Annotated in this window: 76 protein-coding genes; 39 read left to right on the top strand and 37 right to left on the bottom strand. The window is 61.1% G+C overall.

Annotation, left to right across the window (positions count from 1 at the left end; translation table 11 throughout):
• Nucleotides 1-323, bottom strand: a 323-nt coding sequence (locus tag BV034_RS33410) for a nucleoside triphosphate pyrophosphohydrolase family protein (protein WP_265593767.1), incomplete at its 3' end; no start/stop codon positions are given.
• 304 nt (nt 324-627) lie between these two features.
• Between BV034_RS33410 and BV034_RS33405 the strand changes: the two genes are divergently transcribed.
• Nucleotides 628-1,161: a DUF4262 domain-containing protein gene (locus BV034_RS33405; RefSeq protein WP_050031271.1), complete on the top strand. Its 534-nt coding sequence runs from the start codon at nt 628-630 to the stop codon at nt 1,159-1,161.
• A 543-nt stretch (nt 1,162-1,704) separates the two neighbouring features.
• On the opposite strand, the gene BV034_RS33400 is transcribed toward BV034_RS33405, so the two are convergent.
• The 3 genes from BV034_RS33400 to BV034_RS33390 all read right to left on the bottom strand — a co-directional run bounded on the left by BV034_RS33400 (nt 1,705) and on the right by BV034_RS33390 (nt 7,031).
• Nucleotides 1,705-2,997: a hypothetical protein gene (locus BV034_RS33400; RefSeq protein WP_050031270.1), complete on the bottom strand. Its 1,293-nt coding sequence runs from the start codon at nt 2,995-2,997 to the stop codon at nt 1,705-1,707.
• 163 nt (nt 2,998-3,160) lie between these two features.
• The gene (locus BV034_RS33395; RefSeq protein WP_050031269.1) at nt 3,161-4,522 is read right to left on the bottom strand and encodes a DUF1552 domain-containing protein; all 1,362 of its coding nucleotides are present in this window, start codon (nt 4,520-4,522) and stop codon (nt 3,161-3,163) included.
• A 34-nt stretch (nt 4,523-4,556) separates the two neighbouring features.
• Complete coding sequence (locus tag BV034_RS33390) at nt 4,557-7,031, bottom strand: DUF1592 domain-containing protein (RefSeq protein ID WP_081888327.1); 2,475 nt, start codon at nt 7,029-7,031, stop codon at nt 4,557-4,559.
• 281 nt (nt 7,032-7,312) lie between these two features.
• Between BV034_RS33390 and BV034_RS33385 the strand changes: the two genes are divergently transcribed.
• Nucleotides 7,313-9,964, top strand: a complete 2,652-nt coding sequence (locus BV034_RS33385) for an adenylate/guanylate cyclase domain-containing protein (RefSeq protein WP_050031268.1) — start codon at nt 7,313-7,315, stop codon at nt 9,962-9,964.
• A gap of 125 nt (nt 9,965-10,089) precedes the next feature.
• Here the strand turns inward: BV034_RS33385 and BV034_RS33380 are convergent, their stop codons facing one another.
• Nucleotides 10,090-10,614, bottom strand: a complete 525-nt coding sequence (locus BV034_RS33380; protein ID WP_265593766.1) for a hypothetical protein — start codon at nt 10,612-10,614, stop codon at nt 10,090-10,092.
• Between the two features lie 434 nt (nt 10,615-11,048).
• On the opposite strand from BV034_RS33380, the gene BV034_RS33370 reads away from it, so the two are divergent.
• Entirely contained in the window at nt 11,049-11,363 is a 315-nt protein-coding gene (locus BV034_RS33370) for a hypothetical protein (protein WP_265593765.1), read from the top strand.
• A 226-nt stretch (nt 11,364-11,589) separates the two neighbouring features.
• Here BV034_RS33370 and BV034_RS33365 read toward each other — a convergent pair whose 3' ends face one another.
• Nucleotides 11,590-12,711 (bottom strand): hypothetical protein, encoded by a 1,122-nt coding sequence (locus BV034_RS33365; protein ID WP_265593764.1) that lies wholly within the window; start codon nt 12,709-12,711, stop codon nt 11,590-11,592.
• 336 nt (nt 12,712-13,047) lie between these two features.
• Here BV034_RS33365 and BV034_RS33360 point away from each other — a divergent pair, with 336 nt between their 5' ends.
• The 13 genes from BV034_RS33360 (at nt 13,048) to BV034_RS33300 (ending at nt 29,648) form a co-directional block, all read left to right on the top strand.
• A complete protein-coding gene (locus BV034_RS33360) occupies nt 13,048-14,388 on the top strand; it encodes a phenylacetate--CoA ligase family protein (protein WP_050031263.1) in 1,341 nt (446 codons plus the stop codon).
• 499 nt (nt 14,389-14,887) lie between these two features.
• Nucleotides 14,888-16,504, top strand: a complete 1,617-nt coding sequence (locus tag BV034_RS33355; RefSeq protein ID WP_050031262.1) for a hypothetical protein — start codon at nt 14,888-14,890, stop codon at nt 16,502-16,504.
• 23 nt (nt 16,505-16,527) lie between these two features.
• Entirely contained in the window at nt 16,528-17,322 is a 795-nt protein-coding gene (locus tag BV034_RS33350; RefSeq protein ID WP_050031261.1) for an aldo/keto reductase, read from the top strand.
• 47 nt (nt 17,323-17,369) lie between these two features.
• Complete coding sequence (locus BV034_RS33345) at nt 17,370-18,044, top strand: DUF4893 domain-containing protein (protein WP_265593763.1); 675 nt, start codon at nt 17,370-17,372, stop codon at nt 18,042-18,044.
• A 714-nt stretch (nt 18,045-18,758) separates the two neighbouring features.
• Nucleotides 18,759-20,546 (top strand): hypothetical protein, encoded by a 1,788-nt coding sequence (locus tag BV034_RS33340; protein ID WP_050031259.1) that lies wholly within the window; start codon nt 18,759-18,761, stop codon nt 20,544-20,546.
• A 72-nt stretch (nt 20,547-20,618) separates the two neighbouring features.
• Nucleotides 20,619-21,239 (top strand): hypothetical protein, encoded by a 621-nt coding sequence (locus BV034_RS33335; protein ID WP_050031272.1) that lies wholly within the window; start codon nt 20,619-20,621, stop codon nt 21,237-21,239.
• Nucleotides 21,240-21,287: 48 nt separating this feature from the next.
• On the top strand, nt 21,288-22,067 hold the full coding sequence (locus BV034_RS33330) for a D-alanyl-D-alanine carboxypeptidase family protein (protein WP_050031258.1): 780 nt from the start codon (nt 21,288-21,290) through the stop codon (nt 22,065-22,067).
• 106 nt (nt 22,068-22,173) lie between these two features.
• A complete protein-coding gene (locus tag BV034_RS33325) occupies nt 22,174-23,289 on the top strand; it encodes a hypothetical protein (RefSeq protein WP_050031257.1) in 1,116 nt (371 codons plus the stop codon).
• A 59-nt stretch (nt 23,290-23,348) separates the two neighbouring features.
• The gene (locus BV034_RS33320; protein WP_081888326.1) at nt 23,349-24,644 is read left to right on the top strand and encodes a glycosyltransferase; all 1,296 of its coding nucleotides are present in this window, start codon (nt 23,349-23,351) and stop codon (nt 24,642-24,644) included.
• Nucleotides 24,644-25,672, top strand: a complete 1,029-nt coding sequence (locus BV034_RS33315) for an FAD-dependent oxidoreductase (protein WP_050031255.1) — start codon at nt 24,644-24,646, stop codon at nt 25,670-25,672. The genes BV034_RS33320 and BV034_RS33315 overlap by 1 nt, the downstream gene beginning before the upstream one ends.
• 156 nt (nt 25,673-25,828) lie before the next feature.
• Complete coding sequence (locus BV034_RS33310) at nt 25,829-26,326, top strand: type III secretion system chaperone (protein ID WP_050031254.1); 498 nt, start codon at nt 25,829-25,831, stop codon at nt 26,324-26,326.
• A gap of 44 nt (nt 26,327-26,370) precedes the next feature.
• Nucleotides 26,371-29,247 carry a hypothetical protein gene (locus BV034_RS33305; RefSeq protein ID WP_050031253.1) on the top strand — a complete coding sequence of 959 codons (2,877 nt, stop codon included), beginning with the start codon at nt 26,371-26,373 and terminating at the stop codon, nt 29,245-29,247.
• Complete coding sequence (locus tag BV034_RS33300; RefSeq protein ID WP_050031252.1) at nt 29,247-29,648, top strand: DUF3592 domain-containing protein; 402 nt, start codon at nt 29,247-29,249, stop codon at nt 29,646-29,648. The genes BV034_RS33305 and BV034_RS33300 overlap by 1 nt, the downstream gene beginning before the upstream one ends.
• 94 nt (nt 29,649-29,742) lie before the next feature.
• Here the strand turns inward: BV034_RS33300 and lpdA are convergent, their stop codons facing one another.
• Genes lpdA through BV034_RS33285 form a run of 3 tightly spaced genes read right to left on the bottom strand, consistent with a single transcriptional unit; the run spans nt 29,743 to nt 32,720 of the window.
• Nucleotides 29,743-31,128: a dihydrolipoyl dehydrogenase gene (lpdA, locus tag BV034_RS33295; protein ID WP_050031251.1), complete on the bottom strand. Its 1,386-nt coding sequence runs from the start codon at nt 31,126-31,128 to the stop codon at nt 29,743-29,745.
• A gap of 46 nt (nt 31,129-31,174) precedes the next feature.
• Nucleotides 31,175-32,161 carry a hypothetical protein gene (locus BV034_RS33290; RefSeq protein ID WP_265593762.1) on the bottom strand — a complete coding sequence of 329 codons (987 nt, stop codon included), beginning with the start codon at nt 32,159-32,161 and terminating at the stop codon, nt 31,175-31,177.
• A gap of 16 nt (nt 32,162-32,177) precedes the next feature.
• Nucleotides 32,178-32,720: a hypothetical protein gene (locus tag BV034_RS33285; RefSeq protein WP_050031249.1), complete on the bottom strand. Its 543-nt coding sequence runs from the start codon at nt 32,718-32,720 to the stop codon at nt 32,178-32,180.
• A 185-nt stretch (nt 32,721-32,905) separates the two neighbouring features.
• On the opposite strand from BV034_RS33285, the gene BV034_RS33280 reads away from it, so the two are divergent.
• The 4 genes from BV034_RS33280 (at nt 32,906) to BV034_RS33265 (ending at nt 35,240) form a co-directional block, all read left to right on the top strand.
• On the top strand, nt 32,906-33,430 hold the full coding sequence (locus BV034_RS33280) for a phospholipase D-like domain-containing protein (RefSeq protein WP_009965944.1): 525 nt from the start codon (nt 32,906-32,908) through the stop codon (nt 33,428-33,430).
• Nucleotides 33,431-33,470: 40 nt separating this feature from the next.
• Nucleotides 33,471-33,659: an addiction module protein gene (locus tag BV034_RS35460; RefSeq protein ID WP_265593761.1), complete on the top strand. Its 189-nt coding sequence runs from the start codon at nt 33,471-33,473 to the stop codon at nt 33,657-33,659.
• Between the two features lie 492 nt (nt 33,660-34,151).
• Nucleotides 34,152-34,613: an MOSC domain-containing protein gene (locus BV034_RS33270; protein ID WP_050031247.1), complete on the top strand. Its 462-nt coding sequence runs from the start codon at nt 34,152-34,154 to the stop codon at nt 34,611-34,613.
• Nucleotides 34,614-34,631: 18 nt separating this feature from the next.
• The gene (locus BV034_RS33265; RefSeq protein WP_265593760.1) at nt 34,632-35,240 is read left to right on the top strand and encodes a molybdenum cofactor guanylyltransferase; all 609 of its coding nucleotides are present in this window, start codon (nt 34,632-34,634) and stop codon (nt 35,238-35,240) included.
• A gap of 123 nt (nt 35,241-35,363) precedes the next feature.
• Here BV034_RS33265 and BV034_RS35455 read toward each other — a convergent pair whose 3' ends face one another.
• The 12 genes from BV034_RS35455 to BV034_RS33205 form a co-directional block, all read right to left on the bottom strand.
• Nucleotides 35,364-38,912 (bottom strand): DUF1553 domain-containing protein, encoded by a 3,549-nt coding sequence (locus BV034_RS35455; RefSeq protein WP_050031245.1) that lies wholly within the window; start codon nt 38,910-38,912, stop codon nt 35,364-35,366.
• 137 nt (nt 38,913-39,049) lie between these two features.
• Nucleotides 39,050-40,141: an MBL fold metallo-hydrolase gene (locus BV034_RS33255; RefSeq protein WP_050031244.1), complete on the bottom strand. Its 1,092-nt coding sequence runs from the start codon at nt 40,139-40,141 to the stop codon at nt 39,050-39,052.
• Nucleotides 40,142-40,392: 251 nt separating this feature from the next.
• Nucleotides 40,393-41,055 (bottom strand): c-type cytochrome, encoded by a 663-nt coding sequence (locus BV034_RS33250; protein ID WP_265593759.1) that lies wholly within the window; start codon nt 41,053-41,055, stop codon nt 40,393-40,395.
• 200 nt (nt 41,056-41,255) lie between these two features.
• Nucleotides 41,256-42,962 (bottom strand): sialate O-acetylesterase, encoded by a 1,707-nt coding sequence (locus BV034_RS33245; RefSeq protein ID WP_050031242.1) that lies wholly within the window; start codon nt 42,960-42,962, stop codon nt 41,256-41,258.
• A gap of 92 nt (nt 42,963-43,054) precedes the next feature.
• Nucleotides 43,055-43,948 (bottom strand): alpha/beta hydrolase, encoded by an 894-nt coding sequence (locus tag BV034_RS33240; RefSeq protein WP_050031241.1) that lies wholly within the window; start codon nt 43,946-43,948, stop codon nt 43,055-43,057.
• Between the two features lie 63 nt (nt 43,949-44,011).
• Complete coding sequence (locus BV034_RS33235) at nt 44,012-44,629, bottom strand: acyloxyacyl hydrolase (protein ID WP_050031240.1); 618 nt, start codon at nt 44,627-44,629, stop codon at nt 44,012-44,014.
• Nucleotides 44,630-44,707: 78 nt separating this feature from the next.
• On the bottom strand, nt 44,708-45,625 hold the full coding sequence (locus BV034_RS33230; protein ID WP_265593758.1) for a hypothetical protein: 918 nt from the start codon (nt 45,623-45,625) through the stop codon (nt 44,708-44,710).
• Between the two features lie 94 nt (nt 45,626-45,719).
• Complete coding sequence (locus BV034_RS33225; RefSeq protein ID WP_050031238.1) at nt 45,720-46,310, bottom strand: DUF6036 family nucleotidyltransferase; 591 nt, start codon at nt 46,308-46,310, stop codon at nt 45,720-45,722.
• Nucleotides 46,311-46,439: 129 nt separating this feature from the next.
• On the bottom strand, nt 46,440-46,910 hold the full coding sequence (locus BV034_RS33220; protein ID WP_050031237.1) for a tRNA (cytidine(34)-2'-O)-methyltransferase: 471 nt from the start codon (nt 46,908-46,910) through the stop codon (nt 46,440-46,442).
• A gap of 330 nt (nt 46,911-47,240) precedes the next feature.
• On the bottom strand, nt 47,241-48,728 hold the full coding sequence (locus BV034_RS33215; RefSeq protein WP_050031236.1) for an SGNH/GDSL hydrolase family protein: 1,488 nt from the start codon (nt 48,726-48,728) through the stop codon (nt 47,241-47,243).
• Nucleotides 48,729-48,778: 50 nt separating this feature from the next.
• Nucleotides 48,779-49,444: a DUF1080 domain-containing protein gene (locus BV034_RS33210; RefSeq protein ID WP_050031235.1), complete on the bottom strand. Its 666-nt coding sequence runs from the start codon at nt 49,442-49,444 to the stop codon at nt 48,779-48,781.
• Between the two features lie 125 nt (nt 49,445-49,569).
• Entirely contained in the window at nt 49,570-50,505 is a 936-nt protein-coding gene (locus tag BV034_RS33205) for an AEC family transporter (protein ID WP_050031234.1), read from the bottom strand.
• 166 nt (nt 50,506-50,671) lie between these two features.
• On the opposite strand from BV034_RS33205, the gene mtnA reads away from it, so the two are divergent.
• The 3 genes from mtnA to BV034_RS33190 all read left to right on the top strand — a co-directional run bounded on the left by mtnA (nt 50,672) and on the right by BV034_RS33190 (nt 54,556).
• Nucleotides 50,672-51,790, top strand: coding sequence for an S-methyl-5-thioribose-1-phosphate isomerase (gene mtnA, locus BV034_RS33200; RefSeq protein WP_050031233.1), 1,119 nt, complete (start codon nt 50,672-50,674; stop codon nt 51,788-51,790).
• 109 nt (nt 51,791-51,899) lie between these two features.
• Nucleotides 51,900-54,089, top strand: coding sequence for an AMP-binding protein (locus BV034_RS33195; RefSeq protein WP_050031232.1), 2,190 nt, complete (start codon nt 51,900-51,902; stop codon nt 54,087-54,089).
• A gap of 113 nt (nt 54,090-54,202) precedes the next feature.
• Nucleotides 54,203-54,556, top strand: a complete 354-nt coding sequence (locus BV034_RS33190) for a glutaredoxin (protein WP_050031231.1) — start codon at nt 54,203-54,205, stop codon at nt 54,554-54,556.
• Nucleotides 54,557-54,626: 70 nt separating this feature from the next.
• Here the strand turns inward: BV034_RS33190 and BV034_RS33185 are convergent, their stop codons facing one another.
• From BV034_RS33185 to BV034_RS33145, 8 genes are all read right to left on the bottom strand, one after another.
• Nucleotides 54,627-56,174: an alpha/beta hydrolase gene (locus tag BV034_RS33185; RefSeq protein WP_265593757.1), complete on the bottom strand. Its 1,548-nt coding sequence runs from the start codon at nt 56,172-56,174 to the stop codon at nt 54,627-54,629.
• A 529-nt stretch (nt 56,175-56,703) separates the two neighbouring features.
• Nucleotides 56,704-57,600: a hypothetical protein gene (locus BV034_RS33180; protein WP_050031229.1), complete on the bottom strand. Its 897-nt coding sequence runs from the start codon at nt 57,598-57,600 to the stop codon at nt 56,704-56,706.
• An 86-nt stretch (nt 57,601-57,686) separates the two neighbouring features.
• A complete protein-coding gene (locus BV034_RS33175; RefSeq protein ID WP_050031228.1) occupies nt 57,687-59,966 on the bottom strand; it encodes an SUMF1/EgtB/PvdO family nonheme iron enzyme in 2,280 nt (759 codons plus the stop codon).
• Between the two features lie 17 nt (nt 59,967-59,983).
• The gene (locus BV034_RS33170; protein ID WP_050031227.1) at nt 59,984-61,042 is read right to left on the bottom strand and encodes a hypothetical protein; all 1,059 of its coding nucleotides are present in this window, start codon (nt 61,040-61,042) and stop codon (nt 59,984-59,986) included.
• 123 nt (nt 61,043-61,165) lie between these two features.
• Nucleotides 61,166-63,817 (bottom strand): protein kinase, encoded by a 2,652-nt coding sequence (locus tag BV034_RS33165; protein ID WP_050031226.1) that lies wholly within the window; start codon nt 63,815-63,817, stop codon nt 61,166-61,168.
• Between the two features lie 208 nt (nt 63,818-64,025).
• Nucleotides 64,026-64,247 (bottom strand): hypothetical protein, encoded by a 222-nt coding sequence (locus BV034_RS33155; protein ID WP_050031224.1) that lies wholly within the window; start codon nt 64,245-64,247, stop codon nt 64,026-64,028.
• Between the two features lie 60 nt (nt 64,248-64,307).
• Nucleotides 64,308-64,796, bottom strand: a complete 489-nt coding sequence (locus tag BV034_RS33150) for a hypothetical protein (RefSeq protein ID WP_265593756.1) — start codon at nt 64,794-64,796, stop codon at nt 64,308-64,310.
• A gap of 79 nt (nt 64,797-64,875) precedes the next feature.
• Nucleotides 64,876-65,697 (bottom strand): hypothetical protein, encoded by an 822-nt coding sequence (locus BV034_RS33145; RefSeq protein ID WP_050031222.1) that lies wholly within the window; start codon nt 65,695-65,697, stop codon nt 64,876-64,878.
• 117 nt (nt 65,698-65,814) lie between these two features.
• Here BV034_RS33145 and BV034_RS33140 point away from each other — a divergent pair, with 117 nt between their 5' ends.
• A complete protein-coding gene (locus BV034_RS33140; RefSeq protein WP_265593755.1) occupies nt 65,815-66,903 on the top strand; it encodes a hypothetical protein in 1,089 nt (362 codons plus the stop codon).
• 794 nt (nt 66,904-67,697) lie between these two features.
• Here BV034_RS33140 and BV034_RS33135 read toward each other — a convergent pair.
• The 4 genes from BV034_RS33135 to BV034_RS33120 all read right to left on the bottom strand — a co-directional run bounded on the left by BV034_RS33135 (nt 67,698) and on the right by BV034_RS33120 (nt 72,309).
• Nucleotides 67,698-69,104, bottom strand: a complete 1,407-nt coding sequence (locus tag BV034_RS33135; protein WP_050031220.1) for a DUF1501 domain-containing protein — start codon at nt 69,102-69,104, stop codon at nt 67,698-67,700.
• 152 nt (nt 69,105-69,256) lie between these two features.
• Complete coding sequence (locus tag BV034_RS33130; protein ID WP_050031219.1) at nt 69,257-71,497, bottom strand: DUF1549 and DUF1553 domain-containing protein; 2,241 nt, start codon at nt 71,495-71,497, stop codon at nt 69,257-69,259.
• A gap of 137 nt (nt 71,498-71,634) precedes the next feature.
• Complete coding sequence (locus tag BV034_RS36950; protein WP_050031218.1) at nt 71,635-72,057, bottom strand: TA system VapC family ribonuclease toxin; 423 nt, start codon at nt 72,055-72,057, stop codon at nt 71,635-71,637.
• 3 nt (nt 72,058-72,060) lie between these two features.
• The gene (locus tag BV034_RS33120; RefSeq protein ID WP_050031217.1) at nt 72,061-72,309 is read right to left on the bottom strand and encodes a hypothetical protein; all 249 of its coding nucleotides are present in this window, start codon (nt 72,307-72,309) and stop codon (nt 72,061-72,063) included.
• A 132-nt stretch (nt 72,310-72,441) separates the two neighbouring features.
• On the opposite strand from BV034_RS33120, the gene BV034_RS33115 reads away from it, so the two are divergent.
• The 12 genes from BV034_RS33115 to BV034_RS33060 all read left to right on the top strand — a co-directional run bounded on the left by BV034_RS33115 (nt 72,442) and on the right by BV034_RS33060 (nt 82,435).
• A complete protein-coding gene (locus tag BV034_RS33115; protein WP_050031216.1) occupies nt 72,442-73,242 on the top strand; it encodes a DNA-formamidopyrimidine glycosylase family protein in 801 nt (266 codons plus the stop codon).
• Between the two features lie 52 nt (nt 73,243-73,294).
• Complete coding sequence (locus BV034_RS33110; RefSeq protein ID WP_050031215.1) at nt 73,295-74,176, top strand: hypothetical protein; 882 nt, start codon at nt 73,295-73,297, stop codon at nt 74,174-74,176.
• A 105-nt stretch (nt 74,177-74,281) separates the two neighbouring features.
• Nucleotides 74,282-74,845, top strand: a complete 564-nt coding sequence (locus BV034_RS33105) for a hypothetical protein (RefSeq protein WP_265593754.1) — start codon at nt 74,282-74,284, stop codon at nt 74,843-74,845.
• Nucleotides 74,846-74,893: 48 nt separating this feature from the next.
• The gene (locus BV034_RS33100) at nt 74,894-76,426 is read left to right on the top strand and encodes a DUF1800 domain-containing protein (protein ID WP_081888323.1); all 1,533 of its coding nucleotides are present in this window, start codon (nt 74,894-74,896) and stop codon (nt 76,424-76,426) included.
• Nucleotides 76,427-76,544: 118 nt separating this feature from the next.
• Nucleotides 76,545-77,732 (top strand): DUF1501 domain-containing protein, encoded by a 1,188-nt coding sequence (locus tag BV034_RS33095; RefSeq protein ID WP_050031212.1) that lies wholly within the window; start codon nt 76,545-76,547, stop codon nt 77,730-77,732.
• Nucleotides 77,729-78,208, top strand: a complete 480-nt coding sequence (locus BV034_RS33090) for a hypothetical protein (protein WP_265593753.1) — start codon at nt 77,729-77,731, stop codon at nt 78,206-78,208. The genes BV034_RS33095 and BV034_RS33090 overlap by 4 nt, the downstream gene beginning before the upstream one ends.
• A gap of 19 nt (nt 78,209-78,227) precedes the next feature.
• Nucleotides 78,228-79,559: a GDSL-type esterase/lipase family protein gene (locus BV034_RS33085; RefSeq protein WP_050031210.1), complete on the top strand. Its 1,332-nt coding sequence runs from the start codon at nt 78,228-78,230 to the stop codon at nt 79,557-79,559.
• Between the two features lie 149 nt (nt 79,560-79,708).
• The gene (locus BV034_RS33080) at nt 79,709-80,101 is read left to right on the top strand and encodes a hypothetical protein (RefSeq protein ID WP_265593752.1); all 393 of its coding nucleotides are present in this window, start codon (nt 79,709-79,711) and stop codon (nt 80,099-80,101) included.
• A 153-nt stretch (nt 80,102-80,254) separates the two neighbouring features.
• Nucleotides 80,255-80,527: a hypothetical protein gene (locus tag BV034_RS33075; protein ID WP_050031208.1), complete on the top strand. Its 273-nt coding sequence runs from the start codon at nt 80,255-80,257 to the stop codon at nt 80,525-80,527.
• A gap of 152 nt (nt 80,528-80,679) precedes the next feature.
• Complete coding sequence (locus tag BV034_RS33070; RefSeq protein ID WP_265593751.1) at nt 80,680-81,480, top strand: hypothetical protein; 801 nt, start codon at nt 80,680-80,682, stop codon at nt 81,478-81,480.
• Between the two features lie 68 nt (nt 81,481-81,548).
• The gene (locus BV034_RS33065; RefSeq protein ID WP_050031206.1) at nt 81,549-81,977 is read left to right on the top strand and encodes a hypothetical protein; all 429 of its coding nucleotides are present in this window, start codon (nt 81,549-81,551) and stop codon (nt 81,975-81,977) included.
• Nucleotides 81,935-82,435 (top strand): hypothetical protein, encoded by a 501-nt coding sequence (locus BV034_RS33060; RefSeq protein ID WP_265593750.1) that lies wholly within the window; start codon nt 81,935-81,937, stop codon nt 82,433-82,435. Before BV034_RS33065 ends, BV034_RS33060 begins: the two co-directional genes overlap by 43 nt.
• A 104-nt stretch (nt 82,436-82,539) precedes the next feature.
• Here BV034_RS33060 and BV034_RS33055 read toward each other — a convergent pair whose 3' ends face one another.
• Nucleotides 82,540-84,351, bottom strand: a complete 1,812-nt coding sequence (locus BV034_RS33055) for a hypothetical protein (protein WP_050031204.1) — start codon at nt 84,349-84,351, stop codon at nt 82,540-82,542.
• Nucleotides 84,352-84,489: 138 nt separating this feature from the next.
• Here BV034_RS33055 and BV034_RS33050 point away from each other — a divergent pair, with 138 nt between their 5' ends.
• Nucleotides 84,490-86,004 (top strand): tannase/feruloyl esterase family alpha/beta hydrolase, encoded by a 1,515-nt coding sequence (locus tag BV034_RS33050; RefSeq protein WP_265593749.1) that lies wholly within the window; start codon nt 84,490-84,492, stop codon nt 86,002-86,004.
• Nucleotides 86,005-86,013: 9 nt separating this feature from the next.
• Here the strand turns inward: BV034_RS33050 and BV034_RS33045 are convergent, their stop codons facing one another.
• From BV034_RS33045 to grpE, 3 genes are all read right to left on the bottom strand, one after another.
• Nucleotides 86,014-86,757, bottom strand: coding sequence for a lipid-A-disaccharide synthase N-terminal domain-containing protein (locus BV034_RS33045; RefSeq protein WP_050031202.1), 744 nt, complete (start codon nt 86,755-86,757; stop codon nt 86,014-86,016).
• A 190-nt stretch (nt 86,758-86,947) separates the two neighbouring features.
• Nucleotides 86,948-88,099, bottom strand: a complete 1,152-nt coding sequence (gene dnaJ, locus BV034_RS33040; protein WP_050031201.1) for a molecular chaperone DnaJ — start codon at nt 88,097-88,099, stop codon at nt 86,948-86,950.
• A gap of 52 nt (nt 88,100-88,151) precedes the next feature.
• A complete protein-coding gene (gene grpE / locus BV034_RS33035) occupies nt 88,152-88,724 on the bottom strand; it encodes a nucleotide exchange factor GrpE (RefSeq protein ID WP_050031200.1) in 573 nt (190 codons plus the stop codon).
• A 1,022-nt stretch (nt 88,725-89,746) separates the two neighbouring features.
• Here grpE and BV034_RS33030 point away from each other — a divergent pair.
• Both BV034_RS33030 and BV034_RS33025 read left to right on the top strand, forming a co-directional pair.
• Complete coding sequence (locus tag BV034_RS33030) at nt 89,747-90,133, top strand: BlaI/MecI/CopY family transcriptional regulator (RefSeq protein WP_050031199.1); 387 nt, start codon at nt 89,747-89,749, stop codon at nt 90,131-90,133.
• Nucleotides 90,130-92,013 carry a M56 family metallopeptidase gene (locus tag BV034_RS33025; RefSeq protein WP_050031198.1) on the top strand — a complete coding sequence of 628 codons (1,884 nt, stop codon included), beginning with the start codon at nt 90,130-90,132 and terminating at the stop codon, nt 92,011-92,013. The genes BV034_RS33030 and BV034_RS33025 overlap by 4 nt, the downstream gene beginning before the upstream one ends.
• The last annotated feature ends 348 nt before the right edge of the window (nt 92,014-92,361 follow it).

Below are 92,361 nucleotides of genomic sequence, written 5' to 3'. Positions count from 1 at the left end.
CTGCCTTCGTCGACCGACCTAGGCGAAATCTCCGACAGAACAATGTCGTGGTGTGCCGCTATGTTTGCAAGGTACCACATGGAGTCTCCAAATTCTTCCTCCACGGTGCGTTGATAACCCACGTAAGCTGGGCCATCTCTGAGTTTCTTCTTCAGCGCGCTAAGCAGGGAACCCACTTCACCGAACAAGCCCAGGGAGAGAAAATTTAACTTGGCATCTGCTTCAAGTTGAGGAGAAAAAGTGGCAATCGCCCATTTTTGATAGTCATCAAGATCCAACGGGCGCTTCAAAACTTTCAAAAAGGCTGGCAATTGTTTGTTCATATCGGCGAAACTTTCGCACAATTTGGTGGTGGAATGCAATAAATTGTGGGCGATCACTACAGATCGACTCCCAATAGCGCCGAAGTAGGCCGGTTCTCCACCAGGTCGGCCACGATGACAGGCAGTAACATGCACAAGAGGCCACACTCAAGAGGCGATCATGATCGCCGCGAGAGTGCCCGTTCCGTAGATGAGGATGGCTTTTTGGTAGAGTCGCATGATATTCGTGTTTCTGCCCAGCGGTTCTGCGGAAGTCTGCAAGAGGACACCCTCGCCCACAACCTGCCCTTAAGTTACTTTGCTTATGCCTGACTTTCCCGCCTTGCTGCCTGAATTCCGTTTTCGCCTGCCGGATGATGCTGGCGATGAGAAGTTGCTGGGGGATGTGCAGGAGTACGGCTGGCATGTGGTGGCCATTCCGGATGATGCAGAAGGGCCGGGATTCGCCTTCACGGTGGGCCTCTATTTGCGAACGCTTCAACCTGAGATCCTCATCATGGGGATTCCAATGGAACCTGCCCACCGCATCTTGAACGCGGTGGGGAGGCGCCTAGTGACCGGGGGCACGCTCGTGCCTGATGAGCGATACCATGGCCTTGTCGATGGACGGGACGTTTGCTTCAGACCGATCCACAAAAGCTGGTTTCACGAATACCTGGGATACGCCAACTGGTTTTATCGACCATCGGAGGTGAAGTTCCCCGCGTTCCAGTGTTTCTGGCCCGACTCGGAGGGGCGGTTCCCGTGGGAATCGGGTTTTGATGCTCGATTTGCAGATCGGCAGATCGATCTGTCATTGCCTGACCCTGACCCGCTTCGCGGGAGACAGAAGACTTGAAGACAAAAGACGCCAGACATGAGCGAACGTAGTAGGCCGGCTGCGATACGTCTCTGCCACCCCTTCAGGGTGGAATTCTCTATTCTGCCAACCGGGGGTGTCGCTCGCTGCGCTCCCTCAACCACCCGGCTAATGGCTTGGATGCCTCCGGCATCGGTGGGGGCTGGCGGATGTTGGGATCAGAAGGTGGAGACCTAAAGTGCAGGTGAGGTCGGAAGCCTAGGGAGAGTCGGAGCATGGAGAAACGGTCAACACCTGTTCTCGCTTGCGAGGCTGTGGAGTGCTGGCGTGAAGCGCCACTTTTGCGGATCGATGTAAATTCCTTGAACCAGATCAGGGGAGCAGGGGGGCTGGTGAAAGCCGTGGGGTGGGAGGACGTGGTGCAGGCAGGCGAAAGCGGCGCTTTACGCGCGCACTCCACAGTCCCGCATGCGGGACCAGACGTTGGCAGTCTTCAGTGATCCAGATCACCCGGCATGCTGGCGAGACGAAGAAGCCCAATCCAAAATCACAAATCCAAACTCCAAAATCTTCCTCTTCCCCTCACTCTCTCCCCTCATACTTCTCCTCGCGCGGCAGTTCCATCACCTTCCACGCCAGGGGATAGAACCGCACGATCCGCTTGGGCCGGTAGCCTTCGAGCATCATGTCCATCTTCACGGTGATCTGCACACCGCTGTTGCCGCGGCCGATGGTTTGCGGGTGTTGGTTTTCTTTGATCTCAACGATCGGGCCGCTCTTGCGGTCGTTCACGGGATCGTAAGTCATGAGGGAGGGCAGGGCCACGGCGACGCCGCCGCGGGGCTCGTAGGGGGCCTTGGGATCATAGGTGGCAGCGGCGGCGGTGCCAGGAGCAGGCGGTGGCGGGGCCTTGCGCAGTTCCGCGAAGAGGGCGGGGTCCACATTGTCGAAAAACGTGATGGTGACGGTCTGGGGCTCATCGTCCACGGCATCGATCCAGCCGGGGAGACCACGCTCGCGCACGAGATTGCGATGACGCTCCAACTGCTGGGCGGCGGCGAGCTGGCGGGCGGTGTCATCCAGATACACCTCCGTGATGCGACCGGGTCCATACAATGTGACCCAGGTGAGATTGAACAACACGGACTGACCGGGCTGCAGAGCCTGGAGGTCGGCAAAGCCCTTGCCCTGAAACACGCGGGTGCTGGTGAGGAGGTCGAAGATGCGCTCCATCGTGGCTGGGCCGGGAACGGGCTTGCCCTCAGCATCATGCAGGGTCGCCACCAGCTTCATGTCCGCGAGGTTCACGGAGTCAATCTTCCACTGTTGCTTCTGGCGCTGACGGAAGGTGAAGTCGTCCTCCAGCCGGAAGCAGCGGCGGAAATCGATCTCGGGTGTCTTGCGGCGGAAGTAGCGGTTCGGTGGTGGAGCGGTGTCATCCACGGCACGAATGTAGAACTGCCCGTGCAGATGCGTGCCCAAGGGGATGTCCCGCAGATCCGCGAGAGCCCCCTGGTACCAGACGGAACCATAAGGCAGCATGACCGACTCCAGCGGCAGATCCCAGACCGCACGGTCCTGGCTGTCATTGCGGTCCACCCGCAGGTGGAACTTCCGCTCCAGATGATCCACCATGATGAGCTCGCCGGAGACCGCATGGGCCGAGCCCTCGGGCGGGAACACGCCTTCCTCGATCTGGTACCATGGCGGCAACCCGGGCTTGGCATCCTTCTTGTTGCCGCCTCCACCGCTGCCCGGGTTCACCGGGCCATCGGCGTCGATTCTGAAGGGGGGGCGTGCTGATTCCTGGGAGTGAAGGAGAAACGGAAACGCAGCGAGGAAACCTAGAGCGAGAGCGACGGTGCGGGAAGGCATGGGCGAACGGAAGGGGTAAGGGAAGAGGGGCAAGGGATAAGCCATGAATGCAGGATCAGGGGACAAGGCACTAGATATGGCAGGGATACGGGAAAGAACACCCGCGGCGGAGCCGCCGCACTTCACCCTTGGCCCTTATCCCTCTTCCCTTGACCCTCTTGCATCAGGAAACCAACTCCCCCAACGGCCTCACACTGTCCTGGAACGTCTCCGCCTTCACATCCACGCGTTGCAGCATGGTGAGCAGCAGATTGCTCAGGCGGGCGTCGCTGTCCACGGGGCGGGAGCAGATCTTGTAGTGGCCGATGGCGTCGGACACGTTGTACTGGCCGATCTTGGGCAGATTGAAGTCCACATGCTGGCCGTGCTTGTAGCCCAGGCCGCGACCGCCGGCGAGGATGGTGGGCAGGTTGGCGTTCCCGTGGCTGTGACCGTAGGCCATGCCGCTGCCCCAGAGCACCTGGGTGGAGTCCAGCAGATTGCGCTCATCCTCCTGGTGGGCCTTGAGTTGATCGAGGAAATAAGCGAGCTGCTCGATGAGGAAGGTGTCCGTCTGGGTGAGGCGGCGGAGCTGTTCAGGGTCGCCGTTGTGGTGGGAGAGGCCGTGACGCGTCTGGGAGATGCCGATGTCTGGGATGGCGCCACCGTTGGACTCGCTGCAGATCATGCAGGTGAGCACGCGGGTGGAATCCGTGCGCAGGGCCATGACCAAGAGGTCGTAGAAGAGGCGGTGGTACTCCGTGACCACGCTCATATCCAGCTTCCGGCTCAGGCGGGCGGCATCCGTTTGGGAAAGGGCGGGCTTGGGCACATTGAGCCACTCGTCCGCACGCTTCGTGCGCTCCTCCACCTGGCGCACGGCGGTGAGGTACTCGTCCAGCTTGTTGCGATCCTCCGTACCGAGCTTCTTGTTCACGCGCTTCGCGTCATCGGCCACGAGATCGAGGATGCTGCCACGCCGGGTGAGGCGGCGGCGGATGGTCTCCTTGCTGTCCTTCTCCACGCCAAAGAGCAGGTTGAAGATCGCCTGCGAGTTGCGCTCGGCCGGGAGCTGGATGCCATCGCGAGACCAGGCGAGGGAGTGGCCCTCGATGGCCATTTCCAGCGAGCTGAAGCGGGTGGAAGCCCCCTGCACCTCCGCCATGAGCTGGTCGGCCGAGACGGAATTGCGGAACGCCCCGCCATCCCCCGGCACATCGGCACCGGTGAGCCAGACCTTGTCGCAGTTGTGATGCTTCCCTAGAACCATGGGGTGGTGCAGGCCGCTGATGGGCGTGACGTCTGCCCGGTGCCGCTCGAGGGCCGCCATGGTCTCGTTGAACTTGAAGTCGGTGCCCGCCTTGTCCAACTGCCAGGTGAGGGTGTTCACCCCGTTGGGGATGTAGAGGAACACACTGCGCTTCGGCCGGGAGGGCGCGGGCAGGGAGGCCATGCAATCCAGCAGGGGCAGGGAGATGCACGCCCCGAGGCCGCGCAGCATCTGGCGGCGGCTGATCTGCCATTTGTTCAAGTTGAGGTTGGGCATGGCGGGTGAAAGTTAAGAGTGAAAAGGGCTGGCTTCAGCGGTGGACGAAGAGGTCCGAGGTGACGAGGGCGGTGATGAGGTCCTGAAGGTGGTAGTCCCTGGACTTGGAAACGGCGGCGATGGCGTGGAGTCGGGCTCGGTCGTCAAAGGAGAGGCTGCGGCGCAGGGCATAGGTGGCGAGCTTCTCGATGAAGGTTTCATTGAACCCGTCCAGGCTCGACATGAGGAGCGCCTTGAACTCCTCCGGCGTCTGATACGTGCGGCCGTCGGGAAGCTTCCCGCTGGCATTGATGGCGGGGTTCTGGCCCTGGCCTTCCGCGACGATCTCCTCCGTGCGCCAGCGGCCGATCGCGTCGTAGTTTTCAAAGGCGAGGCCCAAGGGATCAATGTTGGCGTGGCAGGAGGCGCAGTTGGGATCATGGATGTGGGCCTCCAGCTTCATGCGCAGGGTGGCCTTGGGGGCATCCACCGGATTGGGCGCGATGGGGTCCACATTGGCCGGCGGCGGTGGCGGGGTCTTGCCGAAGATGGCCTCAGAGAGCCATACGCCGCGATGCACCGGACGATGGCGGGTGCCATCAGACGTGAGGGAGAGCACGGAGGCCTGGGTGAGCAGGCCGCCGCGACGGCTCTCGCCAGTGAGGGCCACGCGCTGGAACTCATCCCGCGGCAGGCCGGCATTGGGCACGCCGTAGAACTCTGCCAGCCGTGCGTTGAGCATCGTCCAGTCCGAGTTCAAGAACTCACGCAGGGTCAGGTTCTGCTGCAGCACCTGGCGGAAGAAGGCCTTGGTCTCGCCCACCATGCTCTTTTCGAGATTCAGATCATAATCGGGATAGAGTTTTTTATCGGGCGGGAATCGGCCCACCTTGCGCAGGTGCAGCCACTGCGCGGCGAAGGAGTCCGTGAATCGCTTCGAGCGCGGATCCGCCAGCAGGCGGGCGGTTTGGCGGGCGAGTTCCGCCTTGTCCTGCAGCCTGCCTTTCTCCGCCAGATCCAGCAGTTCATCATCCGGCATGGTGCTCCAGAAGAGGTAGGAGAGACGGGAGGCGATCTCCCAGTCGTTCAACGTGTGGCGCTGGGTGTCCTCGTCGCCCTCCGCGATGAAGAGGAAGCTCTTGGAGCAGAGGATGGAGAGCATGCCCGCCTTCACGGCATCGTGGAACTTTTCTCCGGCGGCGAGCTCCGCCTTCACGATGCTCACATAGCCGTCCAGTTCCTCGGCGGTGACGGGGCGGCGGAAGGCGCGGCGGGCCAGTTTGCCCAGACCCTCGCGCACCTGGTCCAGGTTGCCCTCCTGGGCGGGCACGTATTCATCGCGACGGCGCTGCTGCTCCTCCGTGATGATGGGCCCCTTCCACGAGACACTGTCCATGATGAGGAAGGAATAGCGCGGGCGCCCCTGCTCATCGGTCAACTTCATCTGCCAGGGGATGCGGCCGTCCTTGAGGCTGATGAAGGGGCGGTTCCCGTGGCGGCCGGATCGCGGGTTGTTGGAGGGGCCGGGCACGTCATTGAGGACATTGATGCTCGGGCGGCCCTTGGGCAGATGGGCACGGAAGGTGACGGTGACCGGCTGGTCCTCCGGGGCGATGATGTCCTGCTCATGCAGCACGCGGTCCAGCTTCGACTCATAGACAAAGAGCCGCGGGGCCCGGCCTTTTTCCGGCTTCAGGCCGCTGAGGGTGTAGGTAATTTCATAGATGCCCGCCTCCGGCAGGGGATCCGCCGGGGCGGAGTAGCGGAAGATGTCGCCCGGCCACATCTCAAAGCGCACCTTGTCCAGCAGGCCCAGCTCGCGCAGGCGTTCGCGGTGGTTCTCGTCCACCTGCTTCTCCTCGATGGCGCGTTTCGACACCTGGATGGGCACGGGTTTCTTCAGCGGGTAGGCCTCGGCCAGGACGGTTTCGGCAGCGGCCATGTACTTCTCTACGGTGGAAGGGGAGAGCGTCATGACGGAGCCGATGCGCTCGAAGCCGTGCCACTCGGCATCCTCCAGGAAGCCGCCGGGGTCCGTGGCATCGAAGTGCACGCCCAGCAGATCCTCCACCGTGTTCACATACTCGTCACGGCTCAGGCGGTTATAGGAAACCTTGCCCCGCGCCGCCATGCGGGCGGACTCGCCCTCCTTCATGCGGGCGGCCACCTGGGCCACAAACTTCCCGCTCTCCTCGGCGGTCGGTTTCACCTTCTCCTTCTTGGGCGGCATCTCGCCGGAGTTGATGCGCTCCATGATCTCCAGCCACTGCGGGCTGTCCTCGAAGCCAATCTTGGCGGAGAGGTTGTCGATGCGGAAGTCGCCCTTGTCCGTGTCCGCGTCGTGGCATTTGATGCAGTGCGTCTCGAGATAAGTGCGCAGCTCCGGCTGGAGCCCGGCCAGGGGTGCGGTGGTGGGGGCGGCGTTCGAAGCCGGAGAGGGTGCCGGTGCCGCCGAAACCCAGCAGGGGGCCGCCGCCAGCGTCAACAGGCCGGCACGGAAGGGGGAAAGAAGACGGAAACGGGAAGTCATGCGCGAGGGCGGTTCCCAAAATACCTGGGAACGGCCATCTTTTTTGCAGAGATCACCCTGGGAGCACCCCCGAGTATTCGGGGGACCACTGCGTGGGAGACACCAGACTGCCAGACGTCAGACTCCAGACTGAGATCACATTCGTGAAGTGGCGGCCAGCTTTGATAGTCCCCTGAAGGTGCCTGGAGCCGGCACTTTTCACTTCTTACTCTCAACTTTTCACAGAATTTTTCACCGCCCCGCCATTGAGAAGCGCGGGGCCTGTCCCACATTGCGCGGTCATGACCGTAGCGCCTACCGGCACCATCACCTTCTTGTTCAGCGACATTGAGGGCAGCACGAAGAAGTGGGATCAGCACCCTGACGCGATGCAGGCGGCGCTGGGCAAGCACGACCGCATGCTGCGAGAGATCTTTGCCGCGTGCTCCGGCTATGTTTTCAAGACCATCGGCGATGCCTTTTGCGTGGCGTTCGACACGGCGCAATGGGCCCTGGCGGCAGCGCTGGAATGCCAGCGTGCCCTGCGGGATGCCGACTGGCGGGAGGTGGGGGGACTGCGCGTGCGCATGGCCCTGCACACCGGGGCTGCCGAGCACCGGGATGGGGACTACTTTGGCCAGGCTCTGAACCGTACGGCCCGCATTCTCTCTGCCGCCCACGGCGGGCAGGTGCTGGTGTCCCTGCCGACGGAGGAGCTGCTGCGAGATCACATTCCGCAGGGCGTGAGCCTGCGCCATCTGGGCGAGCACCGGCTGCGGGATCTGGCCCGGCCGGAGCAGTTGTACCAGCTCGTCGCCGCCGACCTGCCTTCGGAGTTCGGCGGGCTGCGATCACTGGAGAGCGTCGCCAACAATTTGCCCATTCAGCTCAGCACCTTCATCGGGCGCGAGCGTGAGATGGCGGAGGTGAAGCGCGTGCTGGGCACCACCCGGCTGCTTACGCTCACCGGGATGGGGGGCACGGGGAAGACGCGCCTTTCCCTCCAGGTCGCAGCGGACGTGCTGGACCACTACCCAGATGGCGTCTGGCTCGTGGAATTCGCCACCATCGATGATGACAGCCTCGTGCTGGAGACGGTCGCGGCGGCGCTCAATCTGCGCCAGGAGGCGGAGCGTCCCCTCACGAGCACGCTCACCCAGTTTCTGCGGGACCGGCACCTGCTGTTGATCCTCGACAACTGCGAGCACGTAGTCGCCGCCTGTGCCCGTCTGGCAGAGGTGCTGCTGCGGGCGTGTCCCCGCCTCAGCATCCTCGCCAGCAGCCGGGAGGCCATGAGCATTGCGGGGGAAACGGCCTGGCCTGTGCCGCCAATGTCTCTTCCCGATGACTGGCGGGAGATCAGCACCGCACCGGGGGCTCTGGAGCGCCTGGGCGGCTATGAGGCCGTGCGCCTCTTTGCCGAGCGGGCCCGCATGGTGCGGCCGGCCTTCCAGCTTAATTCCGAGACCGCACCGCTCGTGGCGCAGATCTGCTGGCGGCTGGATGGCATCCCGCTCGCCATTGAGCTGGCCGCCTCCCGCATCCGCGTGCTCACCCTGCAGCAGATCGTGGACCGGCTGGACGACCGCTTTCACCTGCTCACGACCGGGAGCCGCAATGCCGTGCCCCGCCAGCAGACGCTGCGACTGCTCATCGACTGGAGCCACGATCTCCTCAGCGATCCGGAGCGCCGGCTTTTCCGCCGCCTGTCCGTCTTTGCACGCGGCCGTACGTTGGAGGCGATCGAGTCCATCTGCTCGGGAGAGGGGGTGGAGGAGTTCGAGGTCATCGACCTGCTGACCCAGCTCGTGGACAAGTCGCTGGTCTATGTGGAGAAGCATCCCCGTCACGGGGCGCGTTATTTCATCCTGGAGTCCATCTGGGACTATGCGAATGAGAAGCTGGCTGACGCCGGCGAGGCAGAGACCTTTCGCATCCGCCACCTGGATTATTTCCTGAACTTCGCAACCAATGCCGCCCAAAAAATCCGGGGCCATGGTCAGCGGGAATGGCTGGAGACCGTGGGGCAGGAGGAGTTCAACATCCGGTTTGCCCTGGAGGCGGCGCTGGAGCTGCCCGGACAGGTGTCGAAAGGGTTGAGGCTGCTCACCGCGACCCAGCGGTATGTGGAGGTTCGAGGTCTGTTCAAGGAGACAGGGGAGGCCTTCCTGCGCCTCCTTTCCCATGCCGACGCCGCCACGCGGGATGAAGTGCGGGCTGAGGCCCTGGCGGCGGCCGGACGTCTGGCCTGGGTGGCGGATGATCTCCCTGCCTGTGCCCGCTATCAGGAGGAGGCTCTCTCCATTTATCGGGAGCTTGACCAACCCGCCGGGATCGCCCGGGCGCTGGCGGATCTGGGTTTCCTTGCGTTTGATCGCGGTGAGGCAACCCGTGCCCGCGTGCTCGTGGGGGAGGCCGCGCCACTGGCCGTATCGCTCGGGGACCGGCGGCTCACGGGACATGTGAAGCATGTTCAGGCCGTCTTCGCCGCCGCAGAGGGCGACTTCCGCCGCGCTTACGAGCTGGATGCCCAGAACCTCGCGATGTATCGGGAGGAGGGCGACACCTGGCAGGCCATCATCATGGCCTGGGCTGTAGGAGCGAATGCTGCGGCGTTGGGGCAGTTCAAGGTTGCTCATGAGCACCTCCGGGAATGCCTGCAGGTGGGCATCGAGCTGGGCAACCGCTGGGGTGCCTCGTATCCGCTGGACGCCTTTGCCGTGCTGGCCGTGGCAGAGAGGAAGTACGCCCGCGCCGCCCGTCTCATGGGGGCGGCAGAGGCCCAGCGTCTGCGCAGCGGTCTGGTGCCCCAGGCGGCAGATCACCCCGCCCTGAGGGCCATCTTGTCGGCTGCTCCGGACTTCCCTGGGACCGCCCTTGATGCCCCCCGGCGGGAAGGCAGTTCATTCAGTCTCGAGGCTGCCATCGCGTATGCCGTGAGTGACGAGGAATAGGCCGCTGCGCGGAGACTCCAGACGGCCAAACGCCAGACATGACCTGAGCTCGCATGAAAGTGTGCGCACAGCGGGTTTGTGCGGCGGCACTTTTCGCTTTTTACTCTCAACTAGTCACTGCGCTATTAAGGGCGGGTCTGCGGTGCCTTTGTTCGCTGGAGATCGCGGGTGGCGTCAGATTTTTGAGATCCCCTGCTGGCACGGTAACTGGCAACACGCTTGGCCACGACAGTTTCCTCTGGAGCGTCCGAGAGCATCGCGTGCAGACGGATCAGCCATTCCGCAAACTCGGCATCTTGTTCCATTCTGCGAGCGAAGAAAGCCAGGGCAGCCTCGCCTGGAGCGCTGTCTGATGAGACTTCGTTTAGTTCCGTAGAAACCTGGGGCGCAATCTGGACCCTGCCGGTCATGGTCTCCGGCACCTCGTCGTGGAGGTAGGCCACCAGTAGCCGGACCGTCGGCTCTGAACCGTAGTGCTCTTCGATGGCTGGTAGCAGTTTTGAGAGCGCCTCAAACGTGATGGGCTTCTGCCCAGAGCGGATGTAGGAAAGGTCGGTCGGGCTGATGCCGGAGAATTTGGCGAGCTGCCGGATGCTGAGATCCGGCTGCTCCATTTCCAACCAGATTCTGAGAGCTGTCGGGAATCGCATGTAAGCGTTATACGTACATGTAAATAAAGATCAAATACTTCTTGCACACGTGTATTTTATTGTCATACATGTCTGTAATATGAAGACGCCGGAGGTTGTATTCCTGGAGCACATGCTGGGCGCCGCCCGGATATTGCGCGGAAGCAAGGTGCCTGAAGTGGTCAGGCTTGCTGCGGTCGAACAACAATCCCTTCTACTTCGTTTGAAGGAGGCCATGAGAAAGGGGGCAGGAGATCCCGCTCAAGGGCCCACAGCCGTGCGGGAGGGATACTCGTGACCAGGGCAGGTATCGCAACCCTGGACGCTGGGTGAGGGGCGCAGATGCGGCATCTCAGTGACGGCAGCCAGGGGCTCAGAAACGCCAACTGGTGATTGACCGCGATATCCGCAGGCCGGGCCGGTCTTTCTTCAATACTTTTTACAAGTTGTTTCCTGTGTTCTCTTTTCGTCGAATCTCAAACATGGCCTTCACGGTGCCGCAAGGGGGCGAATGCCATCCCGGCACCAGGTTGCATGAAGCGCAATGCCTGCTGCACAACCATGCCTCGCTCCTGCCCGCTGGCGGGTTGTCCCAAGATGACTTCGTCGTAGTGTCCGGAGGCAATCTGATGGCGCACGGCAGACGCGGCGTGGTGAGACAGGTCTCCACGCAGGCGCTGATGGTTGAACTGGACAGCGGGAAAGTGCGTATTTTCCTCCCTCAGGAGCTAACGAAGCTAACGAATGATGATGATGAGGCGGCGGCATGATGCCGAGGTGTGAATGCATGCCTATCCTTCTGATTCGTGAAACATGGTCCCATCCGGCAATCGAAACCCGGCCGGAGGGACATATTTGTCCTGGTCCCTGCCAAGCGTTCCATGGGGGGGACTTGCGGGCACTCCAGTTTTCCGCGGACGACATGGGTGGCCCGACTGACGATCCCGTGTGTGGGATCTACACTACTTTTTCTGATTGCGCACTAAGCGCCAAGCACTAAGAACCCGCTCCCCCGACTTTCCCCTCCTTCTGAAACGTCTGCCAGTCTTTGGCGAACGCTTCATTCACCAACCACGAAGCCGTTGCCTTGTCGCCGGAGTAGGCCTGAAACGGTGCGACTGTGAGGGTCTGATACCCACCCACAGCCGCATCCCAGTTTTTCCCCAGACTGCCGGATTCCACGGCGGGCACGGTCAGCTTGACCGGTCCTTTTCCCGGATCGCTGTCTGCGGGCACGCGGGCGGCGAAGGTGTGGCGGAGGAAGGAGAAGACGAGGGGCCACGTCTTCTCGCCTGGGCCGTGGCCGGTCTTGGGCTCCACGGTGGATGTCCAGAGGGCGGCGTGTTTCTTTCGCATCACTTCCACCACGGTGAGGTTTTCCTCCTTGGAAGGGCGAGCGAGGAAGGGATCGTCTTCGCCGAAGATCACGAGGCCTGGCACCTGAGCCGCCCCGGGCTGGTACACCTGGAAGGTCGTGCCGGGCCGCATGGACACCCAGGCCCAGACGCGGCTGCCCTCGGTGGCGGTGAAAATCGCGGAGAAGCCGGTGCCGTTGGAATGGCCGTAGAGGAAGAGCGGCGCGTTCGCCAGTTCGGGATGTCCAGCCTTTTCGCCATACTGCTTTAGTCGGTCATAGAGCAGACTGCGGGGCCAGAAGCCGCGCTGCATGGGATTGCCCACGAACTTGAACACCGCCAGATTCAGCTCTGCGGCCATCTTGCGCAGTTCGGGATGTTTGAAGAGGTTTTCGCCGCTGCCATGACCGGACATGACCACGATGCCCTTCGCGGTCTTCACGCTTTCGGGGATCCACAGGTCAAACTTCACGTCCTCCTTCTTTCCCTCGCCCTTGGCCGCCACTGCCTGCCGCCATTCGTCATCGGTGAGCCGCCAGTCCCAGTTGCGCGAGACGGCCTGCTGCGGGGAAGGCGTGCCCCACTTGGCCTCATCCAGCACTCCGTCCCAGGTTTTTTGCTCCTTGGGCTGCGTGTTGGCCCGCACCCAGCCGAGGCTGTGACACTCGGGAAGCTGCACCGTATCAGTAAGCTCCACGTCCGCCGCGAGCAGCGGGGTGGCGAGGACAAGCAGGGGAAGAAAACGGGCCGGGAAACAGGACATGGCGAAGAACATGGCGTGAGCCCGAATAGTAATGGCCCAGGGTGCAGGTCTTATCATCCAGGTGGAAAATTTCCATGCGGGTAGGGGAGGCGGTCGTGATGCCTCGAACTAGAGGGGCAAGCAGTGAAGAGTTGAGAGTGGAAAGTCAAAAGTCAGCCGCAGCCGCCGTACCTGATGGGACGCTTGGATGGATCGTCGAGGGGTGTACTCTCGGCCGCGAGCTCAGGTCTTGCGCCTTGAGTCTTCTTGTCATGTGTCTTTGATGAAGCGGGCTTGATTTTTCCGAGCCCGCATCGAAAGGCGACTCGCGGCGAGCGAGAGTAAACTTCCATCTCCATGAGATTCCACCCCCCTAGAGAATCCTATCTGTGGCTGAAGGCCTTGTGGAATCACCGGCGGAATGGCCGCTTCACCCGCTCGCAGCTGGAAGTGGCGCAGCTTCGCAAGTTCCGCAAACTCGCGACCTGGTCGCAGGTACGATCCCCGTACTACCGTCGCCTTATGAAGGAGCGGCAGATCGACCCCGCCACCTGTGTGCCAACGGATTTCCCGTTGTTGACCAAGCAGGAGGTGAATGAGCATTTTGACGAAATTGTCACCGACCGTAACATCAGCCGTCAGCGCATTGCCGATTTCCTCGCCCATTCTGCGGAACCGGCGGAGTTGCTAGATGGCAAGTATCACGTGCTGCACACCTCAGGCACCTCTGGGACCATCGGCTATTTTGTCTACTCCAAGGCCGACTGGATTCGCGGAGCCAGTCAGGTGGCCAGGGCCTCGAAGCTGCGGTGGAAAAAGCGTGTGGCTTTTGTCGCCGCCACGCAGGGTCACTTTGCCGGGGTGAGCCTCATGCTCACGGGCAACCAGGGGTCCAACAGCTTCTTCCACGATGTGCGCACCTTCGATGTCGGCCAGCCGCTGGGCAAGATCGTGGAGGAGCTCAACCGCTTCCAGCCGGAGGTGTTGAGCGGCTATGCCGCCATCTTGAAGATGCTGGCCGAGGCCCAGGAGCGCGGCGAGCTGCGCATCCAGCCAACGGAACTGGGCAACGGCGGAGAACCGCTGCTGCCCGATGTGAAGGCGTATCTGGAGCGGGTCTTCGGCGTGCCGGTGCTGAACGGCTACGCCTCCAGCGAGCATCTCTACATGGCCATGTCCCTGCGTGGGGTCGAAGGCATGCATCTGCTGGAGGATGACCTCATCTTTGAGCTGGGCGACGACTACACCGCAGTGACGAATCTGTTTAACGAGACCATGCCCCTCATCCGTTACCGCATGGACGACGTGCTGGTACCAGACCGTGAGGCCGCCCCCAGCCCGTACCCCTATACCCGCGTGCGGGAGGTGGTGGGCCGGCAGGAGAACGCCCTCGTCTTTACGAACGTGCATGGGCAGGAGGACTTTATTCATCCCATCGTCGTGGCAGAACTGGTCGTGCCCGGCCTCAACGCCTGGCAGGTGGTGCTGGAGGACAAGACGTCGTTCCGCTTCCGCGCCCGCTTGGAAAACGGCCTGGGGAATGAGGAAAGAACTTCCACTCACGAAGCCGTGCACCGCACCCTGCGAGGATTGTTGGAGGGCAAGGAGATGTCCAACGTGAGATTCCAGGTCGAGGAGGTGGACGACCTGGCGGTTGATCCGCATTCCGGGAAGTTCCGGCTGGTGGTGAAGGGGTGATGGAATTAGGAATTAGGAATTAGGAATTAGGAATTAGGAATTAGGAATTAGGAATTAGGAATTAGGAATTAGGAATTAGGAATTAGGAATTAGGAATTAGGAATTAGGAATTAGGAATTAGGAATTAGGAATTAGGAATTAGGAATTATCTGGCGCGTTATCTCATGAACCCTCCGGGTTCGTAAGGGTTTGGAATATGTTATTGAATCGAACTGCCATGCTAAAACCCAAGACTTCCTCATGAAACTCCTATTCTCCCCATGGGGAATATTGGCGGGGTTCCTCAGTTTCTTTTTCTAAAAACTTCTTCAGGCAATGCAAAAAATCTTGCCAATTCCGGCAAAAGGTGTATAGATGAACACCCGTCTTCAAAAAAGAAGCACCCCCAAAAAGAAACAACAGACAAATACACCCCCCGCTTCTTTCAGGCGGCGCGGTCATGTGGCCCACACCAACAAGGTGCCTGCATGCCGCCGTGAAAACCACACCCCTAAGAACCATGCATACTCATGCCCTCATCCAAAACGAAACACTCTCCTTCGAGCTGCTGGCTGCCAAGCTGGCCGAAGATCAGGCGTGTCTCGCCGCAGGACGCAGGGTAGGGGATAGCGGCATGCTCGCGCCGCGTCTGGGCGGTGCGGAGGACAAGCGCACCGGTCTGGCCCATCAGCTGGCCCGGCACCTGTTCCCCTGTGAGGACAAGGACCGTACGCTGGCCTACATCCAGTATGGCCGTCTCCTGGCGAAGCTGCGGCAGGCCTGGCTGGAACAGCGTGAGATCGAGGAGCCAACGCACGTGGAGGACAACCCCTTCCGAATCGCCCGGCTGCCCGGGCAGCGTGCCCAGTTTGAGGCCCTGCTCCAGGTGCCGTTCTCGGACGGCATCCTGCACCCCACACCCATGCCGGTGGACGTCGCTCCCCTGGAAGATCTGAAGCCGGTGTTCCAGCACCTGGAGTCCGGCACAGGCGCTCCTGAATCCCTGCCCCGCATGGAGTTCACGCGTGGCGCCCTCGACTGCGAGGGCCGCATGGACATGTGCAAGCAGGTCGTGGCTGACCGTCACATCGGAGCCCTCGTGGATTCCGTGCAGCACAATGCGAACGTCCAGCACTTCCTCCTTGGCAATAACATCGTGGGGGATGCCGGGGCGGCTCACATCGCCCGGTTGGTGAGCAATCCCCAGACAGGCGAGTCCATCCAGACCCTTTATCTGGCCGGGAATTGCATCGGCACCAGCGGCTCGGCCTCGCTCGCGGACGCGTTGCGGGACAATCACACCGTGAAATCCCTGTGGCTGAAGCGCAATCCGCTTCATCTCGAGGGGGTGCAGCATCTTGCCTCCATGCTGGAGACCAATGCCTCGCTGGAGACTCTGGACCTGGCGAACACCGGGCTCTTCGACGAGGGCATCGCCGTGCTTTTTGCCAGCTTGCGGAAGAACTCCACCCTGCGCACGCTCTACGTGGATGCCAACGGCGTCACGCCTGCGGGTGCCCGGCACATCGCCGCCTACTTCGAGTTCTTGAAGTCGGAGGGGCGTGTGGGCCTCACCGGTCTGTTTGCCTCCATCAACCGTCTCGGTGACGAAGGGGCAAAGCTGATCGCAGAAGGGGTGAAAGGCTATGAACACCTGGTGCGGCTCGAGCTGTCATCGAACCGAATCCAGCAGCGTGGTCTTGAAGCCATTCTGGAGGTTGCCTCCGGCCTGCCCTCCCTCCGGTATCTGGGTGTCGGTTTCTACAAGTCCACCACGGACCTTGGAGAGCTGCCCAATTACTTCGATGGCAATGGCGCAGATCTCATCGCGGACTTCCTCCGCCACAATCAGGCCCTTCAGGTTCTGGACCTGCGGGACACCAACCTCCGCCCCGGCGGATTGGAGCTGATCGTGGAGGCCCTGGAGTTGAATCACTCCCTGCTGCATCTCTATGCGGACCAGTACGGTGCTTCGCTTGATCCCGCGTATCGTCAGCGGCTCGATGCCCTGCTGGCCTGCAACGTGGAGGCGACCCTGGGGCTTTCCCTACGGAAGTTCCGGAAGAATCCGCTGCGCTTCATCAAGCACACGGAGAACATCCGTCACATTGACAGTATCTACCGCAACCGCATGTAAGCCGCTGGCCTCTGCATGAAGTGATGGCTTTGAACACACTGCCGGCGGCGCACCGCATCGGGCTGGGCACCTATCAATTGGGCTCCCGGACCTATGAGGTGTGCCGTTCGGCATTGGACCTCGGCTACCGGCATCTCGATACCGCCACCCTCTATCGCAATGAGGAGGCGGTGTCGCGTGCCGTCGCGGACTGCGGCATTCCCAGGTGCGAGGTTTTTGTTGTTTCCAAGATCCTGTCGCGGGATGTGGCGGTGCCTGCGCGCGTGCTGTCTGCGGCTCGCGAAACCGTGGAGCGTCTCGGTCAGGTCGATCTACTTCTCCTCCATGCCCCGGCGGGAGAGTGGCTTCGTGCCTGGGAGTTGTTGCAAGAAGCCGCCGCTTGGCCGGAGGTGGGCGCGGTGGGCGTGAGCAATTTCGACATCCGGCATCTGGAGGGTTTGGTGGAACGAGGGCTGCCTCTGCCCTCGTGGAATCAGATTGAGGTCAGCCCATTTCTGCCACGAACGGCTCTCGTTCAATGGTGCCAGGGCCATGGAGTGCAGATCGCGGCGCATTCTCCGCTGGTTAAGGGGCAGCGCCTGGACCATCCGGTGCTGAAGGAGGTGGCTGCCCGGCATGAAGCTACGTCAGCCCAGGTATTGATCGCCTGGTCCCTCGCCCAAGGGCTGGCCGTGCTCCCACGGTCTTCGCAAACTCCGCACCTTGCCGAGAACCTTGCAGCTCAGCAATTTCAGCTCACCCAGTCGGACCTGCAAGATCTCTCTACCTTGGAGGATGGCTTTGCCACGCACCCTCAACATGTCCCGCCAGAAGGGTGATGAAGGGAGGCACTGGACGACCGCAGAAACTCGCGCACCTTTTGGGCATGTTAAATACCCCCCTCACGATTCGCACGGTTGTTCGCCTCACCGCGGCAGCCTCCGCCCTCGCTTTGTTCTCCACCGTGGCTCCCCTGGCCACCGCACAAGAGCCCGCCAAGGCCGATCCTCTGGTTGGCTATATGGAGACCAGCCATGGGCAACTTCTCAAAGCAGCAGAGCATCTCTTGCGAGAGGAGGTGAAACCGCACCTTACCTCCAGCGACGCCGATACCCTCCAGGCCGCGAACGAGGTGATCCGCCTGCTCGACATGAAACGCGAGCCCATGCCCATTCCCTCCACCTTCGTGGGGAAATGGCAGGTGCGCAGCATTCAAGGCTCGAACCTCGGGGTGTATGCCTACCCCTTCTTTTCCTGCGAAATTCGTCGCGAAGGGGCCAAAGGCATTGCCTTCCAGAAACACAGTGGCTCCCAGCGTCGGGTGGGCGTGCTGCTGCCTTACTCTGCAGACTCGCTGCTTTTTCTCGGCGGCAGCTATTATGAGGACGACAAGCCGCAGGGGTATAGCAACCTCCGCGGCGGCAAGGGTACCGGGTCAGATGCTGGGCAGGAAGATCGCGACAGTGTGGGCCAGCTCTATCAATTGGCCCCCGGCCATCTGCTTATGATCTTCGCGCCCATTAGCGGGCGTGGGGAAATCTATGAGCTGAAGAAGAGTTAGGTGGCGTTTGGGTGGGGGATCTTGCGTTTTTCCTACGCCAACAGCGTGATACAGAATAGTCCCGCAGTCGCGGGATCAGACCGCGAAGCGGTCGTCACCCCGGGTATCGATGGATGACGCTGGAACTCCAAGGGAGTTCAACAAACCGTTCAGATCACCCGGAGGCGGCCGTCCTGAGTGTGGTGGACACCTCAGGGATGTGGTCACGGTTTGTAGAACTCACTTTGGAGTTCTGATCCACTTGCCCTTGTACCCAGGGTGGCGGCTCGTGCCTCGCCTTACCCTGGGCTACTTTGTTTGACGCCCTTGGCGTCAGAGGACTCGTGGATAGCGACGCCGGACAAGGGTGTTTGCATGCTGTTCCCTTCGCCCCCCAAGCCGGATGGCACAACCGGACTACGCCCTTCGTTCCGCTGGCAGGGTTGGAGTTCCGTCCCGCATGCGGGACGGTCAGGGCGCGGTACCCTTGAGGTGGCAGTCGGCAACTCCCCGCATCGGTGGCAAGACATCTCTCCCTCCGCTCCCACGCGGGGCCGGAGACCACGCCCTCCTTTATTCTGCGGCGTGAGTAGGGGTGTCTCGCGCAACTACCGGCCCTTCAATCCACCTTCAGGTACACTTTCCTTACAACTTCCGTCGTGTGCCGGATTCGCGACCATGATATTTTGTGCAGGCTCCGATAAATGATGTCGGAGTTGTTTTCCTCACGCTGCCATGAAAACTCCGCCCCTCTCTGCGTGTGCCTCGTCGCGCCGCACCACATTTTTCCTGAAGCGTGCTGCGCTGGCAGGCATTGCCTCCCTTGTCATCCTGCCATTTTCCGGAAGCCTTCAGGCAGAAGAACCGGCTCCCAACATCCCCGGCCTCATGGTGGTGGAGTACCCTAGACGGGACGCCCAAACGGACGAAAACAACTTTGCCCTGCCGCTCAAGGAATTCGGGGACCCGACCCGTAGGAAGTACGTGGCGGAATCGCTCTCTCCCTGGCGATGGAACCCGGATCGCAACGCCCTCGCCACGGGATATTTGAAAATTGAGAGCGATGGAGAATACCAATTCTCCACTCGCAGCTTCTATGATCGCAATGTGCTCATGGTGGATGACCAGGAAGTCTGCGGCTTCCGCGATGGCGAGGAAAGGGTCGCAACGATCGCGCTCAAGAAGGGCTCTGTAAAATTCGTCTCGGCCGGATTTGTCGGGGGACGGGGCAATGAAGGCATCCAGATTCGCTGGAAGCCTCCGGGCCAGGAGGAACTGGGTCCCATTCCACCCCAGTTGCTCTCGCATCCCAGTGATCGCGCCCAGCCAGGTGGTGAAAAGCGGCTGGCTCAGTCGCCTCCACCCGCGACGGAACTGCGGTCGATGGTGGTAGGTTCTTCCACCCGGGTGGCCACCCACTTGATCACGGTCACCGACGACTTTGTGGTTGAGGCTTACAAAAACGGCCGACGGATCGAACAAAGAACGCTGCTGGATGAGATCTACGGCGCCACCGTGGAGCGCATGGACGTGCAGGTGCGCCAAGGGGACTGGCTGGTGTTTCATGTGGCCAACAACCGCCTGCGATGGGGAGGAGCCAAGTACTTCGCCGTGGCGGGTTGCTTTGGGAAGAATGAGTTTGGCTTCGTATCCGATCCCGCATCCGGTTTGTGGTCAGTGTGTGACGACCCTGGTCGGGCTCGTGACTTCATTCGCCTGCGGGAAGAGGGCACCGAGGTCCGGGCCAGTGTCATCGCCCAACCTTGGGCAGATGGTGATGGCCACATGCGAGCCCATGCCGGTGAGGACTTCCCCGGCAAGCCCCTCTGGGGTGGTGGCAGTTCCACCTGGATCAAGTATGTGGTCCCGCACGATCCGAAGCGCCGCGTTATCTTGCCCGTGGGTGCTCCTGAAGACGAGCCCGCTCCTGCCAAAAAGGCGGCGGCAGAACCGTCCCCCTCGTCATCTCCTCCTGCCGCTGCGGTCTCCACATTGCCCAAGGTCGTCGCCAGCCCCACCCGCTGGCCTGTTCAGGTGCTCTCCGCCATCTATGGCACGGGTGGAAAGAACGCCGATGTTACCGCTCGGGTGAAGGACCTGGTGGAGAACCAGCGCGCCTTCTTTGCGGTTGACCCACCTAATCTGGGGGCGGATCCCAATCCCTACTGGAACAAGGGACTCACCATTGTGTACATGAAGGATGGGGTGCGCCGCGAGCAGCATCGGGGTGAGAATGAGCACGTGCTTCCGGAGAGCTTCTATGGCCCGCAGGATGCGGCCGAACTGACCAAATGGCTGCCCGGCAGCCGTTGGCGGGGGGAGAAGGGAGAGCTGCAATTCCACGCTGACCGCACTGTCACCGGGCCGGGCATCGATGGCGCACCGCAATGGGAGACCCTGGCCAACAATCACTTCCGCATCACCTGGGCGGCGGACCGCAAGGTGGAGTACTACTTTGACTACACCTGGAGCAGCCTCCGAGAGGCGGCCGACGCCAAGGTGATCTATCACGGCGTGAAGTAAGACCGCATTGGGACGAGACGCGCGATTGCAATTGCCATTGCGGGCGGCGCATTTCTGAGGATGCTTCCCGCCATGTTCGCCCGTCTTCCGTGCTTCCTTTCCCTGCCTCTGGTGCTTTGCACTCTCGCGACCGGCACGGTCACGAGCCTCGCTGATCAGTTCGTGCTCTTCGATACGACCTTCACGTTCACAAAAGAGGACGCAGACAATGCCAAGCCCAGCAAGTCGCACTACTACGTGAAGAGCGACAAGCTCAATCCCGTACGGCCCAAGGACTGGACCGCCCCGGTGGACTATCGCAACGGCACCGCCCATGTGCGGCTGGAAGTGCTGGATAAACCGGCAGGCGGAGAGGCCACCACGTGGAGTGTCTGCTACATCCCCTACAAAGGACAAAACCACGGTTACGGTGCCTTCAACACGGATGTGTATAAGGAGAAGGGCGTGTACGAGCGGGACATCGCCATGACCAAGTTCTGGCAGAACAACGACATCCTCTGGAATGAGGGGATCAAGGAAATGCACCTGGTCATCAAGGACAACAGCGGCGGCAGCGGCCATGCCCACAAGCGTGCCGATCACGAGAAGTTCTTTCCCACCAAGGTGCGCATGACCGTGGTGCAGGTGTCTGCTGGCTCCACCTACGATCCCAAGCTCCTCACGGAGACGCTTATGCAGACTGGCAAACCCTAGTCTGACGTCCACGAAACGACCGCGCACCCCCTCGCGAGAGTTCGATCCATGCTCACTTCTGAAGATCCCGGCACCTCCGTGCCTGCGTTGGCAGGCCCTGACTCCATTGTGGCTCAGCGGGCCATGGTCCTGCGCCCAGCCACCCAGGAGGTGATATTTGAAAGAGCCCCCGATCTCCAGGGCGCGGTGGCCAGCACGCAGAAGCTGCTCACGGCGCTGGTGGTCTGGAGCGCGGGAGAGCTAGACCGTCACATCATCATTCAGGAGGAGGACTTGGCCTGCATGCCCTATCACCTTGGCCTGCAGCCCGGCGAGCGGGCCACACGGCTGGATCTGCTGCATGCCATTCTGCTCGGCAGCTCCAATGATGCCGCCATGGCCCTGGCGCGGGACAATGCCGGCAGCATCGAGGCCTTTGCCGTGAAAATGAACGAGACGGCTGTCCAGTGCGGCATGACGCACAGTTGTTTCATTAATCCGCACGGCCTGCCGGATGACCGGCAATACTCCACCGCACGTGATGTGGGACGCCTCGCTTGCCGCATCGACAGCATCCCCGGCCTGCGCGCCATGGTGAACTGCCGGGAGCATGCTGTGCCCCGGGCAGATGGCAGTCTCATCCAGCTCCGGAACCGTAATCGACTCCTCCTCGAGGCACCCGGTTGCGACGGGATGAAAACGGGCTACACCCGGGCGGCGGGTTTTTGTCTGGTCGCCAGCGGGGGCTCCGGCCCAGAGCGTCGCATCGCCGTCGTGCTTAACAGCACGGAGGACGCCGTCTGGGCAGATGCCAGGATGCTCCTTTTCGGGGCCAGCCTGGTCCCGTAGCCAGCGCGTCACCGTTTCCGGGCAGTGCTTTCCAGAGGCAATTTTTTAACTTCCGTGCCGTCACAATGTCACGGGCTCTCACATTCAGAGGGGCAATTCCCCCCCTATGGATACCCGAACCGATTTCAATGAATTAGCGAGGCTCCTTGCCGGACTGGGCTCCGCGAGCGCCGTGGACCCCTTTGCGGACGGGCGTGCCTCCGCCTTGTGGCAGCAGCATGCCCGCGTGCTGGAGGACCTCTTCTCCAAGTTCGAGCGCGAATACGCCAGCCCCTTCTCAAAGTGGGCCCGCATTCATCTTCGGGAATTCAGGAAACTATCGACCGTGTTCTACCCGTTCAGCGGTCCAGACTTCATGTTTGCCCACCTGCTCCACCCCAGTGCGGGCACCTATCTGCTGGGCGGGTTGGAGACGTGCGAGGCTCCCGGCGATGCCTGTGCCGCCACCTTCTGGGGATCCCGCCTGGAGTTGCTGGCGGAGCTGGAGGCAGGCATCCATCACTTCCTTGAGCATTCCTTCTTTGTCACCGCAGAGATGCGGCATGCCTTTGTCACGAAGCGTTGGAACGGCATCCTGGCCCCTCTGCTGGTCTTCCTGGCCCGCACGGGACATGTGATCACGGGAGTGGAGCGATTGCCTCTGCAGCAGGATCCGCGGCGTCCCGGCGGCACGGCCACGGGGGCTGTGCGCATTTGTGCCACCATCGAAGGGAGACCCAAGCAAATCATCTATCTGCAGAAACACCTGCGGGATGACCACTGCCCGGCGTCGGATGCCTTTTATCGTTTCGTGGGCAGCTTCGGCCCGCTGGGCGTGTTTCTGAAGAGCGCCAGCTATCTGCTGCATGAGCCGGACTTCATGCACCTGCGGGATTTCATTTTCGAGCGTGCCTCCTGCCTAGTGCAGGACCCTAGCAGCATGCCCTATGCGGCCCTCGTCGAGCGCGGCTGGAGAGTGCGGGTGCATGGGCGATATCAGCGCACGCCGCGGGCCTTTCCGCAGTATGAGCAGCGCGATTTGATCAAGCTCTGCCAGACACCGGGGGCCGTGGGGCCAGAGCTTCCCTTCGGGTTTGGCTACCACTGCCACCCCGGGCAGGCCAGCCTCATGATTGCGGCACCACCCGTTCCGGCGGTTGTCACCTCGATCCCTTCCCGTTCCCTGGTCTCCGTGCTTTCCTCGGTGCTCTCCCCTTGCTGGGAGGGGGTAGAACGTGCCTGATCCAAAACAACCCCACCGGGCGTGGTCGGATAGCGGCCCGACACTGATTGACTAAGACGATGCGAATTTTGATGACCCAGCGGGACCTGACGTATGTCGGGGGAACGGAGATGGTGACCGTGGAGCTGGCCAAGGAGCTGGCGGAGCGCGGTCATGAGGTCGCGGTGTACACACCACGAACCGGGCGGATCGCCAACATCATGATCTCAAGCGGTGTGTGGGTCAGGGACCGTCTGGCGGACATCCCCTGGGTGCCGGACATCATCCACGGGCAGCACCATCTGCAGACGATGGCCGCCCTGGCCAAGTTCAAGGAAACACCGGCCGTGTACTACTGCCACGGTGTGCTTCCCTGGGTGGAGCGCCCCCCGGTGCACCCAAGAATCGGCCGCTATCTCATGATGTGTGAGTGGCTGGCACCCCGCACCACGCCCGAGTATGGCCTGCCTCCTGAGAGGGTGGCCGTGCTGCCAAACTTCGTCAGTCTCACCCGCTTCACCCAGGTGCGCACCCCGCCCGCGCGGCCCCGGCGGGCTGCGCTCTTTGGCGGGTGGTTGAACCAGGAGGAGGTACACAAGCTGGAGGCGGCCTGTGCGAAGGCCTCGCTGAAGCTCGACAAGATCGGGTACAACCATGACAACCCGTTGGAGCGCCCGGAAATCTTCCTGAAGGACTACGATGTGGTTTTTGCCATCGGCCGCTGTGCGCTGGAGGCCCTGGCCTGTGGCTGTGCCGTCATCCCCCTCATGCCGGGGCAGGCTGGCGAACTGATCACCTCTGCGACTTTCGATCAGTACGCCTTTTCCAACTTCAGTCCCCGGTACTTCGTCACGGCCAACCAGATCAGTGATGACTGGCTCCTCGAGCAGATGGCCCGCTATCAGCCGGAGGAAGTGCTCGCCGTCACCTCCCTGGTGCGGGAGCGCCACTCCCTGCAAGGTGCCGTGGACCGGCTTTTGCAGTTTTACTCGGAGGCCGTAGCCACCGCAGTGCCCGCCGCAGAGGGAGAGCCCAGCTCTGAGTTTGCGCCGTACCTGGAGACCGTGGGGCGTGAGGCCGACGTCATGTGGGCGGAACTGGAGGCCATGCGGGGGCAGTTGAAGGAGAAATCCCGTGAAGTCAGGTCGCTCAAGCAGGCACTGAAACGCTCGGAAAAAGCCAAGGAAAAGGTCGAGGCAGAATTCAAGACGCTCAAACTGCGGCATGACCTCATGGGACAGACGCTGCGCGAGCATTGGATGGGCCGCTGGCTGCTAGGCCGGGTCCATCGCCTGCTCCGGCACGCACCGGTCGAGGCTGAAGAGAAGCGCTGCCTGGAGCCTGCCTCGGCACCCGTTGTCGCTACGCCCTCGTGATGTCCGCTCCACAGGCCGCCAAGCTCCATCGTCGCGTGAATCTTCCCTTGCCTGATTTGGATGCCAGTCCCGTGCGCTTCGTTGCAGGTCTGAGGCCGAAGCGGCGGGGAAGCTATCGTATCGAGGCCGTCCGTCAGGGACAGAAGCTGGTGATTCACAACTACGGTCATGGGGGCGCAGGCATCACCCTGTGCTGGGGCTGCGCGGAGGAGGTGCTGGATTTGCTCAGAGTCTCTGGTTCAAGTACCCCTGCCATGCCAATCGCCATCCTGGGCGCGGGTGTGATGGGGCTGACGACTGCCACCTTTCTCCGGGAGGCGGGGTATCTGCCCACGCTCTACACCAGCGCCTTGCCGGTCGCCACCACCTCCAGCATCGCCGGTGGCCCGTGGGCTCCCTCCCTGGTGGATCACGATCCATCGCCCGCGGGGCAGGCCGCCTTTGAGAGGCTGCTGCGACGTTCCTTTCACGCTCACGAGCGCCGTTTGGGGCAGGGCTTTGGTGTCTTCCGACGGCATCTGTACACGCCGGTGCCCTCCCTGAGCCTTGCCAAGCTGCCCCCGGGTCTCATTCCCGAGCCTGAGCAGCTGGAAGAATTGCCGTTCCCCACCGTCCCAGGGCCGGGCTTCCGCTACGACACGCTCATGATTGAGCCGCCGATCCTGCTGGCCCGGCTGGAACAAGATCTGCGTGAAGCAGGCGTGCTTTTTGAGTCGCGTCACTTCCGCAGCGCGGCGGAGGTGGAGACGCTTCCGGAGTCAGTCGTCATCAACTGCACCGGGCTGGGATCCAGGGAGATCTGGCCGGATGAGCGTCTGCATCCTCTGAAGGGGCAGCTCGCCATCCTGCCTCCCCAGCCGGGGCTGGACTACCTCTTCAGCGACCAGCGGGGCTATGTTTTCCCCCGGAGTGACGGCGTGGTGGTTGGAGGAACTTACACGTACGATGAAGACCCGACTCCTGACCCGGAGGTCGGCCGCAGGCTGATCCAGGAGATGAAGCGCAGGTTCGGCCAAGCTCCCGGTTGAGCGGAGAGCGGGCGGCTTCTGTGAACTTTGCGCCTTTGGAGGAAAATTTTCTGTAACTCCTAATTCGTGGAGGACAGTTTGCATGATGAAGACGTGGCCCTGCCCGATCTTCCCCAAGCGAACTTTTGATCCGTCCCAATCACACCCTTTCTTCCCATGGCCGACAACGACACTTCTGCTCCGACCCTCTCCACGGAACCCGCGAACCTGGAAACGCTCATGGCCGAAGTGGGTCCCCTGATTGATGCGGGCGAAGTCCGCCAGTATGAACCCACCCGCTGGGCGATCGCGTTTGACGACGACTTTGGCGTGGAGGTGGAGCATGACGTGGACCTGAACAAGCTCGTGCTCTACACGAACCTGGGCCACCCACCCGCTGGAGACGAGACCGCTTCCTACAAGCTCCTTCTGCACGTCGCCACCATGTGGCGGGAGACCGGTGGTCTGCGGATGGGTTTGGATCCGGTGGATGATACCGTGGTGCAGATCTATGACTTCCCGCTCGCTGGCGTGGAATTGGAAGACCTGGAGGTGCAGATTCGCAACTTCGCCGATACCGCCCTTCACGCCCGGAAGATTCTTGCCGGCGGCACCGGCACTGCCGCTCAGGATGGCGAGGGTGCCGACGACGGTCTCCACTTCATGCGCGTCTAGTCTAGTTCCCGATTTGTTTTCACCAATTCCAACTGTTCACAGCCATGCCCATCAGCTTGCAAGCCGCCCACAAGGCCGAACTTCGGGTCGAAGTCGGGAAAACCACGGTCGAGGAACTTCAGAAGTTCCAGAAGGACGTTCAAGCCAAGGGCGGCGGTGAGATCCGCGCCCGGAAGAACGACGACGGCTCGCACACGCTCTACGTGGCCGCCGACAAGAAGGTGCGACTTCGTGCCATCTTCGGTCAATCCTACGGTGCTGAAGCCCGCGCCGGGAAAGTCGCTCTGGCCAAGGATCTCATGAAGGAGATCATCTCCCGCCGCCTGCCGGATCGCCCTGATGGGCAGAACACCGCCTTGCTCGCCCGCATTGACGAGCGCAGCAGTGTCGCCCGGTTGGGTGTGGTGCTGGATGAGGTCCGGAACGTTGGTGACGTCCCTCACCAAGCCATGTACGACAAGATGCCACCCGGGCTGCAGGATCACTACAAGCAGCTGGGGACCATCATGACCACGCCGAACCTGAAAGAGGCGTTCGGGGTCAGCATGGGGCAGCAGTATGTGAAGGAGAACTTCGACTTCCTGAGCCTCGTGCAGCAATACGAGAAAACCAGCAACCCTCACGAGAAGCTGGCGCTGGCAGAGAAGATCTACAAGCTGGTGGAATCCCCTGAGAACCCGCCTTCCCGTGACCCTGGTGGGATGCAGCAGATCAACCTCAGTGCGGCGATGGCCGGAAGAATCACAGAGGGTATTGAGCATCTGCGTCAGGCCATCGTGCCCGGCCAGGAGCCTTCCGAGGCAGACAAGCAACTCCTGAACGATCTCTTCTCTGAGTCTAAAGGCGAGATCACCAAACTGTCGAAGCCGGCCTTGGACAACTTCATCGCTGGCCATTCCTTCAAGGCAGAGGCGGGAAGGGCGCACTCCGCCAAGTTGTCCGGTGAGAGTTCCTCCGTGCCGGCGAGCCGCCTCGCCCCGGGTTCTGGTGAAGCTTTCAACAAGCAGGTGGACTCGTTCACCAGCATCCCCAAGCTCATGGGTGACCCGGAGATCCGTGCCGCCTACAAGCAGCATCTGAGCGGAGGCCCCCAGCAGGCCAACTTCGACCGCTACGAGCAGATCGAGGTTCTCGCCCAACTGGCCGAAAGCGGTGACATCAGCGATGCGGAGCTTCTCCAGCACTGCCAGGAGATGTTTGTGGACAACGTGCCTGAGGACCAGCGCGATGATCCCTTCTTTGAGATGGTCAGCAGCCGCTTGCAGGGGATTCGTGAAGAACACGAAACCCTCGGCGGAGACATGGAGAGCCGTATCGGGCAAGAGCAGCTTTTTGGGCCGGAGGAAGATGGCCAGGACAGTCTTGTGAGAGGCAAGCTCACGGACTTCCTCAAGGACATGCAGGCCGACGCGGCCAATGGCCTGAAGGGTGATGGGCTGAAGAGCTTTGTGGACTCGCCCCAGGGGTCACGGACCGGTCAACTGGGCAAGATCGTCGCCCAACGCATGTTCAACGAGGACATGGACTGGGCACCTGGCAAGGAGTCGCACGTGGGCTCCTTCGAGCGCTTCCGCGGAGTAGACTTGGAGGGCTCCGGCGGAGCCACGGGCAGCGGTCGCGCCAAGGTGGGCGGGCAGTTCTTCCAGGTGAAGGACTCCATCGTCCACGCAGGCCGGGGCCGTCGCATAAAGGCGGGCGGGCTGAACACGGAGAACTACGGTGAGGTGATCTCTTCGAACATTGCTCGCTCCATGCTGCCGAAGGGGGATCGTCGACTGGTTCCCGAAGTGGCACTGCGTCAAGACAGCGTGAAACACGAAGCCGTGGTCACTTCCAAATATCTCTCCGGCGGCAAAGGCGATCTCAAGGGCCTCTACATTGAGCTGGCGGGACCACTCCCTCGCGGGCAGAAGCACCCGAAGATCCAGCTAGATGCGCCGGAAGGTGCCCGCAGCGGCGGCGGCGTGCTGCGCCTGAGCGGTCAGGCCTCCCAGGATGTGCAGCGGAACATCGCCCTCTCCGCGCTCATGGGTGACCATGACGTGAACCCGGGCAACATGATCGCCACGCAGGACGGCCGCGTGGGCCGCATCGACTTTGGTCACGCCTTCAATGAGCTGATCAACGGCATTGGCGGCACGGCCACCGGTGGCGGCGGGGTGCGCAACAAGAGCAACCGCGTTCTGGACTTCTTCAATCGCGAGGAGATCAGCGGCAACCCGCTGGTGCGGGGGCAGAACAAGCCCAAACTCTGGCGCGACTATACCGGGGCAGGCCCTTCCGAGGGCATGACCCAGGCGCTCCGGGACATCGCTGGCAGCCAGGATTCCCTGGAAGGCATCATGCAGGCCAAGTCGCAGTTCACGGACCTGATCGCGCAGCTGGAAGCAGAGGGCACTCCTGAGGCCCAGGCACAAATCAAGGATCTGACCAAGTCTCTTGCTCGCATCGCCAGGAACATCGAGAAGCCCATCACCGCCACCGAACCCGGTGAGATCGTGAAGGAGGTCTTCAACAACATCGAGGCGTTCGTGGTGGAAGGCCAGGCCCAGATGCGTGAGGTGGCGAACCTCTCCGAACTGCAAACCAAGATCGATACGTTCATCGCCAGCACCCGGGACAACCCGGACGCTCCGATCCCGGACGACATCCAGCAGGCCTATACCCAGCTGCTCGACAGTTCCGTGAAGCTGGAAGGCGGAACGGGGCTGAACTGGATGAAGCACACCGACGGCACCCCGGCTTTCAAGGGCAACCTCACCGATTTCATCCAGACCCGCCGTGCGGAGGTCGCAGGGGGACCGGGAGTTGGAGTTCCGGGGGGCCTTGGGGCTCCTCCTGAAGGTGTCGGAGCTTTGGGCGTGGTTGGTGCCGGTGTTGAGGTGCTCTCGGGCGCGGCGCGGGTCATTAACTCGCTTTGATGAAGGCTGGCCCGTGGTCGTGGGTTCTGGCAGGGTTGCTTACTCTGCTGGGGCTCATTTCCACGGGGCGTACCGCCTGGTGGCTTGCCCACGCAGAGCGCGTCACCGGAGTTGCCGGGCATTCGGGTTATCGCGCCAGCAGTACGGCCAAGTCTGCTGGCACCCCGGTGGTGTACGTCACCTTCAGCACGCTTTCCGGGGAGGGGAAGACCCTGAACATGACCACTTGGTCAACGAAGACGCACCCGCCAGGCAGTCCTGTTCCGGTGGTCTATGATCCCCAGCGCCCCGGGAAGGGGAAGGTGGACGTCTGGTGGAATCACTGGCCGCTCCCGGTGCTGACGCTGCTGAGTGGCGTGATCCTCCTGGTCCGGGCGCTGCAGCTGAGCCGTCATGCGTGAGCGGCTTGGAGCGATGCACAAAAAAGAAGGCAGGGACATCGCCCTGCCTTCCTCACAATGAATCTTCGCTTAGTCCTTGTGCGGGACGGGATGCCTACACGTGGATCGCGTGACCAGCAGCCACTTCGGCGGCTTCCTTCACCATTTCCGACAGGGTCGGGTGGGCGTGGATGGTCGCTTCGATTTCCTCGTAGGTGGCTTCCAGCGTGATGGCCAGGCCCAGCTCAGCGATGAGTTCGGTAGCCTCAGTGCCGATGATGTGGGCGCCCAAGATCTCGCCATGGGGTTCACCCACGATGAGCTTCACAAAACCGTCGCTGGCCCCGATGGCGCGGGCCTTGCCGCTGGCGGCGTAGGAGAACTTGCCGACCTTGTACTTGAGGCCCTTTTCCTTGGCAGCGCGCTCGGTGAGACCCACGCTGGCCACCTGTGGGTGGCAGTAGGTGCAGCCCGGGAACACGGTGACCTTCTTCGGCTTGTGACCGGGGACGAACATGCCTTCCACAGCCTGGACAGCCTCGTAGCTGGCCACGTGGGCGAGCCAGGGCGGCCCGATGATGTCGCCTGCGCCATAGACGCCGGGGATGTTGGTCTCGTATTTGTCGTTGGTCTGGATGTAACCGCGGTCGGTGAGGCCGATCTTGAGGTCGCCGCCGGGAAGCAGCGGGGACACGCCGATCGCCACGAGGCAGATGTCGGCCTCCAGAAGCTTCTCTTCGCCCTTGTCGTTGGCCACGGTGATCTTCACACCGCTGTCGCTGGCCTCGGTCTTCACCGTCTTGTGGCTGGTGAGGAGCGTCATGCCCTGCTTGACGAGGGATTTCTCCAGCGCCTGGGACACCTCGGTGTCTTCCACGGGCAGAACGTTGGGCAGCATTTCTACCACCGTCACTTTCGTGCCGAAGGAGTTGAAGAAGTAGGCGAATTCAATGCCGATCGCGCCAGCACCGATGATGACCACACTCTTGGGCTGGGTGGGGAGGGCGAGAGCCTCCTTGGAGCCGATGACGGTGGTGCCGTTGAAGGGGAATCCGGGCATCGGGCGGGACACGCAGCCCGTGGCGATGAGGATCTTGGCACCCTGATGGATCTCTTCCTTGCCGTCAGCCAGCTTCACGCGCACCTCACCGGCCTTGTCCAGGAAGGCTTCACCGCGGATGGAGTCGATCTTGTTCTTCTTGAAGAGGTAGTCCACGCCTGCGGCACCCTTGTCGGAGACCACGCGCGAGCGCTTGATGAGCTTGGTCCAGTCGTAGGAGACGTCTTTGATCGTGAAAGGGGACCCTTCGGAGTGCGTCATGCGGTGGTAGAACTCCGCATCGTGCAACAGCGCCTTGGTCGGGATGCAGCCCCAGTTGTTGCAGGTGCCGCCGCCACGCTCCTTCTCCACACAAGCGACTTTTTTGCCCAGCTGGGCAGCGCGGATGGCTGCGACATAGCCCGCAGGGCCGCCGCCGATGACGATGAGGTCGTAGGTCATGATTTCCAAAAGTAGGTGTTCCGTTTCAGGGAATGCCGCTAGGCAGTTAGCGCAGTGCCCGGGGGAAAGCAAGGCGCGCGAACCAGAACGGCAGATTGATCAAAAAGATGAGTACGAGCGTCTCGTGGTTATGGAAGTCCAGCTCCATGATCCATGAGATGGATTCGTGCATGGCGATGAGAGAGACGCCGATGATGAAGGCCCAAATCCGGTCCCGCAGGGCCACAAAGGCGAAACACTCCAGGAAGAATCCGCTGCCAAAGAGGACGGTGGCCGCCAGAGGGTGCTGGAGGAGCCACACCGCCACCGGCGGGTCCATCTTCTGAGCGGGGTCCAGGTCCCCGTAGTAGTTGAGTCGCTGGGATTTGACGATCTCGATGCACAAGTACTTGGCGTTGAGCACCCACATGCCCTTGGAGTTCGTGATCTTGGTGATGGCGGAGATCACATAACTGAAGGCGATGATCCCGGTGCTATAGTACACCATGTAGCTCTGGAGAGGCAGCGGCAGGGCAGAGGCGACGTCCCGGGCCCCCTGGCGCTGTTTCCACCACCACCACCAGGCCACCAGACTCTGGCCAATGAGCACCAAGGTGACGAGCTGCACCCCATGGTGGGTGAAGCCCTGGGAGTTCGAGTACGTGTAGATCATCGTGCTGGCGAGGGCCAGGACCGGAAGCACGAAACGGAGGCCAAACCCCAGGATGTAGATCGCAAGACCCACCGCGCCGAGACCGCGGAAGAACTCGAACATGCCTGGGCGGTGCAGAAAGCTCAGGTCCACCAGCGTGGCAATCCCCACCGGGGCAGGTTGGGAGGCATACTTGAAGGGGTGCCAGTCCATGAAGGTGTGCATGACCAGCGCCGCGAAACCGATGCGCATGAGCACCCACTCCCAGCGATGGACGGGGAAGGGGACAAAGCCGCCTGCCATCCATCGGCCCAGAGCGGCGATGAAGCGCCGCCAGAGAGAGCTCTGACCCGTTGCAGCGGGCGGCAGCGAGGCAGGGGAGGGTAGGGCGGTGTCTGGCATCAGATCTCTTTCGGTTTCAGCGCAGGCGGCCCACCACCTTGTGATTCTCGTGGAAGCCATCATCGGCAAATGACAGCGTCACCTCCATGAGCAGCACGTCCTCTGGCAGGTGACGGTGCGGTTTGCGGAGCAGGGACTGCTTCCGCAGGAAGACCAGGACGTCGTGTCCCGCCTCGGGCTTGAAGTCCGATTCCGGCCTGGGGTCACGATTCTCCTTCTTCGCCTGCTTGATGTCCTCTTCAATGAGCTGACTTTTGTGATAGCCGAACTTCTTGCCTACCCGGGATGGGGTCACGCCGGTGTGCCACACCACTGGCAGAGGCTGCTGATTCCGATCCGCCAGGTACTGGAAGGGCAACGGCCGGGAGGTCGGGTTGCAGTACATGGGGTAGTGGCTGAAGGGGTAGTTGTCCCTCACGATCTGGGCGAGCACCACAAACACCAGCAGCGGGAAGACGGGGTGCCGGCGCAGTCGCTTCCAGCGCGTCCGCCATACTCCAGGGGCGGGCAGGGAGGCGTCAGGAGCAGGTGGGGGGCTGGCAGCAGGATCTGGAGCCATGACAGGCAATTCCCGGGCATTGGGGAAGCGCCGCAGTTAGCCCACCAGAGGCCGAATGCAACCGCCTGTCGGTGAAGGATCGGGCAAAAATGGCTCTGGGATGATCGCTGCGGCAGGCGGGTGTTGGCGAGGGTGACAACCGCATGTAGATTTCCCCTCCCCTCCCCAGCGCCCGCACCGCCTGCATGCAGCTTGTCCTCAATGCTCAAACCTACGAAACCGTCCTCCTGCGGCTGGTGCCGGAGGCCAAACGGTATCTCTGGGTGGTGACGGCCGATTTGAAGGACCTCTTTGTGGAAGATGGCGCTGGCAAGTTCATCCCCTTCCTGGCCGTGCTCGCAGAGAAGCTCCGCCAGGGCGTGGAGGTTCGTCTCATTCACGCCAAAGAGCCCGGCCCGCGATTTCGCGAAGAGTTCGACCGTTTCCCGGAATTCCTGCGCAGCGATCTCTTCGAGCGCATCCTCTGCCCGCGCATGCACATGAAGGCGGTGGTGGCGGATGGCCGCATCGCCTATATAGGCTCCGCCAACCTCACCGGGGCCGGCATGGGGGCCAAGGCCGAGAATCGCCGTAACTTCGAGGCTGGCTTTGTGACGGAGGACAAGGAGCAGATCGCCCAGTTGATGAGTTTCCTGGACAGCTTCTACCTGGGCGACTGGTGCACGAACTGCCAGCGGCGCGATGTCTGCCCGGAACCGGTGGGCGGGTGAGTGGCTTGCCAGCAGTCGTCAGGAGGCGTATGGTTCTATCATGAGTGCCACTCTCGAGACTCTGTTCGCCGAAGCTCTCGAGCTTCCTGATGAATCACGCTTGGAACTGGTCGAACGACTGATACCCACGATCAAACCGGAGGCATCGGTGGAAGCGGCCCAGTTGGCAGAAGTCGTCCGCCGGATGGAAGAGGTTCAATCTGGGGAAGCCCCAGCTTGTTCCCGGTGATGAAGTCTTTCGTAAGGCAAGGGAATCGTTGGCGGCGCGGCGGGCTTGATGAGGATCTATTTTCACCCCGCCGCCAGTCACGAACTCCATGAAGCCTCTCTCTGGTATGAGGATCGAAGCCTGCAAGCAGGGAGCTGGTTCGTTGACGAAGTGCATGGTGCCGTGGAGGCCATCCGTACGGATCCTGGTTGATATCAAAGGGCCGTTGGTGAAGTCAGGGTGTTCCGACTGAAGCGCTTTCCCTATCGGCTGTATTTTGCCTTTGATGCAGAAAGGCAGGACATCACGATCTATGCGTTGATGCATGAGAAGAGGCATCCTGGGTACTGGCATGATCGTCTTGTCTCTGAATGAATATGATGTGACTCTCCCGACATCCCAATAGCGAGCATTCCAACCAGCGTTAGCGTCTCCACAGGGCGAAGCCCGTCTCAACCCGCGAAGCATCTCAACCAGTCGCGTAGCGGCATCTCAACTTCCATTCCCTCCTCCATGCGCGTTCTCCACATCTACATATCGCCCAAGCACGTCTTTGTGGGCCACCACGGGAAACCGGCGGGGACGGAGCCCATGCTCGATGTTCCTGAGGTGGAGTGCGTGGCGGGTCAGGGTTTGCAGGGGGACAGGTATTTCGGGCACCGGGAAAACTACAAGGGCCAGATCACCTTCTTCTCTCAAGAGGTGTATGACCAGCTGTGCGAGCAGATGGGTGTGCATGACCGCGACACCTCCGTGTTCCGTCGCAACGTCATCGTCAGCGATGTGGATCTGAATGCGCTGATAGGGAAGGAGTTCGAGGTTCAGGGCATCACCTTCAAGGGCACGGAGGAGGCCAAGCCCTGTTATTGGATGAACCAGGCCTTTGCCGAAGGCGCGGAAAAGGCGCTCATGGGGAATGGCGGGCTGCGTGCCCGGATTCTAACGGACGGCGTGCTGCGTCGTGAAGCACAATAGAGAGGACTGGACGAGATCGTGCCGGACACTGACTTGCCCCCTTTCGCGGTCGCGTTGCTGGCCGGCGGGCAGTCACGTCGCATGGGACAGGACAAAGCCCTGCTGGAATGGGGTGGCAAACTCTTGTGGCAGGTTCAACTGGGGAAAATTATTTCATTGAATCCAGACCGGGTGCTGCTTTCCTGTCGTGAAGAACAGGGACTTCGCCCCATCCCGGCGGGGACAGAGCCCATCTATGATCCGCCGGACAATCAAGGGCCTCTGCCCGCCCTGCTGCGCTGTCTGAATCTGGCCCGTCTGCCGCTCCTGGTGCTAGGCGTGGACATGCCAGGCATGACGACCGGCTTCCTGGGCGAGATCGTGCGGCGTGGGCTGGTCGTGCCGGGACGCGGACTGGTGTACGAAGGGGCGCGCGGCTTTGAACCTCTGGCGGCGCTTTATCCCGTGGAGGTGCTACCGCTTTTGCAAGAGGCTTTGGATAAAGGAAACTATCGTCTCCAGGCATTCATCAGGGGCGCGGTGGAGGCTGGGCTGTTGGAAGCGTTGCCCGTGCCGGCGCATGCGGTAAGATATTTCTCAAACTTGAATACGCCGGAAGATTTCAGGCAAAGTAGTCCAGAGCTTTAACTCGTCAGTCGCGTTGCCCACGTCATTCAATGCTGTTCCCGCCCTGGGTACATGGCAGATGGAGGGCGGCCGCGAAGCGGTCGCCATGCCGGGTGTTGCGCCTCCCCCACCCACCGGCCGGGTTCAATGATTAAACACAAACTCCGCAGAGTTCAGCAGCGCCCACAAGACATCTTCCACCGCCGCCTTTCGCGCGTCTCCCGCCCCGGCGCCGGCGATCACCTTCACGGCCACGGCCTTTTCGTCGGGCGACGGCAGGCGTGAGAACGTTGCCAGGTACAGTTCATCCACCACGGATTCAGGAGCCAACGTGCCCGTTGCCAGGCGGTTGACACGACCGGTTGCATCCACGAGCCGGGCCTGCAGCCGGGTGCTGTTCATGAGGTGCAGGGCCTGCACGACGCTGGGCTTGGCATCTCGTTCACACGGGCATTCGGCGCTGGCATTGGGGCGGCCAAAGGCATCCATGAACTCGCTTTGCAGCTTGTGGTTCCAGGTCTGTTTGGCCAGGGTACCTGCCGGGGTGCTGGGGAAGGTCTCGCTGGTCTGGGTCACTTCAGACACGGCATCCAGCAGCACCTCCGCAGGCAGCCGTTTGCGATAGGCGCGGGAGTAGTTTCTGGTATCCGCCAGGTTCGTTTCATTGGGCAGGCTGCTGAGCTGGTACACATGGGAGCGCATGATCGTGCGCATCAGGTGCTTGAGGTCGAACTTGTGGGCGACGAAATCCTGCGCCAGCCAGTCCAGAAGCGGGGCGTTGCTTGGGGGATTGGACGCCCGGAAATCGTCCACGGGCTCCACGATGCCGCGCCCCATCAACACCTGCCACACCCGGTTCACCGTGGCACGGGCAAAAAGCGGATTCTCCGGCTTTACCATCCAGTCCACCAGCACGGTGCGAGGGTCCTGGTTCGTGGGAATCGCGACCTGCTCCGCCGCTGGCGCCTTGGGCTTGAGCGGCTCATTGGTCACAGGGTGGGGGATGCTTGCCTCTCCCGGAGCGAACCACCAGTACTCGGGCTCCCCGCTGATGGGGGCGGAGATGCCCTGTCCCTTGCGCTTCATCTGGGTGAAGAACGCCGCTAGTTGATAGTAGTCGCTCTGGTTCCAGCGTTCGCTCGGATGCTGGTGGCACTTCGCGCACTCTAGCCGCACCCCCAGGAAAATCTGGCCCACAAATGCTGCGGCATCGATGGGCTCGCGTTTGTCCCTGAGAAACGCCACCCGCCCATCCTGGTGGCTGCTGCCCTGGGCCGTCAGCAGTTCGCGGACAAACTGGTCCCAGGGCTTGTTGTCCCGGAAAGACTGCCGGATCCACGTATCCATCAGCAGCACCGGCTTCACGCCCACGCGGGAGGGGTTGGGGCGAAGGAGGTCGCCCCACTTGACGGCCCAATGGTCCGCCCACTCTGGGCGTTGCAGGATCTGATCGATCCATTTCTCCCGCTTTTGAGGATCCGTGCTGGCCAGGAACGCCTTCGTCTCCTCCACCGTAGGCAGCAGACCCGCGCCATCCAGGGTGACCCGGCGGATGAACTCCGCATCGGTGCAGGTTTCGCTGGGCAGATGACCCAGTTGTTTGAGCCGGGCATAGACCAGGCGGTCGATCTCATTGTTCTCCGGCTGCCCCGCGTAGCGTTCCGCTGGCAGGAGCTTCTCGGATGGAATCGCTGCCTTGGAAATGCCCACATGTCCCATGTACCGGGCCACCAGCACGGCCTCCCCGCTGTACGGCGTGGCCTGCACATGCCCGTGCTCATCCACGGTCACGACCCCGGCGTCATTGGAGGCATACTCCGTCAGCGCGGTGACGTCGCGGCTGCTGCCATCGCTGTACCGGGCCGTGACCTTCAGATTCAGGCTCTCGTTCTTCTTGTAGGTCTTGTCGGAAGGCTCCACTTCAATGCCTGTCAGCTTGGGCTGGTTGGACACTTCGTAGGGCATGCCCTGGCGGATCCAGTTGGCGACCGTCTTGTAGAACTCCGAAGTTTCTTCGAACCGCTGCCCGCCCTCATGGGCCACGCTGCCGGTGGCTTTCCGCAGGAGCAGGCTTTCTTCCGCCAGGGCTGGGAACACCCGACGCCCTCGCGTGTCCTGCACCACCTCTGCCCAGTCTGAACGCGGATCAAAGGAAAACACCGACAGCTTGAAGCCCGCCTGCCCTGAGGCCTTGGCGTGGCAGCTCCCCATGCTGCAGCCCGCCTTGCCGAGGATCGGCAGAATGTCCTGGGTAAAGCTCAACATCTGCCCGTGCTCTTTTGCCAAGGCAGGGGAGGCTGCCAATTCCGGAGCTGGAGCCGGGGCGGGAGTGGCTGCCGCCGGCGTCGTTGTTGTTTCCTCAAGGCGCGCCAGCTTCCCATCAGTTGCCCAGCTGATCACAGTGCCATCGCCTCCCCCAGCGTACACTGTCATGCCATCGGCGGTTGCGGTCACGGCCTGCAGGTTCGTTCCAGCAACGGCCAGTTTGGTCTCCTTGGCGGAATTGGCCTGGGACTGGGCCCCTTCATGCGCCTTGAGCTCGGTGAACACCCGGGGCAGGCCCTCGTCATTGATCGAGATCAGGCGCTGGCCGTCGGCGCTCCATTGCAGACCCGTGATGGGTGTGTTGGCGCGGCTCAGCTGTACGAGCTGCTCCTTCGTTTTCACATCCCACACCTTGAGTTCCTTGTCGGCACTTCCGGTGGCCAGCCAGCTCGCGTCCTTGTTGAACGCCACGCCCATGACCGGTCCAGTGTGCCCCTCGAACTTGCCCAGCAGCTTGCGGCTGGCGGTCTCCCACACACGGGCCACGTTGTCCGCCCCTCCGGTGGCGAAGAGTCGGCCATCTTGGGACAGGGTCAGCGCGACGATGTTGTCCGTATGGGCCTCCCAGGTGGCTTCGGGCTTGTCAGCTCCCAGCTTCCACTGGTGCAAAAGGCCCCGTTGAGCAGCGGCCCCATCGGCCACCAGCAGGGTGGTCTGATCCGGCAGGAAGGCCAGGGCCGAAACGCGACCCTCCAGTGGTGCCGCCCACGAGCTCAATTCAGCCCCGTCGGCGGCGTTCCAGATCTTTACCAGTCGGTAGCCCCCCGCGGCCAGTTTAGATCCATCTGGACTCCAGGCCAGTGATTGCACCACGTCGCGATGCCCCTTGAGCGTGGCCACGACGGGCCGGGCTTGCTGGGTCACATCGTGAATGCGCACCTCATTCCCGTGGGCGGCGGCGAGCCGTGTTCCTGCCGGATTGAGGCCAAGAGTCATCACCGGTTGCTTTCCTGGTGGGAGGTCGCCCAGCTTGTCTGCTGGGGCTGGTTCTCCAAAGGCATCCAGTGCCTTGTCATCCCAATGAGCCCCGGCATCCACCCATGCCTTAAGCAGGGCGATCTGCTTTTCCGGTAGCTGCTTCTTGGGCGGCATGTGGCCATCACCCTCTGCCGTGAGCGCCTGGATGATCGCGCTTTCTCCGCCTTTTCCCGGCACGAAGGAGGCACCCTGATCCCCGCCTTGCAGGGCGGCTTCGCGACTTTCCAGCGAGAGCCCACCCTTTTGTTTGGTCGTGCTGTGGCAGCTGATGCAGTGCGTTTTGAGCACGCCCATCGCCTCCGCAGGCTTGGGCGGCGCGGTGGCTGCGGCAAAAGCCTGGGGAGTGCTCAAAAGGGCGAGACCGAAAAAGAGGCCGGGAGAGACACGCATGGGACAGCGGTCAATACGGCCTCCTCCCCCGACCTCTTGCCTGTCATGATACTAAACTGACGCAAATTGCCCCGATGGATGGAAAGCTTGCCCTGTTGGGTGTTACATTTGTACCATATCGCGTCACATTCCGCGCTTCAGGGCCTCTTTGCTGCGAAAGGGAACGTCTGGCTGTGCTTCGTCGCTGGCACCTGAATCGTGTAGGTGCCTTTTGTGGCATCGACGCTGCATTTGATAAAGTTGGCCACGCACCCCTCGGCAAGGTCACCTTGGTTGGCAATGAGGCCCTTCACGGTGTTGTTGGCCGCGCCATCTTCCCGCACGTTCTCGTGCATCTGATACATGGCCTTGATGGACGGCGTGCTTTTGAGAGCTTCCAGGGCACTGGCACTCGTGCCTTTGCGCGGGCCGTTGTTCATGACCGACACCGTCGGCGAGAGTGATTTGATGAGGATCGGGTTGTTGCTGGAGTCCAGCCCGTGGTGATTCACCTGATAGAGGTCCACTGTGCCGGCCACATTGTGCGGGGCCACCAGTTTCTCCTCCAGATTCCAGGTCAGATCGCCTCCGTCAAAGAAGCGGAACCCGCCATGCTCCAGGATCAGCACCACGCTGTTGGCGTTGTCAGACGTGTCCACCGGCTTTGGGGGCACACTGCCCGCCAGAGGATTGGTCACCTTGGCCTGCTCCGGGGTAGGGGCGACGAACTTCTGGTTGGCACCCAGGCAACGGAGCGTCGTATTGGGGCCAGCCCCTTCCTTGGCAGGCTGGAGCGGCACCGCATCCCCTGGCGCAATGGTCACGCGCTTGCCTACAGAGGCGGCGCGGTAGGGTCGGCTGGCCAGAGCCCAGCGGGTATCGTTAGGCCTGTTGTCCGGGCTCACGTCCGCCTCGGGGATGCCTTTGTCATAGAGGGCCTTGATGGGCAGTAGCGCGGCCAGCTCCGCCATCCCGCCGAAGTGGTCCACATGGAAGTGGGTGATCACCACGTGGTCGATCTGCTTGAGCCCGGCTTCCTGGGTGGCGACCTTGTGGATCCGCGCAGCGTCCCTGCCTCCGGGATTGCCGGTGTCCACCAGCACCGACTCGCCTTCCGGGGTCACGATCAATGTGGAACCGCCCCCCTCGGAGTCGATCCAGTAGATGTCCAGGGTTCGGGCATGGAGGCCACTGGCGTGCAGCATGCTGACGGCCAGGAGGAGCGAGGCAAGTCGGGAGAGGAGTTTCATGGAGAAATGGGAACGGTGGACCAGCGCAGGATTCTTCCATCGGCTTGTCAGTCAAAGCCAAGCTCGCGTTCCCAAGTCGAACGGGCGGGCACTTTCAGCCCGCCCGTTCTCCCCCCCTTGACCAGAAGCTGCAGAAGCTTCCGACCGACGCTGCTGGATGCGGAGCGTGAACAGCCGGGGCGCTATTCCAGCCACGCGAGTATGCGCCAAAACAGTTTCTCGGTTCAAGAAGTTCAGCTAATATGAGCCTTTTAATCTTCACCGAACCCGCCCCGCTCTTCTTTAGCACCTGTCGTGGACTGGAGAGTGAGCAGGTAGGCCACGAGGGATTGGAGCATCGGCTCATCGTCCACGTAGCTGGAGGACAGGATCATCTTCTTGCCATACTCATCGCCGATCTCCGCCCCACGAAGACCCCGCTGAAACTTTCGCAACTGGGCCGTCAGGTACCAATCAGGAAAACCCACCAGGGGAGGGCTGCGGAAGACGAGTTCCCCTTCACCATTGTAGCGGTGACATTCCATGCAGCGTTCTTCATACAGCTCCTTGCCTCGCGCCAGATCCACGGCGGGATTAGCGGGTGGGGGCGTGACTCGGGGCAGTTGGGTCACATGGGACGCCACCTCGGGAATCTGCTGTGGGGTCAGCGCTTTGGAGATGGCCCGCATCATCTGACCTTCGGTGTCAGCGGCATGTACGCCCCTGCGGTCGAACTGAAAATTTTGCAACTGCGCCACCACGTACCAGTCTGGCAAGCCCGCAATGGAAGGGGCTTTCAGCGTGGCATTGCCCTCCCCTTTGGACCCGTGGCAATGGATGCACAGGTTCTGAAAGAGAACGGCACCCGGAGCCGGCGACGCCGTCACGGGAGGAGCTCCCCAACCTGGGGCTCCGCTGGTGAGCAACATCAACATGGCAAAGCCCCAAAGGCGCATGGCAAAGGCTACTTCACAACACGGTCCAGAGCTTGTCAAAAGCGCCTCCAATCTTGTGGTTGGCGCTTGCCCGTTAGGGGAGGGGCTCCCAATAAAAAAATCCCGGACCTCAGACACGGCACGCCGTGGGAGATCCGGGATGGTGAGGTCTTCCTCAGGGAGAAGCTTCCCGCGAAAGACTAAGCAGCCTTCGGCAAGGCCTTGGGGGCTTCTTTCTCAGCCGGTTTGGCGGCAGGAACTGCCGGAGCAGGGGCAGGGGCCACGACCGGTTTCGGGGCCGCAAACGGGCTGTCCACGCCTTCGGTGGAAAGCTCCCACTTGTCAGACCGGAAGAGGCTGGCGGGGAAGCCCTCCTTGTTGATCAGATTGGCCTCGGGGCACCAGGCTGTCCAGGCATAGCGCACGGCCACAGGATTCTTCACTTCCTCACTGGAAACATGAATCTGCTTGCCCACGACCCGGGCTTTGGCAGGCTTCCACACTTTGTCTTCACCAGCGATGATGAAGCCTTTGAGTTCCCCGCCATCGCGGGCCGCCAGACCGCCGCCCACGTTGCTCCAGCTGACCACGATCTTGTTCCCGGTCACGGACGCACCGCCAAAGATGGGGCCGCCGCTGATGCCATTGGGCTGGTAGTCCTTCTTCTTGTAGTCCTTCACGAGGGCTTGCAAGGCCAGGCGACGCCCCACTTCCTGCTTGTTGCGCGGGTGGATGTCCTTCTCTTCACCGATGTCATTGGCCACGGCCACCCCGCTCTTTTTCACGCGGAGGGCAGTCTGGAGCTGGGCCCACTGCAACTCAGCCCACGTATCGGCGGCTCCCACTGGCTGGGGCCAGGTACGACCATTGCCGAATCCGGCCAGCTGCACGATGTAGAAGCTCAGTTCGTCGCCCCACTGCTTGCGCCAGTCGGCGATGAGCGTGGGCATCAGCGTCTGGTACTGCACCGCACGCTGTTGGTTGGACTCACCCTGGTACCAGATGGCACCCTTCACGGTGTACGGTACGATGGGGGCCACCATGCCATTGAACAACACTGCCGGGCGATGCTGGGTCGTCTGCTGGTTCTCAAACGGGCGTGGAGCACCGGGAACGGGTTGCTGGGTGGCACCGGGCTTGGCGTTCTCGGCTTTGATCTTCTCGATCTTTTCCTTGGTCGCCTTTGTGGCGGTTTCGTAGTCAGCCTTGGCCTTCTCCAAATTGTAGGTCTTCAGGAACTCATCCCAGGCGGTGATGATCGCATTGCAAGACGGCACAGCCTCAAGGGCTGGCTTGCTGGTCCAGGCCTCCGCGCGGGTGCCGCCCCAGGAGGTGTTGATGAGGCCAATCGGCACGTCCAGCGCCTTGTTGAGCTCCCGGCCGAAGAAATAACCCACGGCAGAGAAACTTTTCACGGTATCGGGAGAGCAGACCTGCCAGGAGGGCCGCTGCGCGATGTCCTTGAGCGGCTCATTGGCCACGGCCTTGGGCACCGAAAAAAGACGGATCTTGGGGTGGTGGGCTGCAGGGATCTCCTGCTCGGGGTTCACCGCCTTGTCCACAGTCCATTCCATGTTGGACTGGCCGGAGCAGACCCAGACCTCACCCACGAGGATGTCCTTGAACACGACTTCATTCTTCCCTTTCACCTTGAGCTCGGTGGGCTCCGCACTGGCCTTGAGGGCGTCCAGCGCCACTTTCCAGGCACCGTCTGCGCCGGCAGTGGCCTGCTTGCTCTGGCCGCCAAAGGTGACGGTCACGGCTTCACCCGCATCGGCTGTGCCCCAGACTGCGACAGGCTTGTCGCGTTGCAGCACCAGGTGATCGGAGAACACCGCGGGTAGTTTGACGTCGGCATGGAGCAACCCGCCAGACAGCAGAGTCGCAAGGAAGAGGGAGTATTTCATGGTTGAGGTGAGGGGAACAGATCGCAAAGCGCCCGATTGAAGCGGGCGTGCCCGGGCCTGACAAGCAGAAGGAGCCCGTCCGGCGCGGATGACTACTTCGCGCTGAGCAGGCCTTGTTTTTCCAGAAAAGTCTCGGCCTGGCGCAATGTTTCCCAGACTTCAGGCTCCTTGTTGAAGAAAGCGTGCGTCTTGCCTTCAAAAACGGAGACCTCACAGGTCCCGCCGAGCTCCTTGACCCGGGCAGCGTAGTCTTGCACAGACTTGATCGGCACCGTCGTATCGGCCGATCCGTGGAAGATGATCGTGGGTGGGGCTCCGGCCTTGAGATGCTGATGGGGGCTGAGCTTGAGCAAGTCCGCCAGCTTTTCCGGGGTCACGCCGGCCCGGGCTGCGGCGATATCCAGATTCACGGCCGGGTTGAACAAGACCAGGGCTGCAGGCTGAGTTTCAACCTTCAAGTCGTCGCCCTCGTCGTTGACGTTACCCAGCGTGGTCAGCGTCGCCGCGAGATGGCCGCCGGCCGAACCTCCCCCTGCGGCGATCTTGGTCGGTTCGATCCCCAACTCGGCCGCATGGCCCTTTACCCAGCGGAAGGCTGAGCGCGCATCCTTGACGCAGTCGGCCATGGTCACGCCCTCCTGGGAGGTGAGCCGGTAGTGCACAGAGATCGCCACCATGCCCCGCTCCGCGAGCTTGGCGGATTGTCGGGCAAAGGCATTGGGGCTGCCATTTTTCCAGCCGCCCCCGTGGTAAAAGACGATGGCGCTGCGATGATCCTCTGCTTTCCAGCCAGCGGGCTTCCAGATCCAGAGTTCCAGCTTCCGGCCGCCCACCTCTTTATACACCTTCTTTTCCGAAGGCTGCGGGAGCGCCTGAGCTCCCTTTGCCCGAGTGGGCGGAGAGGGCTCCTGGCTCCACGCGACGTGGATGGCAGGAGCAGAGAGGGTGACGATGGCGAACAGGGACCAGAGGGTGCGAGTTTTCATGACGAGAATGGCAGCGGGTCTTTTGGCAAGCGCCCGCTGAAACGTCGTCCCCTCCCTCGTCTGTCAGAAATGCCAGCCAAAGCTCAGCATGGGTCCCAGGGAATCGATTCCCGGGTTGATGTCATCCAGATCCGTGTTGGAGATATGCTGGTAGTAGAGACCGAGCGCGAGGCTGCCGCGTTCGCACACCCGCACGCGTGCGCCGGCGTAGCCGAAGTAAGTGAAGTTCAGGTCCTGGCCCTGGCCGCCTTCCACTTCATAGCCCTTGCTGTCCATCAAGCCCAGGCCACCGCCGGCAGAGAAAAAGAGGTTGAAGCTCCGCGCCGGATTCCACCACTCCAGGATGCCGGAGCCGTTCGCGCCGATGAAGTAGCTCTCCGGCCCTTCGATGATCGGTTCGATCAGCAGGCTGAAGCGGTTGCGCAGCACGAGATCGCCTCCCCACAGCCTGCCTTGCAGCACCGCTGGGGACTTGAACGTGAGCATCTGCGGGAGAATCACATAGTTCAGCGGGGAGGCGTTATGCCCCACACTCCACAGTGCTCCGGTCTCAAGGTCGAACTCCCAATGTTTGATGGGATCATACGCCGGTTCTTGCGGCACCGCCGTCACCGGACCCGCATGGACCATCGAAGAAAAAGAAACCATGGCCAGACCGGCCAGCATGACGCTTCGCAACATGGCGCGAGATTAACCGATCTCTGGCGACAGGAAAGGGGAAAGGTGGGGAGGGAAGCCGTGGAGGAGGGGAATTGCAGTTTAGAGGCGGGTGATCAAGTGTGGGAGGCGGGCGGCCAGACTACGAAGGAGTTCTTCACTCCCGGCGCGGGGGCGAAGGTCCAGTTCCGATAGAAGTCCATCGGCCATATATGACTCGCCGTGCGTCGTGAGCACTTCCCGCAGCTTCGATGAAATCACCACCTGAGACCTTGCGTTGGCACCTGCCTCAGGAATGGCGGCGAGCACTTCTAGAATCAGGCGGAAGAGAGGTGCCCACCTGAACCATTGGGGAATGGGTTGCCCGCCTGATAGAAAAGCCCAATCTGAAGCTCGAATCTGATACCGCCGGTTGGCACCTCTGCGAACCTTGTCATATCGTATGGGCACCTCCGCAGTCAGCAGATGACCTGAGAGCGTCATTTCCTGCAACAGCGTCTGCACTGTGCGCGGTGCGTAGCCTGTCATCCGGGCAATCTCGGAGGCATGGGCCGGCACACCTCCGGCCAACGCAAGGATGATTTCGACTCTAGCGCTCACCCCGATGAGAGAGCGGAATGTCACGACCAGATTGGCGATGTGACGGTGGTCCGGAGGGCCGCTCATACCTCGCAAATGAACTCGGGGTCGTTCGATTCCATAGGCTGCAAATTCCGGATCCGGCTCGCGGATCAGTTTGCTGGGTTCGTGGTAGAACAGCGACTGAGTGGAGGCGCCATGAAGCTTCTTGGCGGCCACAGCCTTCCATCGCGGCTGTCCGGCATTCTTACCCAACCACTCCGCCATTGCCCCCAGCACGGTCGGGTCTCCCAATCCTGTGGACGACTGTAGATTCTTCAACCTTTGAAGATTCAGCAGCGTGCCAAACTGGGCAAGCCAGTCCAACACCTCTTCGAACAGGCGAGGATCCTCACGTCCGATGACTGTGGTTGCCAGGAGGAGAGCTTCAGGGTCGATCATCCTGTCCGGAGGGGCTTTCTGCCCGTGCCCCGACACGCCCAAACTGCACCACTGCCTCCAGAGCAAGTCCAGCGAAGCCTGGAGGCAGCTTTGCCTAAAGTCGAGCAACCAAGTCTCCATAGCCGAGAGCTTTTAGGGTGTTGTGAACCAGCCCAGGAAATACTTCGCTCGCATCCTGCGTGAGTACCCACCGTGAGGCGGCAAGCATCTCTTCCTCTGTGGGGGCCAACGTTTTGAGATCGTGAGAATGACGCCCAGGCCCCTGATCCACGACGGCGAACAGCTTGAGGTGAATCAAATCGAACCGGGCAGGCAGATAGATAGTGAGCACCGGGCCAAACTCCTTTTTCGTCAGGCGGGAAGAGAAGCCCTCCGGCAACCCGGCTGAGACTTGATCTGCAGGCCCCGTATTCAACCAGTCGGGGTCGAGTTTAAGCTCTACAGCCACTTGGGCGGCGGCAAGTTTGAGCGACTCTGAAAGAGGGCGAGGATCCAGTAGTCCGTCCTCGGGATCCACTATCGCTAGGATATCCACATCGCGGGTGGTCCGTGAGATGAGGCCTTGGGCTAGCAGCGCAGACCCTCCCACGAGAACCAGATGTTGAGGTTCGGCATCGGCTTCTTCCAGCAGGTCGCTCAAGGCCGCTAGAGAAGTCAGGAAAGTCGACGCGTCGATGTTCATCATGGAAGCGCTTTATGCGCTGTTTAAATGCGTATTATATGCGCATATGATGCGTACGCAAGGAGTGTTGCGTCGAAGCCGAGTCGCAATCCATCACCAAAGTCGCCTCCCAGTCTTCGCGAACTCCAATTGCTAGATACCCTGCGGAGTTGGCAATCCCGTCTGCCGCACTGCCTCATAGAGCACGATGCCGACGGCGGTGGCCAGATTGAGGCTACGGGTGCCCAGCATCGGGACGCGGAGGCAGGACGCTGGCTGCTCTGTCAGAAGGGATTCAGGGAGTCCGCGGGTTTCGGGGCCGAAGACGAGATAGCATTCTTGCGGAAAGGCGGCGTTCCAGTAGGTCTGGGTGGTCTTTGTGGTCAGGTAGTAGAAGGGGGCTCCGCTTAGAGCCGCCTCGGCTTGCAAGTCCTCGAACCGGTCCCAGACCCGGACGTCCACATCTTTCCAGTAGTCCAGCCCTGCCCGTTTGAGCTGCTTGTCATCAATGCTGAAACCCAGGGGCTTGATGAGGTGCAGCCTCGCCCCGGTCGCCAGACACAGGCGGCCCACCGCGCCGGTGTTGTGAGGGATTTCTGGCTGGTAGAGAACGATGTGAAGCATCGGAGATGCTAAACTTCAAAAGGCAAAAGCCAAACTTCAAGGCTTCGCGGAGACAAAAGACTGGAAGACTCCAGACGCCAGACTTGAGCTGGCGCACGAGAGCCCATACCCAGTGGAGTTGGTCAGTAAGAGGAGGGAGGGACATTCCTGTCCCGGTCGGACGCGCTGCCTCTGAGGGGCAGACCGCATCACGATCAAATGCTGCACCACGTTGTATTTCTCCGCTGTCAAAGTCGGTTGGCACAACCGGACTACGCCCGAGGCGGCTGCTGAAAGTAGTGCTAGTCCCGCATGCGGGACTAGCACTACTTTCGGCTCCCACGCAGCGATCTACGCCGCCTTCTTCTGTTCAACAGCGGGCGCTGCAGGCACTGGCTTCACTTCGGGCTTGGCGGGTGGAGCGGTCACGGCGGGAGCAGGCACCGCGGTGGGATGCACATCCACCTTCAGCACCGGGGGCTTGTTGATCTTGTAGATCTCTTCTTCGTACTTGGCTGCCAGGGCATCGAGCTCGGCGCGTTTGGCCTTGAACTCCACCTGCCAGGTTTCATAGGCGGCGGGGTCGCTTTCACGCTTGTTGAACATGCCCTTTTGCTTGCCCCACAGGTTGCGGAGCGGGCGCACGGCTTCGTCATTGCGCTTTTTGTTGAGCGCGGCCACCTGCATGGACTGCTGGAAGGTAGGGGAGTCCGGGTCTTCCTGAATCTCGGCATGCACCGCCAGCTGGCGCTCGTCCCAGGTGCCGACCATCTTGCCGTTCACCACGAGGTCATAGCGGCCATTGATCAGGCCAGAAACAACCAGGGATTCCTGGGAGGCGGTGTGACCCGCCTTCGTGAGCTTGGCACCGATGGGGGCATCCGCATAAGGCGTCCAGGGCAGGGCGCGGGGCTTGATGGTGTAGCTGACCGAGCGGCCGGGATTGCCCTTCACTTCGGTGACCACGCCAGGGTTCAGGGACTTCCACTGCCCGTTCACCACTTTGACGCCGGCACCCAGAATGCCACCGGTCTCGCCTGCCTGTTTGAGAAGGGAGTAGGCCATGACGAGCTGGCCGTCGTTGCCGGGATGGATGGCATCGGCGATGAGGGTGAAGTTAGGATCCGAGCGGCGCTGGTCCACGGTCAGGGTGTTGAGCGGGCCAAAGAGGTCCACGAACTGGTAGCCGCGCTTCCAGGCGGTTTCCTGCAACCACTTGCCGTAGTACGCCAGCACGGCGTTGTAGTTGTCCACGATGCGGCCCTTGGCGTAGTCGGGTTTTTCCTTGATCCGGACGTCCCAGGCCTGGTGGTCAAACATGGTCGGACTCATCACGATGACCCGGCACTTGATGGCGTCGAGCCGGTTCATGAGCTCGGTCATGCCCTTCGCATAGGTGTCGAAGGTGGCCTTGTCGAAGTCCTTGTAGCTGCCGTCGTTCATGCCCAGCAGGATGGTGGCCACGGTGGGCTTGAAGGCGGCAATGTCTTCCTCGAACCGGTTCAGGGCATCTTGCGCACGGTCACCGCTGATCCCGGCATTGCGGAAGTGCAGCCGCAGGTTGGGATAACGGGTGTAGAAGAAGTTCTCTACGAACTGGGTGTAGAGACACTGGTGGGTGATGGAGTCGCCGATGAAGATGAAGCGGTCATCGTTCTTGAGCCCCAGCCCCTTGGGTTGGGCCGCGGGCTTCGGTTTGGCAACCGCCGCCGCAGGTGCGGGAGCTGCTGGTGTCGCAGCGGGGGTGGTGGGAGCGGGCTGCTTTTCCTGAGCGTGGGTGGAGTGGAGTGCCAGACCTGCGGCCAGGGCGGTGGCGGTGAAAAGGAAGCGTGGTTTCATGGAGGAAAGTGTTGGAGCTATTGAATCAGAATACAGGGGTGCGTCCCAGCCTAAAGCGTCTTGATCTGGAGGTTCCGGAAATCAACGGGGTCTTTGTGACCGCAGATCACGAGATGACCCTCTTTGCTGAGCAGTCCTGGATGTTCATGGCCGTCGATGGGTTTCTGGGTGGCCAGGTCGGCGTCCACGATGATCACGCCGTTGAGAATGATTTTCACCTTGGTGCCTTGGGCGATGATTTCCTCGGTGTTCCATTCGCCGACTGGCTTCATGCCCTCGCGTTTGGCCGGGACGACTCCGTAGATGCTGCCATGATGTTGCCAGTCCTTGATCGTAGCGTGTTTGGGCACGTTGGCGTCGATGATTTGGATCTCCATCCCGTTGAGGTGCGGGGCCGCCTTGCTGCCGGGCTTGATGTCATCGCAGCGGATGCCCATGCCGTTGTTGGCCCCCTCGGAGAGCTTGAACTCAAACTTCAGGTGAAAATTGCCATAGGTCTTCTCGCTTACCAGGTGTTTGCCTTCGGGGGTGCAGCTGAGCACACCTTTTTCCGCTTTGTAGCCGGCGGTGGTCTCGGCCTTCCAGCCGGCAAAGGTTGAGCCGTCGAACAGCGGGGTGAAGCCCTCGTCTGCGGCGGGGCTGGCCAGCGGGATCAAGGAGACTACGGCCAGCAGAGAAAGTGCCCGGAGGGGGCGGAGAAAGGCAGGGAGGCGCATGGGTGAAGTGGTTGGCTGAGAGAGGCAGAGAACGCCGCCCGGCCCCCATCCCTTGCGAGGGAGTCACTTTCGCATCAGATCCAGGCACCCGAGGTGGAGTTCTGCCGCCAGGGCCTCTTTGATCCTCAAATGCCGAACCACCGCATGGCGAAGCCGATCGCGAACGGGGCGGTGAAGATGCTGGCGACGGTGGTCGCCACGATGACCAGCATGGCCGTGGGCGGGTGGCCACCGTAGTGGCGGGTCAGTACCATGGTGAACACGGCCGCAGGCATGGCCGCCTGCACGGAGAGGATCTGTTTCATTTCCGTGCCCAGGGGAAGGAGCATTCCTGCCAGCAAAAAGGTCCAGGGCAGCACCAGTTGGCGCAGCACCGCGCTGGAGACGGCCGTGCCCCAGGCGAAACGCTCCTCGCCAATGAGGTCCATGATGCTGGCACCAATCAGAATCACACACAGGGGCACGGCGCATGCGCCGAGCTGGCCCATCAGCGTGTGCAGCATGGTGGGGATGTACGCGCCCACCCCGGCATAGTGAAGCCCCAGCGCTACGAGGATGCTGAGGACCGGCGGATTGATGGCGTGCCGCCAGGGAGCCTTGCCAAAGCCGGTGAGCAGCCCCACGCCAGCTGTCCACATGGCGATTTCCACCCCAAGGGTGTAGGTAAAGAGCACCCCGACGAGGGGCTTGCCAAAGAGGGCCTCGGTCACCGGAATGGCCACGAACCCGTAGTTCTGAAAGCTGGTACAGAGGGCAAAGGTGCGGGCTCCCTCGCCCCGTTTGAGCCCCAGCAGTGGGGTGACCCAGTAGCAGAGAAACATCGCCACGACGACCAGCCCAAAACCGAGAGAGGCCGCCAGCAGCACCTGCAGGCCGTTCTTGAGAGCAGGATTGCCCACAATGCGTTCCACCGCCAGACACGGGAAGAGCAGCCTGATGGCCAGCGTCATGATCCCCGCATCAGACTCTTTCTTCAGCCAGCCAAACTTTCGTGCCAGCGCCCCTGTCAGCATCGTCAGGTAAACGGGCATCGTTGCAGTCAGGACGGCAGCGGGAGACATGTGAGCAGCGGAAGATGAAGAGTGAGCGGGGAAGTGGCGTTAATTTTGTTTCCGCAGCGGCCGGACGGGTGTTTGGTCCCGAACCTGCCGGACTTGGGTCCAGTCTATGCACCCGTTGGTCGTCGCTGCCCACTGAAAAGAAGCCTCACGTCCGCGCTCCAAGCTCATGCACATCAATGGCACTCCCCACCGCACTGTCAGGCTCAAACCCGGTGAGCCGCATGTGATCCAGATCATCGACCAGCTGAAGCTCCCCTGGGCCTTTGAGCTGGTCGAACTTCGTTCGGTCGATGAAGTGGCCCTGGCCATCAAGGACATGTGGGTGCGCGGGGCTGGCTGCATTGGTGCCACGGCTGGCTATGGCATGTGGCTCGCCGCCCTGGAGGCCAACCAGGAGCCCGATTTCCATTCCGCCTTTCAGCGGCGAGCTGAGCAGCTGAAGCGCACGCGGCCAACCGCGGTGAACCTCGCCTACGCGGTGGACCGGCATCTCCGTCTTCTCCAGGAGCACCCAGAGCCATCCGATTTCCTGCCCCGTGCCCAGGCCCTGGCAGAGGAGATCGCGGAAGAGGACGTTCAAGCCTGTCGCCTCATCGGCGAGCATGGGCTGCATCTCATCCGCGCCCTGCACGAGAACAAACCTGCGGGAGAGCCGGTGAACATCCTCACCCACTGCAATGCTGGCTGGCTAGCGTTTGTGGATCACGGCAGTGCCACGGCACCGATCTACGCTGCTCACGCTGCGGGTATTCCGGTGCATGTCTGGGTGGATGAGACCCGTCCACGCAATCAGGGGGCGCGGCTCACCGCCTGGGAACTGGCCCAGGAGGAGGTGCCACATACAGTGATCGCTGACAATACCGGAGGGCACCTCATGCAACACGGCTTGGTGGATCTGGTGATCACCGGCGCAGACCGGGTCACCGGGCAGGGGGATGTGGCCAACAAGATTGGGACCTACTTGAAAGCCCTGGCCGCCCGGGACAATGAGGTGCCATTCTATGTGGCGCTCCCGTCTAGCACGATGGACTGGAGCATGGGTGACGGACTAAAGGAAATCCCCATTGAGCAGCGCAATGGAGATGAAGTTGCCTGCATGGAGGGACAGACGGCCTCTGGTACTTTGGAAACCGTGCGCTTGTTCCCGAGTGCGAGCCCGGCGGCCAACTATGCGTTCGACGTCACTCCGGCGCGTCTCGTCTCCGGACTGATCACCGAATACGGGATCTTTGAAACCAGCCCGCAACAACTTCGTCACCTTCGAAAAAAAACGGAGGGAGGTTGACTTGAGGTCCTTCCTGTCCCAGACCGAATTTCAGCGTTTTTTGCGGCCGTACTTTGTCAATTCCTCGTTTGGTATCGGGCAGAAACCTTGCTAGCATTCAATCCCATCCATGTCGACTCTCCACGAACCGCCCAAGCTCAAGGAAATCCTCATTCTCGGACAGGAGCATGTGCTTTCCGGGGGGGTCTTCATCATCCCCAGTCAGCTGGCGTATTTTGACCTCCTTCATCTGGAAAAGTTCCTCTCCGGCCGCCCGCTGGTTTATGTGAAGGACAAGTCTGCTGGAGTGGAGGCTCTGGTGGAAAGTCATCTGCACGGCGAAAGCGTCCGGGTGATCGAGTTTGACGGGAAAGTCCCCGATGTCGCTGCTCTCTCCGCGTCTGTGAAGGAGGAGGTGGCGAAGGGGACGGTTCTGGTTTACGTGACTCCAGACACCGCCACGCAACCGGCCGCCCTCTCTTCCGTTCCAGGGGCCCGGCTGGATCTCTTCGTTTCCCTGGGCGTGCCACTGCAGCCGCTGCACATTCTGCACACGAACGATGTGGTGCTGGCCATCGAGTCTGCCAAGCCCGCAGGCGACGCCATCTTTGCCTTCGGTCCTGTGTTGAAGGGGGAGAAGGTCAACACCGCGGAGCTTTTGGAATCCATGCTGGTGCTGGCCGAGACGTGCTTTGCCAAGAATCCGTTGCTGGACCGCAACCTGGCCTATGCCCTTGTGCAAGGTCTGAAGAAGCACGGTTCCAAGGCTCATCTGTTTGATGGCAAAGATGATCAGGCCTGGCGTTACGACAAGGTGCTCGCTGCGGCCATCGTGCTGAGCAAGCACGTGAAGTCAGTCACTCAGAAGTCCCGCGTGGGCATCATCCTGCCCCCAGGTTTTGGGGCCATGGTGGCGAACCTCGCCGTCCTGTTCGCTGGCAAGACGCCGGTGAACCTCAACTTCACCGCAGGCCGTCAGTCGGTGGAGAGCGCCATGAAGCAGGCGGATCTGGACCACTACCTCACAGCTGATCTCTTTGTCCGGAAGCTCCAGACCTTCCCTTGGCCTCCCAACCGTCAGCTCACATTCATTGAGCGCCTTTTGCCGCTCAAGCGTGCCGCCATCTCCCAGTGGTTCGTGTTGTGCAAACTGCTTCCCGCCAGCGCCATCGCCGCCTTGTTGGGCATTTCGAAAAAAGGGGGCCATCAGGAGGCCCTGCTGCTCTTCACGAGCGGCAGCAGCGGCGAACCCAAAGGCGTGGTGCTCACTCACCGCAACCTCATGGCCAACGTCTGCCAGTTTGGCAGCCGCTTGAACCTGAACGCCAGCGACAGCATTCTCGGCTGCCTCCCGCTCTTCCACAGCTTTGGCTGTACGGTAACCCTTTGGTTCCCCATCATTCAGGGCCTTTCGCTGGTGACTTACCCGACCCCGCTGGAAACGAAGAAGCTCGCCGAGCTAATCTACAAGCACAAAGTCACGCTCAAGATTGCCACCCCGACCTTCCTCCGCGGCTACCTCAAGGGGATCAACCCCGAGCTGTTTGCCTCTCTGAAGCTGGTGGTGACGGGCGCGGAAAAACTGCCCAAGGCCGTGGCCGATGCATTCGAAGGCCGGTTTGGGAAGAAGGTGCTCGAAGGCTATGGCCTGACGGAGACCTCCCCGGCTACCAACGTCAACTTGCATGACCCGACTCCTGAGGGCCAGACAGGCGCTGCCGCCGTCTTTCCAAGTCATCGCCCAGGCAGTGTCGGCCAGTTGCTCCCCGGCATGGCCCTGCGGATCACGGATCCCGAAAGTGATGAACCACTGCCTGTGTTGAAGAGCGGCATGGTGTGGTTCAAGGGTGCCAACGTTTTCGAAGGTTATCTCAAGAACCCGAAGAAGTCCGAGGAAGTAATCAAGGACGAGTGGTTCCGCACCGGCGACATCGGTCGTCTGGATTCCGACGGTTTCCTTTACATTGAAGGGCGTATCAGCCGCTTCTCCAAGATCGGGGGAGAGATGGTGCCGCATGAGACGGTGGAAGATTCCGTCAACAAGACCCTGGGTCTGGAGCACGAACTGGCCCGGCGCATCGCCGTGGTAGGCGTTCCTGACCAGGAAAAAGGCGAAGCTCTGGTGCTGCTGACTTCCGTTTCCGGTGGCAACGTGCAGCAGGAGATCCTCGATCTGCGCTACAAGTTGCTCGACCGCGGCATGCCGCCACTCTGGATTCCCAAAAAGATGGTTCGCGTGCAGGAAATCCCGGTCCTGGCAAGCGGCAAGCTGGACGTCAAGGCCTGTGAACGCCTCGCGAAAAGCGCCGGCGGCTGGTAACAGACAGTGGGTACGGACTCTCCCCTACTGGTCTGGCAGGTTGCATTTTCCCTGCCGGACCCTAGGTTGGGGACGTACCCTTTTCTCAATTTCATCCCAAACCTGCCCTCGCCATGAGCCAACCTAAAATTACCGCCTACCTCAAGACCTACTGTGGCTGGAGCGAAGGTGTGCGTGCCATCTTCCGCAAGTACAACCTGCCTTTCGAGGAGAAGGACATCATCAAGAACCCCGCTTTCCGCTGGGAAATGGAGCAGAAGAGCGGCCAGCCTTTGAGCCCCTGCGTGGAGATCAATGACACCATGCTGCCAGACATCAGCGGTGAAGAAGTGGAACGCTGGATGCTCGACAACAATCTGCTTGAGCAGAACGACGCCGAACCCGACGCCCCGATCAACTCCTCCTGCACCGACGAACAGCACGCCGCCATGGCCAAGCAGTCCGGCGCCGTGAAGTTTATCGCGTAACGAGATCGCTTTTTATTTCGCCGCCTCCCTTCGATGGGAGGCGGTCTTTTTTTGCCCGTTCAGCTCGCGACTACCGGCTTGTGGCGGGAGTGAATCTGCTGTCCCGGCGCTCGGCAGCTGCTTTGCCCAGAACGTGCAGCCGTGCGATGCGGCGGATTTCGTTGATGGTTCTTCGATTGGTCACGTCGCCATGCCACGAGGGCACGATCATTTCGGACTCCGCGCCGTCCAAATGAGCGCTTTCATAGGGTACCACGCCGTCGCTGGATTTGGTGGGGTCTGACGTCTCGAACAATTCACCAATGATGGTGTGATACTTGGCCCGGATGGGCTGCCGCGAGAGATCCGCGATCAACGGGTGGTCCGGCTGCATGGACTTGATGCCGTCCACGCCAAACCCGTCAAACCGCCCCCGGTTGGGATTGATGTGCGCCACATCGAGTCGGGCGACCGCAGTCACCAAGTCCACCATTTGCCCTGGGGTGCGGACCATCGAAGATCCCCAGCGGCCCAGCCAGCTCCCGGCCATGCGGCTGCCCCGGTGGGGCGTGTTCATGAAGATGATCCGTTTTACATCCGGATTGGCGTGGAAGATCAACATGTTCCGCAGTTCATCCCGCAGCGGTGCATCGAGTTTCAGCTGGTCAGGAGCACAGGCGAACCAGGTCTTCCAGAAAATGTCTTTGGATTCCGTGACCTGCATGCGGGCGATCAGGCCGCCCATGCTATGACCCACGACCAGGATATTCTGGAAAGCGGGGTCATTGCCATTGGGGTCCACCTGTTGTTTGAGCTCGGCCAGCGCCTGGCGAAACCAGGTGGATGAGGACACGACCGGCAAACCCGTGGGGTAAACATAGTACCAGCATTGGATCCGCGGTCCCAACTCAGGATCGGCCATCAAAGCGGCGGCATGAGCCTGCCAGATGTGCGGGTCCGCCATCAGTCCATGGATGAAGATGACCGGCACCTTGTCAGCGCGGTAGGGCTCCATGAGATACAGGCCGTTGCGGGTGACATAGTTGCCAGGCCGCATCAAGCCACCGACCGTGGCCCGGACAAACGTCGCGGGCTGGAGGGATTTCCTTACGGGCATGGAGAAATCGGCCGCGACCGGCCAGGGGCGGTCGCCGGCGGAAACTTCGCCCAGCTCGCGAGGGTCGGCCAGCTTGAGGGTCGCTTGCTGCGGTCCGTCAAATTGCAGGAGCGCCGTCATCGGCAGGTACTGTCCCTTGTCAGGCGTGAACTTTCTCGTTGCCTCACCCTCTCGTGGTTTGTGAATGGCAAGGTAGGGCGCTCCCACCCCTTTGCGCCGGAGCCGGGAATACTCCGGGGTACGACGAGTCTCCAGCGCCAGGGGGCGGACCTTGTCGATCAGTGTCGGCGACCAGACTTCGTGCCCGGATCCTTCGGCAAGACCAGGGTCGATCTGGACCGTCCATAGACCGTCGCGGCCTGGAAGGGTGACCGTTTGCGGCCACTGATGGGGAGGTTGAGCGCTGAGTTTCTGGACGATGTCGGTGACTGCTTCACGATACCGGCTCACCGCCACCTCTCGGCTGAACGGCGTTAGATTCTCTTTCCCGAGGACCTTCCAGGCCGAAGCCGCTCGATCCATGGGGGGAGACTGGAACGGCGAGCCTCTCCCGCTGCCAGCACAGGAAGGGAAAGTGAGAGCCGTGAGAAGAAACAGACCTGAGATGGCTCGCAGTGGGGGCATCGGCATCACCGCGACAAAAAGCGCGGCCGCCTTTGCGTGCAATCAATCTTTGCGCGGAAGGCGGGGACAAGGCATCACACCACATCAGACACCAGACTGGAAGACACCAGACATCAGACCTGAGGTCTGGGGCGGAGCAAAGTAGTGCAGAGCTTTGGCTCGTCAGTCGCGAGGTTGACGTCGTGCAACGCCAGTCCCGCATGCGGGACCAGCACTACTTTCAGCAGCCGCCCGCAGCGTAGTCCGGTTGTCCCAACCGGTTTTGGGAGCGGAGGGATGCGGCGTGTTGGGCGTTTGAGCGTGGTGAGGTCTGCGGCGTCAGGGGACGCGCGTGGCAAGCGGGGAGTTTGCCCTACAGTGCGTCAGGGGCGGAGCAAAGTAGTGTAGAGTCCCGCATGCGGGATCTAAACTACTTTCAGCAGCCGCACTACAATCCGGGAGGCCGTTGTCTGATGGACCGGCCTTTGGGCTTGTTGTCTGCGACGGGCGCGCTGGGATCATAGGTCTCGCCGCCGACGACGCCGATGGTCTGGTCGGCCTGCACCACCAGTTCCGGACGGTCGGACTTGATCTCTCTATGGTAGGCACGGCGGATGATCTTGCCCTGGGTGTCCACGCACACGTGGGCGTAGATGTGGGGAGCGGCCATGAACAGGATGTGAAGCTTGTTTTCCCGATCAACCGTGACTTGGGGATCAGCGGAAACCAGAATACAGGGGCCGAGGGAGAACGTGGCCAGTTTGAGCCCCGTCCTTTCTTCAAGCAGGCGGACGTACAGGTAAGACCGGTCAAAGTCCCGCAGTACCGAGAGGGCATACTTGCGAATCTGGCCTTCACCGGGAAGACCGGGCGGTACGCCAAAGTTCAGGTTGGGGATGTCCAGCGGCCGGGCATCCACGAACTGGGCCCGGGCCTTGTTCGAGATGAAGTACTGCTGGGACGGCGGGTGGTACACGCTGGCAGCGATGGTGTACATGCCGTACTCGGAGAAGGAGTAGGAGTCGGAGATGAGCACCTTGCGGCTGATGCTCGCGCCGGCTTTGAAGATGATGCTTTCATCCGAGTTCAGGCGGATGGTCGGCACCTGGTTGCCGGCGGGATTGATGACCTCAAAAGCGAGCCAAGCCATGCCGTTGGGTCCGCCCATTACGATGTCCGTGCCGGAGCGGTTGTTGATGGTGATGGTGGCCTCCACAGCCTCATAGGTGAGGTAGGTAGCCTTGTTGAGTTTGACGTTCGTCAGGAACTGGGCGTGGGCTTGCGTGGACCATGCGCCCATGGCCACGGCAACGAAAAGAACAAGGCGGAAAAGGCGGGACGGCATGGAGCGGAGATGGATGAAGGTGAAGGGCGGGTGGATGAGAACCGGAGCGCTGCCGGATGTTCAATCCAGCGCGGCGCTCCGCCAGCTCAGGACTTTGATTTGGCATCCGTCTCAGGAGCCTTGTCACTGACGGTGCGGAAGCCTCTGGCCAGGGTGGCCTCAGAAGCAGATTGGGCGTAGGTGCGGCTGGAAAGGACGTTGCTGGGGGTTTTCTGGGCGAAGTGTCCGCCTCGTACCACCGGCACAAGAAGGTCCGGATAGTCTGGATGCGTGCTCCAGGTGGAGGTCCATTCCTCGACGTTGCCCGCCATGCCAGCGATGCCGTCCGGGCTGACGTCTTCGACAATTTTGTTTACGGGGGCCCAGTAGTTGTAGCCGTCCACGTCACCACCTTTGCCCTTGGGGTCGTAGTCCGTGCCCAAGTTGGCGGCGGCGGGGCGGGGCTCGGTGCCCCAAGGGAAGCTGCGTCCGTCCGTGCCTCGTGCGCCTTTCTCCCATTCTTCCTCGCTGGGAAGCCGGTGACCCCGCCACTTGGCGAAGGCGAAAGCGTCCCACCAGTCCACATTCACAATGGGACAGTTGAGATCCATGGGCTGGTTGTTGAAGAAGCCCCCCGTACGTGCTGCAGCGAGGTAGGCCTCCCAGCGCTCAGGACGGTGATTCTTCTTGGTCTTCGGCTGGTCGGGGTGGTCGTAGGACTTGGCCTGCGAGGGGTCTTTTTCCAAAGCGTCCAAGAACATCGCGTACTGGCCGATGGTGACCTCATGAGTGTCCATCCAGAAGGCGGGCAGCTCCTTCGTTTCGCCACGGCGAAAGAGGAACTTGCCTTCCGGAATGAGCTTCATGGTCTGCTCGACCGGAGCGGCGGGCTTCGGGCTGCCAGTGATGCGCTGCACCACAACGGCACCCAGACCGATCAAGAGCACCCCGGCAACCGCATACGCCCAGACGGGCACGCGCGATTGGCGGGCGGATTCAATGACCTGGGCTTCCTTGGTGTCGGCCCGTTTCAACAGGCTGCGCTCGCGAAATTCTTCCTGAAACTCAAGCGCCTGCTGGCGGAGACCTTCCCAGTCCAGGTTCTCTTTGACCAGGTCATCAATCAAATGCCGGGCGCGCGGACCGTCCGCGACGGTGCGGAGCATGTAGAGCAGCTTTTTGGTGTCCGCGATGAAGTCACGGGTACGGCTGCCCGCCGGACGGAAGACGTTGACGATGCTGGCCTGATGCTCGCTGTCCACGAAGACGTCACGGCCAGACAACATCCGGTAGTGGTAGCCACGGTGGGTGGCGTAGCTCATGGCCTCCGCGATGTGGCCGATGATGTCGGCGAGGATCTTCTCCCCGAACTTTTCGCCCGTCTCGTGGAGCTTGTCCACGGTCATGCCGTGAGGCATTTCCCGGGTATAGAAGTGATAGCGACCGATCTGCAGCCCTTCGTAAAGGGGGGCGATGCGCGGATGCGCCACCGCAGCCTTCACTCGCTGCCGCTCCTGAAAGTCGGAGACGGCGGTGGGGTTGGCGATCTTTTCCGGTTTGAGGACGACGAGCACCACCTCGCGATGCACGCCCTTTTGGACGGCGATGTAGGACTCGGTATCCGGCTCCGCGTAGAGCCTTTCTTTGATGACGTAATTTCCCAATACCGTCTCCGGAACAAGGAGCGGAGGCTTTTTGTACTCCTCGTCTTCGTCTGCGCTCACGAGAGCGGCTTGAAGCACGCCCGTCTCGCTGCCGGAGACTGGGACGGCACGTGCGACCTTGGCCGGACCGGCACCGACGACCGCGGTGGCGCGGGCCGTTTGGGCCGGGGGCTTGACTGGCTTGGGAGGCTCGTTCTTGTGGGGGATCGTTGTGGGAGCCGGGACCACGGCAGGAGCCACCGGGCGCGGCACTTTGGCTGTCGCCTGGGAGGCCTGGGCCACCACTACTGGCGCAGCCTCGGGTTTGGCCGTCTGGACGGCAGGCGAGGCGGCAACTGCTATAGCAGTTGCATCGGCACTCTGTCCTGAGTCTGAGGCGGAGGTCGCCTCCTTGATGATGCTGATCAGTTTCGAGACCGGGACAGGATCGTAAACCAGGGGGCATCCATTGATGGCCTCCTCAAAACCCGTGAGATCATATCGGCTGGTGAAGACCGTCTGCAGCTCAGGGAACTTCTCCGTGATGGCATCGCGCAGGTCGAAGCCGGTAAACTCCCCCAGCACGCCCTCACAGATCAGGACATTCAGCTCGGGGAGATTCTGCGCCACCCCCACCGCTGTCTCGGCGTCGTCGGCCTCGTGCACGGTGTACCCCTGTTCTGCGAGGCTCGCCACCCGGGTGGCGCGAACTTCGACATTGGGGTCAACGTACAGGACTACCATCGCTTGGGGGGATCCGTTCACTTGGGAAAGAGAGCATTGTCCAGACCAGCGGGGGCGCTGGGTTGTGACGAGAAGTCGATCAAGTCCCCAGGTTGGGCCTGTTCCCCGGCCAGTTTGTTCTGGTAGAACAGTTTAACCACGAATCCATGAAAGGTTCTCCGACCGAGGTCCCGCACTTCTTCAGGCTTGGGTGGGGGCAGATCATACACGACGTCCACCAGTTCCTCGTTGGCATCCTTCCAGTTCACCGGAGCGGAGACCCAGTTGAGGGTGGGGGCGGCAGCGCGGGCCTGCTCGACCCGCTCGCCGTTCACTTTTTCGAAGAGGAACACGTGAATGTCCATCTGGGCGGGATCAATCACGGTTCCTGGTGTGGCAATGAGAGGGACGCGCACCGCGATCCGTTCTCCCTTGGTCACCGTGGCATCCTTGATGATCGTGCAGGCTCCCAGAGTGACGGGACTGCCGGATGAGACCGGAGCCGTCAGTTCTGGGCGGCCGGTGCCCCCGCTGAGTTTGCCTTTGGCCAGCGAAGCATACCCACCGGCCCCAGCCTCGCCCATGGCAGCGATGGAGCGCCAGAGGGCTTCAGCCTTGGTCATGATGCCCATGGCCTCATAAGAGAGGGCCATTTCAGAGAGGATCTCAGGATGGTTGGGCTGCTGCAGGTCTGCTTGACGGAAGGATTGGAGCGAGCCCTGGATGTCCCCTTGGGCGCGGGCATGGCGGCCGACTTCCATGGCTTCCAGAACTTGGGGCTGGGTCAGTTCCCGACCTACGGGCAAGAGCGGGCGCTGCGGGGCAGCGACTGGCGCAGGTGCGGGCAGCGGGGCCGCTGTGGAAAGCGTGGCCGGAGGAGATGGGGGTGGCGCAGGCGGCGGGATCACTCTCACCGGGCTGGGTGTTTCGAGACCCACAGGAGCGACACCCGATTGACGGGCTTCGTTTCCGGATCGCAGGCCGAGCGCCCAGACGACTCCGGCCACTGTGATCCCGGCCAGCGTGTACAACGCACCTTGGGCCACATGATGGGACTTGTTGGATTCGGGACTGAGGATGGCGACAGGCTTGGCCATGAAGAATTTTAGAAAAAGGTGATCCTAGGGGCTGGAGCAGGGGGTGTCAATCATCCACTCCCTTGTGCGAGGGAGTGGTTAATTGTCGCAGAGGTGGACAACCGGATCGCTCCGGCGCTCAACTCAATTGCCGCCTTGATCGGCAATATTACCCTGAATCACGAGGTCTTTGGCCCCGCCTTGGTTGGAAACTCCGGCCAGGTGGTTGCCCCGGGCCGTGTTGTCCGTGATGGATCCTCCCACTCCTTCGGAAGCGAGGATGCCATACTCACCGTTTGTGGAACATTCGTTCTGTTCCACACGCGGTTTGAAACCCTGGCCGAACACCACAATGCCCGTGCCGGCGTTGCCTTTGACCTTGTTGCCCACGATGCTGATGGAGACGGCATTGCCTCCGACTGCCAGAATGCCGTCACGTTTGCACTTCTCCACCTCATTGGTGAGGATGGCGCTGCCGGTGCCTGGAGAGTCGAGCTGAATTCCAGCCTGCTTGCTCAGAAGCACCTTGTTGTTCTCCAGTTTGACCACGGCATTCTGCTGGACGGCCACACCCACACCATTGTCTTCGCAGACGATGTCGGTGGCTGTCAGCTTGGTACCATCACCGGCGGCGGCCAGCCCGGCCTCCGCATTGGAGCGGCACTGGGTCTTGGCAATGACATTGACGGAAGCGCCATCCTTTACGACCACGCCAGAAAGTCCATTCTCGGCAAGGATGCAGGCTTGGAGGACGGGGAAGGTGCCGGTATGGCGGACTTCCACCCCGTTTTCTCCGTTTTTGCGGGATTCGCACTCCGTGAGGCTGCCATTCACGCCGCTTTCCAGGGTCACGCCATTGCGGGTGTTTTTCTGGAAACTGCAGCGCACGATCTGAGGTTTGCCCGCCCCGGTGACGAGGAGGCCGTCGCCAATGCCGGATTGGAAGGTGCAATCTTCCAGCACGAGGCTGCTGGATTTCAACATCGCCACCGGCCAGTTGATCTTGTCAGGAACCTCATCGCCAGTGTGTTGGAAAATAAAGCCCTTGATGGAACCGCCTTCGCAGTTCTCAGCCAGCAGGGCAGAGCCAACCTTCCCGTCGGTCTGCACGATTACCTTGCCAGTGGCCTCAGCCTTGAGATTCACCCCAGACTTGAAACGAATCTGCTCTTCATAGATGCCCGCAGGAATGGTCACCGTGTCCCCAGCCTTGGCGGCGTTGATGGCCGCCTGGAGGGTGGTCACCTTGCCGGAAGTGGAGGGCGGCGGGGTGGGTGGATTTTGCGTGTGGGACGGAGGAGGCGTCGGATTGGACGACGTGGGCTCCATCTTGGGAGTTGGCGGAGTGGGAGGGGGTTCCGGCTTGGTTTCGTTCTTCACCACCACCGGGGGGCTGGTGTGGGAATTGGAACTCGAATTCGAATTAGAATTCGGTGTGGAAGGCGGCGTCGTCTGGTTGGGGGCCAGATGCGGATCGGTCGGCACCGCCTTCTTTTTAAAATAGGGCAGGTTGTTGTAGGCCCACCAACCGCCTGCTCCCATGATGCCGACACCCATGAGAAGGATGACCAGCACCACCGTGATGATGACGCCGTTGGACTTCTTCGGAGTAACTTCGCTCGTGCCGGTGCTGGTGCCAGGGGCGGTTCCGGTGGAGGGATGGGTGCCTGCCGTGACCGGAGTGACGCCCGGACCCACTCGTACTGCACCCGCGCCGATGCCACGCGTGGGCACGCTCATTTCCGTCATCCCGGCACCTACCCGGACATAGGTCTGGGTGGCATTGGCGTGGGAGGTGAGGTGACCGGGGAAGGCGGGCGGCAGGGCGCCCGTGGCGGTGGCATGACCGGTCGTGGTTGACAGCGGCGGAATATCCGGGCCGCCTGCCGGGGCCAGACCCAGACGCTGACGAACGATCTGCGCACTGGTAGGACGGTTTTCCGGTGCCTTCTCCAGGCAGGCCAGGATGGTTTGCTCCCATTCTACGGGAATGGGTTCGGCATTGATGAGGCCAAACTCCTGACGCCGTTCCGAAAGAGACTGCACGGCATCTTCCTTCAGCTGGTGAATGATATTGCCGCTGAAGAAAGGAGGCTTGCCGGTGATCAGCTCATAAAGAGTGCTGCCAAAGGCATAGATGTCATCGCTGACATGGGGCTTCTTCCCGTCCGCCTGCTGGGGGCTCATGTAGGCCAGCGTGCCGGTGGAGTTGCCCACGGCCATGGTGGCCCGGTTCATCGCGTCCGAGATGCTTCGGGCGATGCCAAAGTCGGTCACGCGGAGGTTGCCGTCCCGGTCCACCATCAGGTTGGCCGGTTTCAGGTCGCGATGGATGACCTTGGCGATGCGGTGGGCGTAGTCGAGCGCCTCCAGGAACTGGCTGACCCACGCCGCGATCTGGCGGGGCTCAAACACCTTGTTGGGCTGGCGGGTACGCAGCACGCCCAGGTTTTCGCCATCGATGAACTCCATGCTGATGGCGGCATGGTCGTCATCGAGCAGGAAATCGTAAATTTTGACGATGCCCGGATGGGCAAGGTTCAGGCCTTTGAGCGTCTCTTCTTTCAGCTCATCCACCGCCACGTCGTCATAGCGGACGGCTTCTGGAGCGAACTTGAGAGCCACTTCGCGGCCGAGGCGCTCATCCTTGGCCAGCCAGACCACTCCCATGCCGCCGCGACCGAGGAGACGTTGCAGGATGAAGCGTTCAAAGACGCGGTCGCCTTTCTGGTGCCCACGGATCGTGTGACCAAAATCGATGTCATCCAGGTTGATAGGCGGCTTCTCGTCAGACATGGCTGGGGAGCAAAAGCGGGATATAGTCGGGGAAGAGCGCCGCTTTGCAAATGATCACGTGCTGGGGCTGATAATTGTTGGAAACGAGCCCCTTGCCGGCCCAGCCGCGACGGGCGTTGAAACAATAAAAAGGCGCCAGCCCGGGCTCCCCGAGCTGGCGCACGATGCAGCGCAAAAGCTGCAGGTGATGTTTGGCTTTTGTGACGGACTACTGGGAGTAGCTGTGGGGGGGCGTCACGGCCTCGAAGTTCTCAGGCGTCTTGCTGTACCCGCCTGTGCTCACGGAAGCGGACTTCGTGTAGGTGGTGGTGGGGCGGACCGTACGGGTCGGGTAGTAGTGGTTGTGCACTTCCGGCGGTGGGTCAGAGGCGCAGCTCATGAGCGAGGCGGAGACGGCGGCCAGGATGGTCAGCTTGAGGATGCTTTTCATTTGGATCACTGGGTTTGAGTTTGGCAAAGGAGACGTTGGAGAACGAGCTGTCCGGGTTGCTTAGTTGGGCTGCACACCGGCTTCACCGGTCACGGCGGAAGGGCCACTGTCTTTGGCGACACCGCGGCGGCCGACCAGCACGTAGTAGGAGGCGAGGCCGTTGGCGCGGGCCATGTGCAGGTACACCATGGCGGTGCCGTTGTAGGCGGCGCGGAACTGAACACCGGCCAGCTTGGAGCCGCGGCGGTCATCCAGGATCAGGTTGCCCACTTCATCGTACACATACACGTCCACGTCGAGGGCGCTGCGGTCCGCACCGGACAGGAACACATAGTCCAGGCCCTTGGTGACGGGGATGAGGAAACGAACGGCCTGGCCGCCACCCAGCACGCCGCTGTGGTCGGTGGGAGCCATGGAGAAGCCCTTCGCCACATAGCTGGTGGCCATGCGGTAGGCTACGTCTTCGGCCTCACGGGGGTCAGCCTTGAGGGCGGTGGTGGAGGCGAGCATTAGAGCGCCAACGATCAGGGACTTAACACGGTGTTTCATGGTATTGTAGTTGTTTGGCAAGATGGTTTAAGGGGTTGCTGCATGCATGTGGACTGACACGCCCCTGTGACAAACTTTTTCAATCCCCGGTAATTTTTTCCACAATGCCTTTTGCCGAGCTATTCAGTTTTTCAACACCGTCTTTGGAGATCGAGCCATCGAGCGGGATGTTCACGCCCTGAAGGATTTCGGGCAGTGCCGCGATGATGGCAGCGACTTTGGGAGAGGTCTTGATGTCCTCAGGAAGGTTGTTGAGATCAGCCTGCATGGCCTTCACCAGCACGGGTTCACGCAGGTAGTTGGAGGCGGCTGCGGAGTAGTGGTTCTTTACCACGTAGGCCGTGTACTGCAGGCCCTGCATCCACCCGGCGGTGATGATGAGGGAGCGGCGCTTCGTGTTGCCCTGGGCGCGGAGGGACTTCATGATGTCCGTCTGCAGGAAGCCCAGTTCCATGAAAACCTGGAGCCATTCACCCTTGTTGGCATGGGCGCGCACGGTCTTCGCACGGCTCATTTCCTCGTCCTTCACGCCCAGTTTTTTGGCCAGGTCTTCGATCTGCTTGGAGCAATCGTTGAGGCCCTGGACGTTGCGTGCCTTGATGGCCATGACGCCGTCGGCGATTTTGACGCCGAGCGCGAGGGCCACGTCGGATTCGTTGGTGAACTTGTCCACCACCACGTCTGTGGCGATGTCGCCATAAACCTTTTTCCAGTCGTCGAAGTTCAGACTGAGCACCTGGTCCAGCCCGAGGAACTTGTCATAGGGGCTGGGTAGACCCAGCGGGGCGATCTCCGCCTTGCTGGGGTCAAAACCGGCTTTTTCCTGGGCAGGAGCGGGTTGGGTGAGGGCGAAAGGAAGAACGAGGCAACCGAGAAGGAGGGGGCGAAATCGAAGCATCATGGCTGGCGAATGGCGCGGGGTGATGTAAAATAGCGGCCGAACTAAGGTTTTTGCCAGCAGCAAAGCAAGCCAAACTTTATGAAAACAAGGTACACCCCGACCCGATTTTCCAACCCCTTGCGAAACGCAAGCAGCCTGCTGGCAGTGCTCGGCATGGTGTCCTTGAGCTCCTGCGCGAGGGAGGATGATGCTCTGCAGTCACAAATCATTGAGACCCGCGCCGCCATGGAGCAGCGCAATCGCGAGCTGGAACAAACCCAGTCGCAGCTCAATGATCTTAAGGAGAAAATGCAGCGCATGAGCGGGGCCTCCGCTTCATCGGATGAGGTCGCCCGGCTCAAGGCGCGCAATGCGGAGCTGGAAGACCAGTTGAACGCCGCACGGAAGCAAACCTCCGCGCCTGATGCCCCCGTCAAATTCGACATGGATGCCATCGCCTCCAGGCTGGAAGACGATCTCACGCGCAAAGCCAAGCAGTTGCGTGAGTTGGTGCAGAAACAGACGCCTGGTGGACGTGTGGATGAAATCTCGCTGAAGTCCATTGAATATCCGCGTGAACTGCTGGTCACCTTTAACTCCGCCATTACGTTCAACATCCTCTCGGAAGGCGGGCAGAAGCTGCGTCTGGTTTTTCCAGTGACGGCGGACCTTGGGGGTACCTGGAAGCTCCCGGCTCCGGCGGAAGTACAGGCGGCCTATGTGCAGGCTCAGAGCCAGCCAGCTGGCGCGAGCCCGAGCAATAGCGGGGCGGCATGGGCAGGGGCGGGATCCGAAATCGCGCCCACCGCGAGCCCGACGCCTGCCTCCGCTCCGACTCCTGCAGCCCAGACTCATGTTGCCGCTTCGGCTCCAGCCGCCTCTGCACCGCAGGCTCCAGCCAGTTCCGGAGGCCATTCCGGTATGAGGCAGGTGGATGCCAACACGTTTGTCTTCAGCTGGGGTGATTCCCGTGGTGGTGGCGGTGGTGGTGCTCAACCCCAGGCTCAGGCCCCTCGTCCCGCAGCCCAGCCGACGGCTCCCGCCCCGGCTTCGACTCCGGTTCAAGGTAACACGCCGATTGCCAACTTCACTCCTCCAGGTCCTGGTGGCGCGGCCCCCGCCGCTGCGCCGGCAGCACCCTCCCGTGGTGCGGCTCCAGCTGCGGCAACGCCACCCCCGGCGGCCGTGATGCCGGTGCAGCAGGACATCACAATCCGGTTTGATTGATGGTGGTGTCAATCTGAGATCCGTCATACGGGGCGTTCCCGCATGACGGTGTCTTAAGCAGGCTGAGGTCGTGAGGTCAGTTCATGGCGCGGCTATTGAGCAGTCTGACGGTGTTGTTTCCACGTCCTGCTTGCGGAGAACAAGCGTCTGTCGAAGCTTGGTGACTCACCGCGTGAGGGCGAAGGTTGCAGACGCTTCAGCTAGTGCCTGCCAAGGAACCTTGGATGCGAAAGGCTCCCAGACCGCCACAACTCCTTCGGAGTAAAAACCTCCAACACCCGTACCCAACGTAGACTCGCTGGAAGCTCGTCAACGTTGGGCTTGTCGCCCCATCCTCTTCGAGGAAGAACTTCGACTGAGCGAGTGGATGGCACCGGTTCCTTGGTGGCCACCCCAAAACGCGTGCGGTGGGTCCGTTCTCCTTACGTCGACAACTAAATGGGCGCTGGATGGATGGTGATCAAACACCAGCGGGTGCGAGTTGGGGCGTGAGCCATCATGGTGTGTGCGGATGCAGAACGTGTTTGATGATACCTTCTGCTGTGTGTTGAACAACACCGGTCGTAGTTGTCGATGTGAGGAGGCACTAACTTCCCCGTGTGCAACGTTCGCCCTCGTGGAGTGCAACTGCGTGCTCAAGAGGTGCTCTATGACCGCGAGAGGTGACGGCATCAAGCGGTCCTGTCACACTTGGCCGATAGCTATTCCTCAAAGCGCATGTGGCCACGTCGGGTAGATTCGCGTGAGTCTTTGCTCCGAAGGAGTTGCGGCAGTCACAACCCATCGAAGCCGTACTACGCCATCACACCTTCAATCGCGTTGCCATAGCTGAGCGGTACAGGGCGGTTGGCCACGTCGCGCACCTCGGTGTGGGGATCAATGCCCATGAGCTGATACATGGTGGCGGCCAGGTCATCGGGGGTCACGGGCTTGTCGGCGGGGTGTTCTCCGGTCTTGTCGGATGCCCCATAAACAAAGCCGCGCTTCGTGCCGCCACCCGCCAACAAGGCGGTGTAGCAGAAGGGCCAGTGGTCGCGGCTCAGGGCCTTGTTCACCTTGGGCGTGCGGCCGAATTCGCCCACCCAAATCACGAGGGTTTCATCCAACAACCCACGTTCATCCAGGTCGGTCAGCAGCGTGGGCAGGGTCTGCTCTGTGATGGGCAGGTGGCGCTGTTCGATGATGGGGAACATGCGGGTGTTGTCGAACCCGTGCGTGTCCCAGCCGCCATCCGTGGTGGTGCGTCCACCGATGCTTTCCGAGAACGTCACGGTGACAAACTTTACGCCCGCCTCAACGAGGCGACGGGCGAGCAGACAGCTCTGGCCATAGGTGGTGCGACCGTAGGCGTCTCGAACCTTGTCAGGCTCCTTGCTGAGATCGAAGGCTTCACGCAACTGGGTGCTCTCCAGCATGCCCAGCGCTTTTTCATAGTAGCCGTCCAGACCCTGGGCAGCGGCGGAGAACTCCAACAGGCGGCTCTGGGAATCCACGAGCTTCTGCATCTCCCGGCGGGAACGCAGACGCTCATAACTGATGCCCTCAGGGAGGCTTAGCTCCGGCAGGGCGAACTTGGGCTGGTTGGGATCTTGGGTGACGAGAAAGGGATCGCGGCCCTTGCCCAGGAAACTGGCAAACTGTCCCGGCGTCTGGGTGCCATCACTGACCACATAGGGCAGATGCACGGAGGTGGGAACCTCTCCCATCGCAGGGCTCATGCGGTCCACCACGCTGGTGTAGGCAGGAAAGAGATCCGGAGTGTCCTTGAGCCGCTGGTCATCACTGGGCGGCGCATGCCCCGTCAGCGCATAGTAGCCGGCGGAGTTGTGGTTCTTCATGTTGTGGTGCACGCTGCGGATGAGCGTGACCTTGTCCATGACCTTGGCCGTTTTTGGCAGCAGTGAGTTCACCTGAATGCCGTCCACATTGGAAGACATCGGTTTGTGAAAGCCGCGGATGCCGCTGGGGGCGTCCGGCTTCATGTCAAAGGTCTCCAGATGGCTCGGGCCGCCCCACTGGAAAAGGAAGATCACCGACTTCGCCTTGGCCACGAGCTTGGGGTTGCGCGCGGCTTCCTCGGCGAAGATGAGCTTCGGCAGGCTCATGCCAAAGAGGCCCATGCCGCCCACCCGTAGGATCGAGCGCCGGCTTAGCAGCCGGGTGGCGGCGAAGTTTGTGCAGGCGTGGGAGCGAGGGTTCATGGAAACAATAGGAAGGTTTTAGACAGAATTAACAGAATTTACGGAATTGAATGAGAGTTCTGCTGTTGCGCATTCGGCTTCACACGGGTCTCACATGAGTTCTAAATTTTGTTAATTCCGTTAATTCTGTCTGAATCTCATCTTCCGCAAACTCATCGCCTTAGCACGAATTCCTTGGCGTTGACGAGGGTCCAGGCGAGGTCTTCGAGGGTGGCGCGTTTGTCGGAGGACTGGGACAGAAGCTTGGCGAGCGCGGTGCGCTCCTCGGGGGAGGGGGCACGGGAAAGGGCGTTCCAGAAAAGGGTGTCCACCTGTTCTTCTGGAGTGGCGTTGCTCTCCAACAGGCGGCCGAGGGCGTTGCCACGGCGCTTGAGCAGTTCATTTACCTTGGGCCCGCTGATGAGGGTGAAGGCCTGGCCCATGGTGGTTTCATCGGTCCGCTCGCACTCGCAGGCCAGCAGGCGTGGAGGCTGGCCGAACTGGGCGAGCAGCTGCTCGCTGTCGCCACCCACGGTGTCGCGCTTGCGGCCGTTGGTGGGGCCGGGGCGCTGTACGGCGCGGGTGATCTCCGGCCCCCAGCCGCGGAACTCCGGCATGATGCCCGCGAACTGGTGCAAGGAGTCAAACAACTGTTCCGCACCGAGACGGCGTACCAGCGCGTGTGAATAGTTCTGCTGGTCGTCTTTGTTGGTGGCGTTGGGCTCGCTGGTGAGCTGGTAGGTGCGGGAGGTCATGATCCGCCGGACGATCTGACGAAGATCATAGCCTGAGTCCACGAACTCGCGGGCGAGTTGCTTGAGCAGCTCGGGATGGGTGGGTGGGTTCGTGGCGCGAAAATCATCCACAGGGTCCACGAGGCCGCGGCCCATGAGGTGAGCCCAAATGCGGTTCACCTGGGCCTCCGCGAAGAGGGCGTTGGCGGGATTCGTGATCCAGTCCGCAGCAGCTTTGAGGTCATTCTTCGTGGAAAGCGTCTGGGCATCGAGTTCGGCAGCACCCAGTAGTTTGGGCTTCAGTTTCTCCCCAGTGCGAGGGTTGGTGAATTTCACCTCCTTCATCAGCTCCACGACCTGCTCTCCGTTGAAGGCGTGTTTGTCGTTCTTGTCCACGCCCTTGTTCTCCAGGACTTTGTAATCCACACGACCAAAGACGGCGCTCCACTGGAAGTAGTCGTCCTGTGTCCAGCGATCAAAGGGGTGGTTGTGGCACTGGGCGCACTGCAGGCGGGTGCCCAGAAAAACGCGGGCGATGCCTTCTGCCCGGGCATTGGGCTCGCGCATGGCGCGGTAGAAGTTTGCCTCGGGCACGTCATAGGTGCTGCCTTGGGCGGCCAGGATGGTGCGCGCAAACTGGTTTACGGGGACATTGGTCGCGACGGCGTTCCGGATCCATTGATGGAAGGCGGTCATTCCACGCTTGTCCATGGTGCGGGACTCGACACGGAGGGAGTCGGCCCATTTCAGCGTCCAAAAATCGGCGAACTCCTGGCTCGCCATGAGCCGATCCACCAGGCGTTCTCGTTTGTCGGGTGATTTGTCCGCCACAAAGCGTTGGGCATCGGCACCAGTGGGCGGGATGCCGCACAGGTCCAGATACGCGCGGCGCACAAAGACTTCGTCCGATCCCAGGGGGGAGGGGGTCATGCGCAGGGACTCCAGTTTGGCAAAAACGTGGCGGTCCACGTAGTTGTTCTGCTGCGTCGGCATCCACTCAAAGTCCGGCCTGGCGGCCACAAAGGCCAGCCGCACGGGTTGCTGCTTGTTCAGGTAGCGAACGATGAGGGTGGGCTCGCCATTCTGCAGCTTGGTGATTTTACCGGTAGGCGTGATCTGAATCAGGCCCACCTGGGCGGGCTCATACACGGCCTGGGAGGTGACGTCTTCTTGCGATCCGTCGGAGAAGGTGGCGATCGCCTTGATCTGCACCTCGGCGGCGGGCTCCACCAGAATCTGCTTCTGCGGGGTGACATCCAGCTTGGTGAGCTTGCGTTCGCCGGGTTGATGCCGAACGGCCCCTTGGGCAATCCAGTCGCGCAGGGTGCGATATTCCCAGGAGTCTTTGGCAAAGCGTTTGCCGCCCTCGTGTGCGAGGGCCTGGGTGGCCTTGAGCAGCAGCAGGCTGCGATCGGGGTCAAAGAGGTTCACCCGCCGGCCGCTCACATCCTGGATGAGCGCTGCGTAGTCGTAGTCCAGATCATCGCCCCGGAGCGACATCTTGAAGCCACCCTTTCCGGTGGCATTGTCGTGGCAGGTGCCCAGATTGCAGCCTGCCTTGGCAATCACGGCCTGCACGTCATTGGTGTACGACACCTCTCCGGCCGCAAGGACACCGGAGCCCAGCAAGGGTGCGAGGGCGAGCGCGGAGGGCAGGGCCTGGAGAAAACGGGACGGCATGCCGGGGAGGAAGGGGCAAAAGGGCTTCAGATGAGAACGTTCCCGGCAGGGAAAATGTTTCGGGCCAAGCCCGTTGGGGGGCTTGTGGCCTGACCAGAGTTCTCGGACGCTATCCGATTGGGCTATTCCCAAGATTTCTAGGGGACCAGAAAATAGGATTCGGTTCCTCCCGGAACCGGAGCTGTCTTCACTCGATGGTCAAAGGTGGCAAACCGTCCCTTTCGATATACTGCCAACGCAAGCAGGTAGGCGTCGGTCAAGTCCTTGGACGGTGGCAAAACGGGGATGGCGCGAGAATCACATAGTGAGATGGCGTCCACCCAGAATTGGTGCCCAGGTGCTGTGCAGAGGCTCTTGATGATGGGGCGTGCTAGGTCAGGAGAGCCAGGCCCGCCAGGATAGTTGGAATGACCCAGAATCCGCAGAAAGCCGTTCTCAGTGAGGGGACAGGTGGCCCATCCTTCTGCTTGAGCGAGAGGGAAAAACGCCAGCGCTCGCGAACGATGGGGATGCTGGGGATCTGCCAGCGCGAGCAGAATATTGATGTCCAGAAGAAACACTTCCTAGATTCCCTCCGATTCCCGAATCTGCTCAATCAGCTCTTCTGTAATGACATCATTCCTTGTTCTGAGTTGGAGAAATCCATGCTCCCCCACCTCATAGAGGTCCGTCGTTGATGCGGAAGTGCCGTCAATGCCAATTTCCCTGCGCAACGAGAGCGCAACCATGTCTTCCAACGTCGTATGACGTTGTGCTGCGACCTGTCTCGCTGCAACGAGCAATTCATCTGGCAAATCCAGCAGCGTTTTCATGGATGAATCAAAAATACTCCAAGATAGGGGAGCGGCAAGCCATCTTGCATCCCGCCTTGCATGCATCGAACTTGTGGTGTTCAGGTCACAACCGGGACCCGCAGTGGATTATCCAGACACGAATTTGCCATCATGCCTGAACTGGCGGAAGTTTTTTACTTTGCAACGCAGTGGGCGGCTGGGGAGGGCAAGCCGGTCCAACGCGTGGAACTGCACGCGAAATCGCGTGTCTTTCGCGGCTGTGACACGGAGGCGCTGGAGGAGGGACTGAATGGAGCTGCGCTGAAGGAGGTGCTGACCCATGGGAAGCAGATGCTGTTCAAGTTCAGCCGGGGACAATGGCTGGCTGTGCACCTGGGCATGACTGGGGAGACGCGGGTGGCACCCCAGCCCTATGAGGCGGCCAAGCATGACCATCTCGTGCTCCACCTGCGCGGCCAGGCGCTGATTTTCACGGATCCACGCCAGTTCGGCCTGGTGCGATACCATCAGGGGAGTGCGCTGCCGGGGTTTTGGCAGGGGCTGCCGCCTGAAATCCAGAGTGATGCCTTCACCACGGCACTGTTGACTGGAGTGTTGCAACGCCACGCCCGGGTGCCGCTCAAGATGCTCCTTCTGGATCAGCGCTATTTTCCCGGCGTCGGGAACTGGATGGCGGACGAAATCATGTGGCAGATGAAGCTGTCTCCTGCCACCCCCTCTGGAAGCCTGACCGGCAGGCAGGTCACTGCCTTGCATCGCACCGTGAAGAAGGTGTGCAAGGTGGCCATGGAAACGGTGGGGGCGGACTGGACTGATCCCCCGCAGGACTGGCTCTTCCGCTACCGGTGGGAGGACGGTCATGTTTGCCCGCGTTGTCAGGCTGAACTGCTGAGGGAATCCCTGCGTGGACGAACAGCCTGCTGGTGCCCTGTATGCCAGAAACAGAACTAGCGTTCCCTTACGCTCTACCCGTTCCATCATCTCTCTTGCCGAGTCTTTACCGATGTTCTTTGAGTCCCTTCCCGTACACGTCGCACTTCAAGACCTTGCCAAGCTGGGGGCGTTCGCACCATCGGCTCCCGTTCATCTAGGACGGGCTCGTCACAAAGATCTGACCTCCGTGGGCCATCTGCTGGACCGGTTCCTCTCCGCAAGCGCGATCGAGCTGGAAAGGCTGCGCACGGAGAACCCCTGGCCGGCCCTCTCGCCGCTGCTGGAGGGGTTGTCAGAGAACCCGGAAATCGCCCTCGCTGGCGAAGGCCTCTTTGCACTCGCGCTGGGAGCGCATGCACGGGCCTGGAGCTTGCAGCCAGTGATCATCCCGGATCCTCTCGTTGGTGGGGTGTTGGGCGCATGGCACCGCGTGCAGCCCGATGCTCCTCGAACCCTGCCACCGCAAGTGGCGATGCCTGCCCTGGCCAATGCCCCGCTCTGGCCTGCGCTGTTGCACCTGCAGCCATTCCAGGCTGACTGGGAGCAGCCGCTGCGGCGCAATCACGTGCATGTGCTGGGCGGCATGCTGCCAGGCTCGTGGGTCATGGATCCCACGCCGCTGCCTCCGGGTGCAGTGATTCCGGTGCTGGAAATCGCGGCCTGGGAAGAACTCTCGTTGCTGAATGCATCGGGCCGGAGCTTTTTGATCTCCGATCCCTGGGGGAACGATGTGGTGTCTCTGCCTGCCGGTGCTGATTGGTCATCATCGATTGCCGAGGCTGTGGCAAAATCCCCACGGGAGCGGAGGATTCTGACCGAGGTCATGGATCCTTCGGAGGGTTTCCTCTTTGCCCTTTATGAGAAGGGGACATCACGCACGGATTACCTGGGGGCGCTGGCGATGCATCGCGATGAAAGCGGAGCCTGGCATGTCTCCCGGGTGGCGGTGTGAGGCGGAGACTCCGTTTCAGAAGGTGATCCATTTTCAACTCTGGATCACTTGGGCTGAATTCTCGTGTAACCAGCGGGCTGGTGCAGCGTCATGCGTTGTATCATCATGCTTTTCTCCCAAACATTCTTCTACCTTCTGATGGGGCTGGGTACGGCAGTGGGACTGCCGGCGTTGTGGCTTTTCACCCGGGCCAAGTGGCCTGCGATGGTGGAACGCAATCGGAATGCTTCCACACGGCGGCTGCTGGTCAGTCTGCTGGTGGGGCTGCCCGTGGTGGTGGCCGTTCTTCTGGTCGCCAAAGGGCTGAGCACCGGTGGGAAGCCGGTGTTCCAGATCGCCAATGTGCTGCTGCTGGGAGGGACGCTCCTTTGGTCATTGGCCGGACTGGCCGGACTGGCCACGCATGTGGGCGAGATCCTGTGGCCCCAGTTCAAAACCGGGGATGAGGCGTGGCGGGCGACATGGAAGGGCGGGCTCGTCGTGGTGGGTTGTTTGTTGATACCCTTCATAGGCTGGTTTTTCCTGCTGCTGCTCATGCCCGTGCTGGGCGCGGGCATCCAGGTGCGGTCGTGGTTCGGGCGCAGGCAGGCCAATTTACCACAACCTGTCGCGGCTCCGCCCCTGCCGTCCGCGCTGGTGCCGGGGCCGCCCAGTCTGCCCCAGGCTTGAGCTGGCTTTGAATGCGAAATCCACTGGGAGTGACGACTGGGCCCCGCCATGAAAACGAGCCGACGTGATTTCCTCGTATCCTCCGCGCTGGCGGGCGGCGTGGGCATGCTGGCCTCCTGTGAGCGGGCCACGAGCCTGCTGAGCCAGGAGGCGGGGCAGCGCCTGCCGGACTCCCTGGCAGTGTGTGATGCGGTGGAGGTGGATCCGGGCTTTCACCTGCTGAGCCGGGCCACCTTTGGCCCCTGGCCGGGCGAGGTGGAGCGGCTCCGGGCTCTGGGCCGGGAGGCGTGGATCGAGGAACAACTCCAGCCGGAGTCGCTCGACGACACGCTCTGTGACCTGCGGGTCGGGGCGTTTGAATCACTCCATTTCGAGCCGGGCAATGCGTGGGAGTTCCGCAAGGAGGTCCTGCGGGACGAGATCACCCGTCACGCGTTTCTGCGAGCGGTGTACAGCCGGAGGCAGCTCTTTGAGGTGATGGTGGAGTTCTGGACCGACCACCTGAACATCGACATCGAAAAGGGGGATTGTATCTACCTGAAACCCAGCGATGACCTCCGGGTGGTACGCCGGCATGCGCTGGGCAGCTTTCGTGAGCTCGTCCTTGCCTCCGCGAAATCGCCCGCCATGCTCACCTACCTGGATGGGCGGGACAACAAGGTGCGGAAGCACTTCCCCAAGGATGCCCCCAACGAGAACTACGCCCGGGAGCTCATGGAACTGCATACCCTGGGCGTGGCCGGGGGCTACTCGCAGGAGGATGTGCGGGAGGCGGCGCGCTGTCTCACCGGGTGGACGGTGGATCTAAAGCGCGGCATGCTGAAGGATCTGAACCTTTTTGCCCCCGCCCGCGGCGTCACCTACTTCAAGCCGGACTGGCATGACGATGGGGCCAAGACGGTGCTGGGGCAGAGGATTCCCGCCGTGGGCGGTGAGGCGGATCTGGAACGGCTGGTGGACATTGTCTGCAACCACCCCGCAACGGCGCGCTACTTGGCGGGCAAGCTCTGCCATCGCTTTGTCAGTCACACGCCTGCCCCTGCCCTGGTGGAGCGCGTGGCGGCGGAGTTCACTCGCACCTCGGGGGATATCAAGAGCCTGTTGCGCGTGATCCTGAACAGCGGGGAGTTCGCGGAGTCACGAGGCGCCCTCTTCAAGCGGCCGTTCCGCTTTGTGGTCTCGGCCCTGCGGGCCGTGGCGGCAGATACCCACGCTCACAAGCCGCTCCTGGACTACCTGCACCGGATGGGGCAGGGACTCTTCCAGCACCCGACCCCGGATGGCTATCCGGATGAGGAGGCTCCCTGGCTGGGCACCCTGCTCTGGCGCTGGAATTTCGCCTTCGCGCTCGCTGGCGGCAAGGTGCCGACGGTCGGGATCGACGCCCGGGCGTTGCGTCGTGTCCTCGAACCTGGTGCCAAACTCAAGAACCCGCCTTCAGCGAAGTTTGCCGACAACCTCTTTGCCCACGCCTGTGGCCGTCGGCCGGTTGAAGCGGAGCAGGAGGCGTTGACGCATCTGACGGATCCCGGTGAGCTTCTCGGAGCGGTCCTGGCCTCCCCGGCATTTCAGCGGTGTTGAGCAAAGGGTTAGACGTTAAGAGTTAGACGAGATGCCTGCCTGCCAATTGTTCAATCGAAAACTCTTCCATCGCACAACCCATAACTTCTAACTTCTAACTTCTAACGCACCCCCTTCCATGCGCCTCCTCACCAACCTGGCCGTTTCTTCATCTCCTGCGGTGGATGAAGCCGGCAAGCACACGCTGGTGTGTATTTTCCTCCGGGGTGGGGCGGACACGATGAACCTCGTGGTGCCGTATGCGGATGATGTGTACTACCGGGCGCGGCCCAGCATTGGCATCAAGCGGCCAGGGGGCGGGAGTGCTTCCGCCGTTCGCTTGGACGATCGCTATGGACTTCATCCCATGTTGCAGCCGCTCCAGGAGAAGTTTGCCGAGGGGCGGCTCGCGATCATCCAGGGGGTGGGGACGGACAACACGAGCGGTTCGCATTTTGAATGTCAGGACCAGATGGAGCATGGCGACTCCATGTCGGGCACCCCGGCAGGCGGAGGGTGGCTGGGACGGTTTCTCCGGGCACGGGCGAACCCCGCCACGGGTCCGTTGAGCGCGGTCGCCATCGGGACCACGCTCCCGGAGTCCTTGCGCGGTGCCCCAGTGGTGAGCGTCATCCAGTCGCTGCAGGAGATTGCTTTGAAGACGCCCTCCGGCAAGACGGAGGCCGCGGCACAAGTGCTCGCGAGGCTGTATGGTGCTGATGTCACCTTGCTGGGTCAGCAGGGGCGGGAGACGCTCGATTTGTTTGAGCGGGTCCGCCAGCTTCAGACCAACGACTATGCTCCCGCGCATGGGGCGCAATATTCGAAGGATGGCTTTGGCAACGGCCTGCGCGAGGTGGCCCGGCTCATCAAGGCCCGAGTGGGGCTGGAGGTGGCGTGCCTGGACCTGGGCGGGTGGGACACGCATTTTATCCAGGGTGCGGCAGAGGGGCTTCAGGCTCAACGGGCGAAGGTGCTGGGAGACGGTCTGGCTGCGTTTGATGCCGACCTCAAAGACCACCGCCAAAACGTGACCGTGATGGTGATGACCGAGTTTGGCCGCCGGATCTATGAGAACAGCTCCCTGGGCACCGATCATGGCCGGGGCTTCGCCACTCTGGTGTTGAGCGACCGGTTGCGGGGTGGCCAGATCCTGGGGGGCTGGCCCTGCGTCGTCGAGGAGACGCTCACGGGACCAGGGGGGATGAGGATCTCTCACGACTACCGCAGTGTCTTTGGCGAGGTGCTGAAGGGGGCCATGGGCCTGGAGCGCCCGCGCGAGGTGTTCCCCGAGTTCACCCCCCAGCCCGTCGGATTGCTCGCTTGAGATTTGCTCCAGATGAGCCAGTGTCGGGCCTCGCCATGGAGTACGCCCACAAGCTCAAAATTTCCCAGTGCCTCGCCTTTGGTCTGCTGTTCCAATACATCGGCTGGCTGATGAAGGGGCTGGATGTGGATGAAAAATCCGTGATCCTGGGCGGCAAGATCACCTTTGCTCTTGGCTACGTCCTCCTGATCTGGGGTGGTCTGCTGGCGGCGCGGGCCAAGGGCCTGGTGGAGAAGAAAGGTCTGTGGCAGTCGGTAGGGATGGTGATCCTGGCCGTGGGTGGATGGACGCTGGTCATGGCCCTCCTCATGAAGCTGGGTGAGCCCATCTGGTTTCACAAGCGCTTCACAGGACTGCTCGTCCTGGTCATCGCTGAAGGCTGGCTCCTGAACTGGTTGCATGGTGGAAAAAAATCTGACAACCAGTTGCCCAGTTCCCGCGAATCGGATGCGACGGCCGCGTCGTCGCCTACCTGACCTTTCCTGCATTGCCCCCATGAAACTTTGCACCATCGCTCTGGGTTTACTTTTCCCGTTTGCCTTGGGGGCGGCGGAGAAGGAGCAGAAGGACGACAAGGATAAGGAGCAGAAGCTGCGCCTGCAGAACCCTGGCATGGAAGGTGGGGAGGGCTTGCCTCTGGGGTGGACGGGCAAATTTGGTGACTGCATCGTCGCCCGGGACACGACTGTGTTTCACGGCGGCAAGGCCAGCCTCTGCGTGGATCGCAGCACCCTTACGGACAATCGCAATGCGTGCGCACACCAGATGGTGAACATCAAGCCGGCGTCCAAGATCACACTGAGCGGCTGGGTGAAGACTGAGGGCGCGGCCAAGGTGAACTTTGCGGCCCAGTTCTTTGATGAACGGTTTACCACCAACGACTGCTTTCCGGTGAAGACGCTGGAGGGCACGCATGACTGGCAGGAACTGGAGGCAGAGATCGCGGTGCCGGAGAATGCCAGCAAGCTCGCCATCGCGCTCTATGTGGAGGGGCAGGGCAAGGCCTGGCTGGATGATGTGAAGCTGAAGGCGGAGGGCATCAAGGTGACCGTCGTCAAGAACCCGGCGGATCCCAAGGCTCCGACCGTGCCGGGCGATGTGAAGAAGGTGCCGGTGACGGCTGTGCCGGGTTATTTCCCTGATCGCCCCCGGGCCTGGAAGCTCTTTCATGAGAGCCAGGTGCGTCGTGCCGAAGAGGGCGGGTTCGAGGTGGCCTTCCTCGGAGACTCTCTCACCCAGGGCTGGACCACCACCGGCCGTGAGGCCTGGCAGAAGAGCCTGGTCCCGCTGAAGTCGGCCAACTTTGGCCTCGGCGGCGATACGACAGGCAATCTCCTCTGGCGCCTCGAAAATGGCCTCATGGAAGACCAGGATCCCGCCCCCAAGGTCGTCGTGCTCATGGTGGGCCTGAACAATCTCTGGAGCGGGCAGAACAGCAGTGAAGAGACGGTCGGTGGACTGCGTGCCGTGGTGGAAAAGCTGCGCAGCCATGTGCCAAGCAGCCAAATTCTCGTGGTGGGCCTGCTGCCGGTGGGTGCTGAACTCACTGACATCAACCGCCAACGTGCCACGGAGTTCAACGTCCTGGCCGCCCAGCTCGAGGAGTGGAACAATGTGAGTTTCCTGAATCCCGGCGTCAAGTTCCTCCGCCGTGATGGCAAACTTCTCGAGGGCCTCTTTCAAGCAGACAACATCCACCTCACGGCCAAAGGATACGACCTGCTCGCCAAAGAACTCACCCCGGCGGTCATGGAGCTCTTGAAGCCCGCCGAGCCTGCGGCAGAACCCGTGAAGGTGAAGCAGGAGCTGGGTCCGGTGGGAAGGTAGTGGGGTAAGCGGTCAGTCTTGGAAGTCCCGCAGCCTCAGGGAATGGAGGGCTTGCAGTCGTTTCCGAGTCATGATGCAAAGGTATGAAAAAACTTAGGAATGGGGTCATCTGGCTGTTGGTCCCGGCCGGGGCAGTGCTTCTAGCCTGGGTGGCGTTTCGGCTCGCGTCCGAGACGTATGCTTTCAGCCGTTACGGGGTCGAAAAGACGGCGCATGTGTTGGCGCTGGATCACGTCAGTCATTCGACAAAGGGCGGCAACACCTTCTACTACTTCCTTGAAATGGATGGGCGCCGGTTTGTGAAAGACTTTCGGGGGAGGTTGCCGGAAGGACGGAGTCTTTCTGTGTTGTCTCTGCCGCACGATCCCACCCAAGTCATCCCTGGCACCAACAAGAGCAGCACGTTCGACATTTTTTCAGGTTTGATTGGTGGCCATGTGATGGCAGTGCTGGCGATTTTGCTATATGGCCTTCTCGCCTGGGCAGGTCCGAGTGCGCTTGTCGAGTGGTTTAAAAAACGACGCCAGATCATCAACGGGTGACCTCCCTCCCTACCAAGTTTTGATCCCACCCCATCCAGAATGATCTCGAAACTCCCAGTGGCTGTCTTTTGCATAGTAGGTCTGGCTACTTGCGCAATGGGGCAAGAGAAACAGTGAACTGCCGTTGTCTCCCATCAACAAGTGCTGCTGGGAATGTTGAACTACACGCGAGAGCATCCCGAGTCGGAGTTCGTGCCCGATCTTGTGCGATCAATCGAATCGGGCACGCTGCCGAAGGGAAGTCTGCTGCACTTTGCTTCAGGCATGAAGGAGGTTGCAGTTAACAACGCAACCTTCGAAGTGGAAGAGCTTGTTTGTATCCTCTACCTCGGGCTCCACCTGGATCCTTCAACGCTCTCCTATGGAGGCCGGTGGCGCAGCTATGAAGTCCTCAAGTTGCCGCTTTCGGTGAAACGAAAGCAGTGAGTTTTTCGGTGAGGTTCTTGGCGAGGAGGCTTTCTGTGCTTTGTCGGAGTGTTCATCCGCCTGCGCACCATCGTGGAGCCCCCCGCACTCCTCAGGGCAGTCCATATGGTCGGCACAGACGGTTTTTCTTTGTGGTTGAATGAACTCTGGCCATGAATCAACCACCAAGAACGCCAAACCCTTTTCAACCGAGGCTGCAAATCGAATCAACCATGGGAAGCGTCGCACGAGTGAAGTACAGGATGGCAACGGTGATGACCATCGGGGGGCTTGCCTGCCTGGTAGCAACGGTGACTGCAGCTGAGCGGCCCCCAACCATTCGTATTGGTGATTCCGCCAAACCCCAATGGGCGTGGGTTGACGCTCCTCCGGCGGTGGTGCGGCAGACCATGGCTACCTTGAAGTCTCCTGTGGAGCAGTGGATGGTAAACAACGTAATAGACTACGGCGACACGTCTCAGCACGTGGTTGTCCTTTATAATGAGAACTGGGAGAGCTGCCGTTTTGTGATTCAACGAGAACGATGGATCCGCCTCGGCGGCGAGGAAGGGCTCAAGATGATGTCAGACATGTTCGGGAAGAGGCTCGGAGCCTTGAACGCAGAAACAAACATGGATGATGTGGGACGCCTTTGTGGGAGCCTTGCCTATCTGCACAAGGGCCCAAAGCGGACTTATCTCTCATCTGATTTCTGGACCCGAAACCCCTCCCAGAACGCCTGGATGGCGGGGACGATCAAAGAGAAGCGCACGCTAAAACAATACTTCATCGATCCCAAAATCAGAGGGGATGGGGCGGAAAAAACCCTCACTTGCTGGATCATCACTGGCAAAGGCGGAGTGGAGCAATGGCAGATTCGCATTTCGCAACGGGAGGGCACGGGCAGGATCGTCGGCATCACTGTCAATGAGGTGACGAAGGAAGGCTCCTTCTCCTGGGGACTTGTTCCCTGAAGGGGGAAATCAAAACCGCCGAACGCCGGTCTTTTCCAGGCTACAGACACCCGCCTGCACAACCTCGTATGAATGCCCTTATCGTTTACGAAATTGAGCCATTCGATGATGATGATCACGCGACCACCCGGCAGGCGATCTTGGACGCCGTCCCCAATTCGGCAGCCTCTATTGAAGGCTATTCTGGAGCGCCAGTCATGCTGCCGGGTGCAATGATCCTTGTGTCCCCTGCGCCCGACTGCGACGTGAGCAAACTGCTGCGTCTGGCCACACGGTCTGTCAAAGATGCGGGCGCAAAACTGACAAAAATATGCGTGGTGTTTTTCAACCCTCGGACAGTGATCTGCAGCTTATTGATTGAGAAATGGGGACTTCTGGAAGGTCGTCAAGTCTCGCTCTCTCCGCCAACGATCACTGTTCACGCACCAGTGGAACGAAACAAAGTTCAAATCATATGCCACCCCCCTTTTATCGGCTTGCCCTCATCTTTGCCGTGATGACCTTCTGCCCCTCCATAAAGGCTGAGCCTCCGCTGTATTTGACCTACGAGATTAAAAAAGAAATTCCCATCGCCGACGCAACCACTGCGTTTAACGCCATCGTGAAGGACTGGATGGCGAAGCATGGTGTGACAGCGCTAAAAACGGTGGAGCTTTCAAATGCGTTGGCTCTCGGAGGGGACTCTCATCTGGATCTGGAGCATCCGGGACTGGCGGCTTTGTCCCGCCGTTGTTTCAAGTCGGGAAGTCTGCCGAGGGGGACCCGTATCATTCTCAAAAACGGCGCATGGACGGGTGAATCCGAGGGGGAGGCCGCTCTTGTTCCCATGGTTTACATCTTCGTCTTCATCACCACCCGGCCGGATGCCAACTTTGCTGCGGTGCCCAGCCCCGAGCAAAGCGCCGAGTGCCGATGGCTTCCTGTCAGGCTGACGGTGATGCCCGGCGCGAAGTGATTTCTGTTTGAGCAGGGTGGTACGTTCACCCTGCCAGCCAAGCGCATCGGGGCCGTAAAATACTGCCCAGTTTGGCCAGCCAATTTGGTATTGCTGGTGGGAGCTCAGTACTTTGTTGCCACCGCAATGTCCTGCCAGCTCACCCAGTATATCCCGCAGCGGGTGTCGAATGCCAGATAGTTATCGGTAGGAACCGGCAGGGGATCCAGACCATCTACGCGAAGACCGCTGGGCAGAACGAAGTGCAATGGCACCCGCTTTGCAGTGGGCTGATCTGGTGCGAAGACTAGCAGTTCATAGTCGGGCAGGGCTTGTCTGCCAACTTCGATGCGGGAGCACAACGCATAGAGACGACCTGCATGCCCAAAGGTGCGGAGCCATTCGTGAACGATGCCTGGCTGAGGGGGATCGTAGCCTTCAGGCAGCTTCCAGCGTGGTTCTTTGGGTTCCTCGATCTCTTTCACGGTCCAGGGATGACGCACTGTCCTCGTGGGATCCAAGCTCCAGAGTAATTGTGATTTGCGCGTGATGAGGTTGCAGGAAAGAACACGCTCTGGCTGGGGTTCCTCGTCCCATCTGGAGGTGAAGTCACCAGGGCGGTTCACGAGCACCAGTACTTCATCCTTTGGGGCACCTGGCCAGGTGCAGAATTCCCAGTTGCCGGGCACGTCTGCCCAATGCTCGTAGCGTGAGGCGTCGTCAGGGGCGCTGACGTGTACCGCGATCTTGACTGGTGCGGCTGGGTCCTCGGGAATGCGCTGCCGGACACCCAACACGAGCCGTCCGCCTGCAGTGACCAAAGTAGGATTCAGTTTAATCTCTGAATTGTCGAGGAAATGCATGCTGTCACTCTTGGGGATGGCCGTGATTTGCGCATCGTGACCGTTCCAGATATTGAACTCGGGCTCTAGTGACTTCAGCATCTCTTCCGCTTTCTCCTTGTCCCGTTCTTGCTCCACCGCTCCAAAGTAGTGGGGCGGGGCGGTCCAGAGGCAAAGGGCACCCGTCCGCCACGGCACCACCTGCAAATACAAGGCGTACTCTGGCAGCTCAAAAGTGCGCCACGTGTCTTTGGGGTCCATGCGGCTGAACCCCTGGTGTCCGGAGATCACAAGCCGGCGATCCAGCTGGGCGAAAAACTTGGTGGAATCATCCGTGTCGAAGCCAGGGATGGGCTCGGTGCGGATTTTTCCAGAGTTCAAGTCCAGCTCCCATAGGCCTTTGGACTTGCTGTCAGGGAGGGTGTCCGCCCAAGCCAGCAGATCTTTATCTGCCGCGCGCTCTCCGCGTCTCTCCTCATACACATCGACAGCGCCTGGATCCGCTTTCCTCCAAAAACGCTGCACGACCAAAGCGTTGGGTTTGGGAACTTGGTCGGATCTGGTGGCCAGTTCTGGAGGCAAATTGCGAGCGCCCTCCAGCAGATAAAGATGCATCTCGCGACTGAATCCCTCAAGATGCGCACGGAGTCGGGTGGCGCTCTCGGGTGCCACCTTTGAATCCCGATGAAACGCAACGTAGGCGAGCATGGCCTGGTTGAGTTGGGAAATCTGTTCTCTGCTGAACTGCCACTCTGGCCTGGCTTGGTTGATCAGGTCCTTCAAGGCTGACAGTGAAGGATAGGCCCCCGCTTTCGGTACGAGCAGATGCATGAGACCGGTGAATCGTTGGGTGGGGCTCGCTTCGGAGGTCAACCAGTGCCAGTCGTCGTCGCCGAGTCTGTCAGGAAGATCCTCAGGCCGTGGAAACCAGTCGTCCAACTGGTAAGGTGTTTCCGGGATGGCTGACAACCACGGCGTCACAATGGCTTCCGGTGAGGGATGATCTTGAGCGCGGACTTCCTCGGTTGAGACAAAGAGGGCACATGCCGCCACTGGGTGCCAAATGCGGAAAAGAGGAATGGAGAAGCGGCTCATGTTTGGGGTGATTGCTGCTTTGGCAAAAAGATCAGACACATTGTTCGATCAGGCCTCAGGGTGCCGTTCCATGGAAGGTCCAGAAGCTGATTCGGACTCCATTTTGACTGTTGCTCGAAACCTTACTCAAACTCTGCCGTGAAAATCCAGCGTTGCCTGTTTCTTTTTACCGTCGCTGCATCGGCGACCTTGATGGCCGAACCGCCTGTGCCGACGGACCGAGTCGCGGTGCTGAAGGCGCTTCCTATCGACGCCGGAAAGGCTGTCTCCATCGAGCGCATCACGGAGGGTCAGATGACCGCTGCGAACGGTGCCGCTTACAAGAATCTGCCGTCGCGCACAGTGGTAAAGCTCGTGCTCAATCCGGCAAAAGGCTCCAACATCCGGGTCGAGGCCTGGCTGCCAGACCCCGAGAAGTGGAACGGGCGGTTCCTGGGGCTGGGCAATGGCGGGGCAGCGGGGAACATCAATCCGGGAAGTTTTGCCGGACCGATTACCGAGGGGTATGCCGTCGCCACGACGGATATGGGCACGGCCCCTAATTCGGATTCCGGGATCGGGAACAAAGAGGTGTGGAAGGACTTCGGGTTCCGCGCCACGCATCTCATGACGGTGACAGCCAAGCAGCTCATCAAGGCCTACTACGGCAAAGCACCGGAGTATTCGTATTTCAACGGGGGATCCACCGGCGGGCAACAGGCGCTCCAGGAGGCCCAACGCTACCCTGAGGACTACGACGGCATCGTGGCCAATGTGCCGGCCCACTGCCGCACCCCGCTCCATGCTTATTTCCTCTGGAACGACCAGATCTTGCGCCAGTGTCCGTTCACCGAGTCCCAGGAGGCGAACATCATCGCCGCGGGCAATGAGTACATGGCCTCACGGGAAATTCCTCAAACCGCCGGGAAGCTGGTGTCTGACCCTCGGTACAACAAAGCAGACATCGAGGCTGTGATTGTCCTGGCCAGGAAGAAAGACTCCACGCTCACGGAGCGGCACGCCGAAGCCATGCGCAAGCTCTTCGACGGCCCGAAGCATCTGGTGACCGGGGAGCGCATCTTCTGCGGCATCCCTTTTGGCAGCTCCTTCAAGGCGGCGCATGGCCACCTGTACCTCTTCCGCTGGGTCTTTGGTCCGGACAAGAATCTGGCGGAGCTCAACTTCGGGGCTGACATTGACACCTATACTGCCGCGCTGGCACCCTACCTCAATGCCGAGAACCCGGATCTCAGTGCCTTCGAGAAGCGGGGCGGCAAACTGCTCATGATCTCGGGTACCGCCGACTCAGTGGTGCCTTTTCACGCTTCCATCGACTACTACGAACGCGCTGCGGAGCACTTCGGGTCGCTCGACAAGGTCCGCTCGTTTTTGCGCCTCTATCTCGTCCCTGGCATGAGCCACGGGCCCGGGCCCGGCATCAACAAGCTGCCCAGCATGCTGAACATGGTGATCAACTGGCGTGAGAAGAATGCGGTTCCGGACGTCATCCAGGGCCAACGCATCATCAACGGCAAGACCGAGATCGACATCCCGCTCTATCCCTATCCGGGCAAGACGGGCTGGGACGAGGCTGGCGGATTCAAAAAGGTCGATGGCCCGCGTGTAGGGGTGGACCGTATCTCGGCCCGATTCATTCCCCCGGCGGCTGATTGACGGTGAATTCTAGCGAACCTCGCCCTGCACAAGGATGTCGTCCCGTTTGTCATCCAGGCCATCATCGAACTGCCCATTCTTGCCGGCGGAGCGAATGATGACCTGGCTGCCAGAGACAAAGATCCGGTAGGGCTGTCCCCACGGATCAAGCCAGGCGCCATCTTTGTCGAGACGATCCTTGGAGACAGTCACATAGGCGATGTGACGGGGGTTGTCCTTGATGAGCTCGCGAACCATCTCCGAGGTGTCGCCCTTGGGAAGCTGCTGGTACTCGGCGTAGTATCCTTTAACCCCCTGGACGATGGACTCCATGTCCTTGAGGGCCTGGACGTCCTTGCGGAGTTTCGCGTCAGGGCTGGTCAGGGCGGTGTAGCCAAAGGTGGCGAGCATCAGCACCACCACACCTGCCATGACCATGCGGCCACCGCCGCGACGGCGGTCCTGGGTCTGGCGGAGGAAGATGATGTTTCTCCCGTAGAGGAAGGGCAGGAAGCAGTTGCCCAGGATGAGCGGGGCTTTGTCGATGTGCAGAAAGTAGAGCAGGTTCAGCACGCTGCCCCAGAAGCTCAGGTGCCAGAAGTACCAGGGCACCACGAGCTTCTTCTCCTTCTCGCTCTGCAGCCACTGGAGGACAAAGCGGCTGCCAAAAATGGCCGCTCCCAGAAAGCCCACCGCGGTCCACATCGCGGAGTCAATGTAGAGCCAGTGGCCGAAGGTGGAGTCGAGGTAGGGCTGAAGAAATCCGTCGGACACGCTCTAAGAATTAGGAATTGGGAATGATGAATGAGGAAGGGATGGCTTCCGGGAGGATGGAGTTCCCCGCAAGTAACCAGATCGTCATATTCATGTTCATCTTCAGGCGGGGGAGCCAGAAAGCAAGAACCCGCCCGGCTGCCAACGAGGGGCGGCGCGGGCGGGTGTAAAGGAAGTGAAAAGGGCAGCTCTAGGTGAAGAAGCGCTTGGCTCGCTCAAAGAAAGTCTCCTGGAGCGGGGAGTTGTGCTCTCCGAGAGCCTTGGCGAAGTCTTGAAGCTTCTCCTTCTGCTCGGCGTTGAGCTTCGTCGGCACCGCGATCTGCACGTGCACATAGAGGTCGCCTTTGCGTTCGCTGTCCAGGTGCTTGAGACCCTGACCGCGGAGACGGAAGGTGGCACCATTCTGTGTGCCGCCGGGGACGCGAACGTTGGCTTTGCCATCCAGGGTGGGCACCGCCAGCTCGCCGCCAAGTGCCGCGATGGGGTAGCTCACCGGGACGTCGCAATGGAGATCCGCGCCTTCACGCTCGAAGAGATCGTGAGACTTGACGCTGATCACCACATAAAGGTCGCCACTGGGGCCACCGCGGGTGCCCGCATCGCCATTGCCACTGGAGCGCAGGCGGGAGCCTTCCTCGATGCCTGCGGGGATCTTGAGGCGGATGCGGGTGCGATCCTTTGCCCGGCCCTGGCCATGGCAGTCACCGCAGGGGTCAGAAATGGTCTGACCGGTGCCCATGCAGTCTGGGCAGGTCTGTTGAATCTGGAAGAAGCCACGGGCGCTGATGACCTGGCCCACGCCGCCGCAGGTGCGGCATTGTTTGGTGCCGCCACCGCTCTTGGAGCCGGAGCCTTTGCAAGTCTTGCAGTTGGCCATGCGCTCGAACTCGAGCTCCTTCTCCACGCCTTTGGCCGCCTCTTCGAGGGTGATCTCCAGGCCATAGCGCAGGTCGCTGCCCCGCTGCGGGCCGTTGCCGCCGCGTCCACCCCGACGGCCACTGCCGCCGAAGAAGCTCTCGAAGATGTCGCCACCAGCACCGCCGCCGAAGACTTCGCGGAAGACGTCGAAGGGATCGTGGAAACCACCGCCGCCGCCACCGGCCGGCATGCCACCCGCGAAGGCCGCGTGACCGTAGCGGTCGTAAGCGGCGCGCTTCTGCTCATCGCCCAGCACATCGTAGGCCTCGCCCAGTTCCTTGAACTTTTCCTCTGCGGAATGGTCGCCAGGGTTCTTGTCCGGATGGAATTGAACCGCGAGCTTGCGGTAGGCTTTTTTGAGCTCGTCCTGAGTGGCAGTCTTGGAGACGCCGAGGACTTCGTAATAGTCGCGTTTGGAGGCCATGTGGGAAGGAAAGGATCAGGTGGGCACTTGCAGGAGGAGCCCGTGCAGGGATTTACGCCGCCGGAGGGCCGCTGGACACGGAGACGGTCGCGGCACGCAGCAGGCGGTCCTTCAGCTTGAAGCCACGGCGCATCACTTTCAGGATAGTGCCCTCGGGCTGGTCGGCGCTGGCTTCGTGACTCACGGCTTCGTGGACGTTCGGATCAAACTTGGCACCCTGGCCGGGCACCTCTTCCACCCCGGCATCGCGCAGGAAGTCGGCCAACTGGCGGCGCACCATGCTGAGGCCGATGTAAATCATGCTCTTCTCGCTCTCGGCCTTGGCGGCGTCGAGGCCCATTTCGAAGTTGTCCAGGATGGGGAACAGGTCGCGCAGCAGGTCAGCGTTCGCGTAGGCGCGGCTTTCCTGGGCGTCGCGGGCCACGCGCTTGCGGTAGTTGTCCAGCTCAGCGGCGGTGCGCAGAGCGCTGTCTTTCCACTTGGCCACTTCAGCCTGGAGTTCGGCGATGGGATCAGCGGCCACGGGGGCCGATTGGCTTTCGGAAGCGGCGTCAGCGGCCTGGGTTTCGATCTCGGGAGCAGCAGACTCCTGAGCTGCGATGGGTTCTTCGGTCGTTGAGTTCATGAGCAGAAAGAGAAATGGAAGCAGTGCAGATCTGCGGCGGAATAGGCCGCCTGATCAAGGGGGCTGGGACTATGCACTGAAGAGAGGCTGGTGGCAAGAGGCGGTAGGATGCCCGGCCGACTGGCCGTACGGCGAACCTCAAGCAGGTGCAGATTCCGTTCCTAGGGCGGCCCTGACGTTGCTGAGAAAGCTGGGGCCTGGAGGGTTGGTGCTCAGTATCAAGTTGTTACGCTGATTTTTAGGGGCGGGAGGCGGGCGCAAAGTGGCCATCTGAAATGACTGGTATCTGGCCGATGCGTCGCACAAGGCACCCGTTTTGCCCCTATTGCGACAAAGTGACACGGGGAGCGCCTCTTGCTGGGCTTGGCCGTCGGGAGTCGCTTCAGACGAATTGAACGCGCCCCAGGCTTGCCACCCGATGCCGGAGGCATTGAAGCCATTGGCCGGACGGTTGAAGGAGTGTAGCGACTGATACCTCCGGGCGATCAGAATGGGCCTTGCATCCCGGAGCGGATGCCAGCGACGTCCAATTTCACGCGGACCTTGCTGTCACCCCTCCGGAGTGAACGCAGATGCTTGCTCGCCTGGGATGCCTCCGGCATTCCACTTCCCCGCCCATGTACCCAGGGTGGCGGCTCGTGCCTCGTCTGACCCTGGGCTATTTTGTTTGATGCCCTTTGCGTCGAAGCACTCGCGTGTGACAATGGCAAGGTCCGCCAAACTGTCGCCCAATCGACCCGCGGGACCAGCACTCCTTTCGGCTGCCGCGAGCCGTGTAGTCCGGTTGTCCCAACCGGTTCTTGGGAGCGGAGGAGAGCGGCGATCAATCTTCCTTTCACCGAGTCACCGCAATAGGCTCATCCCGCATGTCTCTTGGTGTACGGAACGCGCTGGGACAAGAGAAGTTCTGTCGGCAAATCAGTCAACCGCAGCACTGCGAGCGGCATCCGCATAAGCCTGCGCCTGTTGAAAAATCAACATGGCAATTGACAGCACGTCACCCTGTTGATATTTCAACAGGTATGTGGGAGCCATCAAAAACCCAGGATCTGAGCCGTAGGGAGCGGCAGGTGATTGAGATTGTCATGCGACGGGGCAAGTCCACCGCACGGGAGATCGAGGAAGAACTTCCCGAGGCACCGACTTATTCTGCGGTGCGCTCGATTCTGCGTCTCCTGGTGGAGAAGGGCATGTTGGTCAAAGAGAAGGTTAACGGGCGTGACGAGTTCAAGCTTCCGGTACCCCAAGCGGCGGCCAAGACCAAGGCGCTGCATGAGTTCGTGAAGAACTTCTTCGCCAACTCCGTTGCAGACGCCGCTCTGGCCTTGCTGGGGCATCAGAAGGCGAAGCTGACCGATGAGGAGGCCGATCAACTCAGCCGTTTGATAGAGGAGGCACGGAAGAAATGAGTCTCCTGCTTTCCTACTGGGTGCTGGTTCAGGAGCTCTATCCCGCCTTGACGATGGCGCTCCTGGCCGCGTTCAAGGTGGCAGCGATCTATCTCCTGGCATCCTTGCTGTCCTCATGGGGGCGCAGTCGCTCGGCGCTTTTTCGGTCCTGGTTGTGGCGGGCAACGTTTTGCGGCTGGCTGGTCACGCTGGTTTGGGTGGTGGCTCCCAGTTCTCTGGGCAGGCTGGGAGAGCTTGTCACGCTGACTGGGGAAGAGCGCGAGCTCCCGCAGGATGTGCAGAGCTACCTGGAACATTCGCCCAAGACAGGATCGCAGGCTTGGGAGCTTGCCCCACAGGGTTCGAGGCAAGTGTTTCTCACGGCCCCTTCCAAGGCGGAGCTGCCACCATGGGTTCATCCAGCGGACCATGAGGTCAGCCGGTTCCGCATGCAGAAGCCGTTGTTTCGGGATCTGGAGCAGTGGCTGATCCCTGCTTGGATGGGGGGAGCAATCCTGATTCTGGGCGGGAGGTTGGTCAGGGCGGCCAGTGGGCTTGCCTGGCTCCACCGGAGCAGCTTGACCGCGGACGAGTTGATCGTGAATCTCGTGGCGAAGGAGGCGAGGAACCTGCAGATGAGCCACGTGCCGGTCTGCCGCATGGTGCCTGACCTGTCCACCCCTCTGCTCACAAGTGCGACGGGAGCGACCATCTGGTTGCCGTCGTCGTTTGCCGCCTGGCCGCAGGCGACGGTTCGGTTCGCGGTGCAACATGAACTGGCTCATTTGCAGAGAAGAGATGGTCTTTGGCAATGGATCGGGCTCCTGACTGCGGCAGCGTGGTGGTGGCATCCTTTGGCCTGGAGGGCTTTCGCGGCATTGAAGCTGGAAGCCGAGTATGCGGCGGATGAGTTGGTGTCGCGGCAGGCTGACCGCGGGCCAGACTATGCGGAGGCTTTGCTGGAGATTGCGCGGGCAGTGCCTTCCTCAAAACGGCAGGTGGCAGGAGTGGCCATGGTCAGTGAGTCCGCTGTGGGTGATCGCATCAAGATCATCCTCACGGAATCGACTTGGAAGGGGCGTCTCAACTTTGGGGGCAAGTGTTGTTCCCTTCTCTTGTTGGTGGCGGCGATGGCCCTTGCCAGCATGAGTGTGCAGTCTGCTTCTGGCTTGTCGCGATCATCGAAGCCTTTGGACAAAGGGGACGCCCAACTTGTCCGCGAGGCCTTGAGCAATCTTTTGGCCAAACACGAACGTCTGCGGCGGATCAAGGTGGAAGCCGAGTTCAAGGAAAATATCGGGTGGCCCTCTGGCGTGGCATACAATACTCCAAAAAACATGCCGAGCGTGCTGCTCACAGGAGTGAAAATCGACATGGATACCTGGACAGAAGCCAGGACGCAGCAGGAGCGATATTTGGTGGAAGGAAGAGCGGAAGACGGCCGCCCGTTGGCAGCCGAGTGGGTGGAGAAGAATCCGCACTACCCGACGGGAATGAAAATCGATCTTGGCTTCCGACATGAGTATGAACTGATGCGCATCCTCAAAGTCTTGCTGGAGGCGGGCAGGCCAAACGGCCGGGGAACGACACCCTATGTCATCCAACAGGGCACGCGGAAGGGAAACAGGACGCTGGAGCTTACGGTCATGCGCTATCGGAAATCTCCGATCTCATTGCAGAGCTACACGCAGTACGTTGTGGACATTGATCGCGGTTTGCTCAGAGAGGTGCGGACCGTGGAGGGAGATCGCCGCAATGAAGAACCTAACCTATTGTGGGAGCTCGTGGAGCCCTTGGAGAGTCCGGAAGGGATTTGGTACCCACGTCGCTACCGGGTGCAAAATCGCTGGAACGTTCAGGAGGTCGCGATCAAGGAGTTCGAGGTAGCAGCTACACCTTGAACCTATGGCGAGGGCATTTGCGGAAGTCACCTGGCAGGTTCCTTGTGGTTCCGTCTGCCCATGGCGTCTGTCTCCGGGCGAGAAGGGGCTGTGTTTTGGACATGCCTATCTACGGCGACTGAGCCGGTTGGGACAACCGGACTACACCCGAGGCATCGCTGCGGGAGTAGTCCGACGGTCCCCGTCGGTCTGGGAGCGGAGGGGTTGATGGAGCCCGCCTCCGACCCACTGGCTCCTCAACACGCCGCTGGCATTCTGGATGAGCAACCTCGCTGCCTCAGCCCCCCCTTTGTGACACCATCGACACCCTTTTTACATGTTACACCAATAAACCCCCTCTCTTTATCT

The organism is Verrucomicrobium sp. BvORR034, from assembly GCF_000739635.1.
GTDB lineage: Bacteria > Verrucomicrobiota > Verrucomicrobiia > Verrucomicrobiales > Verrucomicrobiaceae > Verrucomicrobium.
The sequence above is the reverse complement of the archived record's forward strand: the minus strand, read 5'-3'. Positions and strand labels throughout refer to the sequence as shown.

Excerpts from the sequence above, each read along its gene's own strand:
- BV034_RS33055 (WP_050031204.1), bottom strand. The coding sequence starts at position 84,351 with ATGAGCCGCTTCTCCATTCCTCTTTTCCGCATTTGGCACCCAGTGGCG.
- BV034_RS33195 (WP_050031232.1), top strand. The coding sequence starts at position 51,900 with ATGTCGACTCTCCACGAACCGCCCAAGCTCAAGGAAATCCTCATTCTC.
- BV034_RS33210 (WP_050031235.1), bottom strand. The coding sequence starts at position 49,444 with ATGCGCCTCCCTGCCTTTCTCCGCCCCCTCCGGGCACTTTCTCTGCTG.
- BV034_RS33060 (WP_265593750.1), top strand. The coding sequence starts at position 81,935 with ATGCCACCCCCCTTTTATCGGCTTGCCCTCATCTTTGCCGTGATGACC.
- BV034_RS33400 (WP_050031270.1), bottom strand. The coding sequence starts at position 2,997 with ATGCCTTCCCGCACCGTCGCTCTCGCTCTAGGTTTCCTCGCTGCGTTT.
- BV034_RS33135 (WP_050031220.1), bottom strand. The coding sequence starts at position 69,104 with ATGAACCCTCGCTCCCACGCCTGCACAAACTTCGCCGCCACCCGGCTG.
- BV034_RS33100 (WP_081888323.1), top strand. The coding sequence starts at position 74,894 with ATGAAAACGAGCCGACGTGATTTCCTCGTATCCTCCGCGCTGGCGGGC.
- BV034_RS33120 (WP_050031217.1), bottom strand. The coding sequence starts at position 72,309 with ATGAAAACGCTGCTGGATTTGCCAGATGAATTGCTCGTTGCAGCGAGA.
- BV034_RS33075 (WP_050031208.1), top strand. The coding sequence starts at position 80,255 with ATGTTGAACTACACGCGAGAGCATCCCGAGTCGGAGTTCGTGCCCGAT.
- BV034_RS33180 (WP_050031229.1), bottom strand. The coding sequence starts at position 57,600 with ATGCCGTCCCGCCTTTTCCGCCTTGTTCTTTTCGTTGCCGTGGCCATG.
- BV034_RS33325 (WP_050031257.1), top strand. The coding sequence starts at position 22,174 with ATGGATACCCGAACCGATTTCAATGAATTAGCGAGGCTCCTTGCCGGA.
- BV034_RS33065 (WP_050031206.1), top strand. The coding sequence starts at position 81,549 with ATGAATGCCCTTATCGTTTACGAAATTGAGCCATTCGATGATGATGAT.
- BV034_RS33340 (WP_050031259.1), top strand. The coding sequence starts at position 18,759 with ATGAAAACTCCGCCCCTCTCTGCGTGTGCCTCGTCGCGCCGCACCACA.
- BV034_RS33150 (WP_265593756.1), bottom strand. The coding sequence starts at position 64,796 with ATGAAACACCGTGTTAAGTCCCTGATCGTTGGCGCTCTAATGCTCGCC.
- BV034_RS33130 (WP_050031219.1), bottom strand. The coding sequence starts at position 71,497 with ATGCCGTCCCGTTTTCTCCAGGCCCTGCCCTCCGCGCTCGCCCTCGCA.
- mtnA (WP_050031233.1), top strand. The coding sequence starts at position 50,672 with ATGCACATCAATGGCACTCCCCACCGCACTGTCAGGCTCAAACCCGGT.
- BV034_RS33280 (WP_009965944.1), top strand. The coding sequence starts at position 32,906 with ATGCAGCTTGTCCTCAATGCTCAAACCTACGAAACCGTCCTCCTGCGG.
- BV034_RS33025 (WP_050031198.1), top strand. The coding sequence starts at position 90,130 with ATGAGTCTCCTGCTTTCCTACTGGGTGCTGGTTCAGGAGCTCTATCCC.
- BV034_RS33290 (WP_265593762.1), bottom strand. The coding sequence starts at position 32,161 with ATGCCAGACACCGCCCTACCCTCCCCTGCCTCGCTGCCGCCCGCTGCA.
- BV034_RS33345 (WP_265593763.1), top strand. The coding sequence starts at position 17,370 with ATGTTAAATACCCCCCTCACGATTCGCACGGTTGTTCGCCTCACCGCG.
- BV034_RS33115 (WP_050031216.1), top strand. The coding sequence starts at position 72,442 with ATGCCTGAACTGGCGGAAGTTTTTTACTTTGCAACGCAGTGGGCGGCT.
- BV034_RS33315 (WP_050031255.1), top strand. The coding sequence starts at position 24,644 with ATGTCCGCTCCACAGGCCGCCAAGCTCCATCGTCGCGTGAATCTTCCC.
- BV034_RS33270 (WP_050031247.1), top strand. The coding sequence starts at position 34,152 with ATGCGCGTTCTCCACATCTACATATCGCCCAAGCACGTCTTTGTGGGC.
- BV034_RS33405 (WP_050031271.1), top strand. The coding sequence starts at position 628 with ATGCCTGACTTTCCCGCCTTGCTGCCTGAATTCCGTTTTCGCCTGCCG.
- BV034_RS33395 (WP_050031269.1), bottom strand. The coding sequence starts at position 4,522 with ATGCCCAACCTCAACTTGAACAAATGGCAGATCAGCCGCCGCCAGATG.
- BV034_RS33310 (WP_050031254.1), top strand. The coding sequence starts at position 25,829 with ATGGCCGACAACGACACTTCTGCTCCGACCCTCTCCACGGAACCCGCG.
- BV034_RS33165 (WP_050031226.1), bottom strand. The coding sequence starts at position 63,817 with ATGTCTGACGAGAAGCCGCCTATCAACCTGGATGACATCGATTTTGGT.
- BV034_RS33355 (WP_050031262.1), top strand. The coding sequence starts at position 14,888 with ATGCATACTCATGCCCTCATCCAAAACGAAACACTCTCCTTCGAGCTG.
- BV034_RS33365 (WP_265593764.1), bottom strand. The coding sequence starts at position 12,711 with ATGTCCTGTTTCCCGGCCCGTTTTCTTCCCCTGCTTGTCCTCGCCACC.
- BV034_RS33230 (WP_265593758.1), bottom strand. The coding sequence starts at position 45,625 with ATGATCGACCCTGAAGCTCTCCTCCTGGCAACCACAGTCATCGGACGT.
- BV034_RS33285 (WP_050031249.1), bottom strand. The coding sequence starts at position 32,720 with ATGGCTCCAGATCCTGCTGCCAGCCCCCCACCTGCTCCTGACGCCTCC.
- BV034_RS33390 (WP_081888327.1), bottom strand. The coding sequence starts at position 7,031 with ATGACTTCCCGTTTCCGTCTTCTTTCCCCCTTCCGTGCCGGCCTGTTG.
- BV034_RS33175 (WP_050031228.1), bottom strand. The coding sequence starts at position 59,966 with ATGGTAGTCCTGTACGTTGACCCCAATGTCGAAGTTCGCGCCACCCGG.
- BV034_RS33335 (WP_050031272.1), top strand. The coding sequence starts at position 20,619 with ATGTTCGCCCGTCTTCCGTGCTTCCTTTCCCTGCCTCTGGTGCTTTGC.
- BV034_RS35460 (WP_265593761.1), top strand. The coding sequence starts at position 33,471 with ATGAGTGCCACTCTCGAGACTCTGTTCGCCGAAGCTCTCGAGCTTCCT.
- BV034_RS35455 (WP_050031245.1), bottom strand. The coding sequence starts at position 38,912 with ATGCGTGTCTCTCCCGGCCTCTTTTTCGGTCTCGCCCTTTTGAGCACT.
- BV034_RS33220 (WP_050031237.1), bottom strand. The coding sequence starts at position 46,910 with ATGCTTCACATCGTTCTCTACCAGCCAGAAATCCCTCACAACACCGGC.
- BV034_RS33185 (WP_265593757.1), bottom strand. The coding sequence starts at position 56,174 with ATGGATCGAGCGGCTTCGGCCTGGAAGGTCCTCGGGAAAGAGAATCTA.
- BV034_RS33155 (WP_050031224.1), bottom strand. The coding sequence starts at position 64,247 with ATGAAAAGCATCCTCAAGCTGACCATCCTGGCCGCCGTCTCCGCCTCG.
- BV034_RS33350 (WP_050031261.1), top strand. The coding sequence starts at position 16,528 with ATGGCTTTGAACACACTGCCGGCGGCGCACCGCATCGGGCTGGGCACC.
- BV034_RS33245 (WP_050031242.1), bottom strand. The coding sequence starts at position 42,962 with ATGAAATACTCCCTCTTCCTTGCGACTCTGCTGTCTGGCGGGTTGCTC.
- BV034_RS33170 (WP_050031227.1), bottom strand. The coding sequence starts at position 61,042 with ATGGCCAAGCCTGTCGCCATCCTCAGTCCCGAATCCAACAAGTCCCAT.
- BV034_RS33235 (WP_050031240.1), bottom strand. The coding sequence starts at position 44,629 with ATGTTGCGAAGCGTCATGCTGGCCGGTCTGGCCATGGTTTCTTTTTCT.
- BV034_RS33205 (WP_050031234.1), bottom strand. The coding sequence starts at position 50,505 with ATGTCTCCCGCTGCCGTCCTGACTGCAACGATGCCCGTTTACCTGACG.
- BV034_RS33070 (WP_265593751.1), top strand. The coding sequence starts at position 80,680 with ATGAATCAACCACCAAGAACGCCAAACCCTTTTCAACCGAGGCTGCAA.
- lpdA (WP_050031251.1), bottom strand. The coding sequence starts at position 31,128 with ATGACCTACGACCTCATCGTCATCGGCGGCGGCCCTGCGGGCTATGTC.
- BV034_RS33330 (WP_050031258.1), top strand. The coding sequence starts at position 21,288 with ATGCTCACTTCTGAAGATCCCGGCACCTCCGTGCCTGCGTTGGCAGGC.
- BV034_RS33085 (WP_050031210.1), top strand. The coding sequence starts at position 78,228 with ATGAAACTTTGCACCATCGCTCTGGGTTTACTTTTCCCGTTTGCCTTG.
- BV034_RS33385 (WP_050031268.1), top strand. The coding sequence starts at position 7,313 with ATGACCGTAGCGCCTACCGGCACCATCACCTTCTTGTTCAGCGACATT.
- BV034_RS33095 (WP_050031212.1), top strand. The coding sequence starts at position 76,545 with ATGCGCCTCCTCACCAACCTGGCCGTTTCTTCATCTCCTGCGGTGGAT.
- BV034_RS33360 (WP_050031263.1), top strand. The coding sequence starts at position 13,048 with ATGAGATTCCACCCCCCTAGAGAATCCTATCTGTGGCTGAAGGCCTTG.
- BV034_RS33255 (WP_050031244.1), bottom strand. The coding sequence starts at position 40,141 with ATGAAACTCCTCTCCCGACTTGCCTCGCTCCTCCTGGCCGTCAGCATG.
- BV034_RS33105 (WP_265593754.1), top strand. The coding sequence starts at position 74,282 with ATGCTTTTCTCCCAAACATTCTTCTACCTTCTGATGGGGCTGGGTACG.
- grpE (WP_050031200.1), bottom strand. The coding sequence starts at position 88,724 with ATGAACTCAACGACCGAAGAACCCATCGCAGCTCAGGAGTCTGCTGCT.
- BV034_RS33145 (WP_050031222.1), bottom strand. The coding sequence starts at position 65,697 with ATGATGCTTCGATTTCGCCCCCTCCTTCTCGGTTGCCTCGTTCTTCCT.
- dnaJ (WP_050031201.1), bottom strand. The coding sequence starts at position 88,099 with ATGGCCTCCAAACGCGACTATTACGAAGTCCTCGGCGTCTCCAAGACT.
- BV034_RS33225 (WP_050031238.1), bottom strand. The coding sequence starts at position 46,310 with ATGATGAACATCGACGCGTCGACTTTCCTGACTTCTCTAGCGGCCTTG.
- BV034_RS33215 (WP_050031236.1), bottom strand. The coding sequence starts at position 48,728 with ATGAAACCACGCTTCCTTTTCACCGCCACCGCCCTGGCCGCAGGTCTG.
- BV034_RS33320 (WP_081888326.1), top strand. The coding sequence starts at position 23,349 with ATGCGAATTTTGATGACCCAGCGGGACCTGACGTATGTCGGGGGAACG.
- BV034_RS33300 (WP_050031252.1), top strand. The coding sequence starts at position 29,247 with ATGAAGGCTGGCCCGTGGTCGTGGGTTCTGGCAGGGTTGCTTACTCTG.
- BV034_RS33305 (WP_050031253.1), top strand. The coding sequence starts at position 26,371 with ATGCCCATCAGCTTGCAAGCCGCCCACAAGGCCGAACTTCGGGTCGAA.
- BV034_RS33250 (WP_265593759.1), bottom strand. The coding sequence starts at position 41,055 with ATGTTGATGTTGCTCACCAGCGGAGCCCCAGGTTGGGGAGCTCCTCCC.
- BV034_RS33190 (WP_050031231.1), top strand. The coding sequence starts at position 54,203 with ATGAGCCAACCTAAAATTACCGCCTACCTCAAGACCTACTGTGGCTGG.
- BV034_RS33110 (WP_050031215.1), top strand. The coding sequence starts at position 73,295 with ATGTTCTTTGAGTCCCTTCCCGTACACGTCGCACTTCAAGACCTTGCC.
- BV034_RS33240 (WP_050031241.1), bottom strand. The coding sequence starts at position 43,948 with ATGAAAACTCGCACCCTCTGGTCCCTGTTCGCCATCGTCACCCTCTCT.
- BV034_RS33030 (WP_050031199.1), top strand. The coding sequence starts at position 89,747 with ATGTGGGAGCCATCAAAAACCCAGGATCTGAGCCGTAGGGAGCGGCAG.
- BV034_RS33380 (WP_265593766.1), bottom strand. The coding sequence starts at position 10,614 with ATGCGATTCCCGACAGCTCTCAGAATCTGGTTGGAAATGGAGCAGCCG.